The organism is Bartonella sp. AP88XZML (assembly GCF_042195565.1).
GTDB lineage: Bacteria > Pseudomonadota > Alphaproteobacteria > Rhizobiales > Rhizobiaceae > Bartonella.
The window spans coordinates 1-115,343 of the sequence record NZ_JBHIOQ010000012.1; the positions used below are offsets into that span (position 1 = coordinate 1).

At 37.5% G+C, this 115,343-nt stretch carries 97 protein-coding genes and 1 other RNA gene; 51 read left to right on the top strand and 47 right to left on the bottom strand.

The window, feature by feature from the left end:
- From ACFIK2_RS00640 to ACFIK2_RS00715, 16 genes are all read left to right on the top strand, one after another.
- The coding region (locus tag ACFIK2_RS00640; protein WP_375676788.1) for a YadA-like family protein at nt 1-348 on the top strand (348 nt) is incomplete at its 5' end.
- Nucleotides 345-947, top strand: a complete 603-nt coding sequence (locus ACFIK2_RS00645; protein ID WP_375633892.1) for an invasion associated locus B family protein — start codon at nt 345-347, stop codon at nt 945-947. The genes ACFIK2_RS00640 and ACFIK2_RS00645, both read left to right, overlap by 4 nt.
- A gap of 909 nt (nt 948-1,856) precedes the next feature.
- A complete protein-coding gene (locus ACFIK2_RS00650; RefSeq protein ID WP_375633894.1) occupies nt 1,857-3,167 on the top strand; it encodes a Ppx/GppA phosphatase family protein in 1,311 nt (436 codons plus the stop codon).
- A gap of 29 nt (nt 3,168-3,196) precedes the next feature.
- Complete coding sequence (locus tag ACFIK2_RS00655) at nt 3,197-3,943, top strand: RlmE family RNA methyltransferase (protein WP_375634604.1); 747 nt, start codon at nt 3,197-3,199, stop codon at nt 3,941-3,943.
- A 150-nt stretch (nt 3,944-4,093) separates the two neighbouring features.
- On the top strand, nt 4,094-5,119 hold the full coding sequence (gene obgE / locus ACFIK2_RS00660; protein ID WP_375633896.1) for a GTPase ObgE: 1,026 nt from the start codon (nt 4,094-4,096) through the stop codon (nt 5,117-5,119).
- 1 nt (nt 5,120) lies between these two features.
- Complete coding sequence (proB, locus tag ACFIK2_RS00665) at nt 5,121-6,260, top strand: glutamate 5-kinase (RefSeq protein ID WP_375633898.1); 1,140 nt, start codon at nt 5,121-5,123, stop codon at nt 6,258-6,260.
- Between the two features lie 45 nt (nt 6,261-6,305).
- Entirely contained in the window at nt 6,306-7,562 is a 1,257-nt protein-coding gene (locus tag ACFIK2_RS00670) for a glutamate-5-semialdehyde dehydrogenase (protein ID WP_375633900.1), read from the top strand.
- Between the two features lie 29 nt (nt 7,563-7,591).
- Nucleotides 7,592-8,185 (top strand): nicotinate-nucleotide adenylyltransferase, encoded by a 594-nt coding sequence (locus ACFIK2_RS00675; protein WP_375633902.1) that lies wholly within the window; start codon nt 7,592-7,594, stop codon nt 8,183-8,185.
- Nucleotides 8,186-8,296: 111 nt separating this feature from the next.
- Entirely contained in the window at nt 8,297-8,683 is a 387-nt protein-coding gene (gene rsfS / locus ACFIK2_RS00680; protein ID WP_375610572.1) for a ribosome silencing factor, read from the top strand.
- Between the two features lies 1 nt (nt 8,684).
- Entirely contained in the window at nt 8,685-9,167 is a 483-nt protein-coding gene (rlmH, locus tag ACFIK2_RS00685; RefSeq protein WP_375633903.1) for a 23S rRNA (pseudouridine(1915)-N(3))-methyltransferase RlmH, read from the top strand.
- A 133-nt stretch (nt 9,168-9,300) separates the two neighbouring features.
- Nucleotides 9,301-10,542 (top strand): murein hydrolase activator EnvC family protein, encoded by a 1,242-nt coding sequence (locus ACFIK2_RS00690; protein WP_375634022.1) that lies wholly within the window; start codon nt 9,301-9,303, stop codon nt 10,540-10,542.
- The gene (locus ACFIK2_RS00695) at nt 10,532-11,842 is read left to right on the top strand and encodes a S41 family peptidase (RefSeq protein ID WP_273790634.1); all 1,311 of its coding nucleotides are present in this window, start codon (nt 10,532-10,534) and stop codon (nt 11,840-11,842) included. Before ACFIK2_RS00690 ends, ACFIK2_RS00695 begins: the two co-directional genes overlap by 11 nt.
- A 39-nt stretch (nt 11,843-11,881) precedes the next feature.
- The gene (locus ACFIK2_RS00700; protein WP_375633905.1) at nt 11,882-12,409 is read left to right on the top strand and encodes an RNA pyrophosphohydrolase; all 528 of its coding nucleotides are present in this window, start codon (nt 11,882-11,884) and stop codon (nt 12,407-12,409) included.
- Nucleotides 12,410-12,508: 99 nt separating this feature from the next.
- Entirely contained in the window at nt 12,509-13,069 is a 561-nt protein-coding gene (locus ACFIK2_RS00705) for an invasion associated locus B family protein (protein WP_375633907.1), read from the top strand.
- Nucleotides 13,070-13,396: 327 nt separating this feature from the next.
- The gene (locus tag ACFIK2_RS00710) at nt 13,397-13,690 is read left to right on the top strand and encodes a YggT family protein (RefSeq protein ID WP_375633909.1); all 294 of its coding nucleotides are present in this window, start codon (nt 13,397-13,399) and stop codon (nt 13,688-13,690) included.
- Between the two features lie 22 nt (nt 13,691-13,712).
- Nucleotides 13,713-14,027, top strand: a complete 315-nt coding sequence (locus ACFIK2_RS00715; protein WP_375618079.1) for a DUF167 domain-containing protein — start codon at nt 13,713-13,715, stop codon at nt 14,025-14,027.
- Between the two features lie 53 nt (nt 14,028-14,080).
- On the opposite strand, the gene ppa is transcribed toward ACFIK2_RS00715, so the two are convergent.
- From ppa to mgtE, 3 genes are all read right to left on the bottom strand, one after another.
- Entirely contained in the window at nt 14,081-14,611 is a 531-nt protein-coding gene (gene ppa, locus ACFIK2_RS00720; RefSeq protein WP_375633911.1) for an inorganic diphosphatase, read from the bottom strand.
- 79 nt (nt 14,612-14,690) lie between these two features.
- Complete coding sequence (gene typA / locus ACFIK2_RS00725; RefSeq protein ID WP_375633913.1) at nt 14,691-16,517, bottom strand: translational GTPase TypA; 1,827 nt, start codon at nt 16,515-16,517, stop codon at nt 14,691-14,693.
- Between the two features lie 1,265 nt (nt 16,518-17,782).
- Nucleotides 17,783-19,159: a magnesium transporter gene (mgtE, locus tag ACFIK2_RS00730; RefSeq protein ID WP_375676789.1), complete on the bottom strand. Its 1,377-nt coding sequence runs from the start codon at nt 19,157-19,159 to the stop codon at nt 17,783-17,785.
- Nucleotides 19,160-19,699: 540 nt separating this feature from the next.
- Between mgtE and ACFIK2_RS00735 the strand changes: the two genes are divergently transcribed.
- Entirely contained in the window at nt 19,700-21,724 is a 2,025-nt protein-coding gene (locus ACFIK2_RS00735) for a M3 family metallopeptidase (protein WP_375676790.1), read from the top strand.
- A gap of 162 nt (nt 21,725-21,886) precedes the next feature.
- Here the strand turns inward: ACFIK2_RS00735 and ACFIK2_RS00740 are convergent, their stop codons facing one another.
- Complete coding sequence (locus ACFIK2_RS00740; protein ID WP_375676791.1) at nt 21,887-22,963, bottom strand: SGNH family hydrolase; 1,077 nt, start codon at nt 22,961-22,963, stop codon at nt 21,887-21,889.
- A gap of 14 nt (nt 22,964-22,977) precedes the next feature.
- Nucleotides 22,978-24,234, bottom strand: coding sequence for a lytic murein transglycosylase (locus tag ACFIK2_RS00745; protein ID WP_375676792.1), 1,257 nt, complete (start codon nt 24,232-24,234; stop codon nt 22,978-22,980).
- Between the two features lie 265 nt (nt 24,235-24,499).
- Between ACFIK2_RS00745 and ACFIK2_RS00750 the strand changes: the two genes are divergently transcribed.
- Both ACFIK2_RS00750 and ACFIK2_RS00755 read left to right on the top strand, forming a co-directional pair.
- Nucleotides 24,500-25,390: a UTP--glucose-1-phosphate uridylyltransferase gene (locus ACFIK2_RS00750; RefSeq protein ID WP_375633923.1), complete on the top strand. Its 891-nt coding sequence runs from the start codon at nt 24,500-24,502 to the stop codon at nt 25,388-25,390.
- Nucleotides 25,391-25,429: 39 nt separating this feature from the next.
- Nucleotides 25,430-26,422 (top strand): SIS domain-containing protein, encoded by a 993-nt coding sequence (locus ACFIK2_RS00755; RefSeq protein WP_375634598.1) that lies wholly within the window; start codon nt 25,430-25,432, stop codon nt 26,420-26,422.
- Nucleotides 26,423-26,696: 274 nt separating this feature from the next.
- On the opposite strand, the gene ACFIK2_RS00760 is transcribed toward ACFIK2_RS00755, so the two are convergent.
- Nucleotides 26,697-27,056, bottom strand: a complete 360-nt coding sequence (locus ACFIK2_RS00760) for a hypothetical protein (protein ID WP_375618071.1) — start codon at nt 27,054-27,056, stop codon at nt 26,697-26,699.
- A 253-nt stretch (nt 27,057-27,309) separates the two neighbouring features.
- On the opposite strand from ACFIK2_RS00760, the gene ACFIK2_RS00765 reads away from it, so the two are divergent.
- From ACFIK2_RS00765 to guaB, 3 genes are all read left to right on the top strand, one after another.
- On the top strand, nt 27,310-28,695 hold the full coding sequence (locus ACFIK2_RS00765; protein ID WP_375633926.1) for a sigma-54-dependent transcriptional regulator: 1,386 nt from the start codon (nt 27,310-27,312) through the stop codon (nt 28,693-28,695).
- A gap of 403 nt (nt 28,696-29,098) precedes the next feature.
- On the top strand, nt 29,099-30,670 hold the full coding sequence (locus ACFIK2_RS00770; RefSeq protein WP_375633928.1) for a phospholipase D family protein: 1,572 nt from the start codon (nt 29,099-29,101) through the stop codon (nt 30,668-30,670).
- Between the two features lie 149 nt (nt 30,671-30,819).
- The gene (guaB, locus tag ACFIK2_RS00775) at nt 30,820-32,319 is read left to right on the top strand and encodes an IMP dehydrogenase (protein WP_375633930.1); all 1,500 of its coding nucleotides are present in this window, start codon (nt 30,820-30,822) and stop codon (nt 32,317-32,319) included.
- A 179-nt stretch (nt 32,320-32,498) separates the two neighbouring features.
- Here the strand turns inward: guaB and ACFIK2_RS00780 are convergent, their stop codons facing one another.
- Entirely contained in the window at nt 32,499-32,645 is a 147-nt protein-coding gene (locus tag ACFIK2_RS00780; protein ID WP_273722522.1) for a hypothetical protein, read from the bottom strand.
- A 519-nt stretch (nt 32,646-33,164) separates the two neighbouring features.
- Between ACFIK2_RS00780 and ACFIK2_RS00785 the strand changes: the two genes are divergently transcribed.
- The 7 genes from ACFIK2_RS00785 to ACFIK2_RS00815 all read left to right on the top strand — a co-directional run bounded on the left by ACFIK2_RS00785 (nt 33,165) and on the right by ACFIK2_RS00815 (nt 42,222).
- Nucleotides 33,165-34,451, top strand: coding sequence for an RsmB/NOP family class I SAM-dependent RNA methyltransferase (locus tag ACFIK2_RS00785; RefSeq protein WP_375634597.1), 1,287 nt, complete (start codon nt 33,165-33,167; stop codon nt 34,449-34,451).
- Nucleotides 34,452-34,583: 132 nt separating this feature from the next.
- Nucleotides 34,584-36,140, top strand: a complete 1,557-nt coding sequence (guaA, locus tag ACFIK2_RS00790; protein ID WP_375676802.1) for a glutamine-hydrolyzing GMP synthase — start codon at nt 34,584-34,586, stop codon at nt 36,138-36,140.
- A gap of 169 nt (nt 36,141-36,309) precedes the next feature.
- Complete coding sequence (locus ACFIK2_RS00795) at nt 36,310-37,032, top strand: glycerophosphodiester phosphodiesterase (RefSeq protein WP_375611843.1); 723 nt, start codon at nt 36,310-36,312, stop codon at nt 37,030-37,032.
- A 964-nt stretch (nt 37,033-37,996) separates the two neighbouring features.
- Nucleotides 37,997-39,331, top strand: a complete 1,335-nt coding sequence (gene ugpB / locus ACFIK2_RS00800) for a sn-glycerol-3-phosphate ABC transporter substrate-binding protein UgpB (protein WP_375633933.1) — start codon at nt 37,997-37,999, stop codon at nt 39,329-39,331.
- A gap of 95 nt (nt 39,332-39,426) precedes the next feature.
- Nucleotides 39,427-40,311, top strand: a complete 885-nt coding sequence (ugpA, locus tag ACFIK2_RS00805) for a sn-glycerol-3-phosphate ABC transporter permease UgpA (RefSeq protein ID WP_375621175.1) — start codon at nt 39,427-39,429, stop codon at nt 40,309-40,311.
- 10 nt (nt 40,312-40,321) lie between these two features.
- Nucleotides 40,322-41,173 carry a sn-glycerol-3-phosphate ABC transporter permease UgpE gene (gene ugpE / locus ACFIK2_RS00810; protein WP_375633937.1) on the top strand — a complete coding sequence of 284 codons (852 nt, stop codon included), beginning with the start codon at nt 40,322-40,324 and terminating at the stop codon, nt 41,171-41,173.
- A 2-nt stretch (nt 41,174-41,175) separates the two neighbouring features.
- On the top strand, nt 41,176-42,222 hold the full coding sequence (locus ACFIK2_RS00815) for a sn-glycerol-3-phosphate import ATP-binding protein UgpC (protein WP_375634596.1): 1,047 nt from the start codon (nt 41,176-41,178) through the stop codon (nt 42,220-42,222).
- A 1,934-nt stretch (nt 42,223-44,156) separates the two neighbouring features.
- Here the strand turns inward: ACFIK2_RS00815 and ACFIK2_RS00820 are convergent.
- The 3 genes from ACFIK2_RS00820 to ACFIK2_RS00830 are packed head-to-tail and all read right to left on the bottom strand — an operon-like array spanning nt 44,157 to nt 46,713.
- Nucleotides 44,157-45,074 (bottom strand): metal ABC transporter solute-binding protein, Zn/Mn family, encoded by a 918-nt coding sequence (locus ACFIK2_RS00820; protein ID WP_375634595.1) that lies wholly within the window; start codon nt 45,072-45,074, stop codon nt 44,157-44,159.
- 10 nt (nt 45,075-45,084) lie between these two features.
- Complete coding sequence (locus ACFIK2_RS00825) at nt 45,085-45,954, bottom strand: metal ABC transporter permease (protein ID WP_375618061.1); 870 nt, start codon at nt 45,952-45,954, stop codon at nt 45,085-45,087.
- Nucleotides 45,955-45,963: 9 nt separating this feature from the next.
- Entirely contained in the window at nt 45,964-46,713 is a 750-nt protein-coding gene (locus ACFIK2_RS00830) for an ABC transporter ATP-binding protein (protein ID WP_375634594.1), read from the bottom strand.
- Between the two features lie 680 nt (nt 46,714-47,393).
- On the opposite strand from ACFIK2_RS00830, the gene nrdH reads away from it, so the two are divergent.
- From nrdH to nrdF, 4 genes are read left to right on the top strand one after another with little or no spacing between them, the layout of a single operon-like run.
- Nucleotides 47,394-47,618, top strand: coding sequence for a glutaredoxin-like protein NrdH (gene nrdH / locus ACFIK2_RS00835; protein WP_005774163.1), 225 nt, complete (start codon nt 47,394-47,396; stop codon nt 47,616-47,618).
- Nucleotides 47,618-48,016, top strand: coding sequence for a class Ib ribonucleoside-diphosphate reductase assembly flavoprotein NrdI (gene nrdI, locus ACFIK2_RS00840; protein ID WP_375618059.1), 399 nt, complete (start codon nt 47,618-47,620; stop codon nt 48,014-48,016). Before nrdH ends, nrdI begins: the two co-directional genes overlap by 1 nt.
- On the top strand, nt 47,998-50,148 hold the full coding sequence (gene nrdE / locus ACFIK2_RS00845) for a class 1b ribonucleoside-diphosphate reductase subunit alpha (protein ID WP_375618058.1): 2,151 nt from the start codon (nt 47,998-48,000) through the stop codon (nt 50,146-50,148). Before nrdI ends, nrdE begins: the two co-directional genes overlap by 19 nt.
- Before the next feature lie 11 nt (nt 50,149-50,159).
- A complete protein-coding gene (nrdF, locus tag ACFIK2_RS00850; RefSeq protein WP_273722534.1) occupies nt 50,160-51,134 on the top strand; it encodes a class 1b ribonucleoside-diphosphate reductase subunit beta in 975 nt (324 codons plus the stop codon).
- Here the strand turns inward: nrdF and prmC are convergent.
- The 4 genes from prmC to secA form a co-directional block, all read right to left on the bottom strand.
- Complete coding sequence (gene prmC / locus ACFIK2_RS00855; protein WP_375634593.1) at nt 51,131-51,997, bottom strand: peptide chain release factor N(5)-glutamine methyltransferase; 867 nt, start codon at nt 51,995-51,997, stop codon at nt 51,131-51,133. The two genes, nrdF and prmC, sit on opposite strands and share 4 nt — an antisense overlap.
- A complete protein-coding gene (gene prfA, locus ACFIK2_RS00860) occupies nt 51,994-53,070 on the bottom strand; it encodes a peptide chain release factor 1 (protein ID WP_375627655.1) in 1,077 nt (358 codons plus the stop codon). The genes prmC and prfA overlap by 4 nt, the downstream gene beginning before the upstream one ends.
- A gap of 222 nt (nt 53,071-53,292) precedes the next feature.
- Nucleotides 53,293-53,784, bottom strand: coding sequence for a Fur family transcriptional regulator (locus ACFIK2_RS00865; RefSeq protein WP_375618055.1), 492 nt, complete (start codon nt 53,782-53,784; stop codon nt 53,293-53,295).
- Nucleotides 53,723-56,440, bottom strand: a complete 2,718-nt coding sequence (gene secA, locus ACFIK2_RS00870; RefSeq protein ID WP_375633952.1) for a preprotein translocase subunit SecA — start codon at nt 56,438-56,440, stop codon at nt 53,723-53,725. Before secA ends, ACFIK2_RS00865 begins: the two co-directional genes overlap by 62 nt.
- Nucleotides 56,441-56,874: 434 nt before the next feature.
- Here secA and ACFIK2_RS00875 point away from each other — a divergent pair, with 434 nt between their 5' ends.
- From ACFIK2_RS00875 to mutT, 3 genes are all read left to right on the top strand, one after another.
- A complete protein-coding gene (locus tag ACFIK2_RS00875) occupies nt 56,875-57,828 on the top strand; it encodes a peptidylprolyl isomerase (protein WP_375633953.1) in 954 nt (317 codons plus the stop codon).
- 131 nt (nt 57,829-57,959) lie between these two features.
- Nucleotides 57,960-59,192 carry a bifunctional glutamate N-acetyltransferase/amino-acid acetyltransferase ArgJ gene (gene argJ, locus ACFIK2_RS00880; RefSeq protein ID WP_375633954.1) on the top strand — a complete coding sequence of 411 codons (1,233 nt, stop codon included), beginning with the start codon at nt 57,960-57,962 and terminating at the stop codon, nt 59,190-59,192.
- A gap of 125 nt (nt 59,193-59,317) precedes the next feature.
- Nucleotides 59,318-59,731 carry an 8-oxo-dGTP diphosphatase MutT gene (mutT, locus tag ACFIK2_RS00885; protein WP_375633956.1) on the top strand — a complete coding sequence of 138 codons (414 nt, stop codon included), beginning with the start codon at nt 59,318-59,320 and terminating at the stop codon, nt 59,729-59,731.
- 921 nt (nt 59,732-60,652) lie between these two features.
- Here mutT and ACFIK2_RS00890 read toward each other — a convergent pair.
- The 4 genes from ACFIK2_RS00890 to ACFIK2_RS00905 all read right to left on the bottom strand — a co-directional run bounded on the left by ACFIK2_RS00890 (nt 60,653) and on the right by ACFIK2_RS00905 (nt 65,166).
- On the bottom strand, nt 60,653-61,516 hold the full coding sequence (locus ACFIK2_RS00890) for an NlpC/P60 family protein (RefSeq protein WP_375634025.1): 864 nt from the start codon (nt 61,514-61,516) through the stop codon (nt 60,653-60,655).
- 152 nt (nt 61,517-61,668) lie between these two features.
- Nucleotides 61,669-63,042 (bottom strand): M17 family metallopeptidase, encoded by a 1,374-nt coding sequence (locus ACFIK2_RS00895; RefSeq protein WP_375633958.1) that lies wholly within the window; start codon nt 63,040-63,042, stop codon nt 61,669-61,671.
- Between the two features lie 13 nt (nt 63,043-63,055).
- Nucleotides 63,056-64,054, bottom strand: coding sequence for a type I pantothenate kinase (gene coaA / locus ACFIK2_RS00900; protein ID WP_375633960.1), 999 nt, complete (start codon nt 64,052-64,054; stop codon nt 63,056-63,058).
- A 122-nt stretch (nt 64,055-64,176) separates the two neighbouring features.
- On the bottom strand, nt 64,177-65,166 hold the full coding sequence (locus tag ACFIK2_RS00905) for an asparaginase (protein WP_375633962.1): 990 nt from the start codon (nt 65,164-65,166) through the stop codon (nt 64,177-64,179).
- Nucleotides 65,167-65,386: 220 nt separating this feature from the next.
- Here ACFIK2_RS00905 and hslV point away from each other — a divergent pair, with 220 nt between their 5' ends.
- Nucleotides 65,387-65,968: an ATP-dependent protease subunit HslV gene (gene hslV, locus ACFIK2_RS00910; RefSeq protein ID WP_375633964.1), complete on the top strand. Its 582-nt coding sequence runs from the start codon at nt 65,387-65,389 to the stop codon at nt 65,966-65,968.
- Nucleotides 65,969-67,279 carry an ATP-dependent protease ATPase subunit HslU gene (hslU, locus tag ACFIK2_RS00915; RefSeq protein WP_375633966.1) on the top strand — a complete coding sequence of 437 codons (1,311 nt, stop codon included), beginning with the start codon at nt 65,969-65,971 and terminating at the stop codon, nt 67,277-67,279. It begins immediately after the preceding gene.
- 18 nt (nt 67,280-67,297) lie between these two features.
- On the opposite strand, the gene ACFIK2_RS00920 is transcribed toward hslU, so the two are convergent.
- The 3 genes from ACFIK2_RS00920 to rpsO all read right to left on the bottom strand — a co-directional run bounded on the left by ACFIK2_RS00920 (nt 67,298) and on the right by rpsO (nt 71,076).
- Nucleotides 67,298-68,293, bottom strand: coding sequence for a class I SAM-dependent methyltransferase (locus ACFIK2_RS00920; RefSeq protein ID WP_375633968.1), 996 nt, complete (start codon nt 68,291-68,293; stop codon nt 67,298-67,300).
- A gap of 72 nt (nt 68,294-68,365) precedes the next feature.
- Nucleotides 68,366-70,558, bottom strand: coding sequence for a polyribonucleotide nucleotidyltransferase (pnp, locus tag ACFIK2_RS00925; protein ID WP_375676793.1), 2,193 nt, complete (start codon nt 70,556-70,558; stop codon nt 68,366-68,368).
- A 248-nt stretch (nt 70,559-70,806) separates the two neighbouring features.
- Nucleotides 70,807-71,076 carry a 30S ribosomal protein S15 gene (gene rpsO / locus ACFIK2_RS00930; protein ID WP_375611819.1) on the bottom strand — a complete coding sequence of 90 codons (270 nt, stop codon included), beginning with the start codon at nt 71,074-71,076 and terminating at the stop codon, nt 70,807-70,809.
- Nucleotides 71,077-71,390: 314 nt separating this feature from the next.
- Here rpsO and ACFIK2_RS00935 point away from each other — a divergent pair, with 314 nt between their 5' ends.
- Nucleotides 71,391-73,019 carry an MFS transporter gene (locus tag ACFIK2_RS00935; RefSeq protein ID WP_375676794.1) on the top strand — a complete coding sequence of 543 codons (1,629 nt, stop codon included), beginning with the start codon at nt 71,391-71,393 and terminating at the stop codon, nt 73,017-73,019.
- Nucleotides 73,020-73,478: 459 nt separating this feature from the next.
- On the opposite strand, the gene truB is transcribed toward ACFIK2_RS00935, so the two are convergent.
- The 24 genes from truB to ACFIK2_RS01055 form a co-directional block, all read right to left on the bottom strand.
- Complete coding sequence (truB, locus tag ACFIK2_RS00940) at nt 73,479-74,441, bottom strand: tRNA pseudouridine(55) synthase TruB (protein WP_375676795.1); 963 nt, start codon at nt 74,439-74,441, stop codon at nt 73,479-73,481.
- 4 nt (nt 74,442-74,445) lie between these two features.
- Nucleotides 74,446-74,853 carry a 30S ribosome-binding factor RbfA gene (gene rbfA / locus ACFIK2_RS00945; protein WP_375613309.1) on the bottom strand — a complete coding sequence of 136 codons (408 nt, stop codon included), beginning with the start codon at nt 74,851-74,853 and terminating at the stop codon, nt 74,446-74,448.
- A 121-nt stretch (nt 74,854-74,974) separates the two neighbouring features.
- Nucleotides 74,975-77,494, bottom strand: a complete 2,520-nt coding sequence (gene infB, locus ACFIK2_RS00950; protein WP_375634590.1) for a translation initiation factor IF-2 — start codon at nt 77,492-77,494, stop codon at nt 74,975-74,977.
- Nucleotides 77,491-78,126, bottom strand: coding sequence for an RNA-binding protein (locus ACFIK2_RS00955; RefSeq protein ID WP_375633975.1), 636 nt, complete (start codon nt 78,124-78,126; stop codon nt 77,491-77,493). The genes infB and ACFIK2_RS00955 overlap by 4 nt, the downstream gene beginning before the upstream one ends.
- A complete protein-coding gene (gene nusA, locus ACFIK2_RS00960) occupies nt 78,127-79,758 on the bottom strand; it encodes a transcription termination factor NusA (RefSeq protein ID WP_375634589.1) in 1,632 nt (543 codons plus the stop codon).
- 47 nt (nt 79,759-79,805) lie between these two features.
- On the bottom strand, nt 79,806-80,456 hold the full coding sequence (gene rimP, locus ACFIK2_RS00965) for a ribosome maturation factor RimP (RefSeq protein ID WP_375611870.1): 651 nt from the start codon (nt 80,454-80,456) through the stop codon (nt 79,806-79,808).
- Between the two features lie 127 nt (nt 80,457-80,583).
- Nucleotides 80,584-81,285, bottom strand: a complete 702-nt coding sequence (locus ACFIK2_RS00970; RefSeq protein ID WP_375634588.1) for a tRNA (guanine(46)-N(7))-methyltransferase TrmB — start codon at nt 81,283-81,285, stop codon at nt 80,584-80,586.
- Complete coding sequence (gene metK, locus ACFIK2_RS00975; protein WP_375633979.1) at nt 81,282-82,550, bottom strand: methionine adenosyltransferase; 1,269 nt, start codon at nt 82,548-82,550, stop codon at nt 81,282-81,284. The genes ACFIK2_RS00970 and metK overlap by 4 nt, the downstream gene beginning before the upstream one ends.
- Nucleotides 82,551-82,680: 130 nt before the next feature.
- Complete coding sequence (locus ACFIK2_RS00980; protein WP_375633981.1) at nt 82,681-83,094, bottom strand: helix-turn-helix domain-containing protein; 414 nt, start codon at nt 83,092-83,094, stop codon at nt 82,681-82,683.
- A gap of 148 nt (nt 83,095-83,242) precedes the next feature.
- Nucleotides 83,243-84,877 (bottom strand): apolipoprotein N-acyltransferase, encoded by a 1,635-nt coding sequence (gene lnt / locus ACFIK2_RS00985; protein WP_375634587.1) that lies wholly within the window; start codon nt 84,875-84,877, stop codon nt 83,243-83,245.
- Nucleotides 84,840-85,865 (bottom strand): hemolysin family protein, encoded by a 1,026-nt coding sequence (locus ACFIK2_RS00990; RefSeq protein ID WP_375634586.1) that lies wholly within the window; start codon nt 85,863-85,865, stop codon nt 84,840-84,842. The genes lnt and ACFIK2_RS00990 overlap by 38 nt, the downstream gene beginning before the upstream one ends.
- A 107-nt stretch (nt 85,866-85,972) precedes the next feature.
- Nucleotides 85,973-86,440, bottom strand: a complete 468-nt coding sequence (gene ybeY / locus ACFIK2_RS00995) for an rRNA maturation RNase YbeY (RefSeq protein WP_375633985.1) — start codon at nt 86,438-86,440, stop codon at nt 85,973-85,975.
- Complete coding sequence (locus ACFIK2_RS01000) at nt 86,437-87,561, bottom strand: PhoH family protein (RefSeq protein ID WP_375676803.1); 1,125 nt, start codon at nt 87,559-87,561, stop codon at nt 86,437-86,439. The genes ybeY and ACFIK2_RS01000 overlap by 4 nt, the downstream gene beginning before the upstream one ends.
- Before the next feature lie 159 nt (nt 87,562-87,720).
- Entirely contained in the window at nt 87,721-89,097 is a 1,377-nt protein-coding gene (miaB, locus tag ACFIK2_RS01005; protein WP_375633987.1) for a tRNA (N6-isopentenyl adenosine(37)-C2)-methylthiotransferase MiaB, read from the bottom strand.
- Nucleotides 89,098-89,128: 31 nt separating this feature from the next.
- The gene (gene rimI / locus ACFIK2_RS01010; RefSeq protein ID WP_375633989.1) at nt 89,129-89,620 is read right to left on the bottom strand and encodes a ribosomal protein S18-alanine N-acetyltransferase; all 492 of its coding nucleotides are present in this window, start codon (nt 89,618-89,620) and stop codon (nt 89,129-89,131) included.
- Nucleotides 89,620-90,306: a tRNA (adenosine(37)-N6)-threonylcarbamoyltransferase complex dimerization subunit type 1 TsaB gene (gene tsaB / locus ACFIK2_RS01015; protein ID WP_375676796.1), complete on the bottom strand. Its 687-nt coding sequence runs from the start codon at nt 90,304-90,306 to the stop codon at nt 89,620-89,622. The genes rimI and tsaB overlap by 1 nt, the downstream gene beginning before the upstream one ends.
- A 735-nt stretch (nt 90,307-91,041) precedes the next feature.
- Complete coding sequence (locus ACFIK2_RS01020; protein WP_375633991.1) at nt 91,042-92,070, bottom strand: YeiH family protein; 1,029 nt, start codon at nt 92,068-92,070, stop codon at nt 91,042-91,044.
- Nucleotides 92,071-92,139: 69 nt separating this feature from the next.
- Nucleotides 92,140-92,745, bottom strand: coding sequence for a recombination mediator RecR (recR, locus tag ACFIK2_RS01025; RefSeq protein WP_273790577.1), 606 nt, complete (start codon nt 92,743-92,745; stop codon nt 92,140-92,142).
- Nucleotides 92,746-92,775: 30 nt separating this feature from the next.
- On the bottom strand, nt 92,776-93,099 hold the full coding sequence (locus tag ACFIK2_RS01030; RefSeq protein ID WP_375606797.1) for a YbaB/EbfC family nucleoid-associated protein: 324 nt from the start codon (nt 93,097-93,099) through the stop codon (nt 92,776-92,778).
- A 14-nt stretch (nt 93,100-93,113) separates the two neighbouring features.
- Nucleotides 93,114-95,054 carry a DNA polymerase III subunit gamma/tau gene (locus ACFIK2_RS01035; protein WP_375676797.1) on the bottom strand — a complete coding sequence of 647 codons (1,941 nt, stop codon included), beginning with the start codon at nt 95,052-95,054 and terminating at the stop codon, nt 93,114-93,116.
- 221 nt (nt 95,055-95,275) lie between these two features.
- Nucleotides 95,276-95,373: signal recognition particle sRNA small type (gene ffs / locus ACFIK2_RS01040), an RNA gene on the bottom strand.
- Nucleotides 95,374-96,963: 1,590 nt separating this feature from the next.
- A complete protein-coding gene (locus ACFIK2_RS01045; RefSeq protein ID WP_375621204.1) occupies nt 96,964-97,371 on the bottom strand; it encodes a hypothetical protein in 408 nt (135 codons plus the stop codon).
- Nucleotides 97,372-97,907: 536 nt separating this feature from the next.
- Entirely contained in the window at nt 97,908-98,771 is an 864-nt protein-coding gene (locus ACFIK2_RS01050) for a prephenate dehydratase (protein ID WP_273790573.1), read from the bottom strand.
- The gene (locus ACFIK2_RS01055; RefSeq protein WP_375618030.1) at nt 98,768-99,499 is read right to left on the bottom strand and encodes a 3-deoxy-manno-octulosonate cytidylyltransferase; all 732 of its coding nucleotides are present in this window, start codon (nt 99,497-99,499) and stop codon (nt 98,768-98,770) included. Before ACFIK2_RS01055 ends, ACFIK2_RS01050 begins: the two co-directional genes overlap by 4 nt.
- Before the next feature lie 104 nt (nt 99,500-99,603).
- On the opposite strand from ACFIK2_RS01055, the gene ACFIK2_RS01060 reads away from it, so the two are divergent.
- Nucleotides 99,604-100,167: a c-type cytochrome gene (locus ACFIK2_RS01060; protein ID WP_375676798.1), complete on the top strand. Its 564-nt coding sequence runs from the start codon at nt 99,604-99,606 to the stop codon at nt 100,165-100,167.
- A gap of 924 nt (nt 100,168-101,091) precedes the next feature.
- Here the strand turns inward: ACFIK2_RS01060 and ACFIK2_RS01065 are convergent.
- Nucleotides 101,092-101,886, bottom strand: coding sequence for a molybdopterin-synthase adenylyltransferase MoeB (locus ACFIK2_RS01065; RefSeq protein ID WP_375636671.1), 795 nt, complete (start codon nt 101,884-101,886; stop codon nt 101,092-101,094).
- A gap of 87 nt (nt 101,887-101,973) precedes the next feature.
- Between ACFIK2_RS01065 and gshB the strand changes: the two genes are divergently transcribed.
- The 11 genes from gshB to ACFIK2_RS01120 all read left to right on the top strand — a co-directional run bounded on the left by gshB (nt 101,974) and on the right by ACFIK2_RS01120 (nt 114,523).
- The gene (gene gshB / locus ACFIK2_RS01070) at nt 101,974-102,921 is read left to right on the top strand and encodes a glutathione synthase (RefSeq protein ID WP_375634580.1); all 948 of its coding nucleotides are present in this window, start codon (nt 101,974-101,976) and stop codon (nt 102,919-102,921) included.
- 133 nt (nt 102,922-103,054) lie between these two features.
- Nucleotides 103,055-104,101, top strand: a complete 1,047-nt coding sequence (locus ACFIK2_RS01075; protein WP_375627631.1) for a substrate-binding domain-containing protein — start codon at nt 103,055-103,057, stop codon at nt 104,099-104,101.
- Between the two features lie 75 nt (nt 104,102-104,176).
- The gene (gene pstC, locus ACFIK2_RS01080; protein ID WP_375634579.1) at nt 104,177-105,637 is read left to right on the top strand and encodes a phosphate ABC transporter permease subunit PstC; all 1,461 of its coding nucleotides are present in this window, start codon (nt 104,177-104,179) and stop codon (nt 105,635-105,637) included.
- Nucleotides 105,634-106,923, top strand: a complete 1,290-nt coding sequence (pstA, locus tag ACFIK2_RS01085; RefSeq protein WP_375634578.1) for a phosphate ABC transporter permease PstA — start codon at nt 105,634-105,636, stop codon at nt 106,921-106,923. Before pstC ends, pstA begins: the two co-directional genes overlap by 4 nt.
- A gap of 51 nt (nt 106,924-106,974) precedes the next feature.
- On the top strand, nt 106,975-107,733 hold the full coding sequence (gene pstB, locus ACFIK2_RS01090) for a phosphate ABC transporter ATP-binding protein PstB (RefSeq protein WP_375611792.1): 759 nt from the start codon (nt 106,975-106,977) through the stop codon (nt 107,731-107,733).
- Nucleotides 107,734-107,754: 21 nt separating this feature from the next.
- Complete coding sequence (gene phoU, locus ACFIK2_RS01095; RefSeq protein ID WP_375634577.1) at nt 107,755-108,477, top strand: phosphate signaling complex protein PhoU; 723 nt, start codon at nt 107,755-107,757, stop codon at nt 108,475-108,477.
- Between the two features lie 547 nt (nt 108,478-109,024).
- Nucleotides 109,025-109,858, top strand: a complete 834-nt coding sequence (locus ACFIK2_RS01100) for a cell wall hydrolase (protein WP_375634576.1) — start codon at nt 109,025-109,027, stop codon at nt 109,856-109,858.
- Between the two features lie 177 nt (nt 109,859-110,035).
- Nucleotides 110,036-111,283, top strand: a complete 1,248-nt coding sequence (locus tag ACFIK2_RS01105) for an aminopeptidase (protein ID WP_375634575.1) — start codon at nt 110,036-110,038, stop codon at nt 111,281-111,283.
- Between the two features lie 273 nt (nt 111,284-111,556).
- The gene (gene mutM, locus ACFIK2_RS01110; RefSeq protein WP_375634008.1) at nt 111,557-112,432 is read left to right on the top strand and encodes a bifunctional DNA-formamidopyrimidine glycosylase/DNA-(apurinic or apyrimidinic site) lyase; all 876 of its coding nucleotides are present in this window, start codon (nt 111,557-111,559) and stop codon (nt 112,430-112,432) included.
- Between the two features lie 83 nt (nt 112,433-112,515).
- A complete protein-coding gene (locus ACFIK2_RS01115) occupies nt 112,516-113,910 on the top strand; it encodes a M20/M25/M40 family metallo-hydrolase (protein WP_375611787.1) in 1,395 nt (464 codons plus the stop codon).
- Complete coding sequence (locus ACFIK2_RS01120; protein WP_375618019.1) at nt 113,903-114,523, top strand: ribonuclease D; 621 nt, start codon at nt 113,903-113,905, stop codon at nt 114,521-114,523. Before ACFIK2_RS01115 ends, ACFIK2_RS01120 begins: the two co-directional genes overlap by 8 nt.
- A 72-nt stretch (nt 114,524-114,595) precedes the next feature.
- On the opposite strand, the gene ACFIK2_RS01125 is transcribed toward ACFIK2_RS01120, so the two are convergent.
- Complete coding sequence (locus ACFIK2_RS01125; RefSeq protein ID WP_375634011.1) at nt 114,596-114,724, bottom strand: hypothetical protein; 129 nt, start codon at nt 114,722-114,724, stop codon at nt 114,596-114,598.
- Between the last annotated feature and the right edge of the window lie 619 nt (nt 114,725-115,343).

Genomic DNA, 115,343 nt, shown 5'->3' on the forward strand with positions numbered 1-115,343 from the left:
AATAAGTATACGGATGAGAAAGTTTCTCATATTGTAAAAGATGGAGTTAATGAGGCTAATTCGTATACGGATATGAAGTTTGAGACATTGAATTATGCTATTGAGGATGTTCGCAAGGAAGCAAGACAAGCTGCTGCTATTGGTCTAGCGGTGTCCAACTTACGTTACTATGATATACCAGGATCTTTAAGTGTTTCATTTGGGAGTGGTTTATGGCGCAGTCAATCTGCATTTGCTATTGGTGCTGGTTATACATCTGAAGATGGAAATATTCGCTCGAATGTATCTGTGACAAGTGCTGGAGGTCATTGGGGAATAGGCGCTGGAATTACTCTGAGGTTGAGATGATAATAGAAAAAATAGCTGTTATTGTAAAAACGAGAAGTATGTTAGTAAAGGTTCTGTTTGCTCTTGCCTTAATAGGCAAGAGCGAAAGCTTTGCCAACGAGAACAATAATATTTATACAGTGCATCCACCGCGCTTATCGATACCTAAGGGAGAACCTGGCGAAACACGTCGAATTATTATGCAGTTTTATGATTGGACTTTGATTTGTGACGAAAAACAAAAGCTGAAACATAAGCAAGGTATATGTAATGTGACACAGACGGTTCATGATCAAGAAGGAAATACCATTTTTAGTTGGTCTCTTGTTTCTACGACAAGTGGTCAAGCAGTGATGCTTTTTCGAACATTGCCAAATTCTGATATAAATGTTCCGATTCAAATGTTTGTAAAAGATGTCAAAAAACCTGTTCTTATTCATTATACGCAATGTAATGAAACGGTTTGTTTGGCACAATCACCTGTAGGTCCGGTTTTGACTAGACAAATAGAGCAGAACAATAAGGTACGTATTTCCTATAAAATTAAAGAAGGAAAGGTATTTTCTTTTACTGTACCATTTAAAGGGTTAAATGCGGCACTTAATTCTTTACGTCCTTAGAATCCATCGAGTCTTTTTAATAAGATTCATTTTTTCATAAATCGTTGTATTATATTTTTGAGTGTAAATTATAAGGTCAAATAAGTAATAATTTTTATATAATATGATATCGAGGTGACTTATTGGAAAGAGTGAGAGTTTTATGAATGTAAAGATACAATAGGTTCTTTATATGTAATAGAAAATCAAGTTAGTATTTTCCATAAAGCTTAAAGAGTTATTTCGTTATTTATTAAAAGTAAAAAAGATTAGAAATACTCGATTTATTCCTTACAATAATGAGTAGACTAAATTCTTTTTTTAAGCTTCAAATGGATTTTTAAAGCGGTCTGATTATGCATTAATATTTTTCAGATAAATTTATAATTCTAGAGATTTTTTTGAACGATAGTTTTTATTGGTATTCACAAAATAACAGCTATTGTAATTGCAGTTTGTGGTACTACAGAACTTTTATTTCAGCATAATCAAAGCCATTTCATTGCATATAACAAACGAGGCTCGTGTGTGGATAACGAGATTAAAAAAATTTTTCTTATAAACCGTACTAATGTATAGGTTGTTGTAACCTTAAGAGTCAGTAAATAGTATGATAGTGTAGGTTTGTTACAATAGAGGTGTGCTCCGTGTAAATGGTATAAAGAAAAGAGCATAATTTATAAAAATTGATGTGAACGTAAACGATTAATTTATAGTTTTAAGTTCATAAAGAGAAACATGATTTTACGGAAACAACCAAAAGATTATATAAAAATCTGAATGATGCTAGTGTAGAAAATTTTAATGATAGGAAAAGAAAGAGTGATTTCTTGTATTTATCATTTGATGCTGCATTATTGCTTTATTTAGAAATGAGCAGAAGAGTTTTCGCGTTTATTTATTGGGGGAAACGCTCAAGGGATAAGGGAAATGACCCCGTTAAATTATGGTTCAAAAGAATTGAAACGAGGAGAAATATACGATACCAAAGCAGATCAGTTGTATGATCAGTGCGGTAGTAATACAAATAATCATTCTGCATTGTCACGAACAGAGGCATACTCTATCCTTGTTGATATAAAGAGACAACAGAGAAAAAAACATTATGAACAGAAACAGATTTTTGTTCAATCTGAGGCAGCTTTTGAGTTTCATAGTCAGATAATGATAGGTGCTCAAAAAACAAAAAAACTCAAAGCACCTTTTCTTCGACGGTTCCATCCAGTAAAATCTCCACCTCTTTATGCGGCACTTGATCTCGGAACAAATAATTGTCGTCTTCTTATCGCATCTCCCAGTAAACCTGGATATTTTCGTGTTGTTGATGCTTTTTCTCGTATTGTACGATTGGGAGAAGGTTTAATAAATAACGGTTTTCTTAATACACAAGCTATGGATCGTGCGATTGAAGCATTAAAGATTTGTCATTTAAAGCTAAAACAAAGGCATATTAAGCGTTATCGCTTGATTGCAACGGAAGCTTGTCGTTCTGCAGAAAATGGTAGACATTTTATTCAGCGTGTTTTGGAGGAGACAGGTCTTGAATTGGAAATTGTTGATCAGCAAACAGAAGCGCGTTTTGCTGTTACAGGGTGTAGTACACTTGTTGAACCAAATACTGACGCAATTGTGCTTTTTGATATTGGAGGAGGATCATCAGAAATTGTGCTACTTGATGTTTCTCAAAAGCGTTCTTTTCGTTTAGCTCGACAAATTATCGCTTGGACTTCTCTTCCTGTTGGTGTTGTTACGCTTGCTGAACGTTTTGGAGGGAATGATATTAGCTTAGACGATTTTGAAAAAATGAAAAGTTATGTGCGAGGGTTATTAAATAATTTTTCAGATCGTCATAAATTAGGAGAGTTAGCACAAGGTTCGAAGTTTCATCTTTTGGGAACCTCCGGTACGGTTACAACTTTAGCAGGAATGTATCTTAATTTAGAGCGTTATGATAGGAAAAAAGTGGATGGCATTTGGATGAATGATGCAGACATTACACTTATGACACAACGCCTATTATCATGGGATATAGAAAAACGTGTCATAAGTCCTTTTATTGGACGCGAGAGAGCAGATTTAGTTTTAGCTGGTTGTGCAATTTTAGATGTTATTCGGGAAGTTTGGCCAAGTCAGCGTTTAAGAGTTGCTGATCGTGGATTAAGGGAAGGAATTTTGATAGAGCTGATGTTACGCGATGGAGTATGGTGTCGTCATAGAAAGAGCAGAGATTTCAAGCGTTAGAGAATTAAATATGGAGACAATGAATAACGATGAAAAAAATAACAAAAACACCGAGAGGTGGCTATGGAGGCTCAGGGTCACATGAATTATATCAGCGCGTAAAAAAGAAAGCAGGAACCATTAAAGCTTCATCACGACGATGGTTAGAGAGGCATCTGAATGATCCTTATGTCCATCAATCAAAAGTAGATGGTTATCGTTCGCGTGCGGCTTATAAACTCATTGAAATTAATGAGCGCTATAGGTTTTTGAAAAAAGGTCAAAAGGTTATTGATCTAGGAGCAGCACCTGGGGGGTGGTGTCAAGTGGCTGAGCGTATAGTAGGGTCAAGTGATGAAGATCCTAGCGTTGTTGGTATTGATTATTTACATGTTGATCCATTACCTAGAGTTGCCATGTTGGAAATGGATTTTTTGCATACAGATGCACAGCAGAAATTAATTGAAACTTTAGGGACAAAACCGGATGTGGTTCTTTCTGATATGGCAGCGCCAACAACAGGTCATCGTCAGACGGATCATTTAAGAACGATTTATTTATGTGAAGTTGCGGCTGATTTTGCTCTTTCGGTTCTCAAGCCTGGGGGATATTTTTTAGTAAAGGCTTTTCAAGGGGGAGCAGAAAACACTCTTCTTGCAAGATTAAAACAGCATTTTAAAAAAGTCTACCATGTTAAACCACCCGCAAGCCGATCAGAATCAGTAGAGCTTTATCTTCTAGCGCTTGAATTTAAGGGAAAAAATACAAGAATAGCACCTTCTTTTAAGAAGACTTAACTTTACTTAACCTATTTAAATGTGATGATTTTTTTCTCAAAGAGTTATCAGCGATAGCGACAGTTTTTCTGTTATCAATGATGAAAAACTGGTAAAATTAATGTATTGCCTATAGAGGTAGAGAGATTGATTCCTCAGTGAGTGTTTCCAATGAAATTTCTTGATCAAGCTAAAGTTTATATTCGTTCTGGTAATGGAGGTTCTGGAGCAGTATCATTTCGCCGTGAAAAATTCATAGAATTTGGGGGGACTGATGGAGGGAATGGAGGACGGGGTGGTGATGTCTGGGCTCTTGTTGTTGATGGGCTTAACACGCTGATTGATTATCGCTACCAACAGCATTTTAAAGCAAAAACAGGGGGACATGGCAAGGGGCGTAATATGACGGGTGAGAAGGGTGATGATGTCATCCTTAAAGTTCCGGTTGGGACGCAAATTTTTGAAGAAGATAATACAACGTTAATATGTGATTTAACGGAAGTGGGACAGCGCTATCGCCTTGCAAAAGGAGGGAATGGCGGTTTTGGCAATCTTCACTTTACAACATCGACAAATCGGGCACCGCGTCGTGCAAATCCAGGTTTGGCTGGAGAAGAGCGTGCAATATGGCTTCGTTTGAAGTTAATTGCTGATGCGGGGCTTGTTGGTTTACCAAATGCCGGAAAATCAACTTTTTTAGCTTCTGTAACGGCGGCAAAGCCAAAAGTTGCAGATTATCCTTTTACTACTCTACATCCTCATCTTGGTGTTGTACGAATTGATGGTCGTGAATTTGTTTTGGCTGATATTCCGGGGTTAATCGAAGGAGCCCATGAAGGGGTGGGAATTGGAGACCGTTTTTTAGGACATGTGGAACGTTGTCGTGTCCTCCTTCATTTGATTTCTGCTCAAGAAGAAGATGTTGCAAAAGCATATCAAATTGTGCGTCGTGAACTTGAGGCATATGGAAATAATCTAAGTGATAAAACTGAAATTATTGCTTTAAGCCAGATAGATACGCTAACGATTGAAGAGCGTAAAACGAAACAGGAAGCTTTGCAAAGAGCTGCGGATCAACCTGTTATGATGTTTTCTGCCGTTAGCCGCGAAGGTTTAGAAAATGTGCTGCGTGCTGGTGCACATATTATTGAAATGTCACGCAAAGAGGAGATTAGTGGGGATAGCAAGGTTGATTGAGATGGCTGTTGGATCGCAAAAACTTACACACTATAAACGTATTGTGGTCAAGATTGGATCTGCCCTTTTGGTTGATCCTCAGGCAGGTTTACGGGTTGAATGGCTTAAAAGCTTGATTAGTGATGTTGTTGAATTGCACAAAAAAGGTGTAGAGATATTGTTGGTGTCTTCAGGTGCTATTGCTTTAGGAAGGACATTGCTACAGCTTCCTAAGGGGGCTTTGAAATTGGAAGAAAGCCAGGCATGTGCTGCTTTGGGGCAAATTGAGTTAGCTAAAACCTATGGTGATGCGCTTGCTCAACATGGGCTCAAAACAGGCCAAATTTTGCTCACTTTATTTGATACGGAAGAGCGAAGGCGTTATCTCAATGCACGTGCAACGATTAATGTACTTTTACGTTTTAGAGCAGTACCTGTTATTAATGAGAATGATACTGTTGCGACAAATGAAATTCGTTATGGTGATAATGATCGTTTAGCTGCACGTGTGGCAACAATGATGGGGGCAGATCTTTTAATACTTTTATCTGATATTGATGGTCTTTATACAAAGTCTCCCCATAGTGATCCTACGGCTGAATTTATACCTTTTGTTGCATCCATTACGCATGATATCGAAAAAATGGCAGATGTTGCTGCTTCAGAGTTTTCACGGGGAGGAATGAAGACTAAGCTTGAAGCCGGAAAAATAGCTAATGCTGCTGGAACGGCGATGATTATCACCTCAGGCAAGCGTATGAATCCTCTTGCTGCAATTGACAAAGGTGAACGCAAGAGTTTTTTTGCGGCAAGTAAGAAATCTGTCAATGCTTGGAAAACATGGATTTCTGGTCATTTAGATCCATCTGGTGTTTTGACGATTGATCAAGGAGCCATTAGGGCTCTTGAAACAGGAAAATCGTTATTAGCAGCAGGGGTTATTGGCGTTGAGGGAAATTTCCAGCGTGGGGATACGGTTGCAATTGTTGGTACAGATGGGGTTGAGATTGCGCGTGGACTTGTAAGCTATGACAAAGATGAGGCTGTACGCATTATAGGACATAAAAGTGAAGAAATTGAAGCTATTCTTGGGTATGAGGCGCGCTCTGCTATGGTGCATCGTAATGATATGATTGTACGTTGCTTGATCAATTCTGTTTAAAAAAGTTACTTTTGTTTTTATTGTTTTCGCAGAGTGGATAATACGATGACTTTAGAAGAACAAATGAAAGATATGGGACAAAAAGCACGCTATGCCGCTGCAGCGTTGGCCGTTGCTTCTTCTGAGCAAAAGAATAATGCATTAGAAATGATCGCTTTAAGTCTAGAGGCTCAGTCAGATAAAATTTTACGGGCGAATTGTCAAGATTTAGAGAATGCTGCTCAGAATAATTTGAAAGCTGCAATGATTGATCGGCTAAAATTAGATGACTTGCGTTTACGTGCAATGATAGACAGTGTTCGTCAAGTTGCTCGTTTATCTGATCCTGTTGGACAGGTTATGAGTGCGTGGAAACGTCCAAATGGGCTTCATATAAGTCGTGTACGAACACCTCTTGGTGTGATTGGCATTATTTATGAAAGTCGTCCCAATGTTACAGTTGATGCGAGTTCTTTGTGCTTAAAAGCAGGTAATGCTGCGATTTTGCGCGGTGGTTCGGATAGCTTTCATTCTTCTCATGCTCTTCATTTAGCTTTGGTACAAGGTTTAGAGCGCTCTGGTTTACCCAAAGATGCTATCCAAATGGTTGGAACGACAGATCGTGCTGCCGTTGGGGAAATGCTCAAAGGATTGGATGGAGCGATTGATGTGATCGTACCACGTGGTGGAAAGAGCCTTGTTGCCCGCGTTCAGTCTGATGCACGTGTTCCAATTTTTGCTCATTTGGAGGGACTTTGTCATATTTATATTGATAAATCGGCAGATTTAGATATGGCACGCAATATTGTTTTAAATGCAAAGCTGCGGCGAACAGGGATATGCGGTGCTGTTGAGACAGTTCTCATTGACAGCCAAGCATTAAAAAAGTTTCTTCCTGTTTTAACTGCTTTACAGGAGAAGGGATGTGAAATTCGCGCCACAGAAGATATTGTTTTTCTTATACCAGATGTCAAATTAGCTTCTGAAGAAGATTGGTCGCATGAATATCTTGATGCTATTCTTTCTGTTAAAACAGTTGAGGGTGTTGAGGGAGCCATTGCTCATATCAAGCGTTATTCATCAGGACATACGGAATCGATTATTGCTGAGGATTTGGAAGTGGTGAAGAATTTTTTTAATCATTTAGATTCAGCTATTTTGCTGCACAATGCATCTACACAATTTGCTGATGGAGGTGAATTTGGTTTTGGAATGGAAATTGGTATCGCAACAGGAAAAATGCATGCACGTGGTCCCATAGGTGTTGAACAGCTAACATCATTTCAATATCACGTTAAAGGAAATGGTCAGGTTAGAGCTTGAGAACATTATTTTTTCCATGGAAAAATTGTATGCCACATGTTGAAAGATCTAATGTTGTGGGTCTTTTTGGTGGTTCCTTTAATCCACCGCATGCGGGGCATCTTCTTGTTGCAAAAATTGCCATTCGGCGTTTGCATCTTGATCAGTTATGGTGGATGATCACTCCAGGAAATCCTTTAAAGGATTGTACACAGTTGCTCTCTTTAGAGGAGAGAATGCAATTAAGTTTTAAACTTATTGACCATCCAAAAATTTGCTTAACAGGTTTTGAACAGGCTATAGGGAGTAAAGTATCAGTAGATACGATTTTTCATATTCTTACCCATTACAGTGGCGTAAATTTTGTATGGATTATGGGGGCAGATAGTTTTGCGACGATACATCATTGGTATCGATGGCATGATATCGTCTCTATGCTTCCTATTGCGATTATTGATCGTCCTTTAGGAAATCGGTCAGCACTTTCTTCTCCTATGGCACATATTTATCGCCGTTTTCGTTTGGATGAGAGAGAAAGTAAGCGATTACCTTTTATCAAGCCACCAGTTTGGACTTATTTGCATGGACCTTTATCTTTTCAGTCTTCAACAAACCTTCGTTTGAAGAAGAATGATTTTTCTTGAACATTTCATAAGATTCTGCTTCTCTTTAGAGAAGTCTCTTTTTTAGATTCCACAACGATAAGAAAGGATATTGATCTGAAAAACGTTGCACACAAACACTCTTACAATATTATGCCTTCAAAAGAAAAAAAAGTTTTTTCTGTGAGTGAGAGTCTTGAAGTTATTCTCAAGAGTTTAGAAGATACAAAAGCAGAAGATATTGTTGCTATTGATATTCGAGGGAAGTCATCTTTGGCTGATTATATGGTCATAGCTTCAGCAAATTCGCAGCGTCATGTATCGTCTGTTGCTGATCATTTATTACATACTTGGAAAGATAGTGGGCAGGGGCTTGCGCGTGTAGAAGGGCTTGCTGGAGGTGACTGGGTATTGATTGATACAGGTGATATTATCATTCATCTTTTTCGTCCAGAAATTCGTCTTTTTTATAATTTAGAAAAAATATGGATGACGCCGGATTTAAACGATACGGCTTTGCTTCTCTTCGGAGATCATTAAAATGCAAATTTCTGTTTTTGCGGTTGGTCGTATGAAAAGTGGGGCGGAGCAAAAATTAGTTCAGCATTATTTGGATCGTTTTTCTAAAATTTCTGGAGATGTAGGCTTGCATTTAAAAAAGTTACAAGAGATACCAGAAAGTCGTGCTCAAACAGTTTGTCAACGTATGGATGAAGAGGGGAGAAAACTTATTGAATTTTTACCTGAAAAATGTCGATTAATTGTGTTAGATGAGCGTGGAGAATCGATTTCTTCAACTTCTTTTTCTGAAAAATTGAGGTGTTATCGTGATGAGGGCATTCGAGATGTCGTCATCGCTTTGGGAGGACCTGATGGGCATAATGAACAAATAAGGAAGCGTGCTGATTTTCTTTTATCTTTTGGTTTGATGACGTGGCCACATCAAATTGCACGTATTCTTCTTACAGAACAACTTTACCGCGCTGTAACAATTGAAAATAATCATCCGTATCATCGTTTTTAATATTTTTGTTCAATTTTTAGCACTTATTTATATGTTTATTAATATTGTTTTAGCTGACACCATTTAAAGCATCTCTAATGTATACGATGAGGTGTCATGGTTTTTGCAAATGAAAAAGCTTCTTCATAGAAAGATGCTATATTTATATGAGGAGTGCGTCATATTTGTCATTCTGCTCTTGAGTATGTTTTTTTGCTTTTCTGTATCGCATGCGGAAGAAATGAGGAGTACGGAAGTACATAAAGAATTGGGAGAAATTCGCCAAAATATTTCACTTTCGCGTGAGCGTGTTACTTTTCTTATGCATCAAGTTGAGCATTTAAAAAAAGATCAACGTGTTTTGAGTGATGCACTCATAAAGGCGGCTAAAGAAGAACGTATAGTAGCAGATGATATTGCTAAAAGGGAAGAAAAGCTTAAAAAAATGATAGAAAAGCGGGTACAAGTCTATCAAAGTTTAAAAAATCGTCGTGCTGAATTTGCGGAAGTTCTTGCAATTTTGGAACGTATGGGATTGAATCCGCCTCCTGCTCTTATGATACAGCCAGAAGACGCGTTGGCTTCTATACGTAGTTCTGTTTTATTAGGTACTGTTATTCCTCAGATGCAAGAGAAAACACGAGATTTAAAAGGGGAACTCAAGGAGTTGACCAATTTGAGTAATTCCATTACTACGGAATATACGGCATTAAAGACAAAACTGCAAAATCAAGCAGAGCAGCGAAAACGTCTAGAGCTTTTATTAGACCAAAAAAACAAACTACAAAAAAAATCAGAAAAAGAACTTACAGAACAGCAACAAAAAAATATTGCTCTTGCTAAAAAAGCGCAGTCTTTGGAAGAATTGATTTTAGAGCTCGATCGTCAGTCAAAACTTAGCTCTGATGCATCAGTACAGGTACGGAAAAGTTTACAATTGTTAGAACAGTCCAATTTTGAAAGCCGAAAAGGTTCTTTACTTTTTCCTGTTTCAGGAAAAAGAATACATCACTCTAACAAAAGTTCGCAGATTACGCGCTTTGGTGAAACGATAGAAACAGAGTCAGGAGCTGTTGTTATTTCACCTGTGGATGCTTTTGTTGCTTTTGCTGGGCCATTTCGTTCTTACGGACATTTAATCATTCTCAATGTTGGAAATGGTTATCATATCATTTTTACTGGAATGTCGAGAATTAATGTAAAACAGGGGCAGTTTGTTCTTTCAGGTGAGCCTCTGGGTATAATGGAGATGCAATTTATTTCAAACAGTGTTGCATTGGATATAGGAAAAACTTCTCCAATGCTTTACATTGAGTTTAGAAAGCAGGGAAAACCTGTAAATCCAACTCCTTGGTGGCAGACTGAAAAAATAAGAAGGAGCCAAAATGATTCGTAAAGTTATTCTTTTGGTCGCTGGGGTATTGCTCGGCGCCTGTTCAATGATTATGGTGCAGTCTGTTGCTGCGAATAATGAAGATAATGCATATAAAAAGCTAGCTATATTTGGCGATGTTTTTGAGCGTGTGCGTATGCAATACGTTACAGTTCCAGATGATAAAAAGCTTATTGAAAATGCTATCAATGGCATGCTCACATCACTGGACCCTCATTCATCTTATTTGAATGCTGAAGAAGCCAAGGATATGCGGGATTCTACGAAAGGAGAGTTCGGAGGTCTTGGTATTGAGGTCACTATGGAAAAAAACTTAATTAAAGTTGTTTCACCAATGGATGATACTCCCGCTTCAAAAGCAGGTATTCTAGCAGGAGACCTTATTTCAAAAATTGATGATGTACAAACGAATGGTCAAACATTGAATGAAGCTGTTAATAAGATGCGAGGTGCTCCTGGAACACCAATTACCTTAACAATTATTCGTTCTGGCGTTGATAAGCCATTTGAAGTGAAGATTGTTCGTGATATTATCAAAGTAAAAGCGGTGAAATATCGGGTTGAGGGTGATATTGGATATTTAAGAGTTATCCAGTTTTCTGAACAGACATTAAATAATCTTCTAGCGGCAATTAAAGATATCCAATCTAAAATTCCTGAAGATAAGCTAAAAGGTTACGTCCTTGATTTGCGGCTTAATCCGGGTGGGCTTTTAGATCAAGCTGTTAATGTTTCGAGTGCTTTTCTCAATAAAGGTGAAATTGTGTCGACTCGTGGGCGCAAAAAGAGTGATGTGACAAGATTTGATGCGAAGCCAGGTGATGTCATCAATGGAAAACCGCTCATTGTTCTTATTAATGGTGGTTCAGCAAGTGCTTCTGAAATTGTTGCGGGTGCATTGCAAGATCATCGTCGTGCAACAATTTTAGGGACGCAGTCTTTTGGTAAAGGATCTGTTCAAACAATTATTCCTTTGGGTGAAAATGGGGCTTTACGCTTAACAACAGCACTTTATTACACGCCATCAGGCACTTCTATTCAAGGAACAGGGATTACGCCTGATATTATTGTAGAGCAACCACTTCCTGAAAAATATAAAGGTTATGATGTAAAAGTTGGTGAGTCTGCATTAAAAGGACATATCAAAGGAAAACGAGAAAGTAATAAAGGATCTGGTTCAGCTGCTTTTGTTCCCAAAGACCCTAAAGATGATATTCAATTGAATGAGGCCTATAAACTGTTACGAGGTGAAATGGCAAATGCAGCATTTCCACCAGATCCCAATAAGGATGTGTTAAAGTGAGAATTGATATCTATAGCTTGCGATTTTGAGGAATATTAAATGGATGCAGATATTAATTTGAAGATTCTTCCATATCGCAAATGTGTTGGGATTGTTGTCTTTAATCATGAGGGGAAAGTGTGGGTTGGGCGTCGTTTAATGATGCCCATTCATGCAGATGCAGATATTGACATATCTCATCGTTGGCAGCTTCCTCAAGGAGGGATTGATGAAGATGAAAAACCATTAGATGCGGCATATCGTGAACTTTATGAAGAAACGGGTATTCGATCTGTAAAGTTGATTAAAGAAGCACAAAATTGGTTCCATTATGATTTTCCACAAGAACTTATTGGGTGCACATTAACAAATAAATATCGTGGGCAAATACAAAAATGGTTTGCTTTCCAGTTTACAGGAAAGCTTTCTGAAATTGCGATTAATCCGCCACCAGATGGCAATAAAGCAGAATTCGATCAATGGAAATGGATTGATCTAGAAACCCTTCCGTTGATTGCTGTTTCTTTTAAAAAGCACGTTTATACGAAAATTGTCAGCGAATTTCGAGGTAGCCTTAGACCATTATAAAAGCTATATGATTATGAGAAAGCTTTTTTTATTAAGATGCTTTATATTATAATAAATAATAAACATGTTTATCTTTTATGTAAAGAACAGGAATATAAAATGAAAAAGTTATTTAATTTACTTATAGTTTTTACTCTCTTGAGTATTTCATCTGTTGCATTTGCAACAAGTTCAAAGCCTCCTGCATCAAAAGATGCGGCAGCGACATTGCCAAATGGAGCTTCTTCTTTGACTGAAACCTACGGTTTGTGGACTATTAACTGTGGTATACAAGAAGGGAAAAGAATTTGTTTTATGCACCGTCAAGAAGTGAATGAGCAGGGGCGTGTTGTTGTGGCTATGGGACTTACTCTCGATGCTGAGGGTGTTGTATCTGGTAATTTAACAGTTCCTTTTGGCATTTTGGTTTCTAAGCCTGTTCGTTTACAAGTTGATGAGGGAAAAGCTGTTATCGAAACCGGTATCCGGACTTGTGTACCAGCAGGTTGTGTAGTTCCTGTCGTTTTTGACAAAAATCACGTAGCAGCTTTACGTTCTGGAAAAAAGTTAAAGTTGGCGATGACAATTGCTGCTGCAGGTGAACCAGCTTTGAATGATTTATTTGTTCAGCTAGATGGTTTTAGCAGTGCTCTTAATCGTTTGACTGCTTTGCAGAAATAATTTTAAAACTAAAAGCGGACTTTAAAAGGCCGCTTTTAGTTTGTTTGTTTTTTATAATTAATAATTAAAACGATGAGATTTAAGATTAATCCTATTAAGGAATATTCAGATTTTTTGCTGTTTCTTCTATTTTATGTGCTATTTTTAATTTTGATATTTGTTTTCTAACTGCATCGTCATTAAATAGAGAGATGAAGAATTTAGATGTCTGGTTTTTATTCAAGAAAAAAGAGTATTGAAATATAAAACCATTTTTTGATACACAGACCTGCTTTAATGAAGGTTTTCTATACGCTCTTCTGTTTCCTTGATTGAAAGGGATGACGCATGATTTATGCATTGCTTCGAACGATTGATTTGATTTTTGAGATTTATATTGATATTTTAATCGCTAGTGTCATTTTTTCTTGGCTTTATGTCTTTAATATCATAAATTCGCGCAATCGCTTTGTTGTTTTGATAGGAAGCTTTCTATATCGTCTTACAAATCCCATTCTAAGCCGTATCCGGCAAATTTTACCAAATTTTGGAACAATTGATATTTCACCTATTATAGTTTTTATTATTATTTATTTTATTCGTACTTTCATGTGGCGCGTTTACGCAAACATGTATTTATAGAAATATTACTTGAGGCGAATACATGTTTTATCAAGTTGATGAAAATAACTTGATTTTGTTTGTATATCTCATTCCTAAATCATCCGTTGACAAAATAATAGGGGTTGAATGTAGGGATGGTGAAAAACAATATCTGGTTATACGCCTTCGGGCTGTTCCTGAAGATGGAAAAGCGAATAAAGCTCTCATTAAATTTCTTGCGAAGCAGTGGAAAATCCCATCTTCTTCTATTTCTCTGAAAAGCGGCGCAATATCTCGCTACAAACAACTTTACTTTTCAACACATTTAGAAGAGCTAAAGCAGATATGGCAATCCTTTAGAGATTACATCTCGTAGAAAAAATAAATAACAAAGCCTATTTTTTTATAGGCTTTATTTTATTAAAATCGTTATACTTTTTTATTGCGCTCAACAGCTTGCTTAATTAATTCATGAGCAAAGTTTTTATCACGCCATCCTTCAATTTTAGCCCATTTTCCAGGTTCCAGATCTTTGTAATGCTTGAAGAAATGTTCAATTTGTTTGAGTGTAATCTCGGGCAGATCTGTATAGTCATGAATATTGATATAGCGTTTTGTTAATTTTGTAGTGGGAATGGCAATAATTTTTTCATCTTTACCACCATCATCTTCCATCATTAGAGCTCCGATGGGGCGAACATTGATAACACAACCAGGCATAAGTGGACGGGTATTACAGATAAGAACATCAATAGGATCACCATCATCTGAAAGCGTATGAGGGACAAAACCGTAATTTCCAGGATAAACCATTGATGTATGAAGAAAACGGTCAACAAATAATGCACCCGACTTTTTATCCATCTCATATTTTATTGGTTGACCACCAAGGGAGACTTCCACAATAACGTTAATATCTTCTGGTGGATTTTTGCCTACGGGTATTTCCTTAATATTCATAGAGACATCCTTTCTGGAATATAGTGAGGCTCAATACAATTAAATATTTTATAAATATTTTACCAAAGAGATTATGAAATTAACTTGAAATTGATGCACGTGCTTTTTCAAAACGTTTACGTTCATTAGGATCAAGATAGAGTTTGCGGAGACGAATATTTTTAGGGGTTACTTCCACAAGTTCATCATCTTGTATCCACGATAAGGCGCGTTCTAACGTCATTTTAATGGGAGGCGTTAGCTTTACGGCTTCATCTTTTCCGGAAGCGCGCATATTGGTGAGTTTTTTCCCTTTTAACACATTAACTTCTAAGTCATTATCTCGTGAGTGGATGCCAATAATCATACCTTGATAGACTTTCACACCCGCATCGATGATCATAGGTCCACGATCTTCAAGATTAAAAAGAGCATAAGCGACAGATTCACCGTTGTCATTTGAAATCATAACACCATTAACACGACCAGCAATGTCTCCTTTATAAGGTTCATAAGCATGGAAAAGGCGATTCATAATTGCTGTACCACGTGTGTCCGTTAAAAGTTCAGATTGATAACCGATGAGTCCTCGGGTTGGTGCATAAAAGACAAGGCGGACACGATTACCTCCAGAAGGACGTAACTCCACCATTTCGCCTTTACGTTCAGACATTTTTTGTACAACAGTACCGGAATATTCTTCATCAACATCGATAACAACTTCTTCGATTGGCTCAAGAGTTATTCCATTTTCATCTTTTTGCATAACAACACGTGGACGTGAAACACTAAGCTCAAATCCTTCACGGCGCATATTTTCAATAAGAACTGCAAGCTGTAATTCTCCTCGTCCTGAAACGTAGAAAGAATCTTTATCGGCTGATTCTTCAATTTTAAGAGCAACATTGCCTTCTGCTTCTTTTAACAATCGGTCACGAATGACACGACTAGTTACTTTATCGCCTTCAGTTCCAGCAAGGGGACTATCGTTGACGAGAAAACTCATAGTAACAGTAGGAGGATCAATTGGTTGGGCAGTAAGGGGTTCATTGACAGTAGGGTCACAGAAAGTATCAGCAACGGTACCTTTTTGTAGACCTGCAATCGCAACAATATCACCAGCACTTCCTTCTTCAATAGGTTGCCGTTCTAAGCCACGAAATGCTAAAATTTTTGAAATACGCCCAGTTTCTAAAAGTTTTCCATCTTGTCCAAGAACCTTGACATTTTGATTGGGTTTTAGAGAGCCAGAATGAATCCGTCCTGTAATAATTCGTCCCAAAAACGGATCCGCTTCAAGAATAGTTCCAATCATGCGAAACGGTCCTTCTGCTACACTAGGAGAAGGGACATGCTGCGTCACAAGATCAAATAAAGGACCTAATCCCTGATCTTTTGGTCCTTCAGGGGCTTCAGCCATCCATCCATCGCGTCCAGATCCATAAAGAATAGGAAAATCAAGCTGTTCATCGGTTGCATCAAGAGCAGCGAAAAGGTCAAAAACCTCATTGATGACTTCATCAACGCGTGCATCCGGTCGGTCAATTTTATTAATAGCAACAATAGGGCGCAATCCTACTTTCAATGCTTTGCCAACAACAAATTTTGTTTGTGGCATTGGTCCTTCAGCAGCATCAACAAGTACAATGGCTCCATCAACCATATTGAGGATGCGTTCAACTTCTCCACCAAAGTCGGCGTGTCCTGGTGTATCAACAATATTAATTCGAGTATCTTTCCAAACAACAGATGTCACTTTCGCTAGGATTGTAATTCCGCGTTCTTTCTCAATATCGTTTGAATCCATCATACGTTCGCTTGTACGCTGATTATCACGGAAGTTTCCTGATTGCTTGAGAAGCCCGTCTACAAGCGTTGTTTTCCCATGGTCAACGTGGGCAATGATGGCAATGTTACGCAATTGCATAAATTTTCTTCTTTTCGTTTAATGAAATTTCATTTGAGGCAAAGTCTTTACATTCTTTGCCTGACTATTAGAAAACCTTTTACATGTTTTTTTATAATTTTGGAAGATGGAGGCAATATTTTTATGGCAAAACTATTTATCCAAGTCTTTAAGGCTCTATTGAGCTTCAATTTCTGAAGCTTCGTAAAAGGATTTTTATAGTGCGTATGTTCTATTCTCGAGCTAAGAATTATCTCAAAAATCACAGTCAATTTGATTTTTATCAATATGACACAAGAAATTTATATGAATTCTTGTAAGAGTAAGTAAGTATAAAGCTAGCGGTATTGTTGTTGTTGTTTTGCAAAGAGATTGATAAAAATCCGGAATATCTCTCAATCCATAGCCAATTTATTGACAACTTTACAACATTTTTATTCTAAATAAAGCTTTTTCTTATTCTATAACTTGTCAATCAAAATCCAGATCTAATGCAACCGTGTATTTGAGGTAAATATTGAGACGATTAAGCATTTTATAAGAAGTTCTAGCTTTTGTATGCCAGATTAGGGCAAGAGTTATATCTGTTTTATTTATTTATGAAACCGGAATACAGTCTTATTTAGAAAAAATATGAAGGCATCCAAAGAAAATTCTTATCTTTGCCGTTAAGCCAAATTTATGATTTCAAAAGCATCTAAGCAATATCTTTAAACCATGGGGATAGTGCATTGCCTCACACTTTTGTTAATCGCATTCTCTAATAGGAGTATGCTTTTCATGCCAAACAGAACGCTTTAAACAGACTAGACTTGTTGTTGCATATTCATGTACTTAAGAGAGATTTTTGAACGTACACTACATCCATTTCATGATAGGGCTCATAAATGATATAATATACGCGAATAGTATACTATCAACACCGTTGTGAAGAAATATAAAGCCTATTGAGCATATCATTATTATTCTTTCTCAGCTGTCAATATTGCAACAGTTTTTGATGCGAGAGAGAGGATATAAGAAGTATTTAATTTTTTTCTTGAATAGTTTTTAGCTATACACCAATCCCGTTTGTGACAGGCAAGAAGATAACTTTGATTCATTTAATATGAGAAGCTTTATGATGAGGCAAATTTACGATATTCAGAGCTGTTATTCAATAAAATAATAAATTGTCTATAGAGCGGTGCGCTAGAAAATAAATTAATGGAGCTTATTCTCTTCTGGAAAGATCTTAGGTTACATGACAAAGTCTTTCCAGAAGAAAGAGTTTTTACTTTACATGTTTAAAGAAGAGTTCCTGACAAAATGATGGAAGCTACAGAAAAATAGATTATAATGCCCATGACATCTACTAAAGTTGCCACAAAAGGCGCAGAAGCACTTGCTGGATCAAATTTTAAACCTTTAAGAATAAAAGGCAGCATAGATCCAGAAAGAGAACCAAAGGTAACGATTCCGACTAAAGCTGTACCTACTGTTGTCGAAACAGCAATCCAATGTTGCCCATAGTCGTAGATACCGAATTGTTGCCAAAGAGCAATGCGCGTAATGCCAATAATTCCGAGTAAGAGACCAAGAGATAGTCCTGTTGGAATTTCACGAATGAACACTTTCCACCAGTCTTTCAACGTGAGTTCACGTAAAGCCAATGCACGGATAATAAGAGATGTAGCCTGTGAGCCGGAATTTCCTCCTGAGCTCATAATGAGAGGTATGAACAGTGTAAGAATAATCGCTTTTTCGAGTTCTGTTTCGAAATGTTGCATAGCACTTGCTGTCAGCATTTCACCGACAAAGAGTAAAGCGAGCCATCCGCCGCGTTTTTTCATCATTTCAGGAAACTTAATTTGCATATAGGGCTTATTAAGCGCTTCCATACCCCCAAATTTATAGGCATCTTCATTCATCTCATCAACCATAGTATCAAGCACGTCATCGACGGTTACAATGCCAATGACATGGTTACTTTCATCAACTACAGGCACAGAGAGAAGATCATGGCGCTGGAAAAGGCGTGCGATGTCTTCATGATGTGTGAAGGGCGATATTGTAATGGGCGAGTCATGGGTAGGGACATTAAGAATTTGTTCATCAGGTGAGGCAAGAATAAGGTTACGCAGTGAAACAGCTTTGAGAAGAATACCTGTTTTAGGGTCAATTACATAGCTGGTATAAACGGTTTCACGTGTTCGCTCGACCTCACGAATGTGATCCAAAGTTTTTTGTATAGTCCAGTTTGAAGGAACGGCTATAAATTCTGTTGTCATCAGTGCCCCTGCTGTATGATCAGGATAACTGGTAAGTTTTTTAAGTTCAGCGCGCGTTAAGGGGTTAAGCAAGGCATAAAGTCGTGTGCGGGTTTCTTTATCCATTTCTTGAAAGACGTCTGCAGCAGCATCGGCAGACATGCCATCAAGAATTTCAATAGCACGATTTATAGGGAGAAGTTCTAGGATAGAAGCAGGTTGCTCAAGCTCTGGTTTATCAAAAAGTTCGATAACATAATCAAGAGGCAGAAGACTAAGAATGGTTACACGTTCTATGATATCGAGGTCATTGATGATATCAATAGAGTCTGCAAAATGCTGATTTTTTAACTTTTCAGCGAGAGCTTCAGGAGAAAAATTTTTGAAGTCGAAGGTCGTTTTAATTTCAGTCATGATAAAGTACCTCCTGAAGAGTTGGAGAGTTGTAAATCTAGATAATAGATGAGATAAAAACAAAAGTTTATGGAAGATTTAAAAAAACTCCCCAGCTATATTCCCAATTGTTAATATTTGAAGTAAAGTCAAGGGTAAATTATAAGTTATAAACAAGTTTCTGAATCACTAAAACGAGAATACAGCTTAATTTGAGGATAATATAAAAACGTAAATGTAAAAATCAGTTCTGATTTTACCATCATTTCTTTAATGCAGTTTGCGACTTTCAAAAGAATCTACAGCAATATTTTATGAAAGAGTGGAGATTATGCTTTTCTCCAAGTGTTTTTGTTAATATGCAATTCTATTGTGATGTGCGAGCGAATAATCTTTATTGCTTCAATATAATATGGTTTGAAATGGAAGAGCTTTACGATTTTCAGGTTTTTTATTCAATAGCGTTTTGAAAGGTAGTTTAGAAACTCACGAAAATGTTATCAATTTGTGTCGTAAAGATAATTGTTACAGTTTAAATTTATAATGGAGACATAAAGTATTATGACAAAAGCAGCAGTGCTGGACTGGAAGGGATTTTCAGGTCTTCCTGATTTTTCTTCTATAAGTGATGAAGATTTTAAACCCGCTTTTGAACAGGCACTTCAAGAAGCAGAAGAAGAACTAGAGGCAATTGCGATGGTGCAAGAACCACCAACGCTTGAGAATTTTTTGCAGCCTTTTGAGCTTTGCGGCAAAGCGCTTGATCGTGTCTGTTCAATATTTTTCTTGCGCACCAGTGCTCATACGAATGTATTAATTCAACAGCTAGAGCAAGAGTTCGTTGTAAAACTTTCTCGTTATTCTTCAAAAATGATGATGGATGCACGGATATTTGCGAAAATAGATATGCTTTATAAACAGTCGCAGCTGGGCATATTTGAGAGTGAAACAACACGTGTTCTTGAATTATGGTGGAAAAAGTTTGTTTGTCATGGGGCAAAACTCGATGAAAAAGCTAAGAAACGGCTTTTGGAAATTAATGAAAGACTTGCTTTTTTAAATGCTACTTTTGGACAAAATGTCTTAAATGATGAAGCTGAATGGATTCTGTTTTTAAAACAGACCGACTTATCTGGTTTACCGAAAGATCTCATTGATTCAATGAAGGAAATTGCGTGTGAAAGAGGTAATGAAGAAGCGTATGCATTAACACTAGCACGTTCGATTGTTGAACCTTTTTTAAAATTCTCTGATCGTCGTGATTTGCGTGAGGTTGCATTCCAAGCTTGGGCTAAACGTGGTGAAAATAATAACAAGAATGATAATAAAACAATTATTGTAGAGATTGTTGCGCTTCGAGATGAGCAGGCTAAATTATTGGGATATAAATCTTTCGCAGATTTGAAGCTCGATAATACTATGGCTAAAAGTGTTGATTCCGTTATGGATTTGCTTATGCCTGTATGGGAGCGCGCAAGAGCGAAGGCTTCTACTGAGCAAATTGAATTACAAAATTTTGCCAACAATCAGGGCAGCAATGAATCTTTAGCTGCTTGGGATTGGCGTTATTATACTGAAAAACTTCGCACTGAAAAACTTTCTTTCGATAGCGCTGAGATTAAATATTATTTTCAGCTTGATCGTATGATTAAAGCGGCTTTTGGGGTAGCAGAAAAACTCTTTGGCATTACATTTGAAGAAAAAAACGCTGTTGCACTTTGGCATCCTGATGCACGTTTATGGGAAGTAAAAAAGTCTGATGGAAGTCTACTTGGGCATTTCATTGGCGATTATTTTGCACGTTCTTCAAAACGGTCCGGTGCGTGGATGAGTAGTTTGCAATCACAATATAAATTGGATGGCGGACAAAAGCCTATTATCTACAATGTTTGTAATTTTGCTAAACCTTCTAAAGGGGAGGTTGCTCTTTTATCACTTGATGATGCGCGTACGCTTTTCCACGAATTTGGGCATGCATTGCATGGTTTGCTTTCTGATGTCACATGGCCATCTGTATCGGGAACATCGGTTTCGCGTGATTTTGTTGAGCTGCCTTCTCAACTTTATGAACATTGGTTAACTGTACCAGAGATTTTACAAACTTATGCTACGCATGCAAAAACAGGACATCCTATGCCGCAAGTATTAATGGATAAGGTTTTGTCAGCACAGACATTTAATGCTGGCTTTGCAGCAGTTGAATTTACTTCATCAGCTCTTGTAGATATGGCTTTTCATAAAGGACAAACGGTAACTGATCCAACAGTGTTTGAACGCCAAGAATTAGAAAAGCTGCAAATGCCTGATACAATTATTATGCGCCATCGTCCTCCACATTTTACGCATATATTTTCAGGTGATGGTTACGCCGCTGGTTACTATTCTTATATGTGGTCGGAAGTCCTTGATGCTGATGCTTTTCAGGCTTTTGAAGAAACGGGAAATGTTTTTAATTCAGAGCTTGCTGATAAGTTGAAACGTTTTATTTACTCTGCTGGGGGAAGTCGTGATCCAGAGGAGCTTTATAAAGCTTTTCGGGGACGGATGCCTTTATCAGAGGCAATGATTAACAAACGTGGACTATAAGATATAACGGTATGGTTAATACCATGCCGTTTTCATATTATTCGAAAAATGCAGTTGTGATTTATGCAAAAATTCTCTTCATTATAGCTCTGTAAACAGTGTTTTTTACCTTATTCGCTTTTTGTTTATGGAGGAAATTAGAATTTGTCTTTTAAAGAGACATTATGGGAAAGAAAAATTATCAGCTCGATCTTTTTGATGCCCGTTTGGTGGAAACCATGATTTTTTTATAAAACTTGACTTTCGTTTGCCTAAAAGCTGAGTGTTTTGTTGTGCCATATCATCGAGGCTCATTGGAGGCTGACGCATAATATTACTCTGCTCTTTATTCTCTGATTCTTGTATAAGTTTTTGAATAGCTTGATCGGTTGAGTAAGGATTTTCATGAGAAAAGGCGTAAAAATTTAAAATATTTTTCAATGGTTTTTCTAAATAAGAGGCAAGTTTTTTCTTTCCTTCAGAGGTGAAATGCATGCCATTATTGGTGCGTAATTTGGTTATTTTTCCATTAATATCATAGCCTGAAAAAGAAAAATTTCCTTCTTCATCACTAAAGCTGCTCCAGATATCGAGGAAATATCCTCCTGCTGTTTCTGTTTCTTGTTTATAGAGCGCATTAAAAATTTTCATTTTTTGTGTCAAAAGGTCATTTCTAAAGGCAGGTTGACTTATCCATATCCATGATTTTCTAGAGGCATGAAGACTTTCAGCAATTTCGATAATTCTTTGTTTGTAGATGTGCATCCATTCTGATTGATCTGTGTTAATTGTGCTATAAGAGTCTGTGATTGGTTGATTATCATTTGCACCGATCATCATGATAATAACATCGGGGTTACTTTGATCAATGAGTTTAGAAATATTGCTTTGCCAAGAATAATAATCCGTTCGAACTAAGCCGGAAGCTGGCATTGTGTTGTTCATGATAACGATATCGCTATTATTTATAAAAAACTTCTTAAGTGCATCGGCAACAGCAGAAGCTGTAAAATCCCCTATGACAAGAATGCGCTTTGCATTCTCATTTTTTAGCTTTTGTATATTTTTTTGTGTTACGATCTTTTTTTGCGGCTTGTCTATTTTTTGTTCTATAATTTGCGGTGGTTGTTGCGTCTGTTTGTTATGTTGTGATAACCATTTGAAGAAGTTCGTTGCTTTACTTGGGGATGGCTGTATGATCCCCACAATAGAAAGTAAAACTAGCGATAATGTCAAGTATATCAGGCGAACAGAAGACAAAACCTTAGTCTCCATTATTGTTTGCGAAGGAGAAAAAGCACTTGAGATGACGGATATCCATTTGCTTTTAGACCGTGACGGAGCTGAAAGGCTTTAATTGCTTCGCGAGAAGCTGTTCCGATTTTTCCATCAACATTCCCTTTATAATAGCCCAGTGCACTTAAGCGAGATTGCAGTTCTTTGCATTCTTGGAAAGTAAGAGGTTGAAAAGGTCTTTGCCAATCATGTACCAATCTAGGATGTCCAGCGATGCGATCAGCTAGAAGAGCAACAGCAAACGCATAACGATCTGCATTATTATAATGTTTCAGAACAAAGAAATTTTTTGTGACTAAAAATATAGGTCCTTTTGCTCCATCTGGATATTTTAATATTGCTTGTTCAGCTAATGTAGGAAGAGGACGCCCATTTGCGTGTTTTACACCTAATTTTTTCCATTGTTCAAAGGAATACCACCCTTCAGGAAGGTTTTTCCCCTGCGGCACTTTTACCTCTACTCCCCAAATAAGATTAGGTTGCCAGCCATTTTTGTGGAGAAGGTTAGCAGCAGTAGCCAGAGCATCTGGAACAGAGTTCCAGATATCACGCCGTCCATCTTGGTCCATATCAACTGCATAGGCGAGATAACTGCTTGGAATAAATTGTGTATGCCCCAATGCACCGGCCCAAGATCCAGTGAGTTGAGAGCGTTTAATTTCGCCACTTTGTAGAATTTTCATAGCAGCAATCAGCTGTGTATATGCATATTTTGCACGTTTTTTATCAGCATAGGCTAGAGTTGCAAGAGAGCGAATGGTATCACGCATTACACTTTTATTGGCTAAAACTTTCCCATAGTTGCTTTCCATTGACCAAATAGCAAGCAGAATATTGCGGTCAACACCAAAACGTTTTTCAATTTGAAGAAGCCATTTGTTCCATTTTTGAGTTTGGCGCCGTCCTTCTACAATTGCAATATCATGGACGCGATTATCGAAATAGTTCCATGAAGGAGCAACAAATTCTGGTTGGTATGCGGCGCTTTTTAGAACTTCTGGATCAATGGCATTAACACCTTTAAATGCCATATGAAACGTAGAAGGGGTAATATTGTGAGCAATAGCTATTTTTTTAAATTCTTTAATCCAGTGTTTAAATCCGCTATCAGCATATGAAAGGGATATAAAAAACATAAAAAAAGCAGAAAAAATAACGGCAGAGACAGTGAAAAGAGTTCTCCAAGCTATTGACTTCTCTAAAAAAGAGAAAGTCTTCAATTCTGTTTTTTGCATTTTGAAATCCCCATTAATATTCAATTTATTAGATGTGCAATAACTTTATTTTGTATTTAGTTTAATTGATAATATGATCAAGAAGAGGAAAAAACTGAAATAAATAATTCGTTTAATCCTTTCAATAAATTCTCAGACTCTTTTTACATTTTTGATTGCCCATTATAATGATAATCAAAACAATAAGATATCTTTTTTACCATTTCGTAAAAACATATGATAAATAAAACAAAAAAGTTATATGAATTCATTGAGGAGGGTGAGTGTGCGTAAAATCCGGAAAGCAGTATTCCCAGTAGCAGGTCTTGGTACGCGTTTCCTTCCTGCGACAAAAACGATTCCTAAAGAAATGTTAACAGTTGTTGATAAACCTGTTATTCAATATGTTGTGGATGAGGCGAGGGAAGCTGGTATTGAGCATTTTATTTTTGTGACTGGACGTAACAAAGCAGTCATTGAGGATTATTTTGATGCGCAAGTTGAATTATACACGACACTTGCTGAATGTGGAAAGAAAGAAGATCTTGCACACTTATACCGTTTACAGCCATTACCAGGGTCAACTTCTTTCACTCGGCAACAGCAACCTTTGGGATTAGGGCATGCTCTTTGGTGCGCGCGTGAATTAGTTGCAGGGGAACCTTTTGCTTTATTATTACCCGATATGTTGATACAGGCGAAAAAGGGCTGTCTTTCTGAAATGATGAGCCTTTATGAAAAGGTGGGTGGGGGAAATATTATAGCAGTTCAGGAATGCGATCCTAGAGAAACACATAAATATGGTATTGTTGGGAAAGGCAAACAGATTGCAAATGGTTTTGAAATCACAAAAATGGTAGAGAAACCGGCACAAGGAACGGCACCATCAAATTTGTACATCAATGGACGTTATATTTTGCAGCCAGAAATTTTTAATATTCTTTCCACTCAAGAACGGGGAACAGGAAATGAAATTCAATTAACAGATGCTATGATACGGCTTTCAAATGAGCAAGATTTTTGGGGTTTGCAAGTAAAAGGGCGCACTTTTGATTGCGGTTCTAAAGCTGGTTTTATTGAAGCCAACGTTGCATTTTCTTTGGCACGCGCTGATATGCACAGCCACGTTTCTACTTCATTGAAAAATTTACTAGAAACCATTAATGTTGAAAAGTGATATAGATCTCTCACTTAATTTTATTGATCGAATTTGATTATGACAATACCGTCTCCTCATATGGCTTTGCAAGGTGCAGTTGCATCAGCGCTTAAAACACTTGCTAGTGAAAAGCAGGGGCTTGAAGCCCTTGAAAAAGCTCTTCTGGAAAGTCTTTCTTCTTCTTTTGAAGCGGCTGTTCAAACTATTAGAAATGCTCGTGGACATGTGGTCATTACTGGTCTTGGAAAAAGTGGTCATATAGGGACAAAAATTGCAGCAACCTTAGCCTCAACTGGAACACCTGCCTTTTTTGTGCACGCTGCAGAAGCCAATCATGGTGATCTTGGTATGATTGGTTCTGATGACGTTATTCTTGCTTTATCATGGTCTGGTGAAACTCAAGAGTTAAGTGGTATTATGAGTTATGCGGCGCGTTTTCGTATTCCTCTTATTGCGATGACATCAAGTAAGCACTCTGTGTTAGGACGACAAGCTGATATTGTGCTATTATTACCAAAGATAGAAGAGGCTTGCCCCTATGGTTTAGCCCCTACAACTTCAACAATTATGCAATTGGCAATGGGAGATGCATTAGCGGTTTCTCTTTTAGAAATGCGTGGTTTTACCGCAACGGATTTCAAAATATATCATCCTGGTGGCTCTCTTGGTGCAAGCCTTAAATACGTGTGTGATATTATGCATGAGGGTGATAATATTCCTTTGGTTATGCAGGGAACAGCTATGACTGAAGCGATGAATGTTTTGGTGGAAAAACATTTTGGTTGTGTTGGTGTTGTGAATCAAGAAGGTGAACTAATCGGAATTGTAACTGATGGCGATCTTGCACGTAACATTCATTTTAATTTATCAAAATTTAATGTTGACGAGGTGATGACCAAAGCTCCTAAAGTTGTAAAGCCAAATACACTTGTTGGTGCAGCAACAGCTTTTATTAATGATCATCAGATTGGTGCATTTTTTGTGGTTGAAGATAAAAAACCGATAGGAATTGTTCATTTTCATGATCTTTTGCGCATTGGCGCTGCTTAGATTAAGCTTCCCTATCAAATAAAATGTTATAGGTTGAAATAGATTGAATGATACAAAGTTACAATTTTATTGTGAGGTGGCTTTATTGATATTTTGTGGAAGAAAATGATTATTTTACGCATTTCATAATGTTTAAAAAATTCTCAGGGGCTAGATTATACTAGCCTCTTTGCGTATTTTAGAGAGGATTTTCTATCAGGAGGAGAAAGGATATCGCCTTCTGCTTAATGTATGTGCTCCCTCTGTTCTTAAGAGAGGTTTCCCTTGTACTTTGTTAAGATTTCCGCTTAAGGAAAAACTGTGCTCCTGTATGCGAGGTGCAGAGAAGTTGTGTGGCGTCATATGACATTGTACAATTGACTCTAGAAATTGTTCCACGGAGAATAGAGCGTATTTCAATTTCTATATTTTGGGCATTGAGATAATTATATGCTCCTTCTGATAGTTTTTCTTCTGTATCTGCTGCACGCGTTTCAAAAACACCATTGTGGAAAGAAGAAATAATACCATTCTCATCAACCCATTTTCCATCAATTCCAGTTGGCATATTTGAGTTATAATATCGCGAAAAGTTACAGGCACTTAACAGCAAGGCGGTAATTGTAAGACATAAAATATGATAGGGATGTTTCATTTATTGCACTCTATTTAGATTATTTTGCTCTCTAGTTTCTATAACATTATTAAATTACCCCATGAGTCAATATGAAAAATTTGATAAAAATCAATGAAAAAGCAAAAAAATGGAAAAAAATGCCTTAATGTTGTATTTAATTGACAGCTTGATGAAGTTCGTAAGTGAAACACAAGAGGTAAAATATTTCTTATGGTTTACAACAATTTTTATATTAAGCTGCTAAGTAGTCTCAAAGGAGATTATTGACATTATGGTTGGTCCCATTCTTGTTGCGAGTGAAGATTATGGAAGACGTATAGAACTTTCTTCTATGCTGCGAGGTTTTGGTTATCGTGTCATTGAAGCAGAAAATGGTCTCCGTACGATTGATCTTTTACACAGGCGTAAAAACATTGTGCTTGCACTCCTTGATGTTGTTATGAGTGATTTGAGTGTGAGCGATTTGATTAAAATGATTAGAGTTGCTGGTGTTTCTGTTCCTATTGTCGTTATAGCACAACAAGAGAATCAGCATTTACTCCAGAAAGCTTTAACAGCTGGAGCTATTGATTATTGGATCCATCCAGTAACATTATTACGCGTAAGAGTTACTTTGGATATCCTTGCTCTTATTTCTGCCTTGGAGCATGAGGTTCGAGATATTCGGCGAAAAAAAGAGAATCATTTACGGTTTTCTGATCTTTGCGTAAAAAGTAGAGCTATGCAGATAGTGTTAGAACAATCGAGACAAGCAGCAACTTCTTTACAGAATCTTTTGATAGAGGGGGAAGCTGGAACAGGACGTGAGACATTAGCTCGGATTATTCATCATGAGGGATTATTTTCGGAGGGTGTTTTTGTTCGCTTTCAATGTTCAGCCATCGTTGATCCAGAAGAAGAAAATCAGCAGTGGTTTAAAGAATTCCTACCATTGGTTTCTTCTCTTGAAAAAGGGACACTTTGCCTTTGTGATATTGATCGACTTGAGCCCATACAGCAAAAACGGTTTGCTCATTACCTTAAAGAAAGGGAAAGGGATAAAAAAGGAGATTTTTTTCCTTTTCGGATCATCGCTATTTCAACATCGCGTTTAAAGGACTTGGTTAATGAGAACTTTTTTTTGCATAGTTTGTTTGAACAATTTTCTCACTTGTCTATTAGCGTCCCTGCTTTACGAGAATTAAGGGATGATTTTCCAGAGATCACACAACGTTTGATTGATCGCATTATCACAGAAACAGGGCGATCACATGTCCATGGTTTAGCAGGCTCTGCTCTTTCCTTGCTTATGCAGTATGATTGGCCTGGCAATAGAAATGAGCTTGAAACCTTTTTATTTCGTGCGATTTTACTCAGTGAAGGACCGTTATTAACTGTTCGAGATTTTCCGCAATTAATGGGAAATTCATTAATGAATGTTCCCAATATCATTGAGGGTAATATGCAAGAAGATAATGAGCAAGAATCGATAAAATTTTTGAATACTGATGGGCATGTACGTACTTTTGCAGAGATGGAACATGATATTATAGAGAAAGCGATTAAACATTATAAAGGACATATGAGTGAGATTGCGCGCCGCCTTCATATTGGTCGCTCTACACTTTATAGAAAAATGGAAGAATTGAGAGCAATAAGAAATCAAGAACGAAAGTAAAATTCATAACAAATTTCTCTTCATGACAAGCATGCGTTTCAAAAAAATAGAGTGGATTTTGATAAAGTCCGTGGAGGAAGCTTAAGAAAACAATCATTTATTGTAAAATTTATCTATAGAGGATGATTTTGTAGATTTAAATCAAATATAAATTTTATGTGACTATTTTAATCGTTTGTTTCAATTTATACAATTTTATTTAAGTTTACATTTATTAAAAAAGAGAAGCATTTTTAAAAACTTTTAAATACTACCGCTAAAATTTTTGTATCATCAATATTAAATTTATACTCTCTTAAGCAAGAAGTGGCATTTTATTTGCTATACGATTAAGATAAAGTGATTAGTGTTATCGTTTGCATTACTGATGATGTGATAGTTTAAAATAGAAAGTTTACCCTCTTTGACTCTTTTACAGATTGTTATTGGTTTTGTCCTCTTTTTTTTTATTGCATCTATGTTGGCAATCTACACCTATGGGCGTTTTGTGAAAAATGCTAGGGGGCAATGTTCTTATGCGTTACCTATTCAGAAAGATGAAACTAAGCTTGATCGTATCGTCAGTCAATTAGCTGAGGAAGAAAATGGATTGGGGATTGATAAAGATGCCCTTTCCCTCATTATCAGCAATTTGGATGCGTTTTGTGTTCGTGCAATAGGAGCTGCAGAGGCTGGGCGTAGCCTTGATCTGATGTATTATATTTGGGATGATGATTTAACGGGGCGCCTATTATTAAGTGAAATAGTTGAGGCAGCTGATCGAGGGGTTCGGGTACGGCTTCTTTTGGATGATATTAATGCTCAGGCACGTGATCCAGCTTATATTGCGCTAGATAGACATCCTCATATTGAGGTGAGAATGTTTAATCCAGGGCGATCGCGTAAAGGTGGTTTACGCCGTGGTTTAGAAATTATATTACGGGCAATTACTGTAACACGTAGAATGCATAATAAAGCTTTTATTGTTGATGGCAGGGTCGCTTTTGTAGGAGGACGTAATCTTGCAGATTCTTATTTTGATGCTGGTAAAGAATCCCATTTTCGAGATTTAGATTTGATGTTAATCGGTCCTTCTGTTAAAAAGGTAGAAAGTATCTTTGATGATTTTTGGAATAGTGCTGTTGTTTTGCCAATTCATACTTTGGTTGTTCCTAAAAGCGCAAGTGATCTTAGCTATTGGAAAGATAAATTACGAAAGTTTCGTGATTCCAAGGTTGCAAAAGTTTATTTAGATTATGTCAAAGAGCACATTAACTTTAATTGTTTTATCCAAACAGGAAAGCGGTTATTTTTAGCAGACAAAGTTGTTGTTCTTTCTGACCCTCCAGAAAAAGCATTGCGTAAAAAAGCAAGCAATTGGCTTATGAAGGCACTTTCAAAGGTTATTGGAAATGCCAAAAAAACGGTTCAGATTACGTCACCTTATTTTGTTCCTGGTAAGGTTGGCACGCAGAATTTTAGTAATTTGGTTTCAAAGGGTGTTGATGTCAAAATTCTGACAAATTCTTTAGCTGCTACTGATGTAGCATTAGTGCATGGTGGTTATGTACCTTATCGTAAGGCATTGTTGAAAAGTGGTGTTAATCTTTATGAATTAAAAGCGGAAGGCAATACTCATGGGTTGCGATTGTTTCGATCGAGTAAGGCAAGTTTACATGCTAAAGCTTTTTTAATTGATCGTAAAACAGCTTTTATTGGATCTTTAAATTTTGATCCAAGATCAGCATCATTAAATACAGAAATGGGCATTCTTTTTGAATGTGCTCCCATTACAGCAAGATTAGATTTGTTGTTTTCTGAAGAAACCACAGGGGAAATGAGCTATCACCTGCGTCTTGGTGATAATAATCGTATTTATTGGGATTTTATTGAAAATGAAAAAAAATATAGCATTGACTATGAGCCAGAAAGTAATTTTTGGCGTCGCGCATTTGCAAAAATAATAAGTTGGTTACCTATTGAATCACAATTGTAAATTTTTATAAACCACACTTAAAAAAATATTTATTTTTCTTTTCATTTTGTTTGTAGCATGGCATAATTTTTTGCCAATCTACCATGTATGAGAACCGCAGTTGTATTTTAAAGCTTCTTGCGGTGTTTTATTATAAAAGGAATTTTGATATGGCAAAGATTGTTGAAACGGGGACAGGTGCATTGGCACTGACTTTTGATGATGTACTTTTACAACCCGGTCATTCTCTTGTTATGCCTAGTCAAGTGGATCTCAGTACGCGCATTGCAGCGGATATTAAGCTCAATTTGCCATTGCTTTCTGCGGCAATGGATACGGTAACAGAATCGCGTTTGGCAATTGCTATGGCTCAAGCTGGTGGTCTTGGGGTTATTCATCGTAATATGTCTCCTGCAGAGCAGGCAGAAGAAGTTCGCCAAGTAAAAAAGTTTGAATCTGGTATGGTTGTTAATCCAGTCACCATTGGACCAGATGCAACACTTGAAGAAGCAAAATCTTTGATGCGCTCTCATGGTATTTCCGGTATTCCGGTTGTTGAAAATGGTGCTAAAGGTGAAACTGCTGGACGGCTTGTTGGCATTTTGACAAATAGGGATGTGCGTTTTGCAACGGATCCCAAACAAAAAATTTATGAATTAATGACGCATGAAAATTTAATCACAGTGCGTGAAAATGTTCAACTCAATGAAGCGAAGTATCTTTTACACCATCATCGTATTGAAAAATTATTAGTTGTGGATGAACAGAATCGTTGTGTCGGACTGATAACAGTTAAGGATATTGAAAAAGCAAAATTAAATCCAAACGCTGCCAAAGATTCACAAGGTCGCTTGCGTGTTGCAGCTGCAAGTAGTGTAGGGAACGATGGGTTTGAGCGGGCTGAACAATTAATTGATGCAGGCGTTGATATTCTAGTAATTGATACTGCACATGGACATTCTCAGCGTGTATTAGACACTGTTGAGCGTATTAAAAAAATGACGTTTTCTCCAGCTATTATTGCTGGTAATGTGGCGACTGCTCAAGCAACACAGGCTTTGATTGACAGTGGTGCGGATGCTATAAAAGTTGGGATTGGTCCTGGTTCTATTTGCACAACGCGAATTGTTGCAGGTGTTGGTGTTCCTCAGCTTGCAGCCATTATGAATGCTGCAGAAGTTGCTGAAAAAGCGGGCATTCCCGTTATTGCTGATGGGGGGATAAAAGCTTCCGGTGATTTTGCTAAAGCCTTAGCAGGTGGGGCTTGTGCTGCTATGATTGGCTCTCTTTTAGCGGGTACAGAAGAAAGTCCTGGCGAAGTTTATCTTTATCAAGGACGATCCTTTAAAGCTTATCGCGGCATGGGATCTGTTGGTGCTATGGCACGAGGATCGGCAGATCGCTATTTTCAAGATGATGTTCGTGATGAACTTAAGTTAGTTCCTGAAGGTGTGGAGGGGCAGGTGGCTTATAAAGGTCCTATAGCATCAGTTCTACATCAGCTTGCTGGTGGACTTCGTGCTTCGATGGGGTATGTTGGAGCAAAAGATCTCGTAGAGTTTCGTGAAAAAGCAACGTTTGTACGTATTACGAATGCGGGACTCCATGAAAGTCATACGCATGATGTTTCTATCACACGAGAGAGTCCAAATTATCGTGGACCAGTTTAAAGATACAAGAGCCTAATATCATATTGCATAAATATAAAATTTTCCGAGAACAAGAAAGAGAGACTGCGCTTTTTTCTGTTTGTAATTTGGTGTAATAATCCCAAAAAGGAAAGAATTAGAGGTTAAAACTCTAATTCTTTCTGTTAAGACTATATGAAATAAGTTATATAAAATTAGAATTAACTTTTTGTTGTCTTCCGTCCAGTCTTTGACGCACGTTGGCGAGTGTTTGTCTGATCACTTTGGACGGATTTCTTTCCGTTGTTTGAGGGCATTGTATTATGACGGCTTTTAGACGAAGTTGTTTTTCCATTATTATAAGTCATTATTTTCTCCTTTAAAATTGTCTGGCAGTTGCCATTAGAGTAAAAACGGTCATGCCAAATAGTGGTTCCAAGCATTTTCTAAAAAGTTAATTTTTTGTTGAACGTAAGATGAACTTGTTTAATTTTATGAGAAGATTTTTTCTATTTTTTCAGAAGGATAGCCATATAAAGATGGGAGATATTTGATTTTTTTCTATTGTTCAGACAATCCTCGTAAATTTTATTTTACGCAAATAAATTAAAGAGTTTGGTTTTTTCGTAATGCATGGCGGAAATAAGTTCTTTATGGATGGCTACGTATCTTTTAGCATAAGAGGTAGAAGGATAAAAAGCGAATGGGCAGAAGATGAAAGGAAAAATTTAAATACTCTAAATTGGATCTTATAAAAAAGTATGATCAGATCATTTTAATATTGAATGTAAATTTTTTATGGCTTTGAGAAGGTTTCATTGGCAAGAAGGCGATAATATTATTTTTTTAGATGATTTAAAATTTTATTATTTTAATGGGAGAAATGAATGCGATTAGGTGGGCGTTTGCAAGCAGCAATAGATGTTCTCACAGAGATAGAAGTGAAGCATCGCCCAGTAGGAGAAGCTTTAAAGGATTGGGGTCTTTCTCATCGCTTTGCTGGAGCAGGTGATCGTGCAGCTATTGGTACAATCGTTTATGATGTTTTAAGACGACGTTATTCTTTACAATGGCGTATGGAGAGTGATGATATCCGAGATATCGTTTTTGGTGCCTTATTAGATTCTGAAAAAATGACGCTGGAGCAAATTGACGGTGAATTGGCAGAAGATCGGTTTGCACCGCAGTTATTAGGGGCTAAACAGCGTAAATCGTGGCAAGGTCAGCAATTAGTGGATGCTCCAGACTATATTCGTGGTGATATTCCGCAATGGTGTCAAGCGCATCTGCGTCCTTTATTTGGTGATAATTGGATCACTGAAGCGGCTGCGTTAGCAACGCGTCCTTCTTTAGACCTACGGGTAAATAACCTAAAGGCAACACCAGAAAAGGTGCTGAAAGAATTAGCAAAAACCAAACTTAAATCTTTTCCATGGTTTGGGCAAGCTTTAAGAATTGCACCGATTGAAAAGTTTAATCGTCATCCCAATGTTCAAGTGGAACCAGCTTTTCAAAAAGGACACTTTGAAATACAGGATTTAGGATCTCAAATTGTTGCTCACCTTGTGGAAGCGCAAGAGAGCATGCAGGTATTAGATTATTGTGCAGGTGCTGGGGGCAAAACATTAGCTTTAGCTTCCGATATGAACAATCGTGGGCAAATTTATGCTTATGATTTTGATAAAGCGCGCTTAGCTCCTATTTTTGATCGTCTTCGACGCGCTGGTGTTCGTAATGTACAAACACGAGCACAAAAAGAAGAATTGAAGCCATTAATAGGCCAGATGGATAGAGTTCTACTAGATGCACCATGTAGTGGGACAGGAACATGGCGTCGTCGTCCAGATGCGAAATGGCGTTTAACATTAGTACAGGTGAAACAACGCCAAACAGAACAGAGGGATATTTTGAATGAAGCGATAGCTTATCTTAAGCCAAATGGGCGCCTAATCTATATTACCTGTTCTCTTTTTACAGATGAAAATGAGGAACAAATTTCCCATTTCCTTCAACAACATTCTCATTTTTCTCCAATAGATATGCCAGCGCTTTGGCAGAAACATTTTAGTTTTTCTCCTGTGCAACCAGTTTTTTCAAATTATGGACTTACTTTGTCGCCGGCCACAACACAAACAGATGGGTTCTTTTTATCTGTGTTGCAAAAAAAACATTGATCCATATTCTTACACTTTTTATCATAAACTTTACGAGAATAATCTTTTTCTTAAGAAAACAGGCTTGTGAAAAGAGAAAGATTGAATCATAACTCTCATGAGTTTTCTTTTACAATTGTTGATTGGTTTTCTATGAGCATATCACATCCAGACACTGTTCTTATTATTGACTTTGGTTCACAAGTTACACAACTTATTGCACGACGGGTACGAGCAATGGGAGTGTATTGTGAAATTACTCCTTTTCAATTGGCTTTAGAAGCTGTGCGCCGCATAAATCCTAAAGCTATTATTTTATCAGGGAGTCCTTATTCCGTTATTGATGAGGGCTCTCCGCGTGCTCCAATGGAAATTTTTGAGGCGGGTGTTCCGATTTTGGGCATTTGCTATGGTGAACAAGTCATGTGTGTTCAGCTTGGAGGAAAGGTTGAAGCTGGACATGAGCGTGAATTTGGGCGTGCTTTTTTGGAAGTTCAAGAAGAGAGTGCCCTTTTTGATGGAGTGTGGGAAAAAGGTTCTCGTTATCAAGTATGGATGAGCCATGGTGACCGTGTGGCAGCTTTACCAGAAGGTTTTCGTGTCATAGGAACCTCAAAAGGAGCTCCCTATGCGGCTATTGCTGATGAGAAAAGATATTTTTATGCGGTACAGTTTCATCCTGAAGTTATCCATACACCGGATGGTACAAAACTTTTGCAAAAGTTTGTTCATAAGATCTCTGCTATTAAAGGCAATTGGTCAATGGCTTCTTATCGTGAGCAGGCAATTGCTACGATACGACAAAAAGTTGGGAAAAGTCGTGTGATTTGTGGTCTTTCAGGGGGAGTGGATTCATCTGTTGTAGCGGTACTCCTTCATGAAGCCATAGGAGATCAACTGACATGCATTTTGGTAGACCATGGGCTGATGCGCAAGAATGAAGCTGAAGAAGTTCTCACGCTCTTTCGTGATCATTATAATATAGAGCTTATTCACGTTAATGCTGCCGATATATTTCTTAATGCTTTAGAAGGTGAGACAGATCCAGAAAAAAAGCGCAAAACGATTGGTCGCCTTTTTATTGAAGTTTTCGAAGAAGAAACTAAAAAAATAGGAGGTGCAGAGTTTTTAGCACAAGGAACACTTTATCCAGATGTTATTGAGAGTGTGTCTGCTATTGGTGAAACGGTAACCATTAAAAGCCATCATAATGTGGGGGGGCTACCAGAACAGATGAATATGAAACTTGTAGAACCGTTGCGTGAGCTCTTTAAGGATGAGGTTCGCTTGCTAGGGCGAGAGTTAGGATTACCGGAGCAGTTTATTGGTCGCCATCCTTTTCCAGGTCCCGGTCTTGCAATTCGCTGTCCAGGTACTGTGACCCGTGAAAAATTAGAAATTTTACGTGAAGCAGATGCTATCTACCTTGAGGAAATCCATAAAGCTGGTCTTTATGACGAAATTTGGCAAGCTTTTGCTGTTCTTCTTCCTGTTCAAACTGTTGGCGTGATGGGGGATGATCGCACTTATGAATTTGTTTGTGCTCTTCGCGCCGTCACATCTGTAGATGGAATGACTGCTGATTTTTATCCCTATGATATGGCGTTTTTAAGTAAGACAGCAGCACGTATTATTAACGAAGTTAGAGGGATTAATCGTGTTGTATATGATGTAACCTCAAAACCTCCTAGTACTATTGAATGGGAATAATTAAAATGAAGGATAAGTTTTTTAAGAATAAAATATGACTGAGGGTTTGATATTCGAGAAGTGTAGAAAAAATCATTTAAAAATGATTGTGTATTTTCATATGATATAAGCCTTTATCTGACAATCTGTACGTCAATATCGTTTAAAATTGAGAAGTGTGGGATTTTGCATGTCTGAGAAAAAAATTGTTGCACACCGTGGAGGAGCTCATCTTTATCCTGAAAATACCCTTTCGGCATTTAATAATGCTATAGCGTTAGGTGTTGATGAAGTTGAATGCGACGTTCATTTGCTAAAAAGCGGTGAAGTGGTTGTCTTTCACGACTTCCGTCTAGACCAATTGGTTGGAAAAAAGGGGTATATTCATGACATTGATAATGAAACACGCAAACAACTCTGCGTAAAAGGAAGCCAAGAAGCACCTCCCTTATTAGAAGAAGTGCTTGATCTTTTAGCACCAACGAATGTTGCATTGCATCTTGAAATCAAGACATGCGGTGAAGTGGAGCGCGAAACAATATTATCCCAAAAAGCGCTTGCGCTAATAAAAAGCCGAAATTTATCAGAACGGGTTTCTGCAATTAGTTTTGATCCTTTTATCCTTCGTCCTTTTATTGAAGCAGGAATACCATCTGGTCCATGTGTTGATAATTTTGAAGGTGATATGTACCGTCATTTTTCTGAATGGAAGCAATTAGGTTATTCTGACCTAAGTTTAGATGGCTCTATTGTTTCACAGAACTTTATTGAATCAGCTCTTGAGGCTGGTTTTACTGTAGGGGTATGGACAATTAATGGAAAAGCTCGGTTATCATATTGGCTTGATATGCCTGTACATTATATTACGACAGATCAACCTGATCTCGCATTGCAATTGTGTGCACAAAGGTAAAAATACATCAACACAAAAGGAACTATATATCTTCATAAAGTTAGCGTAATGAAAGAAGAAAAATTATCTAATATATAACAATAATACATTGATTTATAATGATAATTAATATTTTACTCATGTGAGTAAGAGACCTTAATACGTAAGATTCTCTTATTTCAAATATTTTTACAATGAATCAATCAAAATCATTTGTTTGAACATTACAAGTAGGGTTGGTGTGTGGATAAAAAATAATTGAGAAAAGAATAAAAATATTCATTTAACGTATTTCAAATGCAAGGCTTATTAAGCATTAGGGTCTCATATGATGATGTCGTTTTGCACTTTTATGAAGTGTAAAAATGATGGCATACAAAAAGTCTTATATACTTTAATGGAGAGGCTTTATGTCTTATTTTACAGGTTCTATCATGAAATGTAGATGTATTGAAAGATTTTTTAACAGCATGGAAATTGGTCATACAGTGTCATTTTGTTTTGCATGAGGGGTGTGATCTTGTTACAGGGAAAGAGACTATTAAGCGCTTCAAAATGATTTTCTTAATTTTAAAAAAATTCTATTTGTCTCTTCTTTAAATTCAGTAGCAACATCGTGTTAAAGTTATAAGCCGAAAGTTATAAGACAAATAATAAAAGAATAAACAATTCTTTTTAAAAAAGTAAATCCAGATATTAAAATAGTCATTGAATGATATTTACGATCCATATCTTTTTACCAAGTGGCTTTGCTTATTTAAGCCATCTCACTTTTTTCAGATAGTTACAAACGCGTATTTCGTGAATATATAAGAAAGCTTATAAAAGAAAATAAATAAATTTAAATAAATTCATTTGACCTTTAGGTGGTTCCTGTTTAAATGAGAGAATATGTTTCTGAAATAAAACTGTCATAGCATGTTCATGTGTAATACTATAAATTTAGGGGGTAGTTTGTATTCCATCACTTCAGAAAGGGTGAAGCATGAGTCGTTTTTATCTTTCCATAGCGGCCACGGTTGCTATCATAATGTCCACAGCGGGGATGACAGAAAGTTTTGCACAGACAAAAATCAGCTTTTGGCATTCTATGAGTGGTGAATTAGGAAAGCAAACTGAAAGTCTCATTAACGATTTTAATGCAAGTCAATCTGAGTATAAAGTTGTTTCTTCATTTCGCGGTGAATATGAAGAGGGATTGATTTCACTCATTGCAGCATTTCGTGGAAAGAAACAGCCAGTACTTGCTCAAATTTATGACGTTGGTACTGGAACTATGATGGCTGCAAAAGGCGCAATCTACCCATTTTATCAACTTATGGCTGATACAAAACAAGAATTTGATCCTACAGATTATTTCCCTGTTATTAGTGGTTATTACTCCGATGAACAGGGACGTATCGTCTCTATGCCATTTAATATTTCAACACCCATCCTTTATTATAACAAAGATATCTTTAAAAAAGCAGGGCTTGATCCAGAACAGCCTCCTAGAACGTGGCAAGATATAGAAAACTTTTCCAAGAAAATTCTTGAGACTAAAGCGGCAAATTGTGGTTTTACAATGGCTTATGCCGCTCAATGGATTGGTATAGAAAATTTTTCAGCGTTGCATAATGTTCCTTTTGGAACGAAGGAAAATGGCTTTAAAGGACTTGATTCAGAACTTACATTTAATGGACCTTTACAAGTGCGTATGTGGGCTGACCTGAAAAAGTGGTCTGATCAAGGTATTTTCCGTTATGGTGGTCCAGCAGGTGCATTAGATTCAACACCAATGTTTATGGCACAAAATTGTGCAATTTTTATGCAATCTTCAGGATCACATGCTGGGATTGTTTCTGAAGCTCAGTTTAATGTGGGGGTTGGTATGCTACCGTACTATAAGGATACAGAAGGAGCACCACAAAATTCAGTTATTGGGGGAGCTTCTATTTGGGCGTTTAAGGGCCATACTCCAAAGGAATATGCAGGGGCAGCCGCTTTTCTTAAATTTCTTTCAAAAACAGAAAATCAAGCAAAGTGGCATCAGGAAACAGGTTATCTCCCAACCACAAAAGCGACTTATGAATTGAGCAAAAAACAACATTTCTATGAAAAAACGCCAGGTGCGGATATAGCTATCAAACAGATTAATCTTAATCCACCAACAGTTAACTCAAAAGGGATAAGATTTGGTAATTTACCACAAATTCGTGCCATTCTTGATCAAGAGTTGGAAGCTGTTCTTAGTGGTTCAAAAACGCCGAAAGATGGTTTAGATGAGACCGTTGAACGTGGAAATAAACTCTTGCGTGAATTTGAAAGATCTAATCATTAATTTCGTTTTATTGTTAAACATTAAAGACTCAACAAAAACGGTTGAGTCCTTTTTGTTTACTTTTTTAAAGTCTCTACATTTAAAGAGCCCTACGAATGCAAGAAAAACATGCATATTTTAAAAATAGTCTACTTTCTTACGGACTGCTTTTTCCTCAGCTTCTTGTGACTTTTTTGTTTTTCTTTTGGCCTGCTGCTCAAGCAATAAAATCATCTTTTGAGCGTGAAGACCCTTTTGGCTTTACAACAACCTTTATTGGTTTTGAGAATTATCTAACCGTTCTTTCTGATCCTACATATCGGCAATCGCTTCTTACAACCGCAGTATTTTCCATCTCAGTTACTGTCGCTTCAATGACAATATCACTTCTCTTAGCTGTCTGTGTTGATCGTGTCATCCGTGCAAAAAAGGCTTATACAATGCTTTTGCTCTGGCCCTATGCTGTTGCTCCAGTATTGGCAGGTATATTGTGGCTGTTTATCTTTCATCCCACCATCGGAATTATCCCTTTTTTTCTCGAGAAAATAGGGGTGCTATGGAATTATCGTATTAATGGCACTCAAGCAATGATTCTTATTGTCATTGCGGCTAGTTGGAAACAAATTTCTTACAATTTTCTCTTTTTTCTTACAGGTCTTCAGTCTGTTCCGCGTTCTCAAATAGAAGCAGCCGCCATTGATGGTGCTGGTCCCTTTAAACGATTTTGGACAGTGGTTTTCCCGCAAATTTCACCAACGACGTTTTTCCTTCTTATTGTCAATGTCAATTATGTTATGTTTGATACTTTTGGTATTATTGATAATACAACTTCTGGAGGTCCTGCGCGTGCAACGAGCATCCTCGTCTATAAAGTATATGACGATGGCTTTAGAAATCAAATAATCGGTGCATCAGCAGCACAATCAACAATATTGATGTTGATGGTTATTGTCTTAACGTTTATCCAGTTTCGCTGGATTGAGCGCCGTGTACAATATTAGGAAACAAATTATGGTTGAAAATCGCCCTGTTTTGAAATTTCTAACCCATATTACTCTTATTGTTGGTATTATCATTATTTGCTTTCCAGTTTATGTTGCTATCATTGCATCAACTCATAGTTCAGCAGCATTTAACTCAGGAACACTTCCTCTTTTGCCTGGGAAATATGCTCTGGAAAATTATAAAACAATCTTTGGTGATGGCCTTGCACAGCTGGGTTTGCCCAACCTCTGGCCACTCTTAATGAATTCATTCATTATGGCTCTTGGGATTAGCGTTGGAAAAATTATTATTTCACTTTTGTCTGCTTATGCAATTATTTACATGCGCTTTCCCTTCCGAAAAACTGCTTTTGTTCTTATTTTTGTTACATTGATGCTCCCTGTCGAAGTTCGTATTCTTCCAACCTATGAGATTGTTGCGAAATTGGGGATGGTTAACACCTATAGTGGAATGATTATTCCACTTATTGCATCTGCAACCGCTACATTTTTATTTCGCCAGTTTTTTTTGACTGTTCCAGATGAACTCTTAGAGGCGGCACGTGTTGATGGTGCAGGTCCAGTTAAATTTTTTAAGGATATTCTTCTTCCTCTTAGTAAAAGCAATATCGCTGCTTTATTTATCATTATGTTCATTTATGGATGGATACAATATCTCTGGCCTCTTATCATCACAACGGATCAAAATCATCAAACGATCCTTATTATTTTAAAACAGCTTATTGTCGAATCACTTCAACATGATCCTCAATGGAATATACTCATGGCAGTATCGGTTGTTGCCATGGTTCCCCCTGTTCTTGTTGTTATCTTCATGCAGCGGCTTTTTATCAAAGGCCTTATTGAAACGGAGAAGTAATTGTGGCCATAATCCAGTTATCAAATATAAAAAAACAGTATGACAACGGCATTCTGGTCATTGATGATTTAAATTTAACTGTTGCCGATAAAGAACTTCTTGTTCTTGTCGGTCCTTCAGGGTGCGGAAAATCGACCTTATTACGTATTATAGCAGGACTTGAACAAGTTACTTCAGGTGAATTATGCATTGATAACGAATGTATCAATGATCGTGAACCAGCTGATCGTGATATCGCTATGGTTTTTCAAAATTATGCCCTTTATCCCCATATGACAGTTCGTGGAAACTTAGAATATGGTCTTAAAAATCGTAAAACTCCTAAAGAAGAAATTAAAAAACGTATCGCACATGCTGCAAAGCTTTTGGAGATAGAACCATTTCTTGATCGTAAACCACGACAATTATCAGGAGGACAACGTCAGCGTGTTGCAATGGGGCGTGTGATTGTACGTCAACCCCGTGTTTTTCTCTTTGATGAACCTCTTTCAAATCTTGATGCAAAATTACGGGCGCAAATGTGTATTGAAATAAAAACACTACAGCGTTCATTAGGAACAACGAGCCTCTATGTTACCCATGATCAACTAGAAGCTATGACATTAGCTGATAGAATAGTCGTTTTGAATAAAGGAGCTATCGAGCAAATTGGAACACCAATGGAAATTTACGATACTCCAGCAACAACATTTGTTGCTGATTTTATTGGTTCTCCTCCTATGAATTTTCTTGATCGCCATGTCTTAGAACAACATTTAGGGCATTCATTTTCTTATGGCGAAGAAACTGATCTTTTGGCATTCAGACCTGAAATAATCTTATTGGGACAACATCCAGATAAAGGGCCTGTCTTTCACACAAAAATTGAGCTTATCAAGCTTATTGGAACAGGTTGCCATGTTTTAACGCGTTGGAATGGTATCATCTTTACGATTGAAATAAAAGAACGCTTGACACAAGACTATGGTCAAAAACTAAGTTTCACAGTTGCTCATCAGAATTTTCATACTTTTAATAAAAACACAGGAAAGCGCACAAATAATAAGTAAGCATTACTTGATGTGACACGACTCTCTTTTATGCTGCGTCATGATAATGTTGTGTTTTGACTTTCTCGATTACATTTACAAACTCAGGTTGTAACCGATGGGATTAAAAACAAAATTTTAACAGTTTTGGTAATGATCCATTGTCCCATGGCGCTGAGAATGTCAAAACATTTATATGAAGAAATTTTGCATTTTCACGGTCTGTAAGAAGAATATAATTTTCAAACATCATTTTCATTATAAAAAAATATCAATATAGAATAAATCTTTATTAACCATATTTTTACTCATTTATAATTTTGTTATAAAAAAAACATATTATAATATGTTTCTTGATGTAATAATTTATGTGTATTATAAAAGTAAATGAGAGAAATAGAGAGAAAAAATGAGTCACAGATAAGGGAGGATGCGCCCCATATCTTGGCTTTGACCCCTAACATAAGAAGTCTACTTGATCCACAAAATACGACGCTGTTTTAAATAGTCTGTACGAAAATAGGCGCATTCTATTTTACCGCTGGCCATATGATCTAAAATGGTTTCAGAGCTCCTATAAGAAGCATTTGTTTTTTCTACCAATCACATAAATTAGAGAGAAACCTATGCGCGCATGCTGCAAGTTTATTTTTTTCTCATGTAAATCACTATGCAATTCTCAGCGAGGGTATCTGATAAGTTGCAAAAAAATCACTGAGAGATAGAAGGCGTGCTTGTTTTAGAATTTTCATTACTTTTAACGATAAAAGCAGATGAAACACATCTGTAACATCTCATCGATCTTTTCTATATTCTTGAGTTAAAAATTGCCTATAGATCATCCTCAAACAGATCTTTATGAATATAGCATAAGGGATCGATGCGAACACCTATAAGAATCAGCAGAGACAAAGACAGTTATATTATTGTTTTACAAAGCATTTTATAAAAGCTGGTATATTTTTTCAATATATTACCAGTCTATTAATGGTTTTATGATATTACTTTCTTATAAAGCGCGTGCTTTTTGTTGCTTATAAATCAACCTAAACTTTATACAGCAGTATGTTTGAGACAAATATGAAGACGGTTCAGTGCTGTATTCAGTTTTGTATGCCAGAGTAGAATAAGCTTATCTGCTTGTGTAATTTTTAAAATGAGGAGACAGCTTAATTTAGGGGGGGGAATATGAAAGCATCAAGATAAAAAATAGATTCTGTCTTTAGCATCATCTTTTAATTTAGTATTGCAATTTTCAAAAACATCTGAGCCAGTGTCTCTTACATAATGGCGATTAAGCATTGCCGAACACATTTTTTTACGTTCTTTGAATAGAATTGCATCTCTCATACAAAACAGAATACCTAAACAGAAGGCTATTGGGTTGCCAATTTACGCACTTTTTTTAAAAAATATCTTGCAAGGTTGTTCCAACTATTTATTCACGCAGTCGTTTATAAGTAGTATAACATAAAATCCATTGTGTATCGCCATCTTTATGCTTATAAAAATGCAAGCTGGGGCCATCATCATACTCTCTTTCAGTCTCCAACATTGCAACAATTATTGTGTTGAGACTCTTCATAAGAGGCATTTTTTCTTCAAGTGGTTTTTATTCATACACTAATTCTACTTGCATGTTATAAATGAAGTTGGATAGATAAAAATACTTTAAGAAAAAGACACCAAATTCTTCTTATGAATCGTTTCAAGTGTCGAGAGTTATTGTAAAAGAAGCATTGAAAAATAGAATGCTACTGCTGACAGTTTGGGCACCATGAGGCAATAAATCCACTTACTTTATCTATCTTAGAATCTATAGAGTATAAATTTCTCTGTAAAAGTAACTTTATTTCATATCAATGTTATCAATTATAGCTGTTGGAGCATCATTAGTAACATAATCATAGACCTACGATTTTATGAACTCTTTTTTATCTCTTTTATAGAAGATCTTAATGTTTTGTGATAGCATCAATGATGGTATTCACATTGTGTTCCATCATATCGAGATAAGTTGCTGCAGGGCCATTTTTGTTTGACAATGCATCAGAATAAAGTGTTCCACCAATTGTTAAACCTGTTTCTTTTGCAATCTGTTTTATGAGACGGGGATTAGAGATATTTTCAACGAATAGGGCAGTTGCTTTATTCGCTTTAATTTGTTTTATAAGTTTAGCAACATCGGCTGCGGTTGCTTCAGTTTCTGTTGAAGCACTTTGAGGGGCAAGGATAGTAAAACCATATTCCTTGGCAAAATAGCCAAAGGCATCATGAGATGTGATAATGATACGTTTATCTTTAGGAATGGTAGAAATTTTTGTTTTCAGGGTATCTTGTGCTATTTTAAGTTTTTGGATGTAGGTTTCGGCATTTTTTTTGTAGCTGGTGCAGGATTGTGGATCGATTTTACAAAAAGCAGCAGCGATATTTTTCACATAGATTTTGACATTGGGAATTGTTTGCCAAGCGTGTGGATCAATAACGCTATGGTGGTGATGGGCATTATGTTCTTGATTTTTCATTTTGAGAGAGGGAATGTTAGCGCTAACTTCGACAAGAAGTGCTTTTGTACCGCTTGCTGTAATGAGGCGATCAATGAATCCTTCTAAATGAAGCCCGTTGATGAAAATAATTTGAGCATTTCTAAGCGCTTGAGCATCATGGGGGGTAGGTTCATAAGTGTGGGTATTCGCATTTGGACCTACAAAAGTAGTCATAGAGATATGGTGGTCTCCTACATTTTTTACGAGATCTGCGAGAATAGAAAAGCTCGCAACAACTTTGATTTTATTGTGTGCAGAAGCAGAAAATGGAGAAAGGGCAAGCAATAAGGCTCCAAGAATAACAAATTTTTGAGCAAACTTAGGCACATTTTTTTCCTTAAAGTGAGGAGGTATAAAAGAGGTGGGGAAACCATGTTACAATAAAGCCACGTGGACTTATCAAACAGGAAACGAGATAAATAAATCCTGCGGCAATGATGATAGCAGGGCCGGAGGGAAGTGAAAGATGAAAAGAAAGCAGGAGACCACATACGCTAGAAATGATTCCAAAAAGAGTGGAAAGCGCGCAAATAGGGACTAGCCGTGAAAACCAAAAACGGGCTGTAATGGCTGGAATCATCATAATACCAACGGAAAGTAATGTTCCTAGTGATTGAAAGCCTCCAACCAGATTCAACACCACAAGTCCAAGCAATGAAATATGAATATATTTACTCAATGGAGAGAGTGATTTAAAAAAGAGGGGGTCAAAGCTTTCTAAAACGAGTGCACGCCAAAAAATACAAAGGCTGCATAGTGTAATCAGCATTATAGTAGCGATTAACCAAAGGGCTTGTGCATCAAGTGCAAGAACCGATCCGAATAAGAGATGAAGCAGCTCAATTGTTGAGTCTTTCAGTGAGATAATAATAACACCTGCCGCGAGTGCAATAAGATAAAAGACGGTCATGGATGCATCTTCTTTCTGAAAGCTGTTTCGTGAAATCAAAATGGTTGCTAAAGCAACAATAAGACCAGCGAAGATGCCACCAAGTGTCATAGATATGAGGGAAAAACCACAAATCAGAAAAGCAGTTGCAACACCAGGAAGAATGGCATGAGAAATAGCATCTCCTGTCAAGCTCATTCCACGGAGCATCAAAAACACACCAACAGGACAAGCGCTAATAGACAGAAAAATAGAACCGATAAGGGCGTTTTGCATAAATTGGAAATCAACAAAGGGGGCAAGAAAAAATGCATACACGTCTTATACCTAAGTAAGAAAGAGAGGATCATTGATGGGAAGATTTTGTTTTTGTGCGCTAATAGGGAAAGAATTGGATGTGAGAGGTGGCATAACGTGATGAATGGTGTTGTTTAAAAACTGTGTTGTTTCTCCATAAAAGGCGTTTTGTTGATCAATTTGAATCATTTGGGGGAAAAATTCTTGCACGATGAGAGGATTATGGAGTGCTGTGAGAATTGTGCGTCCTTGCTGTTGCCAGTATGTGATCAGTGCAAGAAGGTCTTTTTGGGTATTATGATCTACACCATTGAAAGGTTCATCAAGTAAAATAATATTGGCATCTTGTATAATGATACGTGCAAAAAGAGCGCGTTGCAATTGCCCGCCTGATAATGTTTCAAGCGAACGGGATGCGAGTTCTGTAAGCCCAACCATTTTAAGAGCATTTTGAATCTTAGAATCATAAGGGCGCTGATTCTTCCATAATCCACAAAAAGACCACAGTCCTGTTTTTACAAGCGTTTTCACATCAATTGGAAATGTTTGATCTATATTACATTGCTGAGCAAGATAAGCAATGCAGCTTTTTTTTGGTTTTGTAATTTTTCCTTTAAGAGGTTTAATCAATCCGGCGATAGCTTTTAGCAGTGTCGATTTTCCAGCGCCATTATCACCTGTTATTGCAACCAATGAACCAGCTTTTAATTTTGCTGAAAAGTTCTTTATTGCTATTCTATTCCTATAGCCTAATGTTGTCTTATTGAAGTGCAGATCCATATTTTTTACCATCGTTGCTTATTATTTTGGAAACTATGTAATAATATAACGTTTGTCAACAAAATGTTATATTATTACATAGTTTTGAGTACTGAAAATTTTAGTGGGAAGATCGTGGAAAATTAAAAATAATAATTGAATTCACCTTGACGAAAGAGAGAGAGTATATACTATATATAGTATCAAAATGATTGGTGATTCTAAATAAGCACAAGAGAGGGTGTTAGTGTGTTTCGTTTGGTATCTAAGTTATTTCCATTATTGTAAAGAGTTTATTGGCCAAAGGTATAGCAGTATTTTTACTGAAGGGTCTCTTTTGGAGGGATTTCCTTTCGTTTTTGTAATTGATTTTTGCCGTAAAAGAGCAAACAGAGCTCTTGAAAAACGGTAGTTTAGAACATTAGTTTTTTAGACAGCAGGAGGGAATTGTAATGCAAGCAAAAGATTGTTTTATAACTAGGGGGCTTTGCCATTTAAGTTGTAGAATAATCGCTTATTCTCATCATAGTTTTTGAAGTTATTTGATGAGGAATTCTGTTATGTTCAGGAAGCTGTGTATTATTTGAAAATAATCACATGTTTTGCGTACAATTTCTGTTTTTTGTTATTCTTGAGTACCTATAAAATTATTAGATTGACCTTTCAGGGTTGATTGTTTGGAATTGTGAAAGTTGAAGAAAATGTCGATCACTATTTATAGCAAACCATCTTGTGTCCAATGTGATGCTACACGCCGCGCTTTTGATGCAAAAGGCATTCATTATCGTGTTGTTGATATTTCCTGTGATGAACAAGCATACAGTTTTGTTCAATCTCTGGGGTATCGTCAGGTTCCTGTCGTTGTTTGTGGTGAAAATCATTGGTCTGGTTTTAGACCAGATATGATTAGTGGTCTTTGTGCTTAATGGGGCTTATTGTTTATTATTCGAGTGCAACGGGTAATACAGAACATTTTGTCTCGCAGCTTGGTCAACGACTCTTCAAAATTGATAAAAGAAAGCCTTCTGCATTGGTTGGTGAACCTTATGTATTGGTTGTTCCTACATATGCAGATGGTGAAGGAAGAGGGGCCGTGCCGAAAGCCGTTGTCCAGTTTCTTAATGAAGCTGAGAACCGAAAATTAATTTGTGGTGTTATTGGCGGTGGGAATCGTAATTTTGGTCGCTATTATAATTTAGCAAGTAAAATTATTGCTGAAAAATGTTGTGTACCTTGCCTTTATCGTTTTGAGCTGCGTGGAACTGATGAAGACGTTATTTATGTAAAAAAGGGATTGGAAAGATTTTGGAAACAATTAGCATAGGACAATCGCAGAAATCGGATCAGATTACTGATTATCATGCGTTGAATGCAATGCTTAATCTTTATGATGAAAATGGTCATATTCAATTTGATATGGATCGGCTTGCTGCGCGGCAATATTTTCTTCAGCATGTTAATCAAAATACAGTTTTTTTTCATAACCTGAAGGAAAAAATAGATTACTTAATAGAAGAAGGTTATTATGAAAAAGCTTTATTTGAGCTTTATGATTTTTCTTTTATTAAAAAGCTTTTTAAACGTGCTTACGCATTTAAGTTTCGTTTTCCTACCTTTTTAGGCGCATTTAAGTATTATACCAGCTATACACTGAAGACTTTTGATGGAAAACGTTATCTTGAACGTTATGAAGATCGTGTCTGTCTTGTAGCTTTATATTTGGCACAAGGGAATAAAGCTCTTGCTGAAAGTTTTGTGGATGAAATTATTACAGGACGTTTTCAACCGGCAACACCGACATTTTTAAATGCTGGGAAAAAACAACGAGGTGAATTGGTTTCGTGTTTTTTGCTACGTGTTGAAGATAATATGGAATCGATAGGTCGTTCGGTTAATTCGGCTTTGCAGCTTTCAAAACGTGGTGGAGGTGTAGCGCTTTGTTTAACGAATTTGCGGGAAGCTGGGGCGCCAATTAAGCAAATAGAAAATCAGTCCTCAGGTGTTTTACCGGTGATGAAACTCTTGGAAGATTCTTTTTCTTACGCCAATCAGCTTGGGGCACGACAGGGGGCTGGAGCTGTTTATTTGCATGCTCATCATTTAGATATTATGAAGTTTTTGGATACAAAGCGTGAAAATGCTGATGAAAAAGTTAGAATCAAAACGCTTTCGCTTGGTGTCGTTATTCCTGATATTACTTTTGAGCTTGCACGGAATAATGAGGATATGTATCTCTTCTCATCGTATGACATCGAGCGTGTGACAGGTAAGCCCTTTAGCGATATTTCTTTAACGGAGCATTATCGTTCTTTTGTTGATAATGCAAAGATTCGTAAAAAGAAAATAAGTGCACGCGTTTTTTTCCAGACATTAGCGGAAATTCAATTCGAGTCGGGTTATCCCTATATTTTATTTGAGGATACTGCTAATCGATCGAATCCGATAGCTGGGCGCATAAGTATGAGCAATTTATGTTCAGAAATTTTGCAGGTGAGTGAGGCGAGTGAACTGGAGACAGATTTAACTTATCGCACGATTGGAAGTGATATATCCTGTAATCTTGGATCCATGAATATTGCCAAAGCAATGGAAAGTCCTGATTTTGGACAGACCGTGGAATCTGCTGTTCGTGCTCTGACTGCTGTTTCGGATATGAGCAATATTGCTTGTGTGCCTTCCATTGCGAAAGGCAATGCTGAAAGTCATGCGATTGGTTTGGGACAAATGAATTTGCATGGGTTTCTAGCGCGTGAGCAGATCTATTATGGGTCTCCAGAAGCGATTGATTTTACCAATATCTATTTTTATATTGTGACATATCACGCCATACGGGCTTCCAATTTAATTGCGCACGAACGTCAAGAAATGTTTGCAGGGTTTGAAAAATCAGCTTATGCAGATGGACGTTTTTTCGAAAAATATATTGAAAAAGAATGGAAACCGCAATTTCCACTTGTGCAAGAGCTTTTTGCACGGAATAATATTGTTATTCCAGATCAAAAGGATTGGCAGGAACTCAAAAAATTAGTTATTGAGTATGGGCTTTATAACCGCAATTTGCAGGCAGTTCCACCTACGGGATCTATTTCCTATATTAATCATGCCACTTCTTCCATTCATCCAATTGCTTCAAAAATTGAAATTCGCAAAGAGGGAAAAATTGGGCGCGTTTATTATCCTGCTCCTTATATGGATAATACGAATTTGAATTTTTACCAAGATGCTTATGAGATTGGTCCTGAAAAAATTATAGATACCTATGCTGCTGCAACACAGCATGTTGATCAAGGTCTTTCATTAACATTATTTTTTCCTGATACAGCGACCACACGTGATATTAACCGCGCACAAATTTATGCTTGGAAAAAGGGAATCAAGAGTATTTACTATGTACGATTACGGCAAGTAGCATTAAGTGGAACAGAAGTTGATGGCTGTGTTTCGTGCAGTTTATAGGAGATCATCATATGACAAAGATTACAACCAAAAATCCTGTTGTGTGCGCTGTTAATTGGAATAGATTACATGATGAGAAAGATCTTGAAGTATGGAACCGCTTAACTGGGAATTTTTGGTTACCTGAGAAGGTTCCACTTTCCAATGACATTCCTTCATGGTCAAGCTTAACGGATGAAGAACGTAAGCTAACGATTCGTGTTTTTACAGGACTAACGCTTCTCGATACAATTCAAAACACTGTAGGAGCCATTTCGCTTCTGGCTGATGCGATAACGGAGCATGAGGAGGCAGTTTTGACGAATATTGCTTTTATGGAAGCTGTTCATGCACGTTCTTATTCCTCTATTTTTTCAACCCTTTGTTCGACGGTAGAAGTTGATGATGCGTTTAGATGGTCAGAAGAAAATATTCATTTGCAGAAAAAGGCTAGATTAGTACTTGAGCGTTATGAAGCAAATGATCCACTTAAGAAAAAAATTGCTTCGACTTTGCTGGAAAGCTTTTTATTTTATTCTGGTTTTTATTTGCCCATGTATTGGGCCAGTCGCGCTAAGTTGACCAATACAGCAGACCTCATTCGACTAATCATTCGTGATGAAGCAGTCCATGGTTATTATATAGGTTATAAATTCCAATTGGGCTTTGCAAAGCTTGATGAAGCCAAAAGACAAGAAATTAAAGATTTTGCTTTTAACCTGCTCTTTGATCTTTATAACATCGAGTGCAAATATACTGAAGATCTTTATGATGCGCTTGGATTGACAGAAGATGTTAAAATTTTTCTTCATTATAATGCTAACAAGGCTTTAATGAATTTAGGTTTTGAAGCTCTTTTCCCCCCTGAGGTTTGTCGTGTTAATCCCGCTATTTTGGCGGCTTTATCACCAAACTCTGACGAAAATCATGACTTTTTTTCAGGAGCAGGTTCTTCTTATGTCATTGGCAAGGCTGTTGCTACTACGGATGATGATTGGGAATTTTAATGTTTGCATGCAAATAGAAGTGCGCGGGGTATTCCACTTAGATCTTTGCGCACTTCTAAACATTGAAAACCATTTTTTTCAAACAAATTGCAGGCTTCATTTTCTTGAGAGAAACCAATTTCAACAGCGACATAGCCGTTTTCTTTTAAGTAATTGGCTGCTTCATGGGCGAGTTTTCGATAAAAATCAAGTCCATCTTCCCCTCCTATCAGAGCGCGCAATGGGTCATGTAAGCGCACTTCTTTTGCAAGTTTTTTGATATCTTTTGCGGGAATATAAGGTGGATTGGAAACAATAAAATCAAAGCGATCTGTGACAGAATCAAACCAGTCGCTAAGAAGAGGTGTGAAGCGGTGTGCTACTTCAGCATTTTTTGCATTTTTTTTCGCTGTTTTAAGGGCATCTTCAGAAATATCGACTGCCACCGCATAGGATTGGGGAATTTGTTTAAGGAGTGCAATAGCAATGGCGCCACTTCCTGTTCCCATATCAAGGAATGTTGTTCTTCTCGAATTTTCGACCTGTTTTTGGAGAAAAGGGAGAACAAGATCTATCAGCGTTTCTGTATCAGGACGAGGTTCTAACGTCTCTTGAGACAATGTAAAAGATATACCATAAAATTCTCGTACTCCTATAATACGGTAAACGGGTTCGCCTGCAATACGCCGTTGTAAAGCCTGTTCTATTTGTATAATATGCTCAGAAGATAGATGCATATCTGGTTTAGAAATTCTTTCAGCAGCATTTATTCCTGTTATCCATTCAACGAGTATTTTCGCATCGAGATCGGCTTCAGCAATCCCTTTCGTGCGCAATTTTTCTTGCATTTGTTGGATAACATTCTTGAAAGAATATTTGCTCAATTATTATCCATTTCCATTAGCAGTGTTGTTTGATGATCTGAGATGAGTGCATGAAGAAGTTCATCAAGATCTCCCTCTAGAATGCGATCAAGCTTATACAAGGTTAAATTAATACGGTGATCCGTGACACGTCCTTGTGGAAAATTATAGGTACGAATACGTTCTGAGCGATCACCAGAACCAACTTGGCTTTTACGAGAAGCTGAACGTTCACTTTCCGCTTTTTGTCGTTCGATATCGAATAAGCGTGCCCGTAAAATTTGAAGGGCTCGTGCTCGGTTCTGATGTTGTGATTTTTCTGCTTGTACGACCATAATTCCTGTTGGAATATGCGTGATACGAACAGCTGAATCCGTTGTATTAACATGCTGTCCTCCTGCTCCGGATGCACGCATTGTGTCGATACGAATATCTTCAGGACGAATATCAATATCAATATCTTCAGCTTCTGGAAGCACAGCAACGGTAGCAGCAGATGTATGGATACGCCCACCTGTCTCTGTTTCAGGGATGCGTTGCACACGATGAACCCCCGATTCATATTTCAATTTAGAAAAGACACCTTTTCCTGAAATGCTAGCAATAATCTCTTTATATCCGCCAACTTCCCCCTCACTAAGTGAAATAACTTCTACTTTCCAATGGTGAGCATGGGCATAACGTTCATACATGCGGAAAAGATCACCGGAAAAAAGTGCTGCTTCTGAGCCACCCGTTCCTGCTCGAATTTCAACAATAGCGTTTTTTTCATCAGCAACATCTTTAGGCAATAACAGAATTTGGAGTTCTTTTTCAAATTGCTCCACTTTTTTATATAACGATGGTAGCTCTTCTTGGGCAAGATTACGCATCTCTATATCTGTTTGTTTATCGTTGATAATCGTTTCTAATTCTGTAATCTCTTCGTAAAGAGCATTTAATGCGCGTATAGAGGTAATAACGGGTTGTAGTTCTGCATATTCAGAAGCTAATTTGACATATGTTTCAGCATTTGGATTCGTCGTCATTTGGCTTTCAATTATTTCAAAGCGTTTTTCAAGCTGTCTCATACGATCTTGTGGCAAAGAAACCATGATAATATTGGCCTAATTTTTCATAATACAATTTTTATAATATTTTGTTGCAATGATTTTTTGTTATAATATTGGCAATGAATTACCGTATAGCATCATACAAAGAGGGGTAATAAAGCAATTCTTTTTTTTTGCCAATGAAAACTATTATATTTTAAAGGTAAATTTTTATAAAATTTGATTTGCCTGAGGTATTTTATCTAATGATATATGATTACTTTTTTAAGAGTTTTTTTTTCCGTAAAGTTCAAGGCGGTGATGAATAATATCATAGCCAAGGGATTTTGCAATTTCCTCTTGCAGCTTTTCAATAACATCAGAATGAAACTCGATAACTTGTCCTGTTTCTATATCAATGAGATGATCATGATGTTGCCCATCTGCTTGCTCAAAACGAGATGGACCACCACTAAAGCTATGGCGATGAATTGTTCCATTTCCTTCTAATATTTTCATGGTTCGATAAACAGTTGAGAGTGAAATATTCGAATCTATTTTGTTTGCACGCTGAAAAATTTCAAATGCATTAGGATGATCATTTGTATCAGTCAAAATATCAAGAATAACTCGTCGTTGACGTGTTACTCTTAAACCAGCTGTGCGCAATTCTTGCTCATAATTTCGCTTTTTATTCATTTGCATAATTTGCTTTTCAAACAAAGGCTCCATGACAGTGTTTGTATTTTTTTTCTGAACCGCAAGGACAACGCTCATTACGTCCAACTTTTCCCCATGTGGTTATATCGTTAGGGTCACGATCTTGTGGATTAACAAATCTATTTTCTTGTGATCGTGCCCATAAGGTGGGAGCATTTTCTTGACTTTGATCATTAAAGACAGAAGAAGCAGCATCAGTTTGCTCAGGCATGGTCGGTTCTGTGGGGTGTTGAATGATTTCAAAGCGCATAAGCTTAGAAGTGACAATTCGGCGCAAATTTTTCAACATACTTTGAAAGAGTTCAAATGATTCTGTCTTATATTCATTGAGCGGATCCCGCTGCGCATAACCACGAAACCCAACAACAGAACGCAAATGGTCTAAACTCATCAGATGTTCACGCCATAACGTGTCAATAGTTTCGAGCAATACTGCTTTGTGAAAATAAGCCATAACTTCTGGAGAATATCGTTCAGTACGCTCATTTTCAAGTTTTGTAACAGCATCTGATACACGCTCTAGAATTTGCTCCTCGGCAATTCCATCTTCTTTTGCCCATTCTTCCACTGGAAGCTCAAGATTAAAGAGTTGTTGAAGCTCTTCTTCGAGAGTTTTTGCATCCCATTTTTCAGAATATGTCCCTGATGGAATATAAGCTTCTACGAGATCCTCTACGACTTCATTGCGCATTTCAAGGATCATTTCTGATAAATCATCTGCGTTCATAACCTCCATACGCTGTTCAAAAATAACCTTGCGTTGATCATTCATTACATCATCATATTTTAGCAGATTTTTACGAATTTCAAAGTTTCGTGCTTCGACCTTTTTTTGCGCTTTTTCAAGGGCTTTATTAATCCATGGATGGATAATAGCTTCATTTTCTTTCAATCCAAGTTTTTGCAGCATACTATCCATACGGTTAGAGCCAAAGATACGCATAAGATCATCTTGAAGAGAGAGAAAGAATTTTGAGCGACCAGGATCGCCTTGGCGACCAGAACGTCCACGAAGCTGGTTATCAATACGACGGCTTTCATGACGTTCAGTAGCGATAACGTAAAGCCCTCCAGCCGCTAAAGCTTTTTCTTTAAGCTTCTGAACATCTTTTTTTATTTCTTCAATTTTAGCTGTCCGCTCTGGACCTTCGGGGATATCCTGTAACTCTTGTCGGATGCGCATTTCAACATTACCACCAAGCTGTATATCCGTACCGCGTCCTGCCATGTTGGTTGCAATAGTGAGAGCTCTAGGAACTCCTGCTTGCGCAATGATATATGCTTCTTGTTCGTGATAGCGAGCATTTAAGACTCTAAAATCGGTAATGCCTTCTTTTCGCAAACGCTCTGCCAATTGTTCTGATTTTTCAATAGAGGTTGTTCCAACAAGAATAGGCTGTTCTTTTTCGTGTGCTTGACGGATATCACGCACAATTGCCCGATATTTCTCTTCTGCTGTTCGATAAATCTCATCATCTTCATCAATACGTTGTATTGGCAAATTGGTAGGGACTTCGACAACGTCAAGACCATAAATATTTCTGAATTCTTCGGCTTCTGTTGTTGCAGTTCCAGTCATGCCAGATAATTTTCTATACATACGGAAGTAATTTTGGAAAGTGATGGAAGCAAGTGTCTGGTTTTCTGGTTGAATAGCAACATGCTCTTTAGCTTCTAACGCTTGATGAAGTCCTTCAGAATAACGCCGCCCAGGCATCATTCGCCCTGTAAATTCGTCAATAATAACGATTTCATCATTGCGAACAATGTAATCTTTATCACGAGCAAACAGTTTATGAGCTTTTAGAGCATTATTGACATGATGAACGATAGCGACATTTTCTATGTCATAAAGACTCTCACCTTTAAGATGCCCAGCTTGTTCGAGCATTTTTTCAATTTTTTCAGTACCAACTTCGGTAAAGGTCGTTGTTTTTTGTTTTTCGTCTATTTCATAGTCTTCTGGAGTTAAGGCAGGAATAAATGTATCAATAAGGTTATAGAAGTCAGTACGATCTTCTAGAGGACCAGAAATAATAAGGGGGGTACGGGCTTCATCAATAAGAATCGAATCAACTTCATCAACAATTGCGTAATGATGTCCACGTTGGACCATTTGACTATGATCGAAGGCCATATTATCACGCAAATAATCAAAACCTAGTTCATTATTTGTGGCATAGGTAATGTCGCATGCATAGGCCTCTCGGCGGGCATCACTATCAAGATCATGAAGAATCACGCCTGTTGTAAGCCCTAGAAAACTAAAAATTTTCCCCATTGTTTCAGCATCACGACTGGCGAGATAATCGTTTACTGTCACAACATGAACGCCTTTACCTTCCAATGCATTGAGATAAATTGGTAGAGTTGCCATTAATGTTTTACCTTCACCAGTACGCATTTCAGCTATGCCACAGTCGTGAAGGACCATTCCACCAATAAGTTGCACGTCAAAAGGACGCATGTCATAAACACGTTTTGCGGCTTCACGAACAGTCGCGAAAGCTTCTGGTAAGAGCAAATTAACACTTTCACCTTCACTAAGACGTTTACGAAAGGCATCTGTTTTTTGGCAAAGCTGCTCATCACTTAATTTTACGAATTGTTCTTCCAAAGCATTAATTTGTGCAACTTTTTGGCGGAGTGCTTTGAGATGTCGCTCATGAGCTGAACCAAAAAACTTACGGGCAAAAACACCTAAACTGACCATCTCTGGCCCTTTCTTTTAATTGTTGTCACTCTTGTTGGGTAATTCATATGCTCTCCCCATACTCTACATTTCCTTCAGGTTGTCTGATATCATTGGAGACATCATGAAATGCAGATGGTACCATTATACTTGCTGGTGTGCAATTTTTCACTCTAATTGTAAAGTAGAGATAAGAGGCTAAGCGCTTTATGTCAACTTTAAGTATGCTATTTAACTGATACAATACAAAGTAATTTAAGATACAATATGTCATTTTTCTCTATTATCATGCTTTTCATCTGCATTAGATAGGATTGGAGAAACTGAGATAAAAGGATAATTTTATACTTTTTTAAAATAAATTACTAATTTATTTCTCTATGTTTAAAGATTAAAGTGTTATGTTAAAGAAAATTGGAATCTTGAACCTGCCTTCATTTTTAAGGAGTATATTTATGAAATTTAACTTTATCGCGCTTTTTTTAGCATCAACTTTATTGGCAAGTACAAGTTTAGGGGTGAGAGCCCAAGAAGGTTTGAATTCATCGTCGAATGATTTAAAGACTTTGGAGAAAGCTTCTGAAAAAGCCGTTTCTCCTTCTCATGTTATGGCGGTTATTGATGGGAAAAATATTACAGCAGGCCAATTGGATGATTTAGCACTTGAAATAAATCCTAATTTAGCACGTTTTCCTGATGAACAACGTCGTATGATGGTTCTAAAAGCTTATTTAGATATGCAGGCACTTGCAAAAGCAGCAAGAAGCAAAGGTCTTGATAAGACAGAAGCTTACGATAAACGTATGGCAGTCATGCGTGACAATGTTCTTCAACAGCTTTATTTTAAACAGGCGATTGTTGACAAAATATCGGATACTGATTTGGAAGCTCTTTATAAGCAAGAAGTTGCTGCTTTACCTAAAGAGGATGAGGTTAAAGCGCGTCATATTTTGGTCAAAACGAGAAAAGAAGCAGAAGCTATCATTAAGCATTTAAATAAAGGCGAAAATTTTGAAGAGATTGCAAAGAAAAGTTCAACAGATGGTTCTGCTGCCGTTGGGGGTGATCTTGGTTATTTTAGCCATGGTCAAATGGTCAAGCCTTTTGAAGATGCTGCATTTGGTTTGAAAGTTGGCGAATACACTAAACAACCCGTTGAAAGTCCTTTTGGTTGGCATATTATTAAATTAGAAGATCGTCGTGTAAAACAACCGCCTGCATTTGATGATGTTAAAGAGATGTTGCGGACACAGCTGATAAAAAAGCGCTATCAAGAACTAATTGTTGATTTACGTAGCAAGATAGATGTGAAATACCCTGATCCTAATGTTACAAAAATCATGGAATCGCTTCATCAAAATGGGACGCTACTTCCCGATGAAACATCTGATGAAGAAGATACGGAATAGCTAGGAAAAATAGGTGGATAGCCTCTTTAATAGATAATTTGCTAGGTTAGTTTTGTTCAAAAAGCCTAGCAGTTTTCTATGAGAGGTTATTGATCTGCAATCGTTTCATTTGTTTTTATAGAAAGCATATTGTGGTTTTGAAAATTTCTCCTTTGTCGCCTCAAAAGATCCAGGAGCTTTCTCCATTATCTGGTGTACGGATAGCAACAGCTGAAGCTGGGATTAAATATAAAGATCGTACAGATCTTCTTTTCATCATATTTGATAAGCCAGTGAGTGTGGCCGGTGTTTTTACTCGTTCAAAATGTCCATCTGCCCCTGTAGAGCATTGTCGTGCATCGCTTCCTCATGGGGTTGCGAGGGGTGTTGTTGTGAATTCTGGAAATGCAAATGCTTTTACAGGAAGCAAAGGAAAGCACACAACCGATGCAATTATTTGTGCAGCAGCGAACGCTTTAAAGGTTAGAGAAGATGAAATTTTTATAGCTTCTACGGGTGTTATTGGTGAGCCAATGGATGCATCGGGTATTGTCAATCTTTTACCAAGTATGACAGAGACAGCAGAAGAGGGAAATTGGTTGGAAGCTGCAAAAGCCATAATGACAACGGACACATTTCCAAAACTTGCGACGCGCACTTTTGACTGTGGGGGAGAGCGTGTTACCATTAATGGAATTGCAAAAGGTGCTGGTATGATTGCACCCGATATGGCGACAATGCTGTCATTTGTGGTTAGTGATGCTACCATTTCTTCGGATGTACTCCAATCCATGTTATCAGAGGCAGTTGAGGGTTCTTTCAATTCAATTACTGTTGATAGCGATACCTCAACTTCAGATACGCTTATGTTGTTTGCGACAGGGAAAGAACATTTTCCATGTCTTACAAGTAAATCTGATCCGCGTTATGGGGTTTTTGTGAAACAATTGAGTGCACTTCTGCATGAACTTGCACTACAAGTTGTTTGTGATGGTGAAGGTGCTCGTCATTTAATTGAGGTTAATGTGGTGGGTGCTACAACAAATAATGCAGCTAAAACTATTGCTTTATCAATTGCAAATTCACCGCTCGTAAAAACGGCTATTGCCGGTGAAGATGCGAATTGGGGGCGGGTCGTTATGGCAGTTGGGAAGGCCGGTGTTGAAGTCGATCGTGATCTATTGACGATTTGGTTTGGTGAGCATCGTGTGGCCGTGAATGGCGTACGAGATCCTGAGTATTGTGAAGAAACAATAGGTACTTATATGCAAGGTAAGCACATCACGATTCGTGTTGATATCGGTTTGGGTAAGAGCACGGCGACGGTTTGGTCTTGCGATTTAACAAAAGAGTACGTTATGATCAATAGCGATTACAGAAGTTAATGGATGCACTTTATATTTAACAGTTTATTATTTTTCAGAGCAAATGGGGTATGTGAGCTCTTTTAGGAGCAGAGGGGATATGATAGAAAAGTCAGTTATCTTTATGTTCCCTATTGGGGAGTGATATGTGTATGAAAAGTTCCATTCTTCTTGTTGTTGCATGCGCACTGTTAGATCAGAATAATCGTGTTTTGCTTACACAGCGTCCTGAAGGAAAATCGCTGGCTGGTTTATGGGAGTTTCCTGGTGGCAAGGTTGAGCAAGGTGAAACTCTGGAAGCATCATTGATTCGTGAACTAGAGGAAGAGCTTGGTATTTATGTTCAACCAAATAATTTACACCCTTTAACATTTGCAAGTCATAGCTATAAAACATTTCATCTCTTAATGCCATTGTATCTTTGTGACCATTATGAGGGCGTTGCGCAAGGACGAGAAGGGCAAAATTTAGAATGGGTTTTTATTAATGATCTTGATAAATACCCTATGCCTGATGCTGATAAACCATTGGTTCAGGTATTGAAAAATCACCTTCTTTAATGTGTCATAAGAAGGAAATATTGTTTAAATATAAATCAATATATTGAGTTATAATAATAATTTATAATTTTTTTTTATGTTGAATGGGGAAGTCCAGGGTCATAAAAAATTTTTTCATTTCAAATCTGTTTTATGTTAAATTAATCAAAATCATTCTTTTGCACGTTCCAAGTGGGGCGGGTCATATGGATAAAATTATTTAAGACAGAAATAAATAAAATACGTGCTGAAAGAACACTCTTCAATAGCCAAGGGTTATCGCAACATTGAGAATTGGCAAAAAGTGTATAATGATGCCTTTGCGCGCTTCATAAGCATAAAAATGGTGGTAGATAATGGATTTATACTTTTCGCGATTATTATTGAGAGATTGTCTTGGATGCATCGAGAGATATTAGGAGTATTTATTTCATAAGATATCGATAATAGGAAAAATTTCAAAAAATGTTGCTTTTGATTAAGAGGGGCATATCCCTTACGTAATATAGAACGCCATTGTGTTGCATATTTACGGGGTTGTTTAAAAGAGACATCTCGCAATATTCCAAAGCCCATTTCGTGCTGGCACTCGTGAATGGTATAATGGTAAAGCCTTATAAGATAAAATCTATTGAGCGCCACTATCTTTACGCTTATGAAGGAGTAAGCTGGTTCCAATGTTAGTTATGATAGCTCTTGGCATTTGAGAGCATTCAGAAGGGATATTTTTTCTTTTCGTAATCATTTTTACTTATACATCAATTTCGCTTGTGATGAACAAGCAAGCGATTTTGATTGATTCAACATAAAAACAGATTTGAAATAAGAGAATTTTACGATATTTAGAATGCTTGATGCAGAGCGAATGATGGATAGTTATCCTTATAAATCAATCTATTGTATAATAAAAACATTCAATTAACTTTTTATAGGAGGCATGTATTAAGTTTCTTGAATTGGACGGCGTTTTGCGATGGGATATTGATTTTTTTTAGCGATACGCGTAATTGTTTTTTCCAATGGCTCAATCATAACGTCCATAGAAAAACCATTTGCGTGAATAATATTTGCGTGATCGACCATAATAGCAACATGATCTTTCCAAAAAATTAAATCACCTCGTTGAAGTTTATCAGTATCTGTAAGAGGACTGCCTATAGTTTTTTGCTGCATATCGGTGTCACGTAAAACTATTTGATCAGTCATCATCATAGAGAGCTGAATGAGTCCCGAACAATCAATTCCAAAACCGCTGACACCACCCCAAAGATAAGGTGTACGGATAAAGGTTTCTGCAACTGTGACATAATCTTCATATACGCGTCCAATGGGGCTGAGATGGCTCGTAATGATTGCTGTTCTATTTTCAAGAATAGAATACATTGTGTCACGGACTTCAATTTCATCAACAACACTGACTTTGCTTCCCATAGATAATGGGGATACTATTGGTCCACGTAAGTCAGCGTGTAAATATTTAAATGTGCGTGGTACTGAAACAACATGGGTTTGTTTTATGGTTGATGTACAAAGAACTTTTGTATCAATATAACCGACATAACCATCTTTGAGTGATTGTCCCCACGACAATGTTTCCCCTTGTTCAAAAATGAGAAGTTCTTCTCCCAATAAGCATTCTGTTTGTCTTTCACTTTTTTTACTATTTTCTTTAAAAAGTTCAGCGACCGCTGTATTAACACGTCTTTTTTCACCTTGAACAAAGCGCTGAGCTGTAATTTCTGTTTCAAGACGTTGATCTGCTAGATCATCTCTGAATGCATGAAGTCTTGGGTCTTTAGAGATCATCTTTTTGCTGTCCATTTTGTTACTCCTTACCTTTAAACAAACTCATGAAAACTGTATTGGTAAGGTTTTTATCCTCAAACAAAACTAAGAACACAGTGTAAGACCAATTATTCTTTAAGCTGCAAAATTGTCCATTTTTGTGGATATTTGTGTCAAAATTCATTTTTAAAAATATTATAAAGGGCACGAATAGTTTGTGCTGATCCACCAATAGGGTATCCTGGTTTTTCTTTTGGAACCCATCCATAAAGGTCAAAATGCGCAAAATGTTCAGCTTTTTCAACAAAAGAATTAAGAAATAAAGCAGCCGTTATAGAACCAGCAAAGCTATTTCCAGTTACATTGTTAAGATCAGCAATTGGTGATGATAACATCTCTTGATAAGGTTTCCAAAGGGGCATTTGCCAAAGAGGATCAAAGACAGCGTGAGCAGATTCAGAAATTTGTTGTGCCCATATTGAATCATTACAATAAAATGCGGGAAGATCTGGTCCTAATGCTATACGCGCTGCCCCTGTTAAAGTAGCCATACAAAGCATGAATTGTGGACTTTCTTCATCACCATAGGCGAGTGCATCGGCAAGGACAATTCGCCCTTCAGCATCTGTATTACCTACTTCAACACTTAAACCTTTACGACTTTTGAGAATATCACCTGGTCGGTAAGCATTCCCAGAAATTGCATTTTCTACAGCTGGAATCAAAACGCGTAAACGGAAAGGCAATTTTGCATCCATGATAAGTTTAGCCAATCCCAAAACGTTTGCTCCACCCCCCATATCTTTTTTCATAAGCAACATGTTATTGGCTGATTTAATATCGAGACCTCCAGTATCAAAAGTTACGCCTTTGCCCACCAACGTTATTTTAGGATGATGTTCTTGCCCCCAGAGTAACTCAATCAGTCGTGGTGCAGTGCTGCCTGCTCGTCCTACAGCATGAATCATCGGAAAGTTATGGATTAAGAGATCGTCTCCACAAATACTTTTGATATGAGCACCGTAGGTTTTTCCTAGTTTTCGAGCTTCTTTTTCGAGAGTATCAGGGTTCATATCATTGGCTGGAATATTAATGAGATCACGGACGAAAAAGACAGCTTCATAAATTCGTTGGAGCTCATTAAGATCAATCGCCTCATTGACATGGATAGATAATGATTTGAAAGAAGAATTTTGACGATAGCGATTAAATTGATAGCTACCAAATGCCAATCCAAGATAGGTATTTATTTCATCAGAGGTTGTACCTTCTAGATGCCATTGACCAGCAGGAAGCTTTTGAGCAAGCAGTCCTGTGATAAAAGGATCGTTACCATTGCCAATTCCAAATAAAACTTTTTTTAAATGTCCCGTTTCGTGAGGAATAAAGAGTATTTGTCCTGCTTTACCAGTAAAGTCATTAACTTTTATCCATGCTGTTGTTGACGCATCAAGTGATAAGTTGGCAAGAGTTCTTTGGTTTACCAAGATGATAGGGCAACTGTTATCGATACGCGTTGAGGTAAAATGAATGTGGTGGTGCTGCATAGTGATGAGATCCTTATAGTCGTCTAAGTGCGACATATTCGACCAAATGATTTTTTCCCTTTCGTAGAATGAGATTGGACCGTGGTCGTGTTGGCAATATATTTTCCTGTAAATTTTTTAAATTAATCGTTTGCCAAAGATCCTCAGCGATTTTTGAAGCTTCTTTTTCATTGAGGTGGGCATAACGATGAAAATAGGATTCAGGATTTTGAAAAGCTGTTTTACGCAAACGTTTAAAGCGCTCTAAATACCAGTGACGAATGACTTCTGTTTCGGCATCGACATAGATTGAAAAATCAAAAAAATCTGATACGAAAGGAATAACTTTCCCATCTTTAGGAAGATCACTGACCTGTAATACATTAATACCTTCAACAATTAAAATATCAGGACGATCAATGGTAATAGTCTGATTTTCTAGAACATCATAGATCATATGTGAGTAAAGCGGGGCACGGACATTTCCGATACCTGCTTTTATCGCCGAAAGAAAGCACAGCAACTTTTTAATGTCATAGGAATCAGGAAATCCTTTGCGATTCATTCGATTTTTTTGCTGTAAGATTGCGTTAGGATAGAGAAAACCATCCGTCGTTATCAGATCAACTTTAAGGCTAGATGTCCATCTTTTCAACAGTTCTTGAAGAATGCGAGCCGTGGTTGATTTTCCTACAGCTACAGAACCAGCAATTCCAATAATAAAGGGCGTTTTTCTACTCTCTTCTTGATGGAGAAACTGCTGACGTTTGTGAAAAAGTTCCTGTACTGCTTCAACATGGCATGATAATAGACGCGATAAAGAAAGATAAATGCGTTGGACTTCTTTAAGATCAATAGGATCATCAATAGAGCGTAAACGCTTAATTTCATCAAAAGTCAAAGTAAGAGGTGTGTCTGCACGAAACTCTGACCATTCTTGTGCAGTAAAAACGCGATAGGGTGAATATCGGTCAGAAACGGATTTGACCAGATTATCTTTCTGATTAATTTTTTGTATAGTCGTATCAATCATTTGTATTGGTCGAGAATTTTTTGCAGCAGCAATTGATTAAGAGCAGACAGATGAGCGGCTTTATTTTCAAGTAAATTTTGTTTTGCATGCTCTCTTCTTTTAAGATAATAGATCATTTTTCATTAACTTATAGTCCAGTCATTCCAGTTTGCACGGATTTGTGCTAATGAGTACCCTTGTGCCCAAAAAGCCCATAAAAGTAGGCGCGCTTTTACGGCTGATAAATAACCAGACATGAGAGCACCAGAAGCAATCATATCGATTTCGGAGCCTTTATAGCCATAAGTTATACGAGTTGTTGAGCCATTACAACAACGACTAGCAATAATGATTGGTATTTTTTGTGCATATTGTTGTACAAGGTCTGCTTCTTGAAAACTACAGTGTCCTGCACCAAAACCAGCAATAACAACTCCAGCATAATACCCACTTTCAAGGCATAGTTTCATTAATTGTGCATCAGATGATAAAGAGGAATAGAGGAGTGCAATTTGATGATCATGGTTTTGGGGAAGATCAAACGTTTTTGGGAAAAATTTTCGATCATTGAAATAAATAAGTTTTCCCTCTAAAATAGTTCCTAAAATACCTGCAAGACCTGATTGAAATGTTTCGACTTTGACGGTATGACTTTTATAGAGCCAATAAGGTGAATGAATTGTATCATTTATGACAACAAGAACGCCCCTGTTACGACTTTGTGTGGCTGCTGCGACACGAGTGGCTGCTAAAATGTTGGCGGGGCCATCGGCGCCTGCTTCATGAGGCATGCGCATAGCACCGGTTATGATGAGTGGTTCGGCTTCTTTCCAATAAAGAGAAAGAAAAAAAGCTGTTTCTTCCAGAGTATCAGTCCCTTGTGTTAAAACAATACCTTCTGCACCAGCGTTTATTTGTTGTTTTGCCCACTTAATTATTTCAAAAAGCATTTGAAACGATAAAGATCCACTTGGTATTTGCATTAATGTTTGTGCATTAATATCAGCAACGTTATTTAAATCAGGAACACTTTTTATGAGGTTATCTGAAGTTAAAGTCGGTTGCATGTGACCAAAACTATCAGCAGTCATTGCAATTGTTCCACCTAAGGTCCCTATGGCTATTTTTTTCATAATTTTCCTCTAAAAAGCACAAACTGTTTATATAAAGCTATTTAGCAGTAATTTACATTGACAACAATGATATCATTTTTCCATTTTCAACAAATTGAGTTATGCTGAATCATTGTGTTTTGCTGTATATGTTCTTAAATAGGACAATAGTAATTGAGTTTTACATTGTATGAAAAGAAATCAATATTAAAAAGTAAAGTTAATATTAAGGAGTTTCCTTATGACAGAACATAAGCCAGACATAATGTATGGTACAACAATTATTACGGTACGAAAAGGTGGAAAAGTCGTGATGTCCGGGGATGGTCAGGTCTCTCTTGGACAGACAATTATGAAAGGTAATGCACGTAAAGTGCGTCGTCTTGGAAAGAACGGAGTGGTTATTGCTGGTTTTGCTGGTGCTACGGCAGATGCTTTTACATTACTGGAGAGATTGGAAACAAAGCTTGAGCAATATCCTGATCAGCTTATGCGTGCTTGTGTGGAACTTGCAAAAGATTGGAGAACAGATCGCTATTTGCGTCGTCTCGAAGCAATGATGCTCGTGGCTGATAAGAAAGTAACTTTGGCTCTAACAGGGCTTGGTGATGTCTTAGAACCAGAAGATGGGGTTATGGCAATTGGCTCTGGAGGAAATTTTGCTCTTTCAGCAGCGCGTGCACTCATGGATTTGGATTTGGATGCAGAAACTATTGCTCGTAAAGCTATGGCTATTGCCGCTAAAATTTGTGTTTACACCAATGATCATTTTACGATTGAAACATTGGATGCAGAATTATCTTCTTTAGAGAAAGCTATTTAAATGTGTGTTGTATTTTCCCCTCGTGAAACTGTTTCTGAACTTGATCGTTTTATTATTGGCCAAAATGATGCCAAACGCTCTGTAGCTATTGCACTGCGCAATCGGTGGCGTAGGCAACAGCTTGATGCGCCGATGCGTGAAGAAGTTATGCCAAAAAATATTTTAATGATAGGGCCAACAGGAGTTGGTAAAACTGGTATTGCACGTCGATTAGCAAAACTTTCTGGAGCACCCTTCGTTAAAGTAGAAGCGACTAAATTTACTGAAGTTGGTTATGTGGGACGTGATGTTGAGCAAATTATTCGAGATCTTGTTGAAATTGCCATTTCTCTTGTGCGTGAAAAGAAACGGGATGAAATAAAAGAAAAGGCTCACGTGAATGCTGAAGAGCGCGTTTTAGATGCCCTTGTTGGTAAAACAGCCAGTCCCGCTACCCGTGATAGTTTTCGCAAAAAATTGCGTGGAGGTGAATTGGATGAGAAAGAGATTGAAATTGAAGTAGCCGATAATAATAGCAATAGTGCTTCAACCTTTGATATTCCTGGTATGCCTGGGGCACAAATGGGTATTATGAATTTATCAGATATTTTGGGTAAAATGGGCAGTCGTACAAAAGTTCGTAAGACGACAGTAAGGGATGCTTTTAAGCCGCTCATTGATGATGAATCTGAAAAACTCCTTGATCAGGATCAAATTATTCAAGAAGCGCTTCGTGTTGCTGAAAATGACGGGATTGTTTTTATTGACGAGATTGATAAAATTGCAACTAGGGATGGTGGAGCAAGTGTTGCGGTTTCGCGTGAGGGCGTTCAACGGGATCTTTTGCCTTTGGTTGAAGGAACAACAATTGCTACAAAATATGGGCAAATCAAAACAGATCATATTCTTTTTATTGCCTCAGGTGCATTTCATGTTTCTAAGCCATCTGATTTATTACCGGAACTTCAAGGACGTTTGCCCATCCGTGTGGAGCTAAACCCTTTAACAAGAGAAGATTTACGGCGCATTCTAACGGAACCAGAAGCTAGTTTGATTAAACAATATATTGCTCTTATGGCAACAGAAGAGGTTCATTTAGAAATTACCGATGATGCAATTGATGCTTTAGCAGATATTGCTGTAGATTTAAATGCAAGGATTGAAAATATAGGGGCACGTCGTTTGCAAACAGTGATGGAGCGCGTTTTGGATGAAATTTCTTTCACGGCACCTGATAAAGCTGGAACATCCTTTACAATTGATGCCGCTTATGTGAGAAAATCTATTGGCGAACTTGCTGCTGATATCGATCTTTCACGTTTTATTCTTTAGAGTTATCGCTTGTTTTCTTTATCTGCGCGCTTCGATAATTTTGAAACCATGGGCTTGTTCATGTATCAACACTGTGCGGAAAATATTTTTTAATAATGTTTCATAAGGCAGGTGGCGGTTTGCAACAAAAAGCAGACTGCCGCCTGGTTTTAGGCACTTTGCAGCATTTATAATAAAATTTTTTCCTAATGAAATATCTGTCGTTTGTTGCGTGTGAAACGGTGGGTTTGAAATGATTGTGTCATACAGATTTGTGATAGGTTCATGCACAAGGTCGTGCCAATAAAAATGAATTGAAAAAGGAGCTGTTCTGGATTTAAGGTGCTGTTTTGCTGCTCTCAAAGCGTTGTAGTCTGCTTCATAAAGGTCGAGAGCGGTGAGTTTTTCACTTCTTTCAAGCGCAACGTGAGAAAGATAGCCCCATCCAGCACCAAAATCAGCCATTTTTCCAGAAATAACTTTGGGCATATAAGAAGCAAGTGCAGCGGATCCCGGATCAATACGTCCGTGTGAGAACATACCAGAAGTGGTTTGAAATTTACCAAAAGTGAGCGGTGGTGAGCGCAATTGTGCAATGTTATGTCTCTCAATTTGTTGAGGAACTTGCAACCAAAATACAAGACCATGATTTTTAGACAATTTGTTGGTGATGGGAACAATTGTTTTGACCCACTTCATCATTGAAGCAGCACCAGCAGTTTTATTCCCACTGATTACAATCCATCCATTGGGTTTAACGCATTCTAATAAATCAAGAAAACAATTTTGGTTAAAACCACGATATTTGCTCAAATGTAAAAATGCACCATCATAGCTGAAGGTTTTATCTATTTGGGGAGAGCAGTGAAATTGAGTATCGACAAATTTTAAAAAATCTGGTCGCCAAGGCGTAATAACTTTTAAATTCTGTGCCCATTCTGGAGCTGGGATTTCTGTTAAACCGAAACTTAACCAACATTGGTTTGGATCAGGATATGGGAGTTCATGATTTTCAAAAGGCAAAAATAATAACACATATGACTCTTTCAAAGAAAAATGCCACTCCAATGTTGAGATGGCATTTCATGATACGATAAGAGGAAAAACTTACTCTTCTTTCTTACGGCGGCGCTTATTTTCAGGTTGTTTTTTTTCATCCACGTACTTTTCTTCATTGATTGCTTTATCACCGGTGATTTCCTTTCCGGTTGTTTGATCAACGACCTTCATTGATAATCGAACTTTTCCACGCTCATCAAAGCCCATTAATTTAACCCAAACTTTGTCACCTTCTTTTACAATATCGGTTGTTTTGCTGACGCGTTCTGATGCAAGCTGAGAGATATGAACGAGTCCATCACGAGAACCAAAGAAGTTTATAAACGCACCAAACTCTGCAGTTTTTACAACTGTCCCTTGGTAGATAGCACCAACTTCAGGCTCATCGACAATAGAATGGATCCAACGTTTTGCTGCTTCAATGGTTTTAGCATCAGCAGAAGCAATTTTAATGGTACCATCATCTTCAATATTAATTTTTGCTCCCGTTTGTTCCACGATTTCCCGAATAACTTTACCACCAGAGCCGATAACATCACGGATTTTATCGACAGAAATATTCATAACTTCGATTCGTGGAGAAAATTCACTTAGCTCAGCACGTGCACTGGTTAAAGCTTTCGCCATCTCATTAAGGATATGGATTCGTCCACCTTTGGCTTGTTCAAGCGCGATTTTCATAATCTCTTCGGTAATACCATCAATTTTGATATCCATTTGCAAGGCAGTAATACCATTTTCTGTTCCTGCGACTTTAAAATCCATATCTCCAAGATGATCTTCATCCCCTAAAATATCAGAAAGAACAGCAAAGCGTTCTCCTTCTTTAATCAAGCCCATAGCAATACCAGCAACAGGGCGTGCTAGAGGAACACCAGCATCCATAAGAGCAAGTGAGGTTCCACAAACCGTTGCCATAGAAGAAGAGCCATTGGATTCAGTGATTTCTGAGACAGCACGAATGGTATAAGGAAAAGATTCTTTCGTTGGTAACATGGGGTGAATTGCCCGCCATGCCAATTTGCCATGTCCAATTTCACGACGACCAGGAGAACCAAGGCGTCCCGTTTCACCCACTGAAAATGGTGGAAAATTGTAATGGAGAAGGAATGTTTCCTTATACATTCCTGTCAAGGAATCAACATATTGTTCATCTTCACCAGTTCCCAATGTTGCAACGACAATCGCTTGTGTTTCTCCGCGGGTAAAGAGTGCTGATCCATGTGTGCGGGGTAAAATACTTACTTCTGATTGGATAGGGCGTACGGTAGAAAGATTGCGTCCATCAATCCGCTTTTGGGTATCAAGAATGTTTCCGCGAACAATTTTTGCTTGCAACTGTTTAAATACGGTTGCAATTTGATCTGCACTAAATTGACAATCTTTTTCTGGTTCTGGCATAAATTTATTGAGGATTTCTGTCTTTAGTGCATCAATTGCAGCATAACGTTCTTGCTTATCAGTAATTGTGTAAGCCTTTCGTATATCCTGTTCTGCCATTTTCTGCATCGCTTTTTCAAGTTCAGAAAGATCTTCAGGAACAAAATCACGAGGATCTTTTGCAGCAACTTCAGCAAGCTTTATAATGGCATCAAGGACAGGTTGAAGGCCTTTGTGACCAAACATTACGGCCCCCAACATGATATCTTCCGGTAATTCTTGTGCTTCTGATTCAACCATCAAAACAGCACTTTCTGTTCCAGCAACAACAAGATCAAGTTTTGATTCAGGCATTTCATCGATATGAGGATTAAGAACATATTGTCCATTACAATAGCCAACGCGGGCACCAGCTATAGGCCCCATGAAAGGAACACCTGACAGGGTCAATGCGGCAGAAGATGCAATCATCGCAAGGATATCGGGATTGTTTTCGAGATCATGCTGTATAACGGAAACAATAACTTGTGTATCATTTTTATATCCCTCAACGAAAAGGGGACGAATTGGGCGATCAATCAAACGTGAAACCAAAGTTTCATTTTCACTTGGTCGACTTTCACGTTTTAAATAGCCCCCAGGTATTCGACCAACAGCATAGGATTTTTCTTGATAATTAACGGTGAGTGGAAAAAAGTCCTGGTCTGGTTTTGGGATTTTGGCCGATACAACGGTAGCTAAGACAATCGTTTCTCCATAGGTAGCAATCACTGCACCATCAGCTTGACGCGCTATTTTCCCTGTTTCAAGGGTGAGCGGACGCCCGGCCCATTCAATTTCTATCTTGTGCGTTTTGAACATTTTTTATCCTTAATGACCAGTGTTTAAATCTTTAATTGCTCACATTCTGGTTTTGCGTAGCATACTTCCAAGATCTGGGGTGGACAACATACTTTTTATCTTTGTTGCAAGAAAAGAGAAGTAAACTGCTTAAATGCGAAATGATGAGCAGTCCTATCCCATAATAACTTATCAGTTTTTAAAATTTTTAATTAAAAGCAACACGATGAAAAAATGGGTGTTTTTTTAATACCACTTCCATTTTTCTTTTAGCGACGCAAACCTAACTTCTTTATAAGTGTCTGATAACGATTTTGGTCAACTCCTTTAAGATAATCAAGAAGGCGCCGGCGTTGAGATACCATCTTCAAAAGACCACGACGAGAATGATTATCCTTTTTGTGAGATTTAAAGTGGTTTGTTAAATTAGAAATACGTTCAGAAAGTACAGCAATCTGTACTTCTGGTGATCCTGTATCACCAACTTTGTTTGCATATTCTGCGACAAGAGCTTTTTTACGTTCAGCTGTAATCGACATCGTATTATCCTTTCCAAAAATGAAGAAACATAAAGTCACCCATAGCCGAGATGTCGTTCAGCAAGGGTCTGTGAGAAAACAGGAAAAGTCGAAGACTCTTACCTATTTTCGTTCTTATATAGGAAAGAAGGTTAAAATACTAGTCCTTTACAGCATTTTGAAGTCTTTCTTTAAATAAAAGCTTTTGTTTTGAAATATTGATTTAAATAGAGTTTTATGAGAAGTTTTTTAAAGAATTATGCATCCTTTTGATACAAAGATTATGAGCGTGTATGTGCTAACAAAGATGATAAATACCGATTTGGAGGAAAAAGATGCAGAGCATTTCAACATTAAAACTTTTTCGTAATTCGGTATTTCGAAATTTATGGTCATCTACTCTTATTTCTAATTTAGGGGGGCTGATACAGGCTGTTGGAGCAGGGTGGTTAATGGCGTTGATTAGTTCTTCGCATTCCATGGTTGGGCTTGTTCAAAGTGCCACAACATTACCACTTGTTATGTTTTCTTTGATGGCAGGGGCATTAGCTGATAATTTTAATCGGCGTCAAATTATGTTGTGTGCGCAGATTATGATGATGGTCATATCCATGAGTTTATCTGTTTTAGCCTATATGGGATTTCTAACACCTTGGCTTTTGTTATGTTTTACGTTTTTGATTGGATGTGGCACAGCTTTTTATAATCCTTCTTGGCAAGCAACGATAGGAGATATTGTGAGCAGGGAAAATATTCCTGCTGCTGTTAGTTTGAATAGTGTAGGCTTTAATTTGATGCGGAGTGTTGGTCCTGCTATTGGTGGTGCCATCATTGCAACTTTGGGGGCATCTGCTGCTTTTTTGTTTAATGCTATAAGCTATATTCCTCTTATTGGTGCGTTGTTTTTCTGGAAGTCGAATTATGAAAACAACTCATTACCACGAGAAAGGCTGTTAGGAGCTGTCTCAGATGGTTTGCGTTATGTTGCGATGTCACCTAATCTCCTGAGTATTATGGTTCGAGCGTTCCTTTTTGGTATAGGAGCAATTTCTATTTTAGCACTTTTGCCAATTGTTGCGCATAAAGTTCTTGGAGGAAGTGCCCTTCTTTATGGTACATTGCTCGGTTGTTTTGGGTTAGGAGCCATGACAGCAGGTATTATTAATGCAGTTGTACGGCATCATTTTCGTTCAGAAACAATTATTGCAAGTGCATTTATTGGTTTTGCCTTTTCTTGCTTTTTATTGGGAATAAGCCGTTCACTGATTATAAGCCATATTGCTTTATTTCCTGCAGGGTTATGTTGGGTTTTGGCATTATCATTGTTTAATACATCTGTACAACTCTCTACACCACGCTGGGTTGTTGCACGTTCTTTAGCACTTTATCAAACGGCATCTTATGGGGGGATGGCTATTGGAAGTGCAATCTGGGGAGTTTTGGCTGATGGTTATTCTCCAACAATTGCTTTGAGCGTTTGTTCTCTATTCTTGATTTTTGGTGCTCTTGCGGGGGTAAAATTTAGAATTCAAGAAATTCCTCAGATAGATTTAAATCCTCTTGATCATTTTAGAGAGCCGGAATTATTACTTGACCTCAAAGCAAGAAGTGGACCGATCATGATAATGATCGATTATAAAATTCATGAAAATGATCTTGAAGAGTTTCTCAAAGTGATGACGCGTCGACGCCATATTCGATTACGTGATGGTGCGCGTCAGTGGGTCCTTTTACGAGATCTTGAAAGACCTGAATATTGGACAGAGGCTTATCATATGCCAACATGGGTAGATTATTTACGCCATAATCATCGTCGTACAAAAGCAGATGCAGAAGTCAATAAGCGTCTGCGTCATTTAAATTGTGCTCCTAACGGTATAAGAGTGCACCGCATGATTGAACGCCAAACAATACCTCAAGCCAGTGAGATGCTTTTAAAAGTTTCCTCTGATCATCTTCCTTAGGGTTAAAACAGTTTTTGTAAATATTACATATATTAATATTATTTCGATCAATTTGTTAGCATAATCATAAAAAATTGCTATTTCAATATTTAAAGAATTGATTTACAATGGTTATTTGTCATTTTTCATGTTGAGTGATAGTTCTGAAAATCTTAAGCTTTTCTCGTTTCAAATCTATTTAGAGTAAATCAGTCCATATCTTTGCTTGTACATTATAAACGAGGACTAAAGTATGAGTAAAAAACGATTAAAAAAGAAATAAAAAGCCTCTTATGAATCCTTTCGAATGCAAGGATTGTTGCGACATTAAGAGGAAAAAGTGTGTGGTGGTGTTAGCTTATAGCACTGACTTAAATTTTGATATGAATACGGTAAATATAGACAATGAAAAGCACCATATTTTTCTTAATTGATAGAGAAAAATATCTTTCCGCAAAAGGTGGTTGGGAAAAGAATCGATTAAATTGTGAAAATCCGCTTTGGTTTAAATAGACCTTTGTCGAGAGTGCCAATAGCAAGAAGTTGTTCCTTATAGAGGACACAAACTTCCTCTTCATCAAGAGGTACTTTGTGATGATTTAAGAGGATAGAATGGCCTCTTATAATCCTCTGTGCTTGAGTTTCATTAAGGATATAGTGATGGAGGCAATCCAATGCGGCGCTTGTGTCAATTAAGAGCTCATCAAGTGTTGAGAAGTTTTTTTCAAAAGAACTATTATTTTCATCTGTAGTGTTTTTATTTGGCGGAATGGCTGCTTTTAGTTCCTCCCATGTAATGAGATCTTCTTCATCAAAAGGTGCGACGGCAATACGTCTTAAATCAGCAATATGCCCATAGCAACCGAGATCACGTCCCATATCGCGTGCTAAAGAGCGCACATAAGTTCCTTTTCCGCAGGTTATTTCAAAGACAGAATGCTCTTTGGTAGGCATTTCTAATAACTTGAAAGTTTCTATTTCCACTTCACGGGGCGGAATGTCAACAACTTCCCCTTCACGGGCTAAATCATAGGCACGATTTCCGGCAATTTTGATTGCTGAAAATTGTGGAGGTGTTTGCAAAATAACACCTGTATATTGAGGAAGAAGAGCAAGTATTTCTTCTTGTGTTGGACGTATGAGAGAAGTTTTCGTTATTTCTCCTTCTAAATCATCTGTTGAGCGCTCTTGCCCCCAAGCAATATGAAAACGGTAAGTTTTTTTGCCTTGCATCACGTAAGGGACGGTTTTGGTTGCTTCGCCCAATGCAATGGGAAGGAGACCAGAAGCAAGAGGATCAAGTGTACCCGCATGTCCTGCCTTTTGAGCATGGAAGAGCCATTTGATTTGTGAGACAGCTTCTGTTGATTTCATTCCTTTTGGTTTATCAAATATGACCCAGCCAGAAACAGGACGCCCTTTTTTCTTGTGTTGCCGCGCCATATCTTTAATCCTCATCTGTATCACTATGGTGAAGATCGCGTGCAACCTCAGGCGAGCGAAGGAGGGCATCAATTTTTGAAAAATTATCAAAACTATTATCAAGTCGGAAACGCAGTTCTGGCATATATTTCATTTGTCGCAACGCATGACTGATTTCTCCACGGAGAAAACGACTATGTTTATTGAGGGTATCAACAACATCGGTATGAGAAGCATTTTTAAGAGTGCTGAGAGGTGATACAAAGCAAGTAGCAATTTTTAAATCTGGTGACATGCGTACTTCAGAGACAGAAATAACAATATCTTTTAAGATATCATCAAGCAAAATATCACGCTGTAATATATGCGCTATTGCATGACGTACTTGCTCTGCTACTCTAAGTTGCCGTTGTGATGGCCCTGCATTTTTCATCAAAGTTTTATCCTTGCTACAAGATCTCTTTTTTGACCATTTAGATAAGGAAAAAGAAATATTGTGTATAAAACCTAATAACTTTTCTCATTTCACAACAGAGTAAAGTTATTGGATTATTTTATAATGTGCGATTAATGTGTTCGATACGGAAGGTCTCAATGATGTCTCCTGCACGCATGTCTTCATAATTTTCAAAGGCTATTCCACATTCTTGACCACTTTGCACTTCATTGACTTCATCCTTAAAGCGTTTGAGTGTTTTCAGCTTTCCTTCGTGAATAACGATATTATCGCGGATAAGGCGAACACCGGCTCCTCGTTCTATTTTACCTTCTGTAACACGACATCCTGCAACTTTTCCAATTTTTGTAATGTTAAAGACTTCTAGAATTTCAGCATTACCAAGGAAAGTTTCACGCTGTTCTGGTGAGAGTAATCCAGACATAGCAGCCTTGATATCGTCAACAAGATCATAAATGATGTTGTAATAACGAATTTCAATTCCTTGTGTTTTAGCAAAATCACGTGCCTGCTTATTGGCTCGAACATTAAAGCCAATTACAGCAGAGTTAGAAGCTTCTGCAAGAGAAATATCACTTTCGGTAATTCCTCCAGCACCAGAATGTACAATACGCGCACGAACCTCATCATTTCCAAGTTTTTCCAATGCTGAAGCAATTGCTTCGATTGATCCTTGCACATCCCCTTTTATAATAAGAGAAAATTCCTTAACACCAGTCGTTTGCAATTTTGTCATCATTTGCTCAAGAGAACCACGCGAACCAGTTTGCCGCGCAACAGCTTTATCACGTGCTAATCGTTGTCGATATTCAGAAATTTCACGTGCTTTTGCTTCATGTGTGACAACAGCAAAACGGTCTCCGGCTTGTGGTGTTCCTTGCATGCCTAAAATTTCAATTGGTGTAGAGGGAACGGCTTCTTTGACATGGCGGCCATGGTCGTCAATCAAAGCACGCACACGACCCCATTCATTTCCAGCAACTATAATATCAGAAGGGTGTAATGTACCTTTTTGAACAAGAACTGTTGCAACAGACCCACGTCCGCGATCCAATTTGGCTTCAATGATAACGCCCTCTGCAGTTCGTTGGGGATCTGCTTTCAGATCAAGCATTTCAGCCTGAAGAAGGATAGCTTCGAGAAGTTTATCAAGATTTTGACCAGTTTTAGCAGAAACTTCAACGTCCAAAGTTTCACCACCCATAGTTTCAACAAACACTTCATGTTGTAGAAGTTCTGTACGCACTTTTTGTGCATTCGCAGCTGGTTTATCAATTTTGTTGATAGCAACAATGATAGGTACACCAGCAGCTTTCGCATGATTGATTGATTCAATCGTTTGAGGCATAACACTATCATCAGCGGCTACAACGAGAACAGCAATATCAGTAACACGAGCTCCGCGTGCACGCATAGCCGTAAATGCAGCATGACCTGGTGTATCAATAAAGGTAATTTTTTGACCGTTTTGTTCTACTTGATAGGCACCAATATGCTGCGTAATACCTCCTGCTTCGCCAGAAACAACATTTGCTTTACGAATAGCATCCAAAAGAGAAGTTTTTCCGTGGTCAACATGGCCCATAATGGTTACAACAGGGGCGCGCTGCTGCATGTTTTGAGGATTATCTGTTATATTAAAGATACCTTCTTCTACGTCAGATTCTAAAACACGTTTAACAGTATGGCCAAATTCAACAGCGATGAGTTCGGCAACATCTGCATCAATAACATCGCCAGGTTTCATCATTTGTCCTTGTTTCATCAAGAATTTAATCACATCAACAGAACGCTCAGTCATACGTTGTGCGAGCTCTTGAATGGTAATCGTTTCAGGAAGAACAACTTCGCGAGAAATTTTTTCTCTTGGTTCTTGATTTTGTGCACGCTTAAACTTTTCCTGTCTACGCCGCATTGCAGCCATTGAGCGCCCACGTGCGCTTCCTTCTTCATCCAGTGCACTATTCAGAGTTAGCTTTCCGCGTCTCCGCTCATCAGCTCCTTTGACAACTTTGGGTACACGTATTTCTGATTTAGCAGGATTAGCACGTCGACTATGCCGTTCTTCCTCATTATTGTCATCTATTTTGCGTTTTTCAACCACGGTTGTCTGTTTAGTGTCAATAGGAATATCTGCCTGTTCAATGAGAGGGGGAACAGGTGGAGTCTGCACTGGCGATATTTCTTCTTCTTGTTGGAGATGGATTTCTTTTTCTTTAATTTCTTGCTGTAAAATTTCTTCACGCTCTTTAGCGCGTCTTGCTTCTTCTTCGGCTTGTTCTCGCGTTATTCTTTCTTGGATATGTGCTTCTTCTAACGCGCGAAGTCTCGCTTCCATTTCAGTTGATGAAAGATTGCTTTTGGCCACAGATTCTTGAGGCTTTTTTTCCTCAAAACGCGGTTTAGAACGCTGGGGGGCCACATGCGGCTTTGTAATGGGCTGTAGGGTTTCAGCTTTTTCATCAGGTCGCGTAATTTTACGCCGTTTGGTTTCGACAACGACAGCCTTCGTACGGCCATGACTAAAATTTTGTTTAACCGTGCTCGTTTCCAAGACAGACCTCTTGAGAGTTAGTATCTTCTTGACCGTTGTTTTGTCGTTGTTATTTTCACTCATTGTACTTCCTTCACGGCTTGTGCCGTCATCTCACTAGACTTACTATGCTTGTCGTCACGATAGCTGATCAATCTACATGTCGTTTTGAGAAATCCTTCAGCAGCTTTTGTGTCCAGTAAGGCCGCGTGCATTACAGGATTAGAGCCAAAAGCCACTCGCATTTCATCATTTGTAAATAAAGATATGGTTTTTATAGTCCGATTTGTTTGTTGTTGTATTGAATGGATGGCCTGTGCAATTTTTCGTTTCCCATCTTCTGTTGTTTCTTTAGCATGAAGTACAAGAATAACTTTACCAGAGCGGATAGCAGCGTCAACCTTTGTTGCTCCCATAACAATTGCTCCCGCTTTTCGTGCCATGGAAAGGCTTGAAAGAGCGGCTTTTAGTAAAAGCGTATCAACAACATGCACAAGATTTGGTGTAACTTCAACATCTGTTTTAAAATTTCTATGAAAAGCTTTCTGTTTGATTGCTTTCTCAATAACAGCGTGATGGGCAGAAATCCAAACGCCACGCCCTGGTAAATTCGCTTTAAGATCAGGAACAATTTGGTTATTGGGACCAATAACAAAACGGATCAGCGTTTGTGCTGAAGCATTTTTTCGGGTCACAATGCAAGTCCGTTCATTCATTTAAAGTGTATCCACATCCAAATCATCTGTTTTTTCATTTTCTGCAGAATTTTCATCTTCTACAGGATTTTCTGTAACAAGATCAGCTTGGTCTATCCAGCCTGCTTGTACACGTGCGGCTAAAACCATAGCTTCTGCATCTGCGCGTGTAATGTCAAAAGGGGTTAAAATACCAGAAAAATTCTGTGTTTGACCTTCTTTACGTTCTCTCCAACCAGCTAAATCATCAACGGCATAGCCAGCAAAGTCTTCTATTGTTTTTACACCATCCTGACCTACAGCAACCAACATAGCACTTGTCATTCCAGGAAGTGTTCGCAACTCGTCAGAAACTCCGAGCTTTTTGCGTTTTTCATCAAGTTCTTTTTCTTGATGATCAAGATATTCGCGGGCACGACTTTGGATTTCAGCGGCGGTATCATGGTCAAAACCATCAATAGAAGCGATTTCTTCAAGATCAATATAGGCGATTTCTTCAATAGAAGAAAAACCCTCTGATGCCATAACCTGCCCGATCATTTCGTCAACCTCTAAGGCTGCCATAAACAATTTACTCCGTTCAGTAAATTCTTTTTGACGATTTTCAGATTCTTCCTTTTCCGTTAAAATATCAATGTTCCATCCTGTTAGTTGCGAAGCCAAGCGAACATTTTGCCCACGTCGTCCAATAGCAAGGCTAAGTTGATCATCTGGCACAATAACTTCAATCCGTTCAGCATCTTCATCAAGGATGATTTTAGAAACTTCAGCAGGTTGCAGTGCATTAACGACAAATGTTGCCGCATCAGGCGACCAAGGAATAATATCAATTTTTTCGCCTTGTAATTCAGCAACAACAGCTTGTACACGACTTCCTCGCATTCCAACGCATGCTCCAACAGGATCAATGGAACCATCGCGTGAAACAACGGCGATTTTAGCCCGTGAACCTGGATCACGAGCAACAGATTTGATTTCTATAATACCATCATAAATTTCTGGTACTTCCATAGTGAAAAGTTTTACCATAAATTGGGGATGTGTGCGTGAAAGGAAAATTTGTGGACCACGCGTTTCACGGTGTACATCATTGACAAAAGCACGAATGCGATCTCCATAGCGGAATGATTCACGAGGAATTAATTCATCACGGCGAACAATAGCTTCACCGCGTCCTAGATCAACGATGACGTTACCATATTCCACACGCTTAACTGTACCAGAAATAATTTCACCAACTTTATTTTTGAATTCTTCATATTGCTGATCGCGCTCTGCATCGCGTACTTTTTGTACAATAACCTGTTTAGCAGATTGTGCTGCGATACGTCCAAAATCCATAGGAGGTAAAAGATCAGCAAAAAAATCACCAATTTTTGCTTCTGTTTGACGTTTGAGAGCATCAGACAAAGTAATTTCCGTTGTATAGTCTTCAACGACATCAACGATTTTAAGCAGGCGCTGTAATTTAATTTCACCTGTTTTAGAATTGATTTCAGCACGAATATTGGTTTCTTGACCATAACGAGAACGTGCTGCTTTTTGAATAGCATCAGCCATCGCAGAAATGACAATTTCACGGTCGATTGACTTTTCACGTGCAACAGCATCTGCAATTTGCAGAATCTCAAGCCTGTTAGCGCTTGTAGCCATCAATTTTCTCCTTCTTTGTGCCACACGATGGGTATTTCCCAGTGATATTATTTTTTGAAATTGAGCGTCTGTATAGAGTCGTTAGCGTTCTCTTCGGCAATGAATTGTTGACTTAAATCTTTATTTTGTTTCAATGCATCGCGAATAAGCTCATCGGTAAGCACTAAATGCGCATTTATGATATCACAAAAGGAAATAGGGGTATACATGGCTTCTCCATAAGCAGCTTTATCAGTGTTTAAAATAAATCCATCTTGCGTGATATTTGTAAGTGTCCCACGAAATTTTCGGCGCCCATCAATTGTTATTTTGGTTTCAATTTTTGCAAGATGCCCTTGCCAATGAAAAAAATCAGATTTTCTTACCAATGGACGATCAATTCCAGGTGATGAGATTTCTAAATGATATTTGCGTTCAATAACATTTTGTACATCAAGGAGGGGAGAAACTGTTCGACTAACAGTTTCACAATCTTCTATGGTCATAGAACCATCGGCACGTTCAACCATAATTTGAAGTGTTAAACCATTTTGACCAAGAAGTTTCACACGAACCAAACGAAAACCTAAAGGTTTAAGTAGTGGTATGACAAGAGCAGCAACCTGTGCTTCGATACCATCTTCTTCAAACAGGCGCGGTTCGTCAAGATTGCTTATTTTTTCAGCTTCGTTCATACATTTTATCCAAGTTGGTTTCATCAGTTTTATGATATTAAAAAAGAGCGGGTCCAACGGCCCACTCTTCATCATAAGACCAAGAATTTAACTATTGATACTCTTAAATTCAAAATTTTTCAAGTTGTTTATGAGAAAAGCGCTTGATCATTTATTTCTTGATAAAGGTAAGATAGGCAGGCGTTCGTCCTTCGCGTAAAGCTTTTGCTTCATAGCGGGTTCCGCTCCATAGTGGATAAGGGAGTTTCCAGTCTTGAGGGCTTTCTGCTTTCCATTCAAAGTGATCATGTTGTGCACAATGGTACAAAGTCCAGTTTACATAACTGTCTATATCGCTAGCAAAGCGCAAAAACTTCCCTATTTTAAGAACACGAGCAAAACGGTTAAGATTTTTTATGTTGATGAAGCGTCGTTTCCAGTGTTTCTTTTTCGGCCAAGGATCAGGATAGAAGAGGTCTATTCCATCAAGCGAGTTATCAGGGAGCCAATCAAGAAGGCGTGTAGCATCATCATTATAGAGGCGAAGACGATTTTGATGGTTTTGATGCTGTTCAAGAGACGATAATATTTTTGCCATGCCATTGATAAAGGGCTCGACGCCGATAAAACCGGTTTTTGGAAAATATTCCATTTCATGAAGTAAATGTTCACCTCCACCAAAACCGATTTCAAGTCGAATTTCTCTTACTTTGCTTGAAAATAAGGATGTAAGGTTTAAGGGAGGAGGGACATTTAAATCAATATTCAAATTGGGGAGAAGCATTTGTATACGTGTAAGCTGACTGTTTCGAAGTTGTTTTCCTTGTCGGCGTCCAAAAAATGCTTCACTCTTACGTATATTATGTTTAATCATGGGATTTGGATCATTGTTTGAAGCGTTTTCACGAGATCAGTTTTTTCCCATGAAAACGAACCATCGTGTTTTGGTTTACGACCAAAGTGACCATAGGCAGCTGTTTTCGCATAAATAGGTTTATTGAGGTCAAGATGTTTTCGAATGCCGGTAGGTGAAAGGTCCATTATTTTGCGGATGGCTTCTTCAATAACTTTTTCATCGACTTTTCCTGTTCCATGAAGATTAAGATAAATAGATAAAGGTTGTGCAATACCAATTGCATAGGAGAGTTGAATGGTGCATCTCTCTGCTAAATCAGCAGCAACAATATTCTTAGCCAGATAGCGTGCCGCATAGGCAGCAGAACGATCAACTTTTGTTGTATCTTTTCCTGAAAAAGCACCGCCTCCATGGGGTGCTGCACCTCCGTAAGTATCCACAATAATTTTGCGTCCCGTTAATCCGGCATCGCTTTGAGGTCCTCCAATGACAAATTTTCCTGTTGGGTTAATATACCAACTGCATTGAGCTGCAATGGGAATGTCATGTAAAGCTTGGCGAATGTAAGGTTCAACCACTGTACGTACTTTATTGGAATCCCAGCTTTCATCAAGGTGCTGCGTTGAAAGAACAATGGATGTGACCTCTATCGGTTTTCCATTTTTATAACGTATGGTTATTTGGCTTTTAGCATCTGGTCCTAATTTTCCAGTTTCTCCCTCTCCTTTATGACGAGCTGCGGCAAGAAGTTTGAGAATTTTATGCGCATAATAAATTGGCGCAGGCATGAGATCAGGTGTTTCACGGCAAGCATATCCAAACATGATACCTTGATCACCTGCTCCTTCTTCACCATGCCGATCCGTAGCATTATCAACCCCTCTTGCTATATCAGCTGATTGTGGGCGCAAAAGAACATCAATTTTAACAGTTTTCCAATGGAAGCCTGTTTGTTCATAGCCAATGGTACGAATAGCACGGCGGGCTGCTGTACGAAAACGTGTGGGATTAATGAGTGGAAAGCTAGTTTCATCATAGATGAATTCTTTATTTTTATCTTTTTTTAATAGCGTATCGGGAACACGTACTTCACCAGCGATAACAACACGGTTGACACTGACGAGAGTTTCACAGGCAACGCGTACTAACCATGGATCAGTACCAGTCTTTTCAGCTTCTTTATAGATCATATCAACGATTTCATCGGAAATACGATCACAAATTTTATCAGGATGTCCTTCCGATACCGATTCGCTCGTAAAAAGATAATCTTGATGCGGCATAGGAACTCCTTCAAAAAAGAAAACCAACGATTTAATCAATTGCTTACTAAAGTCGTCACCATTTGCTAATTCTACAGCAAATAGTCAATGCAAATGTATATGAATAAAAGAGAAAAGATATAATTTTAATTTATAACTTATTTGTCAAATCTTCCTCAGAAAGTGCTTTTGCCAAGTCAATAATTTTTCGACGCACTTTAGCATCAGATATATTTGTAAAAGCGCGCATGAGTTGAATCCCTTCGCTGCTAGAACAAAAGTCTATAAAATTGTGTTCACTTTCAGCAAAACCCTCTACTTGTTGGGAGGTAATACCTTTATCAAAAAAGTAAGAAACAGGAACATCCATAATTTCCGCTATCGCTTGAAGACGGCTGGCACCAATACGGTTTGTTCCTTTTTCATATTTTTGGATTTGCTGAAAAGTAATTCCTAATTTTTCACCTAGTTTCTCTTGAGTGAGTCCTAAAATATTACGACGTAAACGGATACGAGTTCCAACATAGATATCTATAGGGTCAGGTTTTTTTTTAGTTTCGGTCATAATGCAACTCTTTATTTCCAGCATTTTTCTTCTAAACCAACATCATATTTATGCGCAGTTGATTTATCATATAATTAAAACAATATGTAATATTTTTTCCCAATATTACTGGTACACGCAACATAATACCGTACAAAGGGCACTTGAATCATTTAAGCTGTTTTGTAAAACCAAAACCAATACGACACAATAGCATAAGGATGAATAAGATAAAAGTAGAGAAAGTTCTGTATTCATTGCTTCCTATAGGGGTAATGGATGATGGAACTCGTGAATCAATAATGCCCACAGCATTTTGTCGAAGAGCTACAACGATTCGTCCATAAGAATCAATAACAGCTGATATGCCATTATTGGCTGCCCGTATGAGGGGGATTCCCAGTTCAACGGCACGAAGCTGTGCTTGTTGAAGATGTTGATAGGGTCCAGGTGTTACACCAAACCATGCATCATTTGTAATATTAATAATTGCTTGAGGCGGGGAGCCTTTAAAAGTCATTTCATGGGGAAATATTGCTTCATAACAAATCAAGGGTAGATAAGAAAATCCGTTTGGCATTGTAACAATTTTGCGCACACTTGCAGCACTATATCCACCAATATTATCGGCAAGGGTACGCAATCCAATTTTTTTCAATAAATTCTGATAAGGAAGATACTCACCAAAAGGAACCAAATGAAGTTTATCGGAAGTATTTAAAATATTACCTTGAGCATTAATGACTGCAATTGTATTAAAATATTGTGTTTGGGAATGAGGTAGATCATTGCTGGCGCGTATTGCTCCAACGATAGCCCATTGTTTAGGTTTTAAAAGAGAGGCAATGCGCATTGTGGTAGATGAGTTATCATAGAGAAGGTAAGGAACGGAAGCTTCAGACCATACGATAAAATCGGGTTCTGAATTTTGATCGGTTGTTGGCGTTGCACTTAGCTTCATATGCGCTTCCAACATAGATTCTCGTGTATTATCACGCAATTTTATATTTTGTTGGATGGACGGTTGAACAATGCGCACCCAATAAGCACTTTTTTGATCTTCAGCTGTGTTTTCTATAGTATGAAGACGATAAAACCCAAAACCACAGTGAATTAATATAAGTGATAAGCAAAGAGAAAGTGCCACTTTCTTTTTTTCATCCGTTAATAAAACAGTTGGCAAACTGTAGGCTAAGACAGCAAGAATATTCATTCCGTAAAGTCCTACGATTGCATCAGATTGCATGAACACTGGGGTTGGCATGGCTGTATAGCCAAGAGAATTCCATGGAAATCCTGTGAATAAAAACGCACGCAACCACTCGGATAATCCTAATGCAAAGGCTAAAACAAAAAAGCGTGCTATTCCTTTTGTCCATAATAAACCGACAATGAAACCAGAAAAAAACCAATAAAAAGAAAGGTAGAGTGGAGGGACTAAAATGGCTAATGGGACGGCCCAACCAAAAGAATCTGGATCTGTTAACAAAGCATTGCATAGCCACCAAAGGCCGCAAATAAAATAACTAAAACCAAAGGTTCCACAGCTTAAAGCGTAAGTAAAAAAATGTTTTTTATTGTTTTTGGTGGACTGTATTGAGTCAAGTAAAACAATAAAGAGAGGGAAAGTTAGAAAGCAAAGAGGTGTTAAATAAAAGGGTGGAAGTGCAAAAGAAGTAAGAGCACCACACAGAAATATCCATGCTTGGCGCTTCCAGCCTGTAACAGAGAATAAAAAAACGATGAAATTGTTTAAAAACGCTGGACTATTCTTTAGGGATGGCATTGTTCTCAAGATTCTCATTTTTGGGAATGCGAAAAATGCGCAACCGTTTGATCCGGCGTTTATCAGCTTCTAAAATACGAAATCTATAGCCAGGTACAGCTTCGACAATTTCACCTTTGGCAGGAATGCGATCAAGAATTGAGACGATCAAACCACCAATAGTATCAACTTCATCACCATATTCTCCTACGATAAAATCAGGACCAAGAGCTTTCTCCACATCTTCTAGTTCAGTTCTTGCATCAACGAGCCATTTATTATTTGGTTCACGTACGATAGCATTGTCGACATTATCATGTTCATCTTCGATATCTCCAACGACTAACTCAACAATATCTTCCATTGAAACGAGACCATCTGTTCCTCCATGTTCATCAATAACTAAAGCCATTTGAGTTCGTGTAGTTTGCATCCGTGTTAATAATTTGCTTGCAAGCATAGAACTGGGAACAAAGAGAACTGTTCGGATCAAATCCAATTCACCAATTGGAGTATGCAAGTCTGTATGGTTTAATTGAAGAAAATCGGATTTTTGTTCGGTTTTTGTTGGATTGATAATAAAGCGAGTGATGTAGTTAAGAATATCGCGGATATGGATCATGCCGCGCGGATCATCTAAAGTTTCAGCATAAACGGGGATACGAGAATGACCAATTTTTGCAAAACATTTAAGGGTTTCTCCAAGAGAGGTGTTTATTTCTAATGCTTCGATTTCAGAACGAGGTATCATAACATCATCCACGCGTGCTTCACGTAAGCGTAAAATGTTATGCAGCATAGTACGTTCTTCAGGTGAGAAGAGGGCGGTATCTTTTTCATTGTTAGTCGTGAGTGCAACGGTAAGATCATCGCGCAGTGACGTAGATGCACAATTTCGACCCCGTAAGAATGAAAACAAATGATTCATCAGGGAATATTTTTCTGTATGATTCGTTTGCTGAGAGGGGTCTTTTTCATTATTAGAAGATGCTTGATTATTATTTTGTGCATTTATTTTGTTTGCCATGGTTTTGAAATCTTCTAGACTTTCTTTTATAACAGATAAATAAGAGGCTTTAAATGGTATGCTGGTAATATTGATTTTAAAAGTTAAATTTTATCATTGATAGACAATTATGCGTAAGGATCTTTTATGGAAAGCTTTTGAAGAATTTCCCTTTCGAGCTTTTCCATTTTATATGCTTCATCATCAGTTTCATGGTCATAACCAAGCAGATGCAAGATACCATGAACAATCATATGTGTTAAATGGTCTTGAAATGTTTTTCCTTCTTTCTCTGCTTCGAAAACAACAGTTTCTCGGGCAATAATAATATCACCGAGCATGGGACCAGGTCGATTTCCAGCTTTAAGTGGAAAAGCAGGAAAGGATAGTACATTAGTAGATTTGTTTTTGTTGCGCCATTGTGCATTGATTTGTGCCATATGTTCATCATCCGTAAAAAGCAGGCTAATCTCGCTTACAACATTTTCCAATGAAACATGATGCATAGCTGTCATTAATGCTTTTTCAGTGATATTATAAAGCATTTTCTCATCATTCCACCCTGCGCTTTTAATCATTATATCAATAATAATCATGATGAATCAAATTCATTTTTTAATGCATCGCGTGTGAATGATTTTTTTTTATTTTGTATTTCGGAATCACGATCATAAGCACGAACGATAGCAGCAACAAGTGGATGGCGTACAACATCTTTTTCATCAAAATGCACAATTGCAATATTTTCTATATTTGAAAGAATGCGAACTGCTTCAATGAGACCTGATTTTTGCCCTGTAGGCAAATCAATTTGGCTTACGTCACCGGTAACGATCATACGCGTTCCTTCTCCAAGACGTGTGAGGAACATCTTCATTTGCATGGGCGTAGTATTTTGTGCCTCATCAAGAATAACAGCAGCATGGGCAAGTGTTCGTCCGCGCATAAAGGCGAGAGGAGCAATTTCTATGACACCAGAAGCTAAAATGCGTTCTATTTTTTCAGCGGGCATCATATCATAAAGAGCATCATAAATTGGTCGTAAATATGGGTCGACTTTTTCTTTGAGATCACCGGGAAGAAAACCAAGACGTTCTCCAGCTTCAACAGCCGGACGTGAGAGAATAATTCGTTCAATGATACCACGTTCTAGAAGCATTGCAGCATGAGCAACAGCAAGATACGTTTTTCCTGTTCCTGCTGGTCCTACACCAAACACAAGTTCAGTATGCTCCATAGCACTTATGTAAGCGTCTTGTGTTGGAGTTCTTGCATGAATTATTTTTTTATGGGTACTCAACCGTGCTGGTATACGTTTCGTTGCAGATTTGTGTGTTATTGTGTCTTCTTTCTGCTTCTTTGGTATATTTGCCATAGCAATCGCTCCTTTTATATCTGATAAAGTGAGCTCTTGATGTGTTTTGGCACGTTCATAAAGCTGCTGCAATACATATTGCGCACGTTTTATAACGGAAATATTTCCACGGATTAAGACTTCATTACCACGCGGATGAATACTAAGTTCGAGTTTTTTTTCGATATAAGCGAGATTTTCGTCAAATTTACCAAAAACTGCTTTTGCATATTGATTATTTTCGAAAATCAAAACAACTTGGCTCAGATCTGAAGCGCTTGTTTGTTTCAAGGTATCAGCCTTTTCAAGGGACGTATTTACTTTTTCTTTAATACGCTTTATTTTTTCGGTTGAAGCTTTCAGCCTATTCTCCATATCTACATAAATATTGCACATTTTTTTAAGTAAACTTTATAAAAGACAATTTTTTACAAAAAGTGCACGCTTTAGATGTAATCATTTTCTTTTAAAATAAAAGAGTTTTCCAAAATATTTATTGTGAACAAGGTGTTAGAGGCATGTCTATCTATTTGTCACTTCACCAACAAAACTGTTTGAGCTTGCATTTTTAATATGAATTTCTATCACGCTACCTGTAGAGGCTTCTGTATCGACGACAACAGGTAAAAGCCAAGGGGAACGCCCTACCATTTGTCCTGAGTGACGTCCAGTTTTTTCGATGAGAACGTTCGTTTTTTGACCAATTTTAGAACGCAAAAATGCATTTTGTTGCTCAAGGAGAAGGATTTGTAAATGTTGAAGTCGGGCATCTTTTACAGATTCATCAACATGATTTTTCATTGTGGCTCCCACTGTTCCAGGACGGGGGGAATATTTAAAAGAATAAGCTGAACTGTACTGTACTTGTTGAATAAGTTTAATGGTTTCTTCAAAGTCTTCATCTGTTTCTCCTGGAAACCCTACAATAAAATCGCCTGAAAAGGCAATATCTGGCCGTACGGTTCGAATTTTTTCGATAAGATGAAGATAATGAGAGCTTTTGTGTTGTCGGTTCATGGCTTTTAAGATGCGATCTGAACCTGATTGAACAGGAAGATGGAGGTAAGGCATTAACATATCAAGATCTCGATGCGCGGCAATAAGGCTATCATCCATATCACGTGGGTGGCTGGTTGTGTAACGCAAACGCTTTAAACCATCGAGTTTTGCGAGATGATAAAGAAGATCGCCAAGACGCCAAGTTTTGCCATCAGCACTTTGTCCATGCCAACCATTGACATTTTGTCCAAGCAGCGTAATTTCTTTGACACCCGCTTCGATGAGTTGAAGGGCCTCTTCAGTAATTTGTTCAACGGATCGTGATATTTCAGCACCGCGTGTGTACGGAACAACACAAAAAGTGCAAAATTTATCGCAACCTTCCTGCACTGTTAAAAATGCGCTAACACCTCGTTTTCTTACTGCATGTTTATTATGGGGCGGCAAATGAGCAAATTTATCTTCAACAGCATAGTCTGTTTCGATAATTTTTTTCCCTTGTTTGGCTTTTTCTAACAATTCTGGCAAGCGATGATACATTTGCGGACCAATAACAAGATCCACTGTTGGAGCACGGCGCAAGATTTCACTTCCCTCAGCTTGTGCAACACAACCTGTTACACCAACCATAAGGGGTTTATCAGGTGTGCGCTCTTGACGCATAACGCGCAAACGACCGAGATCAGAATAAAGTTTTTCTGCTGCTTTTTCACGAATATGACAGGTATTAACAAGAATAAGATCGGCATCATTGGGAATTTGTGTTGTCACATAGCCTTGCGAACTGAGACTATCAGTCATCCGTTGGCTATCATAAACGTTCATTTGACATCCATAGGTTTTGATAAAAACCTTTTTAGGAGCAACAGGAGGCGTATTTTTAGGATTTACTTTATTCATAGCGCATGTGTAAATGTTTTTTACACAAATCTCAATCTATTTGCTTAAAAGTTTTTTGCATGATAATTGCATCACCACGACCATTTTTTGACGCGTAGTAGGCAAGACGTTCAGAAATTTTTTGAAATTCAAAGCGTTGATAAAGGTTCAAAGCAGAAAGATTTGTGGCTTCTACTTCCAAGAATAATTTTATGGCGCCCTTGTCGTGAAGATGGTGAACTGTGCTTTCGATAAGAAAGGTACCAATTCCTTGTTGACGATAATGAGGATGAACAGCAATTGTGATGATTTCTGCTTCATCAAGGATGAGACGGCATAGGCAAAAGCCTAAAATTTGATCAGAGCGATCAATGAGAAAAACTTTGTGTCCGAAGATAGAGTGATCTGTTAAGAAATTATCAAAAGCTTGTTTTTCCCAAGAAGGGGTAAAACAATGCTGATGAATTTGATGAAGAGAAGCACTATCATTAACTTGTAGCGGAGCAATTCCAAAATTCTTTTTTGTCAATGAAAATTTGGGCATTATTTTTTTTGTGGTAAAGCAAAATTGGTTTGTTGTTTTGCATCAGCGCTGCGTAGATAGAGTGGGCGAGGTGAATTTTTTGATTGTTTGTTTGCAGCAAGATAAGCATAGTTTACAATATCGGCCGCTTCGCAGGGGATTTTTTCTAGGACAATTTTTTCGTATATTTTATGGTTTTTAACATGCTCCACAACGACATCAGCAGCTGGGCCAGTCAGTCGGGTTTTTTTTGGCAAATCTTCGAGGGTATTTTCAATTGTTTTTAATGCCGGCTCTCCCAAAGGTGTGAGATCATTATGAAAATTTTGATGGTAGAACATTCCTCTCCCTGCTTCAATGACAACAGTAATTGCCGATGCTGTACTTTTACTGTTTATGACTTGTGCTGCTAACGCTTCAAGAGCACTCACACCAATAGCTGGTATTTCAAGTGCTAATGCCAAAGCGCGCGCTGTTGCAACACCGACACGTACACCAGTAAATGACCCAGGTCCAATATTGACAGCAATACGCTCAACTTGATCAAGCGTCATATTGGCTTGTGTCATTATTTGTGTAATCTGCCCAATAAGTTTTTCAGCATGTCCTTTGTTCATGCGCTCATTGATACGCGCAATAATAGATTTATGACGAATAAGCGCAACAGCACAATAAATTGAAGCAGTATCTATAGCAAGGATAAGCATAAAAATATTTTAGTTGAATAAAACGATAAATAAAAGTCCTGCTGTATTTTTAATATTTTCATTATCGTATATTTCATTTGTAAGAAAGTTACTAGTGCCAATAAGCAACAATATCTTTTTATGGGGTAGAACGAGATGTTGATTTAATCCTTATTTTTATCACTTTTTGAATGAGTATCTTGAGTATTATAAGATTCTCTTATTTTAAATCTACTTATGGTGAAACAATTAAAGTTATTAGCTTGTATATTACAAGCGGAGTTAGCGTATGAATCAAAACTGTTGAAGAAAAGAATAAAAACTCCTTTCACGAATCGTTTAAATGTAAGGATTGTCACAACTTTTAAGCTATCAAATAGTACGATGATGCCACTTGTATTACATAGTAAGTAAAAGTAATTTAAAAGAGGAAAAGTTATGACCCCACATTTTTTCCAAATAAGAATATATTCTATCCGTCTTTATATAAAAACCTCAGCGTAATGAGAGCAGATGAAAGAAATGGCATTGTTTTGCATGAGTTACGTATTTCGATACTACCCTGTTGCAAATCATTATGGACTGAAAAGCAAATTTGACAGTTTTCACTTAAATATCAGCTCTTTCAATTTTTTGTATAGAATAATGAGCAGTATTTTAGAACTTTTTCTGGTTTATGAAAGAACTGATTTTAATAATAATGAGGACTTTGGGTTGATTGCATACTACGTTGAAAAAATAATAATCAATACACATTTAAAATGTTATATGATTTAAATCATTTAATTGTATCATGATAAGGCTACAAATACCGAGAATAATTATGGAGCAGGTTGAAGCCAAAATGACGCGCCATCCTGCTTTTTTTAGTGATCGGATATCAACACCTAATCCTAGTGCAGCCATTGAGATAACAGTAAACAACTGGGCAATAAATTTGATGGGATTGATAGCCTTTTCAGGGATAAGACCACTTGAGCGAACAAGCATCATGATAATAAAGCCAATGATAAACCATGGGACGAGGGTATGTAAACGCAAGCGTGTTTGTGCTGATCGGCGATAAATGATTGATAGAGTAAAAATAACAGGGCCTAACATGAGAACCCGTACTAATTTGACAATTGTTGCAATTTGAACACTCAGAAAAGAGACAGATGCTGTTGCTGCTAAAACCTGTGGTACAGCATAAACAACCATGCCAGCAAGCACACCATATTGGCTAAATGACAAATTCAGAGACGGATGTAAAAAGGGTAGAAATAAAATAATAAGAATTCCTAAAAGAGCAGTGAAGGCAATTGACGCGGCTACATCGTCATGTTTTGCTTTTATGACAGGTGCAACGGCGACAATAGCTGAATTGCCACAAATAGCATTCCCACAAGCGACCAGCATTGCTAAATGTGTAGAAAGCCCGAAAAGTCGGCCGATGGCAAAGCTCAGGATAATCGTTACGAATATCACGAATATGATACTAGCAAGCAAATTCCAGCCAGCTGAAAGGACTGCGTTAATGCTAATGCTTGCTCCTAGAAGAACGATAGCAATTTCGAGAAGTGTTTTTGCACAAAAGGTGATACCTTTTTGAAAATATGTTGGCAAAGGAAAACAACTACGGATAATCGATCCTAAAAGAATTGCCAAAACAATGCTTTCAAGCCAAGCTTGTCCAAAAAGCTGTTTTTCTACGACTTCTAAGCCATAAGCTAAGGCTGATATGAGTAAACATACTAGAATACCAGGACCAAAGTCGTTTAAAAGTGAGAGTTTTTTCTTTATCACTTGAATATTTTCCCCATACAAAGAAATAATAGTAAATAAAACGAAATAACAGGTAAGAGAAAGAAATTTTTAAAGATTTGTTCTTGCTTGTACAGCTGCTGCTAAAGTTCCGTCATCAAGATAATCAAGCTCGCCTCCTACAGGGACACCATGAGCAAGTCGCGTAATTTTAACTGGAAAATTGGAAAGCTGATCGGTGATATAGTGAGCAGTTGTTTGACCTTCGACAGTCGCATTGACAGCAAGAATAATCTCCGTAATAGGGTTTTGTACAACACGTTGTATTAAGGTGGCAATATTGAGTTCATCAGGGCCTATTCCATCTAAGGGGGAGAGTCGTCCACCCAACACATGGTAACGTGCGGCTAAAGTTTTTGCGCGCTCAAGAGCCCACAGATCAGCAATATCCTCAACAACAATGATTGTTGTATCATCGCGGCGTAAATCTGTGCAAATTGAACAAGGATCAATGGTATCGACATTTCCACAAACAGAACAAATGCCGACTTTTTCTATAGCTGCTTGTATAGCCGCTCCCAAAGGCTCCAGCAATGTCTCTTTTTTTTTGATAAGATGAAGCGCAGCACGACGTGCTGAACGTGGACCAAGACCTGGTAACCGTGATAAAATCTGAATGAGACGTTCAATTTCAGGTCCTGCAATGTATTTAGACATATTTTTGTCCCACGGAAAAAATCCGCTTCATTAAAATGGAAGCTTGAAACCTGATGGGAGTGGTAGCCCTGCGGTCATACTTTTGGTTTTTTCTTCTATTGCGACTTCGATTTTTGTTCTTGCTTCATTATAAGCCGCCATAATGAGATCTTCAAGAATTTCAGCTTCCTCAGGTTTGAGTAATGAAGGATCAATTTGAATTGCTGTTATAATATTTTTGCCATTTAAAGTGATATTGACGAGACCACCCCCTGCAGTGCCCACAGCTTGCAGATTAGCTATTTCCTCCTGAATCTTCTGCATTTTTTCTTGCATTTCTTTGGCTTTTTTCATCATGCTCATCATTTCACGCATAGGAATAGGTATCCTTATTCATCATTGATATCATTTTTATTTTTAAAAATATCAGCATTTTTAAAGGTATTGGGGAGTAAATCAAGATCATTTTCTTCTTTATTGAGTCGAATATCGACAATTTTTGCTTCTGGGAAATGATTGAGGATTTTCGCGATATCAGGATCTGTTTCTGCATTGGAAAAAAGAGTCTTTTGAATCGCTATACTTTCCTCCTGTAAGGTTGGGCCACCTCCTTCATTAACAAAAGTTATTGTCCAGCGTTTTTCAGTCCATTGAGATATCTTTTTTTCTATATCATGAGCAAGAAATTGTGGGGTATTTTCAGAAAGTCTCAAGGTAATATGCCCAGCTTCAAAAGAAACAGGATGAACAAATTCTTTAACAAGGAGTTTGAAAGGAACGTCATTATGCTGTTCGGCTAATTGAACAATATCGTGCAAAGAATTAATCACGAGAGTTTTAGGTTCAGTAATCTTTTCTGTTGTTTGCGTGACAGAATGCGATAAATTTGCAATCTTTTCAGAAAGATCAGTAGATTGAGAAGTTTCTAGAATTTCTGTTACTTCTTGGGCGTTGATTTTGTCATGGTTTTGATTTTCAACTAAATTTTCTGGTTGTAAGGAATGATCTAATTGGTTTTTCAAAGATGTTTTTAAATCTGATTGATCGGCTAATATATTTGAAACGCTCGAGGAAGCATGGGCTCCGACCATGGTTTCTTTTGTTATATTATTTGCATTTGTAGATTCTTGATGAGAAGAATTTTTAACCAGTGTGAGAGGCGTTTTTTCTTGCGTAAGCTTTTTTAAAGCCTCATCAAGAGTTGGTAAGTCAGCCGTGTGAGCAAGACGAATTAAAAGCATTTCAGCGGCTTGAAGAGGACGTGCAGTTTGATTAACTTCCTGTAAACCTTTGAGTAACATTTGCCAGTTTCGGGATAAAATAGGAACGGAAAGTTTTTTTGAAAAGTCTAAACTTCTTAAACGTTGTTCTTCAGTCAGAGAGAAATCTTCCACTATTTCTGGTGTAAAACGTAAACGTGTGACCAGATGATTAAAATCGGCTAGTTCTGTCAATATAGTAAGAGGATCAGCACCTGCTTCATATTGACTGCGTAATTCATGTAACGCATTGACAACATCGCCCTTCATGATAAATTCAAAAAGATCAATAATACGTGCTTGATCCGCTAATCCTAACATTGTACGCACCGCAATAGCATTAACATTGCCATTGCTATGGGCGATTGCTTGATCAAAAATGGATAATGCATCACGTGCAGATCCTTCTGCAGCACGGGCAATCATAGAGAGTGCTTGATCTTCTACTTCTACCTTTTCATATTTCGCAATTTGGCGCAAATGTGCACTCAAAGCTTTTGATTCAATACGTCGCAAATCAAAACGTTGGCAACGCGAAAGAATTGTAATAGGAACTTTGCGAATTTCTGTTGTGGCAAAAATAAATTTCACATGGGAAGGTGGTTCTTCAAGAGTTTTCAATAAACCATTAAAGGCTTGTGTTGAGAGCATATGTACTTCATCGATAATATAAACTTTATAGCGTGCAGAAACAGGACGATAGCGTATTTGTTCAATAATTTCACGAATGTCATCAATGCCCGTATGAGAAGCGGCATCCATTTCTATAACATCAATATGGCGCCCTTCGATAATTTGTGTGCAATGTTCACCAAGAGAGTCCAATACAGTTGTTGGTTGGTCAATATCTTTTGTTTTATAATTAAGCGCACGTGCCAAAATACGTGCTGTTGTGGTTTTACCTACGCCACGAATCCCTGTTAACATCCACGCTTGTGCAATACGACCTTTTTCAAAGGCGTTGGTGAGAGTACGCACCATAGCTTCCTGACCAATGAGGTCAGAGAAGTTTTGGGGTCGATATTTACGAGCAAGAACACGATAGGCTGTTTCTACCGGTAAATTTTCCATGAATATTTCCAACTTCGAAGTTTTTTATGCGTACATTTTGATAATACAAAAGCATAGATCAATACTGTAGTCTCATATAAAAGGATTTTTTCTTAATCAAATTATTTATGGGACAATTTGTTTAAAATAACCAAATCCCTTTATTTGCTGCATACAAATGCCGCTCTGAAGATTAAAAATACCTCGCTAAAAGACAGCATAAAAATAATTTCTTCAGCAAAATAGGAGGTTGGAACGATGACCCGTACCAGAACTCGTTGGGGCTGCTTCTTTCCAGACCTGACCCAGTTGGCGAGTAGTTCGTCCACCACCAACCTCCCAAGTTCATATTGTCGATTTGGAATGAAAAATCAAGCTCAGAAACGAAAAATATCCTAAGAAAGACGAAGAATTTTCCTTTGCGTTTAATTTATTAACATATAAACAACAAAGAGGTTGAGGATTTATTAGTTTTTATAGCAGTAGCTCTGCATATTTATTTGGTATGAAAATATCTTTTCGCTTAAGATAGTCTGAATATATAATTATTCTCATTCGCTGAAACATGTAAGAGTTTTAAGATAGGTACGTCTGTTCTAAAACTACGAAATTGAATGATTAAAAATTTGCAACGATAAAAAAGGCAAATAAAGCAGATAGATCATGTAATTGGCTAACATTCGAAAGTTAGGGGGAAGAGTGCTATTTAAATAATTATAAAATATTGCTTTAATGGTGTTGCTCATCTATACAAAACATCCCAAACATAATACATTTAATGTTGTACATTCACAGGCTTTTTAAAGAGCTATTGTTCAATACTCTTAACTATATTTCAAACTCCACTCATAAATAGTATATATGCTTCCCTTGAGGTATAAATCCATTGTGCACTATCCTCTTTATGCTTAATAAAAGTATAAATTTTAGCCCTCATACTACTTAACAACTCCCAATGTTGCGATCTCTTGCACTTGAGAGGCTTTATAAGAAGCATTTTTATTCCTTTTTTAATCGTTTTTACTCACACATCACTTCCATTTGTAACTTTCAAGGAAACAAATTTAATTGATTTCAATATGAGATTTAAGATGAGAGAATCTTACTTTATTTGTGGTTTTAATTCAGTATAAGAAAATCAAAATCTTATAATGATAAGTCAATATCTTAAATATCGTATAAGAAACCCACCTCATTTCTATAGTGAATGAGAATATCAAATATGTAATATTTTTGCTTTTAACATATATGAATATAAATACTAAATAAATGTTATCGCTCTTTTTTTGCGTGCTTGTTCTTTTAATTAAAAAACATTGATGTTCATCACAAAATGGATCAATATATGAATTTCCATTATTTGAGAAAAGATTTCATATATTTTTAAGGGATTGTACTCAGCAAGAGAAGATGCAACATTAAACGCTATAGAAATAAGAGGGTAATGATTTTATAAGCATAAAAATGGTTCTTATTCGATATAAGCGACATTTTATAGTTTCAAATAATTATATTCTTTAATAAGGAGGGAAAAGCGAGATAAATTTTTATAAAAAGCTGAATGAGTATGACTTAAAGTGCAGTGAGGAATGCATCTGTAGATGCAAATTTTACTTTTCTGTTTATCTAAGTGATTTGGGTACGATGTGCTTTATAGTACTTAAAATAAAGCAGTTGCGAAGATAGAAGTTATATTCTTATTAAAAAAATAGCTCTGATAGTAGAAAATACAGAACAATTTAAGTTTAGTCTTTTAGTTTTCGCAAAAGTTATTTAATATCTAACCTTATGAGCAGCTTAAGGTTTGCCATATTAGTATAAAAATAACCTCTTCAGCGATTAGTTTTAATAGCTCATCATGCCGTATTTTGAAAAAAACACCTGAAAAAAAGAATAACTCTACTCAAATTTAGATGTTATAGAAATATTGTTAATCATAACCTCCTGTGTCACAATCTGTTCCAACAACTTTTTTGTTCGTAATATTTTTAAAAATATAATGTCCTGACCAAGGAAAACTTATATGAAGAGATTTTATATTTTTTAGGGTAAAGATTTTCTTTTCTTTATCATGGGTTATTTTCTTTTCATCATCAACAAAAATTCTCAATTTGTTTAAATCAGAAGGGGCAGAGTATGATAAAGTAAAGGATACTTTCTTCGGTTTAAAGGTATTACAAGAGTATTCAACTCCTTGCTGGAATGTATAGGATGGTGTGATCACAACACTTTCATCCCGCGCAAAATTCCATTTTTTTTCACCAAAGCCAGCAAATGCAACACTAGAGTAGGCGAGAATATTTGCGGCTAATAATCCTCGCGTGAAGACTTTTTTCATTATCCTCTCCTTTTTTCTAAAGTGAGGTGAATCATAAATCAGTTTTTATAAAGATACAAGTTCAAACTTAACGCTAAAATCAGGGCTAAGTTGCATTTTTTAGTTTTAAACCATGTTTAGAATGATATTAATCTAAGAGTTTCGAATGCTCTATTATGTATAATAATTTGAATTGTTTTGAGAGCTAATTTAGAAGTTCGTTATCTTTATTGGAATATTGTCAGAGGAAATGACTTTTCTCAAGAGGCTCTCTTTGAATATATAAAGGGAAATAGATGGTACAAGCGTTTTTATTTTTGGTTACTGTGTTTTTTTACACTGGTTTTTATACGAGTTGAATTGCGGTTTATCATGATATAATTTGTGAGAAAATATTATGAAAATAATTTATATATTCTATTACGAGCTGTTTTTTCTTCTTCAGTGTTTATGAAGGGTGTTGAGTAGAAAAAACGAGCCCTTTCAAGATGCGTTGCATTATGAAATTTTTATGATGTTTTTTGATATCAATAAAAATGATGGCAGCTTAATTGCTTTTATATATACGATGTTCGATCGTTTTGTGCTGGATAAGTACCGATAATACGCAGTTCTGCAGAAAAGAAAGATAATTCTTCTAAGGCAAGTTTCATCATCGGGTCTTCAGGATGTCCTTCAATATCAACAAAGAATTGTGTTGCATTGAAATTTCCACCAATTTGATAGCTTTCTAATTTTGTCATATTGATACCATTCGTTGCAAATCCTCCCATAGCTTTATAGAGAGCAGCGGGGACATTGCGCACTCGAAAAAGAAGACTGGTGATGATTTTTTCGCCATTTTGAGGTTTGGGGACATGCCGTTTGGAGCGTGAAAGGATGACAAAACGGGTAATATTATGAGGGTTATCTTCAACATCTCTTTCAAGAATATCAAGTCCATAGAGTTCTGCTGCGATTAAAGGTGCTAAGGCAGCCTGTGAACGTTTAGCATTTTTTTTAATAAATTTTGCAGCTCCAGCGGTGTCAGCAGAAACAACAGGTTTCCAACCGTTGTTTCGTATGATTTTTCGGCATTGTGCAAGGGCATGCGTATGGCTGTGGACGGTTTTAATTTCGTCATGTGTAACGCCGGGCAAAACCATGAGTTGAAAATGGATAGGTAAAAAATATTCATCAATAATATAAAGAGATGACTGCGGTAAAAGATGATGAATGTCTGCAACGCGTCCCGCAAGGGTATTTTCAATAGGGATCATAGCAAGATCAGCTTTCCCGCTTTCCACTAAATTAAGGGCGTCTTCGAAAGTAGCAGAGGGAACAGCATCCATATTGGGGAACATATTGGAGCAAGCAATATGGGAATTAGCGCCGTATTCTCCTTGGAAAGAAATTTTATTAGTTTTTTTAAGTATTTTCATGCTAAAATCTCACAAACTCTATCGAGATCATGTTGTGTATCTACACCTAAGGGAATTGTATCGACTATTTCCACATCAATACGCATATTGTTTTCTAATGCACGTAATTGTTCAAGTTTTTCACGTTTCTCAAGTGGTGAGGGTTTGAATGATACAAATTTCTCAAGTGCTTCGCGCCTATAGGCGTATATTCCAATATGGTGATAAAGAGGACCCTCTCCATAAGGTGCTTTGGCGCGCGTAAAGTAAAGAGCACGAAGGCGATTTTGAGAAAGCGGTGTACCAATGATTTTGACAACGTTGGGATCTCTTGTTTCATTTTCTTCAATGATTTGAGCACCCAAGGTTGCAATATCAGTAAAGCTATTTTCTAAAGGGCGTAGTGCACGAATGATTTCACGAGGCATGATTGTTGGTAGGTCACCTTGTATATTTAAAATGGCGTTGTAGCGTTGTTCAGGATCAATGCGCACTAAAGCTTCATAAATACGATCAGATCCAGACTTATGATCACCTCGTGTTATGATATATTCATGCCCATAATCTGCAACAGCTTTAGCGATATCATTATGATCTGTTGCAACGATTGTACGTCCTATTCCAGCTTTTTTGGCTTGTTCTGCGACATGAACAATCATCGGTTTTCCGCCAATTTCAGCGAGAGCTTTTTGAGGAAGACGGGTTGAGCCCATACGGGCAGGAATAAGAATAATTGGTTCAAGAGCCATTGTAAGATTCCCAATGTCATTTGTGATGCATTTATGATATTGTGTGTTATAAAGAAAAAGCTTAAACTAAAAATTGTAATGAAACCGTGAACATTTGAGTTTTTATGAATCGCCCGATATTTATTTATTTTATTTGTGCTTGTTTATGTGTGCTGGTTGCTATTGTGGGGATTTTCACACTCAGCAATATAGTTTACGATCATCCTACATCAGTCCAATATCATCATACAGTTGCCAAGAATGATATATTTCAAGAAAAACAAAAAGCACCTGATGTTTCCCTATCACTAAATAGCCGCCTTCAACAAGGCAATTTTGAAAATGGCCGTAAAATTTTTCGCCAATGTGCCATATGCCATACTTCTGGACGCAATGAAGCAGGGCGTGTTGGTCCAGTTCTCTGGAAGATTGTTGACCGCCCTTTGGCATCAGCAGCAGGTTTTACTTATTCACGGGCATTGCGTGCTCATTCTGATCAAAAATGGGATTTTATCACTTTGGATCGTTATCTACGTTCTCCACGTGAAGCTTTTCCTGGGACTATTATGTCTTTTCGTGGAATTAAAAATGACCAAGATCGTGCCGATCTTTTGCTTTATTTACGCAGTTTATCCGATCATCCTGTTCCTTTACCAATGGATAATAATAAAGCGAACGAGCCAAATTAACTTATACCATAGATGTTAACTTTAGAAAGAAGTCTGATTTTTTTGTAATTTTAGTTTCATAGTTTTATAAAAAGAGCTCTTATTGATGTTTTGTTAGGGGGAACGCCCCTCACGCAAAACAGAACACATTTAACATTGCATATTGACTCGCTTATTTTAAAGAGCTCTTATATAAAAATGCACTCTTTACGCTGTCATCTGCGGATTGGTTTTCAAGATTTGTGTGCTTCACTTTTTCTACATATACTTGTCTGTGAAATTATTGCTGAAGGATTATCAATTCATGAGCCGCAGCTTTCTGCTTCTGAATGCAATAATTATGTAATTAAAGCTCTCCATGAAGTTTATCTCAATCCTTCTATACACATCAATCCCTATGTACTTTTACATCAATTCCCATGTATTTTTCTTATGAACAGAGATAATTGATTGTTCTTATACGTGCAATAATCCTAAGCTGCATTTTATGATGCTTGATGAATAGACGTTTTCTCTTGAGGTTAGAGATGTATGGACAGATCATTGACCTTTTATAGTATCGATCACTAAAATATAACTTAGATTATTTATTTATAGGTTATGGTTTGAAGTAAGCACTTTCATGTGAAACAATTTTTATGTGTGAATAGTAAAATAGTTGAATAGAGTTCTGCTGATTGTATTTTTATCTACGTCGAAAATTTTTTACACAAGAATACTGATAGCAGCTACGTTCCCACGAGTCTCTGTCCATTTATAGACGATGACATGAAATTATGATGATAATCCATTATAGAGAATTATTTTTTCACAAAAGGTTTGCCATATTTGTGATAAATTTAATAGGTTTCATTGGTTACAATGTTTCGATGACTTGCGATAAAATAATTAGTATTTCAATACATATTGCGAGAGTGCTAAAAATTAGTGGAAGAGAGGACATAATCATGATTCTCCAAGCTCCTTAATAACTATGGTATTTTCTTTATAATTTGAGCGTTTATAAGTAATAATATTAAATTGCGCTAATAATCCATTATAGAGAAGAATCTTTCCTACTAATGGCTCTCCGATGTTTGTGATCATTTTAATAACTTCCATTGCTTGTAGGGTTCCAATAACGCCAGGTAAAACACCGATGATTCCAGTTTCAGCGCATGTTGGGATAGTCCCGTGAGCTGGAGAGGTGGGGAATAAATCGCGATAGTGAGGATTATTGTCTTTATATGGCATAAGGACGGTTAATGAGCCATTAAAACGTTCTACAGCACCACTTATTAAAGGTTTTTTACATTGGGCAGCGTGATCAGCAAGAAGATAGCGTGTCGTAAAATTATCACTTCCATCAACAATGATGTGGTAAGCATTGAGCAGTTTATCCACATTACTTTTGTCTAAGCGTAGGGTGTGTTTTTCAACTATAACATGGGGATTTATTGCTTTTATAGTGGTTTCAGCACTGTCTGTTTTACTTTTTTTGATTGCATTTGTTTTATGAATAACTTGGCGTTGTAAATTGGAAAGTGAAACGATGTCGTTATCGACAATTCCAAGAGTTCCAACACCTGCGGCAGCCAAATAGGTTAAGACAGGAGCACCAAGACCACCAGCGCCTACAACAAGAACACGTGCTTTTTTTAGCTTTTGTTGCCCTGCACCACCAATTTCAGGCAAAATGATGTGGCGTGCATAGCGTTCGATTTCTTTGTTGTTTAATTTTATATCTGTTTCTTGTGTCATAAATTTTCTCTTGTCATAGTTCTTTTATTGTTTACTAAGTTTATGATGCATAGACCAGTCTGCTTTTAGGATAGAGAGGATTTATTTATGAAAATTGCCATTCAGATGGATCATATTTCAACAGTTCGGATTCAAGGAGATACGACATTTGCACTCGCTTTAGCAGCCCAAGAACGTGGACACTCTCTCTTCCATTATACACCAGATCGTTTATCTCTATACGATGGTTGTGTGATTGCACGACTAGAGCCATTGATTGTACATGATAAAGAGGGAAGCCACTATCGATTAGAAAAGCCTGTTCGTACGGAATTAACAGATATGGATGTGGTTCTTTTACGCCAAGATCCACCTTTTAATCTCAATTATATCACAACAACTCATTTGTTAGAACGTATTCATCCTAAAACACTCGTTGTGAATGATCCGGCATGGGTACGCAACAGTCCAGAAAAAATTTTTGTTACTGAATTTTCTGATCTGATGCCAGAAACATTAATTACCAAAGATATTGAAGAAATAACAGCTTTTAGAGAGACATTTGGCGATATTATTGTTAAACCACTTTATGGAAATGGGGGCGCTGGTATTTTTTATTTAAAACAAGATGATCGCAATTTAGCATCATTGTTGGAAATATTTGCAGAAATTTATCACGAACCTTTTATTGTTCAGCGCTATTTAGAGGCAGTACGAAAAGGAGATAAAAGGATTATTTTGCTTGATGGTACACCTGTTGGAGCTATTAATCGAATTCCGACAGAAACAGATGTGCGCTCTAATATGCATGTTGGAGGTCGCGCGGAAAATGTGGAGTTAACAAAACGTGATTATGAAATTTGTGAACGCATTGGTCCAGCATTAAAGGAACGCGGTCTTCTTTTTGTGGGGATTGATGTGATTGGAGATTATATAACAGAAATTAATGTGACGTCTCCTACGGGAATTCGTGAAATTAAACGCTTCTGCGGTATAGATGTTGCTCATTTGTTTTGGGATGTTATTGAGTTCAAGCGTTCAAATGAATTTATTTGACAGAGGACAAAAACATGGTTTTAAAAAAATGATCCATGTTGTTTTTTATATTTGTTATGTTGCAAATGTGAACTAGAATGACCGTATGATATAAATTAAGAGGCTTTGTTTTCAATTTTTAGGGAGTTTATAGATGAACAAAGTATTATCAATTGGAGTGGGATTGATTTTTGCGCTACTGCTGTCAGCAAATGGAGGCAATGCGCGCGATCAAATACAGATTACTGGTTCATCTACAGTTTTACCTTATCAAAAGATTGTTGCTGAAACATTTGGAGAAATTTATCCCCATTTTAAGGTTCCTGTTATCGAATCGGGAGGAACAGGAGCTGGTATTAAGGAATTCTGCCGTGGTATTGGGGAGAACACTGTTGATATTGTTAATGCTTCGCGAGCAATGAAACCGAGTGAATTACAGTCTTGTTTTGATGCTGGTGTAAAAGATGTTGAGGAAATACGTATTGGGTATGATGGCATTGTTTTTGCAACTGATATTAAGGGGCCTGATTGGAAATTACAGCCAGTAGATGTTTATAAAGCCCTTGCTGCTCGAATTATTATAGACGGAAAGTTGCAACCGAATAATGTTTTGAAATGGAGTGCAGTTAATAGTGCTCTTCCTGATTGGACGATAGCAGCGTATATTCCTGGAGAGAAGCATGGGACACGTGAAGTTTTTGAGGAAAAATTACTTACTAAGGGGTGTAAAGAGAGTGGGGCAGTTGAGGTGATGAAGTCTTTAGGAATGGATGATAAGGAGATACACACTGCTTGTATTGCGGTACGTAAGGATGGAAAAGCGGTTGATATTGATGGTGATTATTCTGAAACATTTGCGCGTCTAACTTCTAATAAAACAGGGGTTGGTATTTTTGGTTTGTCGTTTTATCAAAATAATGCTGATAGGCTAAAGGTTGCCGATATTAACGGTTTTGCGCCAACAGTTGAGACGATTTCTAGTGGACAATATCCAGTTTCTCGTCCGCTTTTTTTCTATATTAAGAAAGCACATTTAGGTATTATTTCAGGTTTGCGAGAGTATGTTGATTTTTTTCTTTCTGATCAAATGATTGGTCCAGAGGGTCCTTTGGCTGAATATGGTTTGATTGTTTCTCCTGAAAAGGAACGTCAAGCACAGCGTTCTGATTTTTCTGCTGGTCGAGTAATGACATTGAAATAATTTGCAGGGAAAATTTGTTGGATTTCTGAGATAGGAAATTTGGGTGCTATTTTTTTATAAAAACTGAAAGATAAAATGCGCATTTCCTTCATTGTTTTGCTATTATTGATTTTTGGATTTTGTAGCTTTTGTATTTCTTATATGCGAGCATGCATTCTTGAATACAGACAACATAAAATGCATTCTCGTGCGTATTATTATGGCTGGTGGACATTTTTGATTACTGTTATTCCAGCTTTTATTTTTTTAATTGTTTGGGATGCTGGGAGTACAATTTATTTAGAATATAATGCTTCTCGAGAGCTGGGGGCGTATAGTGCGCATGTAACAGAGCCTGTAAATCACGATCTACTTTGGGAGACACTTCGAAGTCTCGTCAAAAAGATTCATCGTTTTGAGGGGAATCTTTCTACCGCTTCCTATAAGGAAGTGCAGGCACAATTACTCGCGAAGGGATTGATTTTACCCGATGAAGCATCAGATGATGTGTTCAAAATAGCACAGTCGTGGGTATTTTCTTCTGAAAAGCTTAAATTTATAGGTTATGTTTTCCTTTTTGCTATTGCGTCCTTTGGTTTTATCTGTGGAATGATGCAAATTGCGCCTCATCAACGTGCGCGTAATAAGGTTGAATCTTTTATTATTATTGGATTGATTTGTGCATCTATTGTTGCAGTCTTGACAACAATAGCCATTGCGCTTTCTATGCTTTTTCAGACAGTAAGCTTTTTTCAGTCTGTATCCTTTTCAAATTTCTTTTTAGGAACAGTTTGGGATCCGCGTTTTTCCGCGAGCGGTTCCAGCGATGAAGTAGGACAATTTGGTTTAATACCGCTTCTTGCTGGTACGCTTTATATTGCATTTGTTGCCATGCTTTTTGCTGTACCTATAGGACTATTTTCAGCTCTTTATATGGCGGAGTATGCTTCTGCGCGATTGCGAGCAATTGTAAAACCATTGTTAGAAGTTCTTGCTGGCATTCCAACGATTGTTTATGGCTTTTTTGCTTTGAAGGTTGTGGGACCATTTTTACGTGATCTTTCTGCTTCTCTCTCAGACGGGGTTAGTTTTATTATGGCACAAAGTGTTTTGACCGCTGGAGTTGTGATGGGAATTATGTTGATACCTTTTGTTTCCTCTTTATCGGATGATGTTATTACGGCTGTTCCACGCATTTTACGTGAAGGTTCTTATGGTTTAGGCGCAACGCAATCTGAAACAATTAAAAAAGTTGTTATACCAGCAGCGCTTCCAGGGATTATGGGGGCCATTTTGTTGACGGCATCGCGTGCAATTGGAGAAACAATGATTGTGGTTTTGGCGGCAGGTGTTGCAGCAAACTTAACACTCAATCCTTTTGAAGCAATGACTACGATGACTGTTAAGATTGTTAATCAATTGACCGGTGATTTTGAGTTTAATTCTCCACAAACTCTGGTGGCTTTTGCCTTAGGGATGACGCTCTTTGTTATGACACTTTTGATGAATATTCTAGCTCTTTATATTGTGCGTAAATATCGGGAACAATATGAATGAATGAAGATTTTTTTCCTCGTCGCAATATTAGTCTCAATCGTCGGTATTGGGCTGAACGTCGTTTTCGTGCCTATGGTTTGATTGCCATTTTTATTGGTTTGTTTTTTTTATTTGCGCTTTTATGGTCTATCATTAGTCAGGGTTATACAGCTTTTTTTCAAAGTGAAATGACATTGTCGATTTATTTGGATGAAAAGATCATTGATCCAAGTGGTCAACGTAAAACAAAACCACAAGTGCTCATGACGGCGAATTATCCACTTCTTGTACGCAATGCTTTAGCAAAGAAACTTAATATCAATCAAAATGATCGAGCCTCTCTTCGAGACGTTAACCGTATGTTTTCGAATGGTGTCCGTGTTCAACTGCGTGAAATGGTGACAAAAAATCCAAAACTGATTGGCACAATGCAAAAAGTTAAAGTTTTGGCATCTGCGGATATTGATTCTGCTTATAAGGGACAGATTGATTTGCGTGTAGCAGAAAAAAACCGTAAAGTTTCTAATCGACAAATAGAATGGATAAAGCGTTTAGCGCATGATGGTACGCTTTATAAAACATTTAATATTGGTTTTTTTACATTTGGCGCTTCAAGTCGTCCTGAGACTGCGGGATTAGGTGTTGCGATCATTGGTTCTCTTTATATGATAGGCATCGTTTTATTAGTTTCACTTCCAATAGGTATAGCAACGGCTCTTTATTTAGAAGAATATGCACGCAAAAATAAATTTACAGATTTTATAGAGGTTAATATCAATAATCTTGCAGCTGTTCCTTCAATTGTGTTTGGTCTTTTAGGACTCTCTTTTTTTGTTAATTTTTTAGGATTACCACGTTCAGCCTCTTTTGTTGGTGGTCTTGTTTTAGCGCTCATGACTCTTCCCACGATCATTATTGCAACACGTTCTGCTCTGCGTGCTGTTCCTCTCTCTATTCGTGCAGCAGCTTTGGGGTTGGGAGCATCAAAAACACAAATGATTTTTCATCATGTTGTTCCTTTAGCTGCGCCTGGCATTTTGACAGGCACAATTATTGGAGTCGCTCAGGCTTTGGGTGAAACAGCTCCTTTGCTTTTGATTGGAATGGTTGCTTTTGTTGTTAATATTCCTACGACCCCCATGGATCCAGCAACGGCTTTGCCTGTTCAAATTTTTATGTGGGCGGGTGAAGCAGAGCGTGCTTTTGTTGAAAAGACATCAGGTGCTATTATTGTATTGATGATTTTTCTTGCGATCATGAATATTTCTGCGGTTTTTTTACGTCGACGATTTGAACGCCGCCAGTAATTTTAATAAAATAACAGCTTTGATAAGATTTTTGTAAGGTGAATTTTTGTAATGAAGATTAAAATGCGCGGTCAGGATGTGAAGGTTTCTTACGGAGATAAAGAAGCACTCCACGGTATTACACTTGATATTCCTGAACATCAAGTAACTGCTTTGATTGGTCCATCAGGATGCGGAAAGTCAACTTTTTTGCGTTGTTTTAACCGTATGAATGATACAATTGAAGGCGCTAAAACAACTGGTCTTATTACCTTAGATGGGGAAAATATTTATGACACACGGATTGATGTTGTAGAATTGCGCGCTCGTGTTGGAATGGTTTTTCAAAAGCCCAGCCCTTTTCCAAAATCTATATTTGAGAATGTTGCGTATGGTCCACGCATTCATGGTTTAGTTAAAACACGCTCTGAATTGCATGATGTCGTTGAAAAGAGTTTGAGGCAGGCAGGTTTGTTTGAAGAAGTAAAAGACCGCCTTCATGATCTTGGAACAAGTTTATCAGGGGGACAACAACAGCGTTTGTGTATTGCACGTGCTATTGCGGTTAGTCCTGAAGTTATTTTGATGGATGAGCCATGTTCAGCTCTTGATCCCATTGCGACAGCACGGATTGAAGAGCTTATCGATGCGTTACGGCAAAATTATACAATTGTTATCGTAACGCATTCCATGCAACAGGCCGCACGTGTTTCTCAATATACGGCTATGTTTCATTTAGGGCATTTGGTAGAAGTTGGTGCGACTGAAATGATCTTTACCTCACCAAAAGAGCAACGGACGCAAGATTATATTACGGGGCGTTTTGGATAGGTGAATTGAGGAGTGTAAGATATGTCTATGAAACATACTGTCCGTTCTTATGATGCAGAACTAAAATATTTAAGAGTAAGGATTACAGAAATGGGGAGCCATGCAGAAAGGATGATTGAACGTTCTGTCGCATCGGTTGTGTGTAGTGATCTTCAACTTGCAACGACAGTGATTGCCGATGATGTGTTTTTAGATGAAGCAGAACGTGACATTGATGAAAAAGCGGTTGCTATTATTTGCAAACGCCAACCGATGGCTGTCGATTTGCGTGAAATTATTGGAGCCATTCGTATTTCTTCTGATCTTGAACGGATTGGGGATATGGCAAAAAACATTGCTAAAAGGACTGTTGCACTTTCAGAAATACGTCAATCTGCTTCTGTTTATCATGGGCTTGAAACAATTACAGCTTTAGCACTCAATCAATTAAAAGAAGTCTTAAATGCTTATACGAGTCGCCTATTAGAGCGTGTTGACGCGGTGCGTGAGCGTGATGAGAAGATTGATGCTTTGTATACTTCTCTTTTTCGTGAACTTTTGACGTATATGATGGAAGATATGCGCAATATTACGGTTTGTACGCACTTACTGTTTTGTTTAAAGAATATTGAACGAATTGGTGATCATGTTACTAATATTGCTGAAATGCTGCATTATATCATAACGGGTTACCATATGTCCTCTGATCGTCCTCGCGATGACCTTACTTATAAAGTTGGGGTAGGTGAGAATAAAATAGATTAAAATTTCTCTTATATATATAAAATCAGTTTGTAGATATATGAGTATTCTCTTATAGTGCAGCTATAGAAAGAATAAGATAACCATCTATGGAAAAGCACAAAGAAGCAACAAAGAGTTTTTTCAGAGAAGCATGGCAGATTGTTAACTCTTGGTTTGACATATTTGTATATTGGATGATATCATCACTCGTATTGTGGCAGGAGGGGAGTTTTCTAGGGGATTTCCTTTCAGATCATTTTGTTAAAATTTTATATTAAAGGGGATATCTGTATTATTTTTTCGTATGTAGAAGAAGTGGATAGTGTTACTTTATTGTAATTGAAACGTGTGGGTTATTATAGCCTATATTGAGCCATGAAGAATAACAATATCGATCCGCAAATTAATAGTTTTTTATTTTTTATTTTGCATAGATACTTTTTGATTACCTCTTGTATTAAAATTTTACTGAGTGGTAACAATTAGCTATGTACTTTATTGAGAGATACATTTAAAGCTCATTTCAAGACTTGAATATCTCAGAGATTATAGGAATGTGTTGCATAAGATGAAAAAAAATCGTTGGAATGTTTTTGTTACCTGTTGTGTAGCGCCGTTAGTTGTTGTGGGATGTGCTTCAAGTCATTTAGATGCTGGAAAAGTAGATAATAATAAGACAAAAACGGTTACATATCCATTGACAGAGCGTCAATGTCTTATGCGAGCGATGTATTTTGAATCAAATCGCACAAGCCGTGAAGGAATGATTGCCGTTGGAACGGTTGTTATGAATCGTGTTAATTCAACCGCCTATCCTAAGACGATTTGTGGTGTTGTTGGTCAATATAGGCAATTTGCTCCTGGTGTTTTAACGCGTCCTATGACGGAGAAAGCATCTGTTGCTCGTGTAAGAGAGGCGGCTGATGCCGTTTTACGGGGTGAACGAGATAAGAAAGTTAAACACGCTAAGTTTTTTCATACCGCTGGTTTGTCTTTTCCGTATAAAAACATGCATTATGTTCAGGTTGCAGGGGGAAATGCTTTTTATGAAAAACGATCACGTGATGGAGAACTTCAAGTTCCTACAAATAATCGCCCTTATGATGTTGCTTATGCTTTTGCTCAAGAACGTTCTGGTCATGCGCCAAGCTTTATAGATGAAGGCTTAGAGAGTAGGGGAGTAAAGGCAGAGAAAAGTACATCTCCTTTGACAGAAGTAGCACAGTCCAAGACGGCACATCCTGCTCCTTTTGCTATGGTACAGCTTGATAAAGTTCCTATTCCTGCCTATGCACCTCAACATCTAGCTAGGAAAGAGGAAAATAAAACGATTATGGCTTTACCTTCATCTGATCAGTTAAATGCAATTGTTGCAATGTTAGAAAAACGACACAGGAACTAGTAAGTTTTTCATGACCAAAGAAGGATGATATACCCATTGCGGTTTATGAATTAAGTGAATTTTAGCGATAATTATACGCATAAATATACGTAGAGAAAGCGAACTCAAAGGATCTGAAAAACAATTTATAATATGACGACATAAAGAACGCATTCTATTTAAAGAAGGGTATTGGTAATGTACTTTGATATTCATGAGACAATTTCGCCTGAAATGCTTAATCGTCTTGCAGAAATTACAGTGAAAGTGGGGTTGAATTTACAAGAGGGGCAGGATCTTGTTTTAACTGCTCCAGTTTCAGCGTTACCTTTTGTTCGGCGTATTGCATATCATGCTTATAAGGTTGGTGCTGGTGTCATTACACCAATTTTTAGTGATGATATGTTATCGCTTACACGGTTTGAAAATGCCCATACAACTAGTTTTGATTGTGCCCCTTCTTGGCTTTATGAGGGAATGGCAAAGGCTTTTGAAAATGGGGCAGCGCGTTTAGCGATTGTTGGTGATAATCCTTTGCTCCTTTCCAATCAGGATTTTGATAAGGTTTCACGTTTAAATAAAGCCACTTCAATAGCTTACCAGCCGGCACTCAAGCAAATATCAAATTTTGCTATGAATTGGTCGATTGTTGCTTATCCAACAGCAGGATGGGCTGAGGCAATGTTTCCTTCTTTACCACTTAATGAGGCGATTAAAAAATTAGCCGATGCAATTTTTTCTGCTTCACGTGTTACAGGAGAAGATCCGGTGCAGGCGTGGACTGTCCATAACGAGAATTTAAAGAAACGATCATCTTGGCTTAATGAGCAGCGTTTTTCTGCCTTACACTTTACAGGGACAGGGACTGATTTAACTGTTGGTTTGGCAGATGATCATGAATGGCATGGTGGTGCATCCGTTGCTCAAAATGGTGTTATTTGCAATCCGAATATTCCGACAGAAGAAGTTTTCACGACTCCTCATGCTCATAAGGTTGAAGGTTTCGTTCGCTCAACAAAGCCCCTTTCCTATCAAGGAACTCTGGTTGATAATATTGAAGTACGTTTTGAAGCAGGGCGTATTGTTGAGGCTCGTGCATCAACAGGCCAAGAAGTTTTACAGCAGGTTTTGCAAAGTGATGAGGGTGCAAGCCGGTTGGGCGAAGTTGCCCTTGTGCCCCATTCTTCACCAATTTCTAAGAGTGGCTTCCTTTTTTATAATACCTTATTTGATGAAAATGCTGCATGTCATATTGCTTTAGGGCAGTGTTATTCCAAATGCTTTTTAGATGGGGCATCATTGACGTCAGAAGAGATTGCAGCACGTGGTGGGAATAAAAGTGTCATTCATATTGACTGGATGATTGGTTCTGGTGAAATTGACATAGATGGCATTACCCAAGATGGTGTAAGAGTTCCTGTATTTCGTAAGGGTGAATGGGCTTAATTTTGTTACCATAAAACACGGTCATTTGAGGTGGGGTGGGATGTAAGCCTCATTGATACGTTAAGTATTTTAGAGTGTGTGGTATATATTCAAGGCAGGGTTTGGCCATAAAGCCTTTAGTTAAATGACTCACATGAGTAGGAATCCAAGTAAAATCCACTCATCAAGAATTTGTTTAGTAGATGTAGAGGAAGTCTTCGTTCTTTGAGGGGTGGGAAGAAGTCAATTTATCAGAGATACGATTGGAAAGTGTATAATTATTAAAGAAGAGTAATGCCTGAGCTTCCTGAAGTAGAGACAGTTCGTCGTGGACTTGAGTCCGTTGTAACTGATGCAAAGATAGTATCTGTCAAACTTAATCGTAGAGATTTGCGCTTTCCTTTTCCTGAGGCTTTTTCTGAGCGCCTTATTGGCAGAACAATTATAGAACTTGGCCGGCGTGCGAAATATTTATTATTTCATCTTTCTCAGGATGAAACGATTTTAAGCCATTTAGGAATGTCTGGTTCATGGCGTATAGAGAATGATTTTTTAAGAAAAGCTTGTTTAGCGTCAAGTAAATTAGTTAAACATGATCATTTTGTCATGGAGATTCAGACAAAGAATGGTGACGTTTATCGTCTTATTTATAATGATGTGCGTCGCTTTGGGTTTATGCTTTTAGTCGATACGGATAAGCTTTATGAACATCCACTTTTAAATAAGCTAGGTCTTGAACCTATGAGTAATTCGTTTTCTGGTCGTTATTTACAAAAGGCTTTTGTTAATAAAAAAATGTCTCTCAAGGGTGTTTTACTTGATCAGTCTATTGTTGCAGGTCTTGGGAATATTTATGTTTGCGAAGCACTTTGGCGGAGTCGTTTGTCTCCACAACGTGGTGCATTTACATTGGCATCAAAAACGGCACGTGCACGTGAATTTGCAGATTCTTTAGCACAAAATATATGCAATGTGATTTCTGAAGCCATTTTGTCTGGTGGCTCTTCTTTACGTGATTATATGCATATAGATGGTTCGCTTGGTTATTTTCAGCATACTTTTTCAGTTTATGGACGAGAAGGCAAGCAATGTTTGGAATGTGGAGCGCCTATTATGCGCATTTTACAGGCTGGACGTTCAAGTTTTTACTGCTCACAATGTCAAAAATGAATAAGGTGTCTTGCAAAATCTTACAAGAGGCTTAAAGTCATCGCATCTATAATATAATTACACAAGGCTTGAAAGGTTTTTTTATGCTGAATAAAGTACTAACACATCTTGATGGAAATATAGAGAAGAGCCTTGAACGCCTTTTTTCTCTTTTACGTTTTCAATCGATTTCTACAGACTCGGCTTACAAGGATGCATGTCGTAAAGCAGCTGATTGGTTAGTAGAGGATTTAAAAAGCATCGGTTTTGAGGCTTCACGCCGTGATACGCCGGGGCATCCAATGGTTGTTGGGCATCATCCAGGACCTTCAGATGATTGTTTGCATGTGTTGTTTTACGGACATTATGATGTTCAACCTGTTGATCCATTGAGTTTATGGGAGGATGATCCATTTACGCCTTCTTTAAAAGAGAGAGATGGAGAGAAAGTTATTTGTGCTCGTGGAGCTTCAGATGACAAAGGTCAGTTGATGACTTTTATTGAAGCATGTCGTGCATTTAAGAAAGAAACAGGGCAGCTTCCTATTAAAGTTACTGTTTTATTTGAGGGAGAAGAAGAATGTGCTTCTCCTTCCCTTATTCCTTTTTTAAAAGCAAATACAGATGAACTTAAGGCAGATTATGCATTAGTTTGTGACACGTCAATGTGGGATGCGGATACACCATCTATTGCTCTTTCTCTTCGGGGAATTATGGCAGAAGAGATTATTATCACAGCAGCGAATCGTGATTTGCATTCTGGTTATTTTGGAGGAGTAGCAGCTAACCCCATTCGTATTTTAACGAAAATCTTAGCAGGACTTCACGATGAAAATAATAGGGCAACACTTCCTGGTTTTTATGATGGCGTAGAAGAAACACCTCCACAGATTTTACAATCATGGAATGCACTTAATTGTACTGCTGAAAATTTTCTTGGTCCTATAGGACTTTCCGTTCCAGCTGGTGAAAAAGGGCGGAGCATTTTAGAGCTTGTATGGGCACGTCCTACCATGGAAATTAATGGTATTAGTGGCGGCTATGAAGGGGAAGGGATGAAAACAGTTATTGCTTCTCAAGCGAGTGCAAAAGTATCGTGTCGTTTGGTGCATAAGCAAGATCCAGAGAAAATACGCCAAGCGTTGCGTGATTATGTACGTAGCTCAATTCCTGCTGATTGTAAGGTTGAATTTAAGAATCACGGTTCTTCTCCGGCACTTCAGATTTCTGATGATTCATCTTTTATCAAGGAGGCGAAGGATGCCTTATCACAAGAGTGGGAAGTGCCTGCTGTCTTGACAGCCATGGGGGGCTCGATCCCAATTGTAGCAGATTTTCGGTCAATTCTTGGTATGGAAACTCTTTTGGTTGGTTTTGGACTGGCTGATGACCGTATTCATTCTCCTAATGAAAAGTATAATTTAAAATCGTTTCATAAGGGGCAGCGGTCTTGGGCGCGTATTCTTGCTGCTTTAGCAAGTAGGAGGGTAAATGGCTGAGATTCGCGTTCATCAAGGTGATTTACCAAACTTAGATAATTATCAAACTGATGCTGTTGCGATTGATACTGAAACTTTAGGATTACAACCCCATCGTGATCGTTTATGCGTTGTTCAGCTTTCTTCTGGAGATGGTACTGCTGATATTATACAGATTGCTAAAGGACAAAAGAATGCACCTAATTTGGTCAAGCTTCTTGAAGATAAAGCAGTCGTAAAAATATTCCATTTTGGGCGTTTTGATCTTGCTATTTTAGCACATACATTTGGTGTTATGCCAGAGGCTATTTTTTGTACAAAGATTGCTTCGAAACTCACGCGCACTTATACGGATCGTCATGGCTTGAAAGAAATTTGTAATGAATTGCTGAATGTGAATATTTCTAAACAGCAACAATCTTCGGATTGGGCGGCAGAAACGTTATCACAGGCACAAATTGAATATGCTGCGTCGGATGTGTTATATTTGCATCGTTTAAAGGTTATATTTGAAGAACGTTTAAGACGTGAAGAGCGAGAAAATGTTGCCAAGGCATGCTTTCAATTTTTGCCTATGAGAGCTAGGCTTGATCTTTTAGGATGGGCGGAAGTTGATATTTTTGCGCATAGCTAACTTTAAAATTGGCTTTTAAATGGAGTTAATTATTGATGTGAGAGGACAAAATGCTTGTACATTATGGGCATTTTATCCTCTCATCTTTACCATCATTTTTAATTCTGCTTTACGACTTTCAAAAGTATTTAAAGCGATGTCTGTTAAATAATAGAGATTACGCATTGCCTCATGCTTTTTTAATGGATTTACGTTCTTCATGTAAAACAGAACGCCCTAAACGGAATATATTTGTGTTGCTAATTCATGTACTTTTTGTAAAGAAACAGACACCCAAGTTCATTTTACGGCGGTGCTCATAAAAGATATAACGATAAAGCCTCCAATACCAATATAAAATCTATTGAACACTACCATCTTACGCTTATAGAGTTAACAAGCCGCTACTATCACACATTTTGCCAACACCCAATTTTGCGACAACCCTTGGCACTGGAGACGTTTCATAAAAGGCATTTTTAGTCCTTTATTGTACAGTTTCACTCCACATAGGCTTCCCCACTTGTAATGTACAAACAAATGGTTTTGGTTGATTAAACATGAGGAAGATTTGGAATGAAAGGGTTTTATGGTATTCGGAGTTCTAATTTAATATGGACAACGCTATATTATCATTATAAATCAATATATTATATGATTAATATATAAAGATAACCACGATTATACTGAACAATGCAAAGAACGACACCTAGAAAGTGACCTAGAAACAAGTTAGCAAGGAATATGCTTTTACCAAGTTAAAATGTTATAGTAACTTTTGCGTTTAAATGACTTTATAAGATAAAACTCCTTTTTTCAAGAGTCTTATCCATATATCAAC

Coding starts and splice junctions, on each gene's coding strand:
- ACFIK2_RS00745 (WP_375676792.1), bottom strand. CDS start 24,234: ATGCAAAAAACAGAATTGAAGACTTTCTCTTTTTTAGAGAAGTCAATA.
- lnt (WP_375634587.1), bottom strand. CDS start 84,877: ATGAGAATCTTGAGAACAATGCCATCCCTAAAGAATAGTCCAGCGTTT.
- ACFIK2_RS01035 (WP_375676797.1), bottom strand. CDS start 95,054: ATGGAAAATTTACCGGTAGAAACAGCCTATCGTGTTCTTGCTCGTAAA.
- ACFIK2_RS00865 (WP_375618055.1), bottom strand. CDS start 53,784: ATGAGCGTTGTCCTTGCGGTTCAGAAAAAAAATACAAACACTGTCATG.
- ACFIK2_RS01055 (WP_375618030.1), bottom strand. CDS start 99,499: ATGGCTCTTGAACCAATTATTCTTATTCCTGCCCGTATGGGCTCAACC.
- ACFIK2_RS01060 (WP_375676798.1), top strand. CDS start 99,604: ATGAATCGCCCGATATTTATTTATTTTATTTGTGCTTGTTTATGTGTG.
- ACFIK2_RS00780 (WP_273722522.1), bottom strand. CDS start 32,645: ATGACTTATAATAATGGAAAAACAACTTCGTCTAAAAGCCGTCATAAT.
- rimP (WP_375611870.1), bottom strand. CDS start 80,456: ATGAAACCAACTTGGATAAAATGTATGAACGAAGCTGAAAAAATAAGC.
- mgtE (WP_375676789.1), bottom strand. CDS start 19,159: ATGACTGAAATTAAAACGACCTTCGACTTCAAAAATTTTTCTCCTGAA.
- ugpE (WP_375633937.1), top strand. CDS start 40,322: ATGGTTGAAAATCGCCCTGTTTTGAAATTTCTAACCCATATTACTCTT.
- ppa (WP_375633911.1), bottom strand. CDS start 14,611: ATGAATATTAAGGAAATACCCGTAGGCAAAAATCCACCAGAAGATATT.
- ACFIK2_RS01115 (WP_375611787.1), top strand. CDS start 112,516: ATGCTGAATAAAGTACTAACACATCTTGATGGAAATATAGAGAAGAGC.
- phoU (WP_375634577.1), top strand. CDS start 107,755: ATGTCTATGAAACATACTGTCCGTTCTTATGATGCAGAACTAAAATAT.
- nrdI (WP_375618059.1), top strand. CDS start 47,618: ATGGGGCTTATTGTTTATTATTCGAGTGCAACGGGTAATACAGAACAT.
- ACFIK2_RS00710 (WP_375633909.1), top strand. CDS start 13,397: ATGATTTATGCATTGCTTCGAACGATTGATTTGATTTTTGAGATTTAT.
- ACFIK2_RS00970 (WP_375634588.1), bottom strand. CDS start 81,285: ATGATTAAACATAATATACGTAAGAGTGAAGCATTTTTTGGACGCCGA.
- ACFIK2_RS00935 (WP_375676794.1), top strand. CDS start 71,391: ATGCAGAGCATTTCAACATTAAAACTTTTTCGTAATTCGGTATTTCGA.
- ACFIK2_RS01030 (WP_375606797.1), bottom strand. CDS start 93,099: ATGCGTGAAATGATGAGCATGATGAAAAAAGCCAAAGAAATGCAAGAA.
- ACFIK2_RS00980 (WP_375633981.1), bottom strand. CDS start 83,094: ATGACCGAAACTAAAAAAAAACCTGACCCTATAGATATCTATGTTGGA.
- gshB (WP_375634580.1), top strand. CDS start 101,974: ATGAAAATTGCCATTCAGATGGATCATATTTCAACAGTTCGGATTCAA.
- ACFIK2_RS00715 (WP_375618079.1), top strand. CDS start 13,713: ATGTTTTATCAAGTTGATGAAAATAACTTGATTTTGTTTGTATATCTC.
- ACFIK2_RS00690 (WP_375634022.1), top strand. CDS start 9,301: ATGCTATATTTATATGAGGAGTGCGTCATATTTGTCATTCTGCTCTTG.
- ACFIK2_RS01065 (WP_375636671.1), bottom strand. CDS start 101,886: ATGACACAAGAAACAGATATAAAATTAAACAACAAAGAAATCGAACGC.
- truB (WP_375676795.1), bottom strand. CDS start 74,441: ATGGCGCGGCAACACAAGAAAAAAGGGCGTCCTGTTTCTGGCTGGGTC.
- ACFIK2_RS00955 (WP_375633975.1), bottom strand. CDS start 78,126: ATGAATGAACGGACTTGCATTGTGACCCGAAAAAATGCTTCAGCACAA.
- ACFIK2_RS01075 (WP_375627631.1), top strand. CDS start 103,055: ATGAACAAAGTATTATCAATTGGAGTGGGATTGATTTTTGCGCTACTG.
- rsfS (WP_375610572.1), top strand. CDS start 8,297: ATGCCTTCAAAAGAAAAAAAAGTTTTTTCTGTGAGTGAGAGTCTTGAA.
- rlmH (WP_375633903.1), top strand. CDS start 8,685: ATGCAAATTTCTGTTTTTGCGGTTGGTCGTATGAAAAGTGGGGCGGAG.
- infB (WP_375634590.1), bottom strand. CDS start 77,494: ATGAGTGAAAATAACAACGACAAAACAACGGTCAAGAAGATACTAACT.
- ACFIK2_RS00755 (WP_375634598.1), top strand. CDS start 25,430: ATGACAATACCGTCTCCTCATATGGCTTTGCAAGGTGCAGTTGCATCA.
- pnp (WP_375676793.1), bottom strand. CDS start 70,558: ATGTTCAAAACGCACAAGATAGAAATTGAATGGGCCGGGCGTCCGCTC.
- ACFIK2_RS00670 (WP_375633900.1), top strand. CDS start 6,306: ATGACTTTAGAAGAACAAATGAAAGATATGGGACAAAAAGCACGCTAT.
- ACFIK2_RS00760 (WP_375618071.1), bottom strand. CDS start 27,056: ATGAAACATCCCTATCATATTTTATGTCTTACAATTACCGCCTTGCTG.
- rimI (WP_375633989.1), bottom strand. CDS start 89,620: ATGCCCAAATTTTCATTGACAAAAAAGAATTTTGGAATTGCTCCGCTA.
- secA (WP_375633952.1), bottom strand. CDS start 56,440: ATGGTCAGTTTAGGTGTTTTTGCCCGTAAGTTTTTTGGTTCAGCTCAT.
- nrdH (WP_005774163.1), top strand. CDS start 47,394: ATGTCGATCACTATTTATAGCAAACCATCTTGTGTCCAATGTGATGCT.
- ACFIK2_RS01105 (WP_375634575.1), top strand. CDS start 110,036: ATGTACTTTGATATTCATGAGACAATTTCGCCTGAAATGCTTAATCGT.
- ugpB (WP_375633933.1), top strand. CDS start 37,997: ATGAGTCGTTTTTATCTTTCCATAGCGGCCACGGTTGCTATCATAATG.
- guaB (WP_375633930.1), top strand. CDS start 30,820: ATGGCAAAGATTGTTGAAACGGGGACAGGTGCATTGGCACTGACTTTT.
- ACFIK2_RS00795 (WP_375611843.1), top strand. CDS start 36,310: ATGTCTGAGAAAAAAATTGTTGCACACCGTGGAGGAGCTCATCTTTAT.
- ACFIK2_RS00700 (WP_375633905.1), top strand. CDS start 11,882: ATGGATGCAGATATTAATTTGAAGATTCTTCCATATCGCAAATGTGTT.
- guaA (WP_375676802.1), top strand. CDS start 34,584: ATGAGCATATCACATCCAGACACTGTTCTTATTATTGACTTTGGTTCA.
- mutT (WP_375633956.1), top strand. CDS start 59,318: ATGTGTATGAAAAGTTCCATTCTTCTTGTTGTTGCATGCGCACTGTTA.
- ugpA (WP_375621175.1), top strand. CDS start 39,427: ATGCAAGAAAAACATGCATATTTTAAAAATAGTCTACTTTCTTACGGA.
- ACFIK2_RS00650 (WP_375633894.1), top strand. CDS start 1,857: ATGACCCCGTTAAATTATGGTTCAAAAGAATTGAAACGAGGAGAAATA.
- ACFIK2_RS00890 (WP_375634025.1), bottom strand. CDS start 61,516: ATGATCTCTAAAGACCCAAGACTTCATGCATTCAGAGATGATCTAGCA.
- ACFIK2_RS01045 (WP_375621204.1), bottom strand. CDS start 97,371: ATGAAAAAAGTCTTCACGCGAGGATTATTAGCCGCAAATATTCTCGCC.
- ybeY (WP_375633985.1), bottom strand. CDS start 86,440: ATGATTATTATTGATATAATGATTAAAAGCGCAGGGTGGAATGATGAG.
- ACFIK2_RS00990 (WP_375634586.1), bottom strand. CDS start 85,865: ATGGCAAACAAAATAAATGCACAAAATAATAATCAAGCATCTTCTAAT.
- nrdF (WP_273722534.1), top strand. CDS start 50,160: ATGACAAAGATTACAACCAAAAATCCTGTTGTGTGCGCTGTTAATTGG.
- pstB (WP_375611792.1), top strand. CDS start 106,975: ATGAAGATTAAAATGCGCGGTCAGGATGTGAAGGTTTCTTACGGAGAT.
- ACFIK2_RS00765 (WP_375633926.1), top strand. CDS start 27,310: ATGGTTGGTCCCATTCTTGTTGCGAGTGAAGATTATGGAAGACGTATA.
- ACFIK2_RS00705 (WP_375633907.1), top strand. CDS start 12,509: ATGAAAAAGTTATTTAATTTACTTATAGTTTTTACTCTCTTGAGTATT.
- mutM (WP_375634008.1), top strand. CDS start 111,557: ATGCCTGAGCTTCCTGAAGTAGAGACAGTTCGTCGTGGACTTGAGTCC.
- ACFIK2_RS00895 (WP_375633958.1), bottom strand. CDS start 63,042: ATGCAGCACCACCACATTCATTTTACCTCAACGCGTATCGATAACAGT.
- ACFIK2_RS00785 (WP_375634597.1), top strand. CDS start 33,165: ATGCGATTAGGTGGGCGTTTGCAAGCAGCAATAGATGTTCTCACAGAG.
- ACFIK2_RS01120 (WP_375618019.1), top strand. CDS start 113,903: ATGGCTGAGATTCGCGTTCATCAAGGTGATTTACCAAACTTAGATAAT.
- ACFIK2_RS00675 (WP_375633902.1), top strand. CDS start 7,592: ATGCCACATGTTGAAAGATCTAATGTTGTGGGTCTTTTTGGTGGTTCC.
- hslU (WP_375633966.1), top strand. CDS start 65,969: ATGTGTGTTGTATTTTCCCCTCGTGAAACTGTTTCTGAACTTGATCGT.
- ACFIK2_RS00905 (WP_375633962.1), bottom strand. CDS start 65,166: ATGAAAAAAATAGCCATAGGGACCTTAGGTGGAACAATTGCAATGACT.
- ACFIK2_RS00655 (WP_375634604.1), top strand. CDS start 3,197: ATGAAAAAAATAACAAAAACACCGAGAGGTGGCTATGGAGGCTCAGGG.
- tsaB (WP_375676796.1), bottom strand. CDS start 90,306: ATGCTTATCCTTGCTATAGATACTGCTTCAATTTATTGTGCTGTTGCG.
- ACFIK2_RS00645 (WP_375633892.1), top strand. CDS start 345: ATGATAATAGAAAAAATAGCTGTTATTGTAAAAACGAGAAGTATGTTA.
- typA (WP_375633913.1), bottom strand. CDS start 16,517: ATGCAATTGCGTAACATTGCCATCATTGCCCACGTTGACCATGGGAAA.
- coaA (WP_375633960.1), bottom strand. CDS start 64,054: ATGATTGATACGACTATACAAAAAATTAATCAGAAAGATAATCTGGTC.
- prfA (WP_375627655.1), bottom strand. CDS start 53,070: ATGGTTTCTTTGCCACAAGATCGTATGAGACAGCTTGAAAAACGCTTT.
- pstC (WP_375634579.1), top strand. CDS start 104,177: ATGCGCATTTCCTTCATTGTTTTGCTATTATTGATTTTTGGATTTTGT.
- ACFIK2_RS00735 (WP_375676790.1), top strand. CDS start 19,700: ATGACAAAAGCAGCAGTGCTGGACTGGAAGGGATTTTCAGGTCTTCCT.
- rbfA (WP_375613309.1), bottom strand. CDS start 74,853: ATGAAAAATGCAGGGCCATCACAACGGCAACTTAGAGTAGCAGAGCAA.
- ACFIK2_RS00875 (WP_375633953.1), top strand. CDS start 56,875: ATGAAATTTAACTTTATCGCGCTTTTTTTAGCATCAACTTTATTGGCA.
- ACFIK2_RS01100 (WP_375634576.1), top strand. CDS start 109,025: ATGAAAAAAAATCGTTGGAATGTTTTTGTTACCTGTTGTGTAGCGCCG.
- miaB (WP_375633987.1), bottom strand. CDS start 89,097: ATGAATAAAGTAAATCCTAAAAATACGCCTCCTGTTGCTCCTAAAAAG.
- pstA (WP_375634578.1), top strand. CDS start 105,634: ATGAATGAAGATTTTTTTCCTCGTCGCAATATTAGTCTCAATCGTCGG.
- recR (WP_273790577.1), bottom strand. CDS start 92,745: ATGTCTAAATACATTGCAGGACCTGAAATTGAACGTCTCATTCAGATT.
- proB (WP_375633898.1), top strand. CDS start 5,121: ATGGCTGTTGGATCGCAAAAACTTACACACTATAAACGTATTGTGGTC.
- ACFIK2_RS01125 (WP_375634011.1), bottom strand. CDS start 114,724: ATGAAGAACGTAAATCCATTAAAAAAGCATGAGGCAATGCGTAATCTC.
- ACFIK2_RS01050 (WP_273790573.1), bottom strand. CDS start 98,771: ATGAAAATACTTAAAAAAACTAATAAAATTTCTTTCCAAGGAGAATAC.
- obgE (WP_375633896.1), top strand. CDS start 4,094: ATGAAATTTCTTGATCAAGCTAAAGTTTATATTCGTTCTGGTAATGGA.
- nusA (WP_375634589.1), bottom strand. CDS start 79,758: ATGGCTACAAGCGCTAACAGGCTTGAGATTCTGCAAATTGCAGATGCT.
- ACFIK2_RS00695 (WP_273790634.1), top strand. CDS start 10,532: ATGATTCGTAAAGTTATTCTTTTGGTCGCTGGGGTATTGCTCGGCGCC.
- rpsO (WP_375611819.1), bottom strand. CDS start 71,076: ATGTCGATTACAGCTGAACGTAAAAAAGCTCTTGTCGCAGAATATGCA.
- metK (WP_375633979.1), bottom strand. CDS start 82,550: ATGCCGCATCAAGATTATCTTTTTACGAGCGAATCGGTATCGGAAGGA.
- ACFIK2_RS00830 (WP_375634594.1), bottom strand. CDS start 46,713: ATGGATCTGCACTTCAATAAGACAACATTAGGCTATAGGAATAGAATA.
- hslV (WP_375633964.1), top strand. CDS start 65,387: ATGACAGAACATAAGCCAGACATAATGTATGGTACAACAATTATTACG.